The organism is Paenibacillus sp. cl141a (assembly GCF_900109305.1).
GTDB lineage: Bacteria > Bacillota > Bacilli > Paenibacillales > Paenibacillaceae > Paenibacillus_AQ > Paenibacillus_AQ lautus_A.
The window spans coordinates 57,672-173,014 of sequence record NZ_FNZO01000001.1; the positions used below are offsets into that span (position 1 = coordinate 57,672).

The following is a 115,343-nucleotide window of genomic DNA, read 5'->3' on the forward strand; positions in this document are numbered from 1 at the left end:
TCGGCAGATGGTGTGAACATGGTCTTCAAACATATGACGGTGTACATCTCTCCAAGAGACTACGCTCATGGATATGACAGCAAACCGGTTACATTGTCCAATGGGGTTAAAGCGAAATGGTATACACCGGATGACACGGATATGCTGGGATTTCAGATCAATGACCGCTTCGTGACGATCAGCTCCCCGGATCATTCCTTAAGCAAAGCGCAGCTGGAGAAGGTTGCAGTAAGCGTTACCCAAATGAAATAAATATAGAGACAAAAGATCATAGAGATATGGTTTAGATGTGAAAAAGGTGAATAGAGGTTCTTACGAGGAAGCTTGCAGGAGGATAGGAATGCCCTGCGGGCTTTTTCGTTATGAGAGGCTAACGAGGGAGTATTTCCTGGGCAATCGATCTGGAAATCGATGGGATTTTGTGAAATGAATGGAGAGTTCCTGAGCTGTAAATGTATGGGTATAGAGGTTGGTAATGTGTATCGAAACTCGTAAATAAAATAGACTCATTTCGTAAATAGTGTTGCTTCAGTGGCAGAGTAGTTTTTGTTTACATTGATTTTATAGCAAGTTTACGCATAATAGATACAAAGGGAGATGATTCCACTTTGATCGATAAGAATATTAGCACTACAGTTGAAGGAGATTTGATTGTTACTCGTCTGATAGGGAAGATAAACACTGATGACGTTATTGAATGGTTTAATGGTTTTGAAAAGTCATGTCAGCAGTTTATTGGTGAGGGTCTGAAATACAAATTATTGGTAGATAGAAAAGGATATACCCCAAACCACTTCTCCGTTCAAAAAGCATGGAAAGATAAGTTCTTCAATGAAACCATTCTGAATCATAGCAAAGCAATTGCGTTTCTTCTTGAAGAAGGGGAGATCATGAATTACTTACAGCAATCCAACACAAAAGAATCCGTTAAATTTTTTGATAATTATGAACAAGCATTCAAGTGGTTAAAGAACTATCCAAGATAAGAACTTTACTGAACCAGTTGCTCTCAACAACTGGTTTTCTTATGCCCGCAGCTTTACTGTTGTTGTGAAATTGACATACTTGCAAGCTTCTAATATCTTGTTTGCAACAATATTAATGAAAAGAGCTAAAAAAAGAAGCAGCATGATCGCTGCTCCTTCCCAAATCTATTAATTACGCTGCAATAATAGGTATCCGCTAATGTTGGATGTTCTTTGGCGGAATACGATTTTGAAACCTACATCATGATCCAGTAAGCAGGCTAAGGCGGTTCTTAACAGTGCATTCGGCGTCAAATCAGCTCGGCAGGGAGAAGCATTGCCAATGACGCGGGCAGCAACGATTCTACGCGCGGAGCCCGTAACAAGAGGGTTTCTTGACCAGCTGATTAAAACTAAATCTGGTTGAGGAACAGCAGTGATACGACCCATTCAAATCACCTCTTATACTATAGTAGAGTCCGTATATTAAATGACAAGTTGATGAGAAATGTGCAAAGCAAAAGGCGGAGTTTTTCAAAATTAGGGTTGCAACCTACACTGACGAAAGGGGATATGTAATGTGAATCCTATGAAAATGAAGGACTTCTCCTATCGTTGTCAGACTATCGCTGGTTATTCGTTTGAAGATGTGGTGGCTTTGGTAGAAGATTACAGTTGATTGGGCTGGATGTATTTTGGAAGAGTTTATCTAAAATCGTTTATATCCGGGCATATCCCAACTCCATATGGTATTATTTGGTTTAGTGTATGCTCGCTTGGGAGGACAATGATATGGACATCAAGTTAATGCCAGTCAATCGAAAGAACTGGGAAGAAGCATTGGCACTGCAGGTTTTGGACCAACAGCAGGGGTTTGTGCCAGCGGTAGCTGTATCTCTAGCCAAGATCTACATCAAACCGGATGGTGAACAAGTAGAATACATTCCTTTTGCGATATATGACGGGAACCGAATGGTCGGATTTATTATGCATGCTTATGAAGTGAATACAGCCGGTGGTTATTGGATTAACGGCTTTTTAATAGATGCAAAAGAACAAAGAAAAGGATATGGCAGAGCAGCTTTACTCCAGATGATCGCATGGATCCAAGGCCAATTTCCGGAATGTAAAGAAATACGCCTGACCGTACATAAGGATAACCAGATAGCGAAAACTTTGTACAGCAATCTAGGTTTTGTGGAAACGGGAATCTGGTTTGGCGATGAGGAAGTTATGAAGCTGAATGTTCAATTAAACCTACAAGTAAAGAGAAGGGGGTGACCCATTGTCGCAAATCAACATCAATCGTAGCAGCCCGGAAGAAGCGCTTGCGGTACGGACGAACCTGATTCAATTTAATGCACGGTTTATCGCAGAAGATTTGCAGCAGAATTACGAGGAAATCAACTTACATATAAAAGATGAGCATGGAGAGATCGCAGGCGGCATCAACAGTGTATTTTGCTGGAATTGGATTGAAGTCGATATTCTGTGGATCGATGATCGATTTCGAGGGCGGGGATATGGCTCAAGATTACTACAAGAGATTGAGACAATCGCAAGAGAAAGGCAATGTACCTTCATCAAGCTCAATACCTTCAGCTTTCAAGCGCCGGCATTCTACCGTAAACATGGATTTCAAGAGATAACTCGCATTGACGATGCTCCAAGGGGGCATCAGCACTATTATTTTGTTAAACATTTGGCATAAACCAGTGTGAACATCAACAACGATTCGAAGGAGCTTGACATGATTAGACTGCAGCCCGTAGATAAGGATAATTGGACCGAATGCATTAAACTGAAAGCAAAACCGGAGCAAGAAGGCTTCATAGCCTCCAATCTGTATTCGATTGCCCAGTATCAATTTCTAGAACATTTTGAAGCGATGGCCATTTATGATGATCAGACGATGGTTGGGTTCGCGTTATATGGCTTGGACGCCGATGACGGCAACTATTGGATTTACCGTTTCATGATCGACGGGAATTTCCAAGGAAAGGGCTACGGGAAAGAGGCTTTGCGATACATCGTTGAAGAAATCCGAAACAAGCATGACCGGACAGATGTCCTTATGCTAAGTTTTGATCCGAAGAACGAGCGGGCCAGACAGCTGTACATCAAAGCGGGTTTTGAGGAAATCGGCGTTATGCCGTGGTCAGGGGGAGAATCCGTAGCGAAGCTGGGGCTATAAGCCCTCAGCCTACAAGTGAGAGAGGATTATGCTGAAATGAAAATCATAGTGACAGGCGGCGCCATCATCCAGGATCATCGAGGGCGGATATTGCTCCAGCGGCGCTCGGACTACGGCAATTGGGGTCTTCCCGGTGGCGGTATGGAGGCCGGAGAATCCGTTGAAGAGACGATGAGACGGGAAGTGCTAGAGGAAACGGGGTTGGTCGTACTCGATAGTGAACTCTATGGAGTCTATAGCGGATCCAGAATGCAGTATCGATATCCGGATGGAAACGAAGTCGTGTTTGTCATGTTTGTTTTTAACGCTACGGCGGATTTACAGGGAAAGACGGAGGAGACAGGCAGATTACTGATTCATCACGATGAGTACAATGAGTCACTGCAGCTGGAATTCAAGGCATTGCATGAGATCGATCTAGAGGATATCAGTTCTGTACAAAGACCGGTATTTGAGGATCTACGCAATGGAAAGGCAAACATTTTAAGAACTTGATATGTTTGTACCATGATAAAAAAGGGAGTGCATACTGTATGCAACAGTTATGCACTCCCTTTTGTCATTTTAATTGGAGATTGGGTTCATACCATGTGGCTTGGGTAAAGTCCTGGAAAGTATCAGCGTAATAATACATAACTTCAATGTTGTTATTTTCGCCGGTTGCTTTTTGACCCTTGCTTCGGATAATGGGGATGAATTCCGCATAGTATGCGCCATTCAAAGGGATTCGAACAGGCTGCTTAGGGTTGCTCAACTGCTCGTAAGTATAATAGGATGGCTCCCCGTTCACGTTGATCTGCAAGTCGATTTTCTCCGTAGCCTTCAAGGCCAGATAGAATTCCGGCAGGGCATCGGAATTCACCAAAGCGAAGTCATAAACCGGACTTTGTCCGTGTCCTGATGGGGAACCCGCATAGATAAAGTTTCTTGTGCCATTCGGAATGAGATCATCCGGCGATGGTTCCCGGACATAGTCGCTGCCACTATAATAGTCGTAAATTCGATGCAGGACGACCGCTGTTTCGGCTAACGTTACCTTTTGATTCGGGCGAAAATATCCTTTGGCGTCGGGTTTCATGATCCCGGCCTCGGCAAAGCCGAGCAGGGCATAGGCTTTGACGTGATCGAGATCGGAGGCTAAGGAAAGCCCCCATCTTTTGTCTTGCATCAACCCGATTTCGGGCGCTAGTGGCTGATAGGCATACTTCCACTTATCATATTGCTTGTAGGAATTGAAATTTCTTTTGGGTAGGTCTTTAATCGCCCGCAATCTCGCGATATCCTCACCGTCGTATAACTCCAAGGAATAACCAATATCATCGAACAGCGTATTCAGCGTAATCAACAAGTCCCAGCGTGTTAACACTTTCTCCGGTATATACTTGAAGGTTTCATCGTTGTAATTGATTCTGTCTGCGGCTCCGATTAATCCGTTCGGCGCTGAAGGTATGCTGCCGTAAACATCCTTAAAAATCTGGTAGGATGGGTGCCCGTTAGGGACGCCGGGAATGTTGATATTCTTATCAGCATCGACCCGGAAATCGGTAAACAGCCGGTGAACCATAAGGGTCAGATCGGCTTTGGTCACCACCCTGCCTAGCGTTTTTGTCCGATACTCCATGTTCTCAAAAACCCCATGGGATCGAAGGAAGTCAATGGACTCATTGGCCCATGCATACTTGGCTTGACCAGATTCCGCCGCACTTGCCACGGATGTCATGCAAAACGATAAAATAAGGGTTAAAGATAATAATTGACGCCACCTTTTTAAAAACATGAAATCCTCCTGTATGTATCGATAGATTGGATTAATATTCCTCCATTGTAGACGACAAATTATGACAAGAGCAATGTTTTTTTGGTCCTCCTTACCTATTGAAAGAGAGCCGGTTTGCATTGTCCTTGATCCGAACGTATGGGAAGCGAAGACGAATGCCGGGGAAATCGAATGAAAGTGGATGATGTTCAACGGGAATTTTAAATGTAACCGTTGACATTACGGAACAAAATGGTAATATTTTAAGACATTAGCAATAGCGGTTATTTCGTTGATTCGGTACCTGTTGGCATGCCCAAGATTATGTAACGACAGGGTTGTGCCATCTTGGATTGTGAATGCAGTACAGCCTATCACGGAGGGGGGAACGCATGGGAATCGACTGGTATGACATGATCGCGCGCAGGAATGGCGGCTATAGAGGAAGAGCGGTGTGTACCGTAGTCGGAAGGTCGGCGGAAGATGTGTTTGAGGAGCGGCTGGTGGAGATGCTGCCGCAGTATCGTTCCGTGCTGGACGCAGGCTGCGGGCATGGCGAGTTTACGCTTCGAATGTCCAGACATGCTGAGAGGATCATTGGCTTTGACAATTCCGCGGAGATGATTCGAATCTCCCAATCCATGCTCGAGAGCAGCGGAACCCGGAATGTGGAATTCGTGTTTGCCACAACGAAGACACAAATGCCTTTTCAAGACGGGCAATTCGACCTTATCTATGACCGCAGAGGACCTACCTCCATCCTGGAACATCCCAGGATATTAGCTTCAGGTGGTACCATCTTCGGGATACATAACGATGTGACTCAGGTACGAAGGCGATTGTCGGAGTATGGCTACATGAATGTCGAGATTGAGGAGTATAATGAAGCGATTATGTACTTCCCGAATGCCCGCGAATTTGCATTAAACCTGTCGGATACGCCAGGCAATCCCGATTATACTTTACCGGAAATGAAGGGTGAGCTCGAGGCCAGGATACGGGAGAATCAGATCGACGGCCGGCTTGGAGTCCGCGAGCACAAATATATCTGGAAAGCGATGAAGGCATGAATTAGGGATCTTTTATCATACCGAATAAGGAGTGTGCGATATGGATCATGAGTTCAACCGGAAGTGGCTGGAGGACAAATTTGAAAACATCCGCAGCCGTATCTTGAAAGCGTTGGTGCAGTTAAACGATGAGCAAGTGAATTGGCGGCCCAATCATTCCAGTCTGAGCATATCTACGTTGATCAGGCACATCGAAGGCAACATTCAAGAACGGGTCATGAAAGGAATATTGCAACAAGACGTTGCCCCGCGAAACCGGGAGCAGGAGTTGACCCAGGTATTTGTCAGCCGGGATGATCTGATCCAGATTGTGAAGAATCGGTTTCAGTTCCTGATCGATACGGTGAAATCCATGTCGAGTCAGGACTTTGAAAGGGTTCAACCGGTCCGGGGAAAAGAACGGAGCAATCTCGACATCCTGCATCAGTGCGCCACGCATTATTCGGAGCATATGGGTCAAATTTTTTATATCGCCAAGCAGTGTTTGACGGTTCAATATAAAACCACATCGATCTAATAAACGAGTCCCCCTTAGATGGCGTTTCCAGCTAAGGGGGACTTTGTTTCGGTAGAATCATATAGCGACTGTGTACAAGATCAATCCAGGGAAGGCGTTACGCTGGCTTTCAGCACATTCCCGCTGGTGGTCCAGTTCACATGGGCCCCGAACAGAGCAGGGATCGTCTTGATGGGAATCATGGTTATGCCATTCTTCATGATGGCCGCTTCGCTGTTGTACACCGCCTTGCCATCCATTTCATAGATCGCCTGTCCGATCGGGACGGTTATGCTTTTACCCGGGGCGGTTGCTAAGGCTGCATGCCGCTTAGGATCCCATTCCACTTCATAGCCCAAACCTTCAGCGAGCGGACGGAGGGGAACATAGAACTCATCCCCGATGATGGAGGAGCCCAGGGCGGAACCATTGATGGCGATCGACAGCTTGAGATTGTTAATAAAATGCCGCTTATGAATCAGCGCATGAATTCCTTTGGTTTTGTCCACCACCTGGGAAACCTCGTAGTCCGTAGCCGCACTCATGTAAGCGTAAGCCGTTGCGCGATCCATGCCCAGCTTCTCATTCAAGAAGCCAAGGGCTTCGCGTACCGCTTCCTTCATGGCCTCATCCAGATCGGGGTCAAGACCGACGGGAATCCAGTAATCCTCCGTTTCGGCAAAAGGCTGCTTGAGCTCTGTACGCGGCAAGGATGGGTCGCCAGCTTTCAGCACCGTCAACCGGAAGGTGCCGCGAAGGGAAGCCTCCATTGCGGTCAAGGCAACCTCGCCATCTCCCTGTGCAAAATGAGGATCGCCGGTATAGAAGAGCCCGCCTTTTACCTGAATCGGAAGATACAGCGTAGACCCGACGCCAAGCTCGTTGATATCGATGTTGCCTCCGGTTTCGATCGGCGGGACGCTGCTAACTTTTTCACTGGTATCCGGTGCGACGCCCATAAGTCCCATAAAAGGCTTGAGCGGGAAGCGGACATGCCCGCCCTGTTCAACGGGAAGCACGCCATAGAGTTTACCGTTGATTTCCTCTACCGGCGTGAATTTGGAAATGTTTTGGTATAACTCGGGATTTGCTGGGCTTGCTCCTTCTTTACGCCCGTCATTCTCGGGATATTCGCCGGGAAGGGCACCCTTGTAATGCCGGTTCGATATGACGCCATAGGGAACCCGGGGGGTGAGAGAAAGAACCTCGATCTTCAACACATCCCCAGGTTCTGCTCCCTGGATTTCGATCGGTCCCGTGACGACATGCGGTCCATCGTTGTCAAAATCATGCTGCAGCTCAGAGGCAGCAACAGCTTTAGCGTCATTTAGCACTTGATCCGGCCGGATGCCGAAAGAAGCAAAATACTTCTCCGGATTCCTTCCCTGGTCTTCAAGGATGCCTTCATGGGATATCGTATCAAACGTGACGGTGCTGCCGGAGGTGACGGTTATGATGGATTTGCTGTCCCGATTCGGAAGATGCCCCCAGCTGATATTCTCTACGGTGCTGGGGACATAATAATCGGCTCTGAGTTGCTCATTGCTGGTGGATTGCAGGATGGGAAACGAATCGAGGGCAGCGGCTTGCGCGGGTACAGCGGCGAACAAGGAAATCGTACATAAAGCTGCGGTGATGGAATGAAAGCGAGTATTTCTTTTCCTTGATGACATATTATCTCCCCCATATCCTGTGCACATTATCAATCTAGCAGCATTATACATGGAGAAGGATAAGTTTAACAATATTTATGTCATTTTATATGACATGAAAAGATGAAATTAATTACATAGAACTAGATTTCTGAGGGTGAATACCTAAGAAACCTTCCACGCACCATGAGCCTGAGTCACGGCATGTGGAAGGTTTATCTGTTTTTTTTGGAGTATGAAGCTTACGGCTGACCAGGGGAAGGGCGCTGAAACGTGTCTTTTTTCTGCATAATGCTTATTAGCGGCTCAGGCTCCTGATAGGTGATCGATTCGTTCACACCGGCATCCAGCTGTCCGTTATTAAACTGGACCCCTACAAGATGCGTGCCGGATGGCGATGAAATACCCAAGGAACGTCCGCTGGTGGAGGTTCCGTTCAGGCCCTGATTGTTGCCCGGCGTGAAGACGGCAAGCACCTGAGACGGTAAGAGCTCATCCCCATCGGCATGATAGTTGGCAAGGAACTGCTCCAATCCCAGGTCATAACAGCAAGGCTGCTTCTTGATCCAGACCACCTTGGTTTCATTCGGGCCGATAAGGGTGTTGGTGCTGTAGCGATCCTTCGTAATGGTCCATCGGTTGGACTTGGATTTGTCGAACGGAAGGGCAGGATCGTAATAATAGTAGATTTGATACCCTTCCAGGTCGATTTCCCGGTTCGTGGGGTTATAGATCTCCACATAATTGTAATTCCCTTGCTCGTTCGAGTTGGCGACCACTTCGGTGATATGCAGAGCCGTGGTCAAGGGCTGCTTAGGCACCGTTTCTCCGGTGGTTTTGTTGGATTGTTGCAGGGTGCCCTCCATCATGACGGGATAATGATCGCTAGGGTATTGGCCGTCTTCCTTGTAGTTGATAATCTCGCTGTGCAGGACATTCCAACCTTGGCCGTGCAGAATCCAGTCGATCCGGTTTCCGCTGCCGCCGCCCGTAGGGTCCTTGTAGTTATGGAAGGTTCCCAGATCATCGTTGGTTCGCTTCTTGGCCGTGACATGCGCATCCGACAACCCGTTGCTTGTAAAAATCGAGTACGTATCGCTCCCCGGAAGCGTGTTGAAATCGCCGGTGATTACAACGGGGATATCCGGGTCAAATGCCTTCATCTTATCAACGATAAGTGCGGCGCTCTTCTGCCGGGAAACCTCGGATTGATGATCCAGATGCGTGTTGACCATATAGAAGGTCTTGCCGTTTCGAAGATCCTGAAAGCGAACCCAGGTTGCCATCCGCGGAATTTGGTTGCCCCAACTGGCCGAGCTGATCGTCTGGGGCGTATCGGACAGCCAAAAGTGAGACTGCTCCAGTGGCCTCAGCCGTTCCGTATTATAAAAAATCGCCATATATTCCCCTAAGCTCCCGCCTTCACGTCCGACTCCGATCCGATCATATCCCGGCAGATCATTCTCCAGATCCACGATTTGCCGGTGGAGTCCTTCCTGAGTTCCAATGACGTCCGGCTGATGCTCCAGGATGAGGTTCCTGGTGACTGGGCGGCGCTTCTCCCAGGGCTGACTGTCATTGGCGGCATACCGCAGGTTGAAGCTCATAACCTTTAAAGGACCTGACGATGCTTCCGCGGTGCTTCCCATTTCGCCGGAAGCGGATAGCGATGCCGTCGTCAGAAATGTAAGCATCATGAACAGGCTGGTGATTTTGGGGATCCTCATTAAAATTCCTCCTTTGTCATGTGCAAGAATATGTTCCTACTTGAATGCTGGCAGGTTATTTGCCCTCCCTTCCTGATTTGCCCATATCATATCGTATTTTTAGCGGGCTGCGTATTTACAATTTTTTAGGTTTTTGCTGTTGTTTTGGTTATTCGTGGAGGAAAGCCACATATGATCCGCTGCGGGTCGATCCATGAAAAGTTCATCAGGCTGTTCGTAATATGTAAACCTGGCCCCGCCTCTCCGGTTGTTCCCGGCTCCGCGGCGGTACGGCACAAGAATGAGGCCAAGAAGACCATTGTCCTGCAGGCCCCTTTGACCTCAATACCGTCATTATCGTAAATAACGTCTCAAGAAGCACAGGCTCCCGAGGTTTAGTTCATTTGTAACCACACATTTCAGGTTTTTAAGAATACGCCGAGTTCCCTTACTTTCCCTGTGCCCGATGTGGCCGCCAACTTCACATACCGGGTGAAATGCGTATTTTGCAGCAGTATCGATTTTTCCGTTTCCGGTTCGCCGCCGGATTCCCAGAAAAGCATATCGGTAATGCATTGATTGATTTTTCGCAAAAAAGCGTTACGGATATACGGGTCTCCCATATGATGATAAAAAACGGTTAACAGGAGGCCGATCTCATACTGCTGAAGTCTTGATGAAGATTCGAAGCGGTCCGGAAGCAGGTCAAAGTTCACCCTTTCCAGCCGATTCAGCCGCAAAGCCAGATCATAATGCTCAGCCAGCGGCTCCAATCCGGTTACGTGCGCACCTTCGCGGGCGAAATGCCGCGCGTAATATCCGATATTGCAGCCGATATCGATCACTTTCGCGCCGAGAAGAGAACGTGAACCCAAGAAATCCATAATGACATCAAGTCTGGTCGGATAGGTTTGATCGCGCTCGCTCTTTAAATGAAGATAGGAAGGGTGCAGTATGGGGGTATAAATAAGGCTCCGTTGATATCTTTGAAAAGAATCGGCAACCTCTGACAGCCCTTCGATATTCATCCAGTCCATATAATCTTCGCTGGACATTTTGACTTTCATGCTCCTTTTACCTTGGCAATACAAAAAAGTAGACCTGTGATGCCCGTCCCTCAGGTTAAAATAACCCCCTGCGCGATTAAATTTCACCAAAGGCGGGTCTTGGTGAAAAAAAGCGCTGTTGGACGACAGATCCACCTTCATTATATGATACTGATTTTTCCTAAAGGCGAGGACCTCTTCATCCTGTAAAGGCGGGTCGATTCCCCTGGTGAGAAAGATCTTCTTATACCAATCCAGGTACGCGGACGGGCTGGCTAGTTCGTTCATGAAATATCGGTACAGGCTCTTGTGCGAATCAAAACGCATGATCGGCATATCAGCGGAAAGCTTGTGATGTTCGTACCAGCTATCGGTGTAGTTGGGAATATCCCTTTTTCTTTCCTCCGTAACCAGATCCGTGAACAGCAGTTCGATCGGGACATCAACATTTACATACCCGGACATCGCTCAACCTCCAATTTATCGTAGTTCCCTTATATTCGAAGAAAATAAATAGGATTCAGCAATCTCCGATAGGAATGTTCAGTAGAACGTGCTTGCTTCTTGCAATATTGGCATTCAGAAGGGTAACCGGAGAATTTGACATCATGATCATGGGGTGATGTTCTGGAGCATTCAGTCTTTAATAATATACTCTCTGCCCTATCGGCTTGACCCGACGCGTGACTCTATCTTAAAAAAAAGACTTCTAGCAGCGGTGGGTCAAATGCTTGAGAAGGAGAGGCATTCAAGTTGAAGGTTCAATAACGTCGTGCCGATTGCGTGTTATGTGCGTTAACGGTAGAATAAGGGGAGTTACCAGATAATTCATCCAAGAACCCTCCTCGTGGTTAACGCCAAAGGTGGGTTCTGTTTATGTAGATCATGTGCAAAGGATTGTGGATATGACGGAAAATGGGATCGTGCTTGTGGTCAGCATTACCCTCGTACAGGGGGATCAAGTGTTCATCATCCAAGAAAATAAACCTTCGGTTCGGGATACCTGGAACTTCCCGGGAGGGCGTATCGAGCCTGGAGAAACGATGGTTGAGGCGGCTATTAGAGAAGTGAAGGAAGAAACAGGGTATGTAGTCCAACTGACGGGCACTACAGGGGTTTATCAATTCTTGAGCAGTTTGAATTACCATGTCGTCATGTTTCATTTTACCGGAATCGTGACGGGAGGCTCGCTTGAATTGGGTGCGGAAGAGATCAAGGATTGCCGCTGGGTCACGCTGCCTGATATCTTCGCGGATGACAGCATGAAATTCCGGGATGCCGAAGTCATGAGGCGAATTGTGGAGAGCCTCGAAAAAGGCGTACAGCACCCGCTTGCGCTGTTTCATCCGTCTTAACTGCTTCTAACTTCGGGGTCATCGCATAATCATAATTCTTAGTTGGAGGAGGTAAGGAAGTGGTGGTCAGTATACGTTATCCCCTGGGCTCCTTTGAGCCATTGGTAGAGCCGACTTTGGAGGACAGACAGAAGTTTATACAGCAGATCCCTTCAATCGTACCGACGCTTCGGCAACTCATCATGAAGTGTCCTCTTTCTCAGCTGCATATGCCATACCGTGAAGGTGGCTGGAGCATTCAGCAAATCGTGCACCACCTCGCCGATAACGACATGAACGCTTACTTGCGATTTAAACGGGCATTAACCGAGGATGAGCCGCTGGCTAGCTCGTATCGGGAGGATTTATGGGCTGAGCTGAGCGATTACACGGAAGTTCCCGTGGAGAACTCGCTTTCGCTTCTGGAAACACTCCATTTTCGTTTTCTAATCCTGCTTAAGGATCTACATCCCGAGGATTTCAAAAGAACCATGAGAACCCAAGTGCTCGGCAGCATTACCCTGGACATCGCCTTGCAGCGATTCGTATGGCACAACCAGCATCATATCGCACAGATTCGATCCATAGCGAACCGTGAAACTGTGAAGTTACATAAGGAATGAGCCCATATGAGCTGGAGATCCAGGTCATAAGAAGCTAGATTTTAAGCCTTTCATGTCAGCAAGAAGAACCAAACCAAAGGAGCGTAAAGCCATGGGAATGTCGGATTACTATAAAGATTTGAGAGAGAAGATCGGAGATCAGCTGATATTCATGCCGTCCGTTGCAGGCATTATCCGAAATGATCAGGATGATATTTTGTTCGGAAGGAAGCATCAGGAAGAATTATGGGGCCTTGTAGCAGGCGCCATCGAGCTGGGTGAGTCGCCGGCGGAGGCGATGATTCGCGAGGCGAAGGAAGAGACGGGGCTTGATATCAAGCCTGAACGAATCATTGGGGTATATGGCGGAAAAGAACACCGATACACGTACGGCAATGGGCACCAAGTGGAATACCTCACCATTGTGTTCGAGTGCAGCGTTGTGAGCGGTGCGTTGGACCCGGAGAATGACGAGTTTGCGGAGCTGGCGTTTTTTCCGGAGAATCAGCGGCCACCGACGGCTTTGAAATATCCGGAGCCTATTTTCATCAAGGGAAATGGAGAGCGGGCTCATTTTGAATAGAAAGCAGGCTTCCATGACAGTAAAAGCGATCATCTTCGATCTGGATGAGACATTAACGGACAGAAGGGCAGCAATTAACACGTTCATCAAGCGATGGATTGCCAGGTACTTTCCCGACTCCGATGAAGCTGCTCAAATGATGATAGCCAAGCGATTCAAGGAAGCGGATCATAACGGCTATCGGGATAAGCGCGAAGTATATGAGATGCTGGTCGAGCAGCTTCCGTGGGTAAATCCCCCGAAGGCGGATGAATACCTGTCATTTTTCAGACGGGAAATCGCTTGTTGTATCCAGCCGATGGATCAGCTGGTTTCCGTCCTGCGTGAGTTGAAGACTTGGGGACTTAAGCTCGGCATCATCACCAATGGAACCGTTCAAGTCCAAGAGGGCAAGATCCATCAGCTGGGGATTCACGAATACTTCGATTCTATCGTGATCTCCGAAGAGGCTGGCGTCAAAAAGCCGGATCCGGCCATCTTTACGAGAGCTCTGAGCCAACTTCACGTGATGCCATCAGAGACATGGTACGTCGGAGACCATCCGCATAACGATATTATCGGGGCAGCACAATGCGGCATCAAAGCCATCTGGTATACGAGAGACGGGAGATGGGACGACTCTCTGGACGTGAAGCCATACAGGACCATACATAAGCTGGAACAATTGATCCCTATATATGCCGAACACCATGAAGGCAAGTGCATAAGATAAAAGTTTATGTCATTGGAGGTGCAGATATTGAAGCGATTCAAAAGCAATCATGGACAAAAGCTCGTCTATGCATCCTACGACCGCCTGCTGTCAGCGTGGACGGTGCCGTATGAGCAGCATAATGTTTCTACTTCCTACGGTATCACTCACGTCGTAACGGCAGGTTCTTCGGATCTTCCTCCGCTGCTGTTGCTGCATGGAACGGGCGATAACGTCGCCATGATGTGGATATATAACGTGGAGGAGCTATCCCGTAACTTTCATATCATCGCGGTGGACAATATCGGAGGGTCCGGGAAGAGCGAGCCGAACGACAAGTATGCTCGCGAATTCAATCAGGCAACATGGTTGGACGAGGTCCTTGAGGCGATGAATGTGGACGCTGTCTATATCGCGGGCGTATCCTATGGAGCTTATCTGGCCTATCATTATGCCATCGTCAGACCGGATCGGGTGAACAAGATTGTTTGTTTGGCCGGCAGCATTGCCGGAAGCCAATTTGAAGTGATGAGCAAAATGATGCGGGCTTTTCTGCCGGAAGCCTTATTCCCTTCGGAACGGAATGTGCGTTCATTGCTTCGTAAGCTGTGCGGTACCCATGCGGATGCCTTTGAGAACAACCCGGAGCTTATGCAGCACTGGTTCTACTTGCTAAAGTACTTCAACAATCGCTCCATGATGAAGCATGCGATTACGATCCATTCGCCTGCCGACATTCAGGTTATTCGCAGCAAGTCCTTGTTCGTCATTGGCGAGCGGGATTTGCTTAGTCATTATCCGAAAGCGGTTGCCAGATTGGAGACGAACGGGATGCGCTACCGCATCGTTAACGGGGCCGGTCACGCCATTAACCATGAGATGCCGGAGATCGTTCATGAAGAGATTATAGGCTTTTGCAAGGAAGCTTGAGCGAGGTGTGCCGATATGAAAATGAGACGTTGTGCCGCTTTAATCATCATTGCGCTTGCCTTGCTAGGCGTGGTTCTATTCGGCAATATGATGACGCCTCGGCCTGGCAGCAGCTCCGGAAACGGCAATCCTGCCATCCTGCTGCTCATCCCTTTAAGCATTCTTTTTCTTATGTTGGTCTATCAATGGATTCGTATTTTTAAAGATCTGAAGATGGCTTTCAGCTGGTTATGCCTTGTGATCTTTGCTCTGGCTGGCTATATCCTAGCGGGTTATGCATACCAGCTTCATCGACTCGAAATCTATAGAGAAATCCTAGCCGAAGCTTTCCAATTGAGGTGGGGCCAAACGGACTGGGATCACATCGAATCGATAACGTCCGGCGGACTCCTATCGATACATATGAACAATCAATTTTTCAATTGGAACACGTATTTCATGATGATTGCCTTCTCGCTGCTTCTGTGCTTCATGTACAAACTGATACAGCAAATTATGAACAGAAGACAAGGAACATCCGCGGAGAATTAATTTCCGTAATCTGGCTGGGGGGGACAAAACATGTCTATTGATGAAATTTACGACAAGCAGGCTCAAGCCTATGAGGCCATGGTTAGCAGACAGCCTGATTTATCTGAACTTATCCGTAGGGTCAGGCCGTACGAAGGACTGGATGTCCTTGATTTGGGGGCAAGATCAGGCCGATTATCCATGCTGCTTGCCGCCGACGCTGGATCATTGATCTGTACCGACATATCGCAACCCATGCTCGATATTTTGGACGATAAATGCTCTGAAGCAATAGACTCTCGCAATTGGACCACAATGGTTGCGGATCATCGCAATCTCCCGGTTGCTTCATCGAGTGTAGATCTGATTGTATCGGGCTGGAGCATTAGTTATCTGGCCAATTCCAGTCACGAGGAATGGCGTGAGAATCTTGAACTTGTGATGACGGAGCTGCATCGAGTCTTGAGACCCGGGGGGACGATCTTGATACTGGAAACGATGGGAACCGGAACGGAGACGCCGAATCCTCCCGAATTCCTAACCGGTTATTACGCTCAATTGGAGCATCAATACGGATTTAGCCATCAGTGGATTCGGACCGATTATGTTTTTGATACGGTAGAGGAGGCATTGCTAAACACAGGCTTCTTTTTCGGTGAAGAGTTAACGGACAAGATCATAGCGAACCAATGGTCAACGGTGCCGGAGTGCGCGGGGGTCTGGTGGAAGCATGTTTAATTAGGGGGTGACACGGCCTCGTGGAGCTTCTAATCTATGTCGTGTTGTTCATCCTGAATATTCCGATCTATAAGTGGATCTTTAGACGGATATTCGATGACGTGGATGATCTGAAGCAGTCGGTGAAGTATTCGTTTACGCCGGATATTATCTCCTTGTTCCGCAGACGTTATTGGAAGGATCAGTTCGGGGAGCTGAAGCTGTCCGTTTTCTATTTTTGTTGTTTACTGATCTTCGTCATGGAGTGCGTGGTCGCGGCGAAGGTGATTGACGTGATCTTTCGATGAGTTAGCAAAGGCTATCCAAGCGTCGTTTTGACCTGGATAGCCTTTTTATTGTGCGCCAACCGGTTACTTCCCGCTGACTTGATAATGATGCTCCACATATTCAATGAATCGTCTGGCCGCAGGCGAGAGGTAGCGGTCTTCCCTCCACTTCAAGCCGATCTCCCAGAACCAGCCTTCATCGGTAATGGGAATCCACGAGAGACCTTCCAGCATGAGGCCGGCCGTTTTCGGCAGAACGGAGACGCCAAGTCCCTCTTTAATAAAACCCGCAACGGTGGCCAAATCTTCTGCATCGTACGTCGAAGACAGAATAAAGCCGGTATGCTGAAATCGCGATTGAATCGTGGCTCGAAGGCCGCAATTATGCTTCAGGCCGACGAACGGCTCTCCGGACAAATCCATCAGACTTAGCGAGGGACGTTTGGCCAAGCGGTGGCGGCTTGAAACCACGATATATAAAGGCATGGTTCTCATGACCAGCCAGTTATGATGATCCATGGTGGATTCTCTCGATGTAATCATGAGGTCCGAATGCCCTTTTTCCAAATGTTCGTCAATATCGCCGAGGTTTCCCTGATGCAATTCAAAACGAACCTTGGGATGAGCCAGCTGATAGGCCCTGACAAGGGCAGGGACGAGATCGACCCCTAAAATATTCAGGTAAGAAACCGAAATGATCCCCGTGTCCGGATTGGACGATTCTTCGATTTCCTGCATCCCGTTCTGAATGTCCTGAAGTGCCTGCTCCACCCATCTGGCAAACATGCTGCCATAGCGGTTAAGCTTCACATTACGGCCATTTCGTTCAAACAGCGGGACGCCCAGCTCACTCTCCAACTTGGAGATGGCGTGGCTTAAAGCCGGCTGCGTGATGCTGAGCGCTTTCGATGCCTTCGTCATATGTTGAAGACGGGAAACCGTCAAAAAATACTCCAGCTGTGTAAGCTCCAATCGCTAAGCACCTACTTTATATGAATTTTATTTATAAATTTTATGATTATTATAAATTGGACGTAATAAAAGCGTCAAGGTAAGATATCCTTGTCTTCAACCGGACCGGGGGAGGATAAGCGGCGTCAAGCCTGAGGAATATAACATCATAAGGAGTGAAGCGTTTATGATCGAGATAAGCGAGAAGCAGCTGCCGAGTATAATTCGCACATTTATATCCGCAAGCAATGATCATGATACAAACCGGATGCTTACGTGCATCGGCAAGGATGCTATAGTCGTCGATGACAGCAGGGAGTTCAGGGGAAAAGCAGCCATACAGAAATGGAGCGACGACGAATTCATCGGCGCACGGGTAAATGTCCGGGCGACAAACATTCATCAACGCCTAGACCAGTACATCGTTTCAACCGAAGTAAATGGTGATTATCCGGCAGGCCCGTACTATTTTGATTTTTATTTCACGGTGCAAAGCGGTCAGATTTCAAAATTACAGATTACTGAATCAAAGTAAGGAAAAAATACCATATTCAAAATTTGAACGTTCGAATACTGGAGGGCCATTATGAAACATAGACATGAAGGACCATGGAATGAGTTTGAAGGCAAAAGAGTCCTGGTTACTGGAGGAACCAGAGGAATGGGTCAGGCCATCGTAAAGCGGCTTTCAGACGGAGGGGCGGCTGTACTGACTACCGCCCGTTCCGAACCTAGCGTTCGGGTCGGCTCCGGCTTGTTCGTTCAAGCCGATATTGCGACGTCTACAGGCGTCGATAAGGTGATTCAAGGTGTTAAGGAGCACCTGCATGGAATTGACATCGTGGTGCACTGCGTAGGCGGTTCGACCACACCCCCTGGAGGAGCGCTTGCCTTGACTGACGAGGATTGGGTTCAAGCCTTGAATTGGAATCTTCTCGCGGCGGTTCGTTTGGACAGGGGGCTGCTGCCGTACATGGTAGAGCAGGGATCGGGTGCCATCATTCATATCACTTCGATACAGAGACGCCTGCCGCTCTATGAAACCACGCTGGCTTATGCCGCGGCGAAGGCTGCCCTTGCCAATTACAGCAAAGGGTTATCCAACGAGTTTTCTCCGCGGGGCATTCGAATTAACGCCGTATCGCCCGGATTCATTCAGACAGAGGCTGCAGATGCCATGATCGACCGGATTGCGTCGGTATCAGGAAGCCGAGAAAGCGCGCTTCAGGAATTGATGAATTCGCTCGGGGGGATTCCTCTTGGACGTCCCGGGCTTCCGGAAGAGGTAGCCGAGCTGGTGGCATTTCTTGTATCGGACCGGGCGTCATCCATAACGGGAAGCGAATATGTAATCGACGGCGGCACCATACCAACCGTCTAATGATAAGATTTAGCGTGAGAACAGTGGTACTTCATCATCCATAGGTAAAACAGGCTATCCGGAGAACTTAGGCGCTCCGCGATAGCCTTTTTTTTCGAGTGGGTCCGTCGCCAGCGATCGGCGGAAAGTGGCCATACTGCATTTTAACAAATGGGTCGCTCCAGATGCGTTATATCCCGATATGGATCGGAAGATCGTTGTATAGTAAGCGCTTTACCTGCGCTTCTATAATGATAGCAAGCTGTAAAAGGCGCTTGATGCGATAGCGTCCTGAATGCAGCACAGATGCACGCAGAAGGAGGCAATCCACGGATGTTAGGAAGCAGCGATACGGCAGTGAACGTGGGGGTGAATGCCGAAACTCACCTTCGCTTGGCGAATGGTCTGGTGGCCATTGAGGTGGATTTGGAAAAAGGCGGTTACGCCTACGCAGGCAGCAGGGGATTCGCTCTGCAAGAAGTACGAAGCGGCTTTCGATGGCAGGGTCGGGAATACCATACGGGACATTACGACAGCCACTATATGATAGGGCAGCCGGAGAAGATTCAAGATCGGTTCGGAACCGGAATCCATGCCGTGATTAAGCATGAATCCGATCTGCTCCCAGGCCTGGAACAGCATTTTTACGTCTATGAGGGAACTTCATCTTTTATCACGCGGGTCGTCATCGTCGGCCAAGAGGAATTAAAGGTAAAACGCATCGCGGTGGTGAAAACCGATAGCGTATCGAGCAGGAGCGAGACGGTTCCGGGAGAAGCGCTGCATGTGCTGCGCGTGCCGTATGACAATGACAAATGGGTGCGCTATCTCACGGAGACGGCCCCGCTGGAGACGGAAAGCTACGAAGTGACGGCCTTGTTCCTGCCGGATAGCCGCCATGGATTGATTCTGGGATCGATCAGTCATGACGTATGGAAGACCGGCATTCGCGTCAAAGGGGAAACCGCAGGCAAGCTTGATGAACTGGAACTGTACGCTGGCGCGGCCGACATTATGACCCGAGATTCCCAGCCGCATGGCTACGTAAGAGGAACTCGCATCGAATCTCCGCTGGTTATGGTAGGGGATTACGACGATTACCGGACAGGACTCGAAGCGTATGGGGAAGCGAATGCGAAGGTAGCTCCTGCTCTGAGCTGGGACGGCGGCGTCCCGATCGGCTGGAACAGCTGGTCGGCCGCCATGAGCACGCTGGATTACGACCTCTATGTGGCGACAAGCGATTTTCTGAAGCGGGAGGTTCAGCCGCAGGGCTTTCATAACGAGGATACCCTGTACATGAATTTCGATGCGTTCTGGGATCGCCTGACGCCTGCCGAGATGGAGGATGCCTTGAAAAGGGTCCGCGAAAACGGGCACAAACCCGGTACATACTGGACGCCGTTTGCATTTTGGGGAAGTCCGGCTGGGTTCGGGAACCCCGTGGAGGGCACCGATGGGAAGTACACCTATGGCGATATTCTGCTTCGCGACCAGGATGGCGAGATTTTGCCGGATGTTGACGGCGGACTTGCGATTGATCCTACGCATCCCGGGAACCTGGCGCGAATCGATTGGTTCATGGATAAATTCGTCTCCGAGGGATTTGAGTATATCAAGCTGGATTTCATGGCTCACGGGGCTCTGGAAGGCAAGCATTACGACCCGGATATTACGACGGGGATCGCAGCATACAATTACGGCCTGTCGTATCTGACGGATAAACTCTCCCCGGAGCGGATCGTCAGACCGTTCTTCATCAACCTGTCGATTGCCCCGCTGTTCCCTTATTCCTATGCGCACAGCCGCAGAATTTCCTGCGATGTGTTCGGAACGATCCAGGATACGGAATATTTGCTGAACTCGCTGACGCACGGGTGGTGGATGAACGATACGCTGTACCGTTTTAACGATCCGGACCATGCCGTGATCTATAAAAGCTTCAACCAGGATTCGACGACCCGCCATGAAGGGCGAAGCCGTCTGACCGCGTCCGTGATCTCGGGAACGGTGCTGCTGCTGGGCGATGACTTCCGGCATGAGGAAGCGGCATGGCGCGCCAAGAACTGGCTGGGAAATGAGGCGATCATCGAGATTGCGAGACTGGGCAGAACCTTTGTGCCCGTAGAGGGGAATCTCGGGAAACAGGCTGCGGATACGTTTGTGCTGACCCATCCGAGCGAAGCGGGAACTACGTATATTGCCGTGTTTAACTTTGACGGAGCCGAGTCTGTGCAGAAGGCGGTTTCCTTGGGACGCTGCGGCCTCGAGGCGCACGCATCTTATACGGTTCTGGATGTGTGGGAAGGAACGGAAGGTCAATCGGAAGGCACGCTTGTGGTCGAGCTGGCGCCAGCCGAATCGAAAATCCTGAAATTAAGCCGAAATCAATGAATAGAAGGAGGAGAGGTTCAGTGCGTATTCATCCGTTCAAATTCTTCCAAAAGCCATTCATGCTATTCTTATCGATGCTGTTAGCGGGGGCTATGCTAGGCAGCTCCTTTGCTTCGGCGGAACCGCAGCAGCCGAGTCAAACGGCCGGAGGCATCCTTTCCTACGAGGCCGAGGCATCTCAGAACACGTTTACCGGCAATGCAGGAGCGGTCGATTGCGGCTTCTGTTCAGGCGGGCAAAAAGCCGGCAATCTGTACGGCGGCTCCACGCTGACGTTCAACGGGATTCAGGCCGATAAGGCCGGTATATACAATATGAACATGTTCTACATCTCCGGGGATTCCCGCACTGCTTCGATCTCCGTAAACGGAGCGGAGAAGGAGAATTTCAGTTTTCCGAAAACAGCGGATTGGAACACGATCGGCACCTATCAGATTCAAATTTACTTGAATCAGGGCAGCAACACGATTCTGTTCGATGACGCAGGCGGCTACTCGCCCGATTTTGACAAGATTGAGCTGACCTTTGATTCAGCCGTCGATGACGGATCAGGCCCAGATGGCAGCATTGGCGATTTGGGCAAGCAAAAGAAAGCCACGAGTTATGGCTCCATCACCTTAACCGAATATGCCAACGGCTTCAAGGTATCCAATCCGACGTATGAGCTGCTGTACAACACCTCGACCGGATTGTCGCAATACAATTGGAACGGCAAACCGGTTGCCAAGGGGTTATACAGCGAGATCCAGCTCGACCGGATGGTTGCAAGCAAGGACTATAAACATCATAAATTCTATAAAAATCAAGTGGTCCCATTCCAGGATGCCACCGGCAAGGGCATCAAGGTGACGGTCGTGAATGAGGATGGGGGAATGCCATCACTCAGCCAAATCTATTATGTCTACGAAGACGGGCCGTATCTGCTTACGGAAACAGTCGCTTCCCATCATTCCGCCATATCTACGGGGAATATCGCACCTATCGCGATGGAAGCGAGGGGCGGCATCGACATCGGCAGCTATGACGATAACAGGGTCCTCGTCGTTCCGTTCGATAATGATGCTTGGTCCAGATACCAAGCGAAGTCGATGAATACCGGCCTCAACAATGGTCTGTATGTCAGTTCGGAGCTGACGGCCATCTATGACAATACGAGCCGGAACGGCCTCGTTATCGGATCGGTGACGCATGACACGTGGAAGACCGGCATCTATTGGAGCGGCTCGAATGACAAATTGAACAAACTGCGCGTATATGGCGGATTTACGTCATCCACCTCCACGTGGGATACGATTCCGCATGGAAAGGTAACGGGCAAGCAGATTGCTTCGCCGAAAATCATGGTCGGCTTTTTCGAGGATTACCGGACCGGGCTGGAGGAATTTGGCCAGGTGAATGCAGCGATCCAGCCTCCATTAGCCTTTGGCGAAGACATTCCTGAAGGCGTTCCGGTCGGCTGGAACAGCTGGGGAGCTTATGCCAGCGATTTGAGCTTTGACAAGGCGGTTTCCGTCTCGAATTATTTTAAAGACCATATTCAGAACCATTCCTTCAACAATGAAGGCGATATCTACATCAATCTCGATTCCTATTGGGATAACATGACGGATCAGCAGCTGACGGATCTGGTTCAGCTCATTCACAGCAATGGACAGAAGGCCGGCATCTATTACTCGCCGTTTGTGTACTGGGGCAACAATATGGAGCAGGAGGTCGAAGGGACCAACGGCAAATATAAATACGGCGATATCGTGCTGCGCGATTTGGAGGGCAACGTGCTGCCAACACTGGACGGCGCTTATGCAGTGGATCCGACGCATCCGGGCGTGAGGCAGCGGATCGATTATTACATGAATAAGTTTAAGAGCAAGGGTTTTGAATATATCAAAATCGATTTTCTGAGCCATGGGGCAATGGAAGGCAAGCATGATGACCCGAGCGTTCAAACCGGGATCCAGGCCTATAACCAAGGAATGGCTTACTTGAATGAAGTGCTGGACGGCTCCATGTTCATCAGCGCTTCCATCGCGCCGCTGTTCCCTAGCCAATATGCGCACAGCCGCCGCATCTCCTGCGATACCGACGGCAGCATCGGCAGCACGGAATACCAGCTGAACAATCTGACGTACGGCTGGTGGCAGAACGGAACGATCTATCATTATACCGATCCGGACTACATGCACTTAACCAAAGGCGGATCGATGGAAGGCGCGCAGTCTCGTGTCAATGCGGCCGCGATCTCCGGCACGGTCTTCCTGAATTCGGATGACGTAACGGATGCGACGGCACGGCAGTACATGGAAACGCTGCTGACCAACCCGGAAGTGAACGGGCTTGCGATGAAGGGCAAGGCGTTCCGGCCGGTAGAAGGCAACACGGGCACGCAGGCAGCGAATGTATTTGTGCTGGACGATCAGGGAACCCGCTATGTAGCCGTGTTTAACTATACGCAAAATGCAGCACAGCACACCGTGGATCTCGTTCGTGCCGGTATCGATTCGGAAGGGGCGGCGTCCTATACGGTGACGGATGTATGGAGCGGCCAATCTCAGACGGTGTCTGGCTCTTCGCTGGATGTGACGCTTAAAGCGGCCGAATCCAAGCTTTATAAAATCGTCCCTAATCCATAACAAGTAGTCATCGATTCATCATGTACATCTGCAAGTTCATCGCGGTTCTCGGCTCCATCCGGGAATCGCGATTTCTTGCTTTTGCTTTAAGGGTAGTGCTTGTCTCGATATTGGAAAATCAATTGAAGAGGAGAAAACAACATGTCAGATATGAAGCTTTGGTATACGAAACCGGCCCAGGGCTGGTCGCAAGGGCTGCCGATCGGCAATGGCCGAGTGGGGAATGTGGTGGTATCCACTCCTGACAGAGAGATATGGAATATCACCGAAACCACCTATTGGTCCGGCCAGCCGGAGCCAGCTCAAGGGCAAAGCAACAGCAAAACGGATTTGGAGCAGATGCGGAAGCACTTCTTTCAGGGCGATTATCGCGAAGGCGATCGACTAGCTAAGAAGCACCTGGAGCCGGAAAAATTGAATTTTGGCACCAATCTGGGACTATGCCAAGTCGTTCTGAAGTTTGACCATAACGTGAACCCATTCGAGGGCGGGGGACAAGATGCAGCAGCTGAGCCGCTGTTCCATCGGGAACTGGACCTGCAGGAGGCGGTGGCGCGTTCTTTTTGCGAGATCGATGGAGCGGAGATGACGCGAGAGGTCTTTGCTTCCCATGCCGATCAGGTCATCGTTTCCCAGATCCGCAGCAGCCATGGCTCGTCAGGCGTGTCATTCCGCATTTCGATTCGAGGCGAGAACGGCCCTTTTCATGCTGCCGTTACTGGGAAGGACACGATCAAATTCCAGGGACAGGCGCTGGAAGGCATACATAGCAATGGGGAGTGCGGGGTGTCCTGCCAAGGCCAGCTTCGGGTCGTAGCGGAAGGCGGGCAGGTGAGCTGCACGGATGACACCATAACCGTAGCCGGGGCGGATGAGGCGGCGATTTATTTTGCGGTGAATACGGATTATCGTCAAGAAGGCGAGAGCTGGCGGGTGAAAAGCGCATTGCAGCTAGAACAGGCTGTGCTGCTGGGATATGACGAGCTGAAAGCCAAGCATCTGGCGGATTATCAGCCGCTGTATGCCCGCGTACGATTGGATCTGGGAAGCTCCGAGCATGTCAGTCTGCCTACGGACGAGCGGATCGGCAGGTTCAAGCAGGGCAAGCGGGATGATCCGGCGTTGTTTGCGTTGTTTTATCAATACGGCCGGTACTTGACGATTAGCGGGTCACGGCAAGACTCCATCCTGCCCATGCATTTGCAAGGGATATGGAATGACGGCGAAGCCAACAAAATGGCCTGGAGCTGCGATTATCACCTGGACGTGAACACCCAGATGAACTATTTTCCGACGGAGGCCGCGAACCTGAGCGAGAGCCATGAGCCGCTCATGCGGTATATCCAGCAGCTATCGGTGGCCGGACGCTCGGCGGCGCGCCATTATTACGATGCCGAAGGCTGGGTGGCCCATGTATTCTCCAATGCCTGGGGATTTGCGTCACCGGGGTGGGGGACTTCCTGGGGGCTGAACGTGACGGGCGGATTATGGATAGCGACGCATATGATGGAGCACTACGCGTATAACCGCGATCAGGCTTTTCTGGAGGAGCTGGCGTATCCTGTCCTGAAGGAGGCCGCGGCCTTTTTCATGGATTACATGACCGTGCATCCGAAGTATGGCTGGCTGGTGACAGGTCCGTCGAATTCGCCGGAGAACAGCTTTTATACCGGCAATCCGGAGGATGGGCATCAGCAGCTGTCCATGGGCCCGACCATGGATCAGGTCCTGGTTCGGGATCTGCTGACGTTCTGCGTGAAGGCAGCACAGACGCTGGGCGTGGATGAGGAGCTTCAGCAGAAGTGGCAGACGGCGCTGGATCAATTGCCTCCGCTGATGATCGGCAAGAAGGGACAGCTGCAGGAATGGCTGGAGGACTATGAGGAGGCGCAGCCGGAGCACCGCCATCTGTCGCATCTGTTTGCCCTGTATCCCGGCAGCCAAATCACCCCGCATCATACACCGGAACTCGCTGCGGCAGCCCGAGTGACATTGGAGAACCGGAACAGCCGGGCCGACCTGGAGGATATCGAATTTACCGCGGCACTGTTCGGGCTCTTCTACGCCCGATTGCATGACGGGGACCAGGCCGTGCAGCATATTGCCCACCTGATCGGGGAGCTGTGCTTCGACAACATGCTCACCTACTCCAAACCCGGCGTAGCCGGAGCCGAGGCCAACATCTTTGTCATCGACGGCAACTTCGGCGGCACCGCCGCCATTGCGGAAATGCTGCTGCAGAGCCACGAAGGCGAGATTCATCTCCTGCCTGCACTGCCGGCCATGTGGCCGACGGGCAGCGCAAAAGGGTTGAAGGCCAAAGGGAATATTGAGGTGGATATGAGCTGGGCAGATGGGAAACTGGTTGAGGCGAGGGTGAAGGGGAATGAGGATGGGAGTGTGAAGGTGTTTTATGGGGGGAAGGAGATGGACACAGGGAGAGCCTAAGAATTCATGAAAATCGGGAGTGAAATATTCACTCAAAGCAGATACAAGAAGGATCATTAATATTTAGTGGGCATCTGATACAACAGGATGCCCTTTTTTGCTACAAATATTCTATTGCAATTAACTTTAATAGCCCTCAATTTCATACGAAGGCGAGTGTATTAGAAGCAATAACAAATTTGAAACTTCTTTATAGGTTTTGTTGGGATTGCGATGCTCTTTAATGGTACCTAGGAAGCAACTGTTCTGAAACATTCATTATTTTTTGTTGCCAAAAAATGATCAAGTAGCTAGCAAAAGACGTAACGGTGTAAACACTTTAAGCTTTTTAATTTCTTCACTGCGATAGTTGTTTATAAGTTCTGCCTCGTGATATAAAATGGAAAATTAAAATTTAGGAAACTTTTGATCGTGTACGGTAATGCAGGATGAGCATCTTGTGAGATTAGAACAAGGCCTAAAAATAGGAGACTTCCGAGAAAATCCTCTTCACCCAACTTCTGGGTGGTTTTTATTTCGCAATCTGATAAAATATGACTAATGAAGATAGTTATAAAGTAGGATGTTGTCCATAATATGAATAATTTCAAGGGGATAGATATGTCGAGTGAATTAATTATTTTTAAAAAGGATACCGATGCTGTTGGAACCAATAGAGGTTTTATATATCAGTATTTAAAAACATTAATTCAATGGTTAAACAATTACACTTCTGGATCTGATAACGTAATATATTGTGAAGTTGAGGACGATATCAAGCAAATTGATAAGTCTAATAGCAAAATTCAGTGGACTCAAATAAAGTGCTATTCCAGTGTTTTTAATTTAGGGCATCGCGATATAATTAAATCTTTGCACAATTTTTTTGTTCTATTCGTTAGTTATGATAAATACGATGGAACCTTTTGCTTCGAAACAAATTCAAAAATTTCAAGTAGAGATACTTTATTGAAGAAATGGGTAAATTCTCAACCTCTAAAAACAACTGATAGAGAGCTGCTCGGAAAGTTAATTGTGAAGATTCAAGAGACTTTGAGGGAAACCGTAAGGGAAACAAAGACGGCTCTCTCAAAAGATGTTGCAACTCAAATAAGTAAGTTGGAAGGAGTTAAACCTAAGAGTTCTGTCACAAAGAAAAGAAATCTTCAATTAATCAAAAATTTAAAGAGTGATCTTGGCTCGATAGTAGAACTTTCGGAGCAATTATTAGAGAAAATTAATGATATTGAATTGATGTCGGAATTTATATCGAAAATAAATTGGACATTTGATAACGTTGAAAGCACCAATTCAGTATATGAATTGAAATTTAAGGCGATTCAGTTATTAAAGCAATTGAATCCAAAATTATCTTATGAAATTTATTTCAATAGATTAATTTCGGAGATTTTTTTTAAGTCAACAGAAGAAAATATTGAAGATCGTTATTTAGATAATGAATTATTAGAAGAAATATTTAATGAAACTGAAACTCAAATTAAAGAAAACATAGATAAAGAATTTCTTGAGAAATTCGAAGGTATTGAAGCTATTCTTAACACTGAGTTCGGAAATGTAAACACAAAGCTAACATCAATTGAACTGAAAATTGATTCTATTGTAGAAACAGCAGCGGGTTATAATGACATTCCTTTAATTGATTTGCCATTGGTGGAACCTAAAGAAGTGGAGAAAATTATAACTAAAGAGCCAGAAAAGCAGAGCAAATTAGTTGCTAAAATTAAGTTGATTAATATAAAGGATTCTTATCAAGAAGAGAATTTAATTAATCTTGCAACAGAACTAAGATGCAGATATTTAATTTTCCTGCAGAAACTAAAGTTTGAAAACTTATATTTAAAGTATGATCAACTTAAAATTCTAGAGTCGAAGGTTAAGTATCTTTGTACTAAAACTGTTATCAATAATGATGGTACTGATGCTGAAGTTTTTAATCCTACACAATTCTGGAACACATTTCAAGAGGATTTAAAATTACTACTTAAAGACTCAAAAATGAGGAATAAAGTCGATATAGATGAAGATATAGTATTTGCTCAAATGTACCAAATGGCAGCCGAGTGCCATTTACGTTGGCATAAAGGGGAATTAATATGAAAAATGATGAAGATACAAATATAAGGGATTTTTTCGAGGCTCTTATAGAGAATCAAGTTAGGATGGCGACTGTTCCACTTGACGAACAAATTTCATACATTGATCCAGATGATGATTATGATTTTCATGCATATCGAATATTATTATTGCTTAATGTTTGTGGGATCATAAAGGAACCGTTTTTTTCTTATTCGTCCATTTATGGGAGGAGAAAATTTTCTTTTTTTGATTTTTTAATTAGATACCCCTTCTATCTCTTAAAAGTGATTGAGAAAAGTAATAAGAATTATCTTGCTTCTCTAATTAACTTGAAAGAATCAGAAAAAGAACATGCTTTTTCTCCTATGATTAGATATATTCGTGGTCCTTGGGATCATCGTTATGATTCAATTTTCAATTACATGATTGGAAAAAAACTAATACAGGTTAAGTATGGTAATTTTTCAAAGTCTCAAAAATCCTTTATTGTAAGTTTAACTGAATTAGGAACTGAAAAAGCTAATCAGATTATGGATTTGGAGAGTGAGTGGGTTTCAAGAATGAATGTTATTAATAGGATTTTTCCACAGAACTCATCAAATGAATCTATTGAAAAGTATGTACATGAGAATTTTCCTTCTCTTATTCTAGGTTATTATGGGGTGAAAGAAGATGTTTATTGAAGCGGTTTTAATTCTAGTACAAACCGATGAAAATCTATATAGAAGGTTCGTTTCCTTTAAAAAAAATGATAGTAACGTATATGAGTTTAATATGATTTTTGGTGAAAATACGCTCGGTAAGTCCACTTTTATTCAAAGTGTTATTTATGCTTTGAAGGGTGAAGAATTATATGGAAATCGTAATATAGTTAATTTTAGAGATTTATTCAAAATAAATTATAGGGAAAATGTTGAAGAATCTCATATTTATATACAATTGGTGAATGATGGAAATAGAGTTATAGTTATTAGAAATGCTCAAAAACCAGATGATCCAGTAGTTGTTCTAAAAGGAACTGAACTCCATGAAGATTCAAATTTAGAATCTCTACTACATGATAGTAGCACACATGACTTTTATAAAATGAGAAAAGAGAATAATTTGAAAGGTAATGAAACCTATCAAGAGTTCTTATTTAAATTTATGAATATTACTCCTATAAAAGATGAAGATAGTTCAGATAACGAAGATAATGATAATTCGGATACCAAATTGCTCTTTTATATACAGAATTTAATGCCTCTTTTTATTATACATCAAGGGGCCTGGCATGATATTCAGGCAATTAATCCTCGGTATGGTCTAAAGGATATAAAGAAGACAGCTTTCGAAGTTCTTTTGAATTTTACTGGAACTGAAGTTATCCAAGCGAGATTCGAACTTGAGAAGTTAGAATCGTTATTGAAACAAAAGAATACATCACTAAAAGATATTGAAGAACTGATTGGTACTCTTTTATTTAAACAGTCTGTTTTGATAGAATCAGAAATAGAAAAAGTTCAAAAAGGCATAGATGAAAATAACAAAAAAATAGATGAAATTGAATTAGGTTCTAACGAGGCAAATAACGTTATTAATGACATTCGGAATCAATTTAGAATTTCATCTTTGAAAGCTAGAAGATACCGGGAAACAATGAATAGTTTAGAAACAGAAATTGAGGAGTACAATTTCTATATAAACAAAATACTTAATGACATAGAAAAGAATGATAAATTAAAAACAGCGAAGAAAATTATTGGAATACTTCCTATTGAGACATGTCCCCATTGTCTAAATGCATTGACTATCAACGTTGATGAGGAGTTGCATAGTGAGAATTGTGGTTTATGCGGAAGTCCCTTCAAGACAATGAATTATTCCCAAAACGATCAATATCTTGGTTATTTAAAAGATGAACTAAAAGATTTTAAAAGACTCAAGTTGCAGAAAGAAGAAGAAAAACAACAGTTATATAGTAAGGTAGTTGTGTCTGAATTGGAACAGGCTGAGTTAAAAAAAACGATGAACGATTTTGAAGAAAAACTTAAACCAAAAAAATTACAATCTTATAATTTCCATTCAAGAGAGATAGGTCGGTTGGAAAACGTTAAAACACAACTTAAAAAAGATAAGGAATTAATTTTGAAATATGAGAACCTACTAAATGAAAGAACAAAACTTATAGAAGATGTGAAAAACAAAAAAACATTTATTAAAAATATTCAGAAACAAAAGGAAAATGATGAAGAAAAGCTCAAGTATTTCGAAGAAGTGTTTAAATCATTCTTGAAAAAATTGGATTTTCTAAAAATGGGTCTGGACGAGGAGAAAATCAAAAACGATAATAAAGATAAAAAAGTAGATAGAAATTTGGAAGAAGTTTATGATCAAATAAAAATTGACCGGTTTGATTATTTACCTAAGATTGAAGATAGAAATTTGTATTATCTTACTTCTAGTAGTGGACTTATACGTATTATTTTATCGTATTATACCGCATTATTGAAGACTGCTTTAAAGTTTGCCAAAGATGTACAGCACCCATTTTTGCTTATTATGGATGAGCCAAGACAACAAAATCTGGATATACAAACATTTAATAATTTTCTTTTACTTTTTGACAGTCTAAAGAAAGAGTATCCAAATAAATTTCAAGTGATAATACTATCTTCTGAAAAAGGAGACCGTTCAGGTCATGATATTGCGCTTGATCTAGGTAAAACAACTAGATTGCTTGAACGAGTCTCAATTAAATAGTGGTATTAGGTAAAGCAAAAAATGATCGGCCAAGTTAGTACTTGAGCCGATCATTTTTACTTCTAAATAGCTAGAATAACTTTCCTTGAATTACATTATTTGTATTAGGTGAACTATTCATGTTACTATCTAGTGAATGATATCTCTCTACCCAAAAATTTATCTGATCGATATTTACATTAAGCTCTTTACTGATTTGAATGTTAGTTTTATCTTCTGATAATACCTGTTTTAAAACAGGTAATATCAATGGAAATATATCTCGGTCATTCTTAGTTTCTGAGTTTTGATTATTTATCTTTAATACTTCTCTAATTTTTTCTACAATCGAGATATTTTCGTTTAAATTAATACTACTAACCATAGGATTGTTTTTATATTTTTCAAAAAGAATCTTATTACCTTCTGGGACTTCGTTATCAAGTTGAATGAATAGCGGCACCCAATTATTTTTAATATTCTCTAGTGCGCCTTCCCAAGTTCCTCCACTTGTGGACGATGCCATTACAAATGTTGCTTTTGAATGAGAATAAATATATTTATTCCTTCCCATTGCGTTAAAGCCTTGAAATCGGGCTTTTGGATGAACAGCTGTAAGTAAAGTTAGGTTCCCACTGTGTATATTCCGCTGTATCTCTTTTTTCTTACTCCATCCTTCTAAGTCAGAGTGTAAAATTGAAATAGCAATTCCACCATGAGCAATCGCTTGATCTTGGGCTGTAATATCTACTCCTTTCGCACCACCAGAAACTACAGCTAAGCCTTCATCGACAGCTTTACTCACTAACTTCTTAGTTAAATTCAAACAATAATCATCGGCATTTCTTGAACCAACTACACCAATCGCTGTTCGGTTTAAGTTAGTTAGGTCTCCGGCAAAAAACATGTAAGAAGGTGCTTGGTCTCTTAATTTTGACTTCATTAAGAGCGGATATTCCTTATCCGCTCTTGTTACAACCCCAATCCCAAGTTTCTTGAGCCTTTTTAATTCTTCTGTCATGAAATTTGCATGACCTAACAAATTGACGATTCTACTTGATGTTTGGCGATCCAAGTATAAATCATTCATAAGGTTTTCAATTGTTTTTCCGAACAGATCAGCTGGACCAGTATAGCTAGAATCTTTAATTTGTTGAGCTAGCTTATTCCATTGAAATAATGTAAAAGCTTTAAAATCGGTGGTCCTAGATTTAGAGGGGAATAAATTCATATTGAGAAGCAATATTGCCAATGAATCATCAGAAACTGTCATTTTAACAACACCTACTTTGAGTAACTTGATTTAAAATAATATTACTTTATTATAACCTATTCTCAGAAAATTCATCATTAATGCTCGAAGAATTATGAGTTTCTTGTCTTCGTCATTGTTAGTACATAAATATTCATAACAAAAGGAACATTTTTCAAGATATTCGTTGCAGCAGTCAATGTTGCACCAGATTGATACAAGTCGTCTACTATTAAGATATTTACTGGTTGAATAATGTTCCTGTTCAGAATAATAGAATTATTAATGGTGCTTTGTTTTTTCTTTGAATCTAATCCTTTAAGTTGTTGACTGTTTGTCTTCCTTAAAACTTCCAAATCAACGTAAATATTTAATTTTGAGCCGATTGCTTTACAAATCTCAAATACTGGTTGGACTTGTCTTTCATTTGATGGTGGTGCAGGGATTATTAGATTTATGTTATGATCATTCCATTGTTTTGAAATAAAAGGGATAACAAACTGCATTATGTCATCAACTGTGTTTTGCTTCTTATACTTTAATTGATAAACTAACTCCCCGAGTTCACTTCTTATATTATCGAACTTATCGTGCCCGTACTCATCTTCTCCTAAGTATGTACTTGTAGTTATGTGTCGATCCAATGCGTAACCTTGAGTCCAGGGGCCATATAACATTATAGGATTAGTACTCTTCATTTTATTCCCTCATTCCTTGAGTCTAAGTCCAATATGGGACTTATTATCTATTTCTTTTCTCCTGAAGTGAATCGTTTGTAGACAAATTATTGCAGCATTTGAGTAGTTTCTACATGATATACAAGTTTTCCTGCAAATGAATTTTGTCAATTTGGGTTATTTTCACTATTTTGTGTTTGACACATCCTTATATTAACAATAGTTTAGATGCCCTATGTCTTTCGACTCAATTTTTATCAACCAAACTAAAAAAATTAGTCAGGAACTTTTGTTTCTAATAACACAAAGTCCAAAACTAATAATCATTCATGAGCATCAATATTATAAAGAGTAACGCGATAAAATCTATTTTGTATTATCATGCTTTGGTCACATTTCTGATCGCACATTTTCATTTTTTTTGATCCTCACAGAATACTCGAACGCAAAAAACATAAACTCGATAAATTCTTGTCCCCACAAGAATTTATTTTGCTATTTCCTTAAAGTACAGAAATCCTCTCTGAACTGACAGCAAGAGGTTAGAGTTCGTTCGAACTATGTTCACTATAATCTATCGAGAACCCTGAACTGCGACCCTTTTGTGAGCCCAGTTCAAAGTTCTCTTTCCCAAAAACCTCCTAACTCTTTATAGCCCCCATCATAATCCCCTTCACAAAATACCTTTGCACAAAAGGATACACCATAATGATCGGCAGCGTAGCGACCATGGTTACCGCCATCCGGATGCTTTCGCTGGAAACCGGGATCCGCTTGGAGCCCTGCGCCAGTTGCTGGGCGTCGGACATCATGCCGGCGGTCTGGAACTGGTTGAGGATTTTGACCAGGACGGCCTGCAGGGTCTTGAGCTCCGGCTTGTAAGTATACACATAGGAGTCATACCAGGAGTTCCAGTGGCCGATGGCCAGGAACAGGCCGATCGTGGCGAGCACCGGCACGCACAGCGGCAGGATGATGCGGAAGAACGTCTGCAGGTCGTTCGCGCCGTCGATTTTGGAGGATTCCTCGATCTCGCCGGGGATCTGCTCCATGAAGGTGCGCACCAGAATCATCAGGAACACGCCGATTAAGCCAGGGAAGATATAGACCCAGAAGGAGTCGATCAGCCCCAGGGATTTGATGATCATATACGTCGGGATCAACCCGCCGCCGAAATACATCGTGAACACAAAGAAGAAGGAGAAGTATTTCCATCCGAGCAGGCTGCGCTTGCTGAGCGGATAGGCGAGCAGCGTAATGAAGAAGATGGATACCGCCGTCCCGACGATGGTCCGGAGCACGGTAATCTTAATGGCGCTCCAGATTTCCGGGTTCCGGAAGATGGTCAGGTAGCTCTCGATCGTTGGCACGCGCGGCCAGAAGTACAGGTTGCCCCGCATCGTATCGGTTGCATCGTTCAATGAGATGACCAGGATGTTCCAGAACGGATAGAAGGTTACGAGAAAGATGCCGGTCAGGAACAGGTATAAAGAGGCATCGAAGATACGCTCGGGCACGGTTTTTTTGCTTAACATGGATGTACCTCCTTATGGTTTAGAATAGGGACTGCCCGTTCAGCTTCTTCGCCGTATAGTTGACGATAACTACGATGATGAACGCCACCACGGAGCTGAACATGCCGACGGCAGCCGCATAGGAGAACATGCCGTTCTGAATGCCGTAGCGGAACGAATAGGTGGACAGGACGTCGGAGTAATCCCGCGTCAGGTCATTGCCGAGCAGGAAGTGCTGGTCGAAGCCCGCGTTCAGAATGCCGCCAAGCGCCAGAATCAGCAGAATGACAATGGTTGGTTTCAGGTGGGGCAGGGTGATGTACCGGATCTGCTTAAAACGGTTGGCGCCGTCGACTTTGGCCGCTTCATAGAGCTCCTGGTTGATGGACGAGATGGCTGCCAAATACATAATCGAGCTGTAGCCCATATCCTTCCACGTATTGCCGAGCGCGACGATCCACCAGAAGTACTTGCCGTTCTGCAGGAATAAAACGCTTTCATCGGTAATATGGAGGAATTTCAATATGCCGTTAATCGCGCCGTCCGAGGAGAGCAGGGTCACGATGATGTTGGCCGCGATGACCCAGGATATGAAATAGGGAAGATAGGAGGCGGTTTGCACTGTCTTTTTGAACTTCACATTCTTGATCTCATTAATCGCGATGGCGATCAGGATCGGCATCGGGAAGGAGAAGAGAAGCGTGATCAGCGTGGAGGCCAGCGTATTTCGCATGACGATCCAGAAGTCGCCGTTATTGAAGAAGTAACGGAACCATTCCAGGCCGACGAACTCGCTCGAAAACAGGGTCGACCAGAAGCCGCCGAGCGTCGGCTGGTAATTGACGAAGGACATGTATAGACCAACCATGGGTGTATACGCAAACACAATGGCCCAGATCAGTCCGGGCAGCATCATCAGGAATAGATATTTCTGCTGCTTCAGCATGGCCCAGCGGCTTATTCGATGAGGACTTAAGTTCAAGTCACTCCGGGTCTGTAAGGTTGTAGTAGTTTTCATATGGGGCACCTCGCATCTCAAGTTAACTCAAATTATAAGACTCCGAAAAAATGAGTGTCGATATGACAATGTAACGAAAGATGCTTGAAAATAACTTACATTGCTTGTTCCCATAGTTAAAATAACGAAATCGCTATAATATGAAGGGATAAAGCCGACACAGGGGGTATGAGCATGTATAGCATTTTTCTCGTAGATGACGAAGAGCTGGAGCTAGAGATGATCCGAGATTATATTCGTTGGGAAGAGATGGGGATATATGTAGCCGGAACGGCCCTGAACGGCAGGGATGCCCTGGAGAAGATTGAGGTGATTCAGCCCGATATCGTACTTACGGATGTCCAGATGCCCGTCATGAACGGGCTCGATATGTCGAAACGGGTGAGCGAGTTATTCGACTGGATTCAGTTTGTCTTCCTGACCGGACACGATGAATTCAATTATGTGAAGTCAGCCTTAAACGTGGGAGCCGTCGGCTATTTATTGAAGCCGCTGGATCTGAGCGAAATTGTAAGCGTTATCGATAAAGTGAAACGGCGCTGCGAGGAAGTGCGGATGAAGAACCGCTCCATTCGCGTGACCAAATCCAATATTGTACGAGAGATGATGTTCGAGCAGAACGAGGAGCGATTCCGAAACCTCGCTGCCAGCTACCATAAGCTGTCCCGCCATACGGAGCCGAGAACGTATACCCTAACGCTGCTCGGCCTCGATGCTCCGCACGCTGCACAGCCGGGGCTGTCCCTCGAGGATGGCATGGCGCGTCTGCAGACGTATATGGAGGAGTGGCTTGCGGACAAGAAGCTGGAGGCGGATCTGGTCATCTGCCGGGAAGGCGAGCTGGGCATCTTCATGGATGCGGGTAGCCATCTGAGCCGCTTTACGTGGGAGGATTTGCTGAAGCAGATGCAGGATACGCTGGGCTTTACGATGACCGCGGCCGTGAACGAGGAGCCGGAAGAGCTGTCCCGCATCCAGGATTTATACCGGGAGACGCGGATGATGCTGGAGGAGATGTTTTACGTCGGGAACGGGAGAGTCATCTATGCCAAGGACGTGTTGCGGCAGCTGGAGAGCCGGCAAATTCCTCCTTTCCAAGAAACGGCCTATTTCGAGGACATTCATCAGCTGGCGTCCGAGCAGGCCGCGCAGAAGCTTCGGGATTACTTCAACCGGCTGGTCATGCTGCGAATCCGAAAAACCGAAGTGTGCGACTTTGCCATCGGACTGGTGGAGCGTCTGCTGGAGGGGATCCACGAACCGATCACGGAGAGCCACAAGCGTGCGGAGCTTTACCATTCCATCTATCAGTGCCGAACCATTATTGAAATCGAAGCGATCATCATCGATTTCGCCGGGCATGCGATTCGGACGCTGGAACACCGGTTCATGGACAAAAATGCAAGGCTGGTGCACCAGGTACGCACGACGATCGACCAGACCTATCACCAGGCTATTACGATCAACAGCTTGTCCGATCAGGTGTATCTGTCTCCCAACTACCTGCGTTCCATTTTTAAGGAGAAAACCGGCATGACCATCCATGACTATTTAACGAGAATCCGGCTGAACAAAGCCAAGGAGTTGCTCGCGGACGATTCGCTCAAAGTGCAGGACATTGCCCAAAGGGTCGGTTATGAGAGCACATCTTATTTCATTTCCCTATTCTTAAAAAACCAAGGAGTCACGCCGAATGAATACCGCAAAAACATCTAGACCGACCGGCCCGTGGAGCCGTCTGGCAGGGGTTCTCCCGTTCGCGCACTTACGCGCATACACCAACTGGCGGCTCCGGCACAAGTTCTTTTTCATCTTTCTCATCGTGATCATCCTGCCGTTCTCGCTGCTGATCTATTATTCGTATTCCTCGACGCGCAGCACGATTACGGAGCATACCTATACGGCGCTGGGCGGATCGCTGGCACAGATTAACACCAACGTGGAGAAACGGCTGGAGTATTACAATCAGCTGTCGAACATCCTCTACATGGATGCGCAGCTCCGCAATTATCTGTCTACCGATTATGAGCAGGCGTACTATTATCTGGATGCCTACCAATATATCAACCGGACGCTGCCGTCCCTGATGACCCTGAATGCCAACATTCTGGGCATTACGATATATACGGGGAACCACACCCTCTATTCCGACGGTCAATACGTCAAATATACGGAAGAGATGCCTCCGGCGATGGAGGAACAGGTGCTGGATGCCGCCGGCAGTACGGTGTACTTCCATTCCGGGGATTTCAAGTCCGATGATGCGTATATCACCATTGCCCGTTCCTTGAGTTATTTCAGCCTGCAGCATCCGTACGGGATTTTGACCATGGACATTAACGCAAACGAATTCTACTCCCTGATCAAAATGGAGAATTACAACAAAAGCGTTTATATTATCGACGAGTTTGGCGGCGTGATCAGTACGGGGGATCAGAATCTCCAATCCAACCAGCTGTTTGACGTGTTCCCGATTCAGGAGCGAATGACCCAGGATGCAGGTTCTTTCGATATTAAGATTAACGGTCAGGAGCGTTTTTTTACGTATAAAAAGCTCAGCAACGGCTGGTCCACGGTCATCACCGTGCCCTACGACGAGCTGCTGGCCAATGCGAATCAGGCGACCAAGAACGTCATCTGGTTCTCCGCGCTGGCGATTGGCATAGCCATCCTGCTGTTATATTTTACGACCAAGGTCATGACCAAGCGCATCGAGGTGCTTCTGCAGCAGATCCGGAAGGTGGAGCGCGGGGATTTCCGGCTGTCGATTAGGCCGATGGGGCATGATGAGATCGGCCAGGTTTCCTTTGCGTTTAATAAGATGGCTTCGACCATACAATCCCTGATCCATGACGTGTACGTGAAGGAGATCGCAAGGAAGGAGTCGGAACTGAATACGCTCCAGGCCCAGATCAACCCCCATTTCCTGTACAACACCTTGTCCTCCATCTCTTCCCTGGCGATCAAGGAAGGGGCCATGCAGGTGTACCAGATGGTCAATTATTTGGCCAAGTATTACCGGGTGTCGCTGAATAAAGGGAAACGCATCATTCTGCTGGAGCAGGAAATCAATCTGGTGAAGAATTATGTCGCGATCCAGAAGATCCGGTTCCGGGACAAGCTCCATATGCATTACGACCTGGATGAGCAGCTGTTCGGGACCCCAACGATCAAGCTGATCCTGCAGCCCTTTATCGAGAACTGCATCAATCATGCCATCTGGGACGAATCGGGGATCAACATCATCGTGAAAGTAAAGCAGGAGGGGGACGACCTCTTGCTCCAGGTTATTGACGACGGCATCGGGATGACGCCGGAACAGCTCGATCATGCGCTGAACAAATCGGATAATCTTCCTGGATACGGCGTGAAAAATGTGGATGACCGGATCAAGCTGACCTACGGGGAGGAATATGGCGTCAGCATCTTCAGCAGGCTCGGCATCGGAACCGCGGTGACCATTCGGATACCTGTAATCTCCGATAGGCATCCAGCAAACGAACGGGACAGGCAGCAGGTGCTACCCTGAATGAAAGACGTTTTGCATCATGAATTGTAAGATTGCGTTATAGATGATTGAACTCCTGATTTTTACAATGATAGATATATTCGAGCTTTTGAATATGACGACCTTAGAAAGGGGTTCAGCAAATGAAGAAACTAAAATTGATTCTGGCAGCAGCCCTAGTTATGACAACGCTTTCGGCTTGCGCCGACAACCAGAAGGCGGCATCGGGCGGAGACAGTGGAACGGATGCGGACAGCAACGCGCCGATCACGTTAACCTGGTTTGACCAAAACACGGGGGATGCCTTTACCAACCCGGTTGCGCAAGTGATTACGGAAAAAACGGGCGTCACCGTCGAGATCCAGCAGCCTACGGGCAATCCGGTCGAGAAGCTGAATCTGATGCTGGCCAGCGGCGATCTTCCCGATGTTATTTTATTGAGTCGTGGAAGCGATATCATGAACAAGTATATTACCTCCGGCGCGATCGTCCCGCTGAATGACCTGATCGAAGAGCATGGACCGAATATCAAAAAAATGTACGGCGACACGTTGACCAAAACCCGAAGCGAGGATGGCAAAAATTATTATTTCTCCAACTGGTACGGCTTGGAGCAGTACCCGGTATTCGGATTCATGATGCGCATGGACATCATGAAGGAGCTGGGCGTCGGGGATAAGGTGAATAACGGCGAGCCGTTTACCGCGGAGGAATTCGAGGAGCTGCTCGTCAAGTTCAAAGAGAAGTATCCAACGATCGACGGGAAAGAAAGCATTCCGATGACACTTAACGGCGAGAATATCGGCAGCGTGACCGGCAGCCTTAAAGGAATGTACGGCATGATGCCGTACTACGAGACCAACGGCGAGCTGAAGAAGGACGTCCGCGATCCGCAGTATCTCGAAATGGTCAAGTTCCTGAATTCCCTGTACCGTAAAGGGTTGCTGGACAAGGAATGGGCAACCATGAAGACCAAGCAGTACGAGCAGAAGCTGGGCAACGGTAACGTGTTTGCCACGGCGGAAGCGCTTTGGAATGTGGGAAACGCGAATGCGCTGCTCAAAACCGAAGCGGCCGATAAGGCAACCGAGGACGAGCGTCAATTCTACCAATATAAAGTGCTGGCCCCGGGCGTGAAGCCGGAAGAGGCAACCTATGGACCGAAGAGCTCCCTGGGCTGGGACGGCGTCGCCATCAGCCGCTCCAACAAGGATCCGGTCCGAACGATGAAGCTGCTGGATTTCCTGGCCAGCGAGGAAGGTCAGTATCTGCTGATGTGGGGAGTTGAGGGCGAACATTGGGACATGAAGGACGGCAAGCATGTGCCAAGACAAGAAGTGCTGGACGACTTCAAGAAGAATTGGGACGAAGCCTCCCGTACGACGGGCATTCGCAAGTGGACCTGGATGATCAAGAACGGTCCGGGCGAGGACGGAACCCCGTATGACCTGATGGGCCGTTATCAGACCGATCCGGTCACGGATCTGGCGATCAAGAACCTGGCCGATACGTCGTTTGATACGGCACCGTATGACAACCTGGGCCCGGCTGGCGGGACGCCGGAAGCCATTATGGAAACAAAGGTGAACGACACCATCAATAAATATTTCCTGAAGATGGCTCTGACGCCGTCCGAGGATCAAGTGGTGGAATCCTATAACCAGATGATGGCCGAGATCGAGGCGGCTGGCCTGGCCAAGCTGGAAAAGATTTATACGGACAACTTCAATAAACGTCAAGAGTTGTGGGGCAAATAATCTGGCCAGGGAGAGTCAAAAAGATGCTTCGTCTTTTGGCTCTCCGTCTTTTCTTGCTCAGGCAAAAACCATATCAACACGAATCGGAAGGATGATATTCTGTGACCATTCAATACCAAGAACAGTCTCGCGTGTTTGCGATACAAACTGATAACAGCTCCTATCTGTTCGGCATCAACGACAGCGGCAATCTGCAACATCTCTACTGGGGGGAGCCGGTCGGAATCGAAGACGCGGCGCCGCTGCTCCGGCCGAGATCGCACAGCTCGTTTGACGCGGAAGTCCATTCGGAGGTGGAGGAATACAGCTTCTGGGGCGGCGTCAAATACAGTGAGCCCAGCCTGAAGGTCCGCATGCCGGATGGCGTGCGCGACTTGGCGGTTCGTTATGCCGGGCACCGCACGCTCAAGACGGAAGGCAGGGAGACGCTGATCATCGTCATGAAGGACGAAGCGTATCCGCTCGAAGTGGAGCTGTCTTATCGGGCGATTCCAGAGTGCGACTTAATTGAACGTTCAGCCCGGATCGTAAACCGCGGCGAGGCGGATATCGTGCTGGAAAATGCGCAATCCGCGGCATGGGTCATCCCCTATCTGGCGGATTACCGGCTTACGCACGTGACGGGGAAATGGTCCGGCGAATTTCAGCTGCGCAGCACCTTCCTCACCGAAGGAAAGAAGGTGCTGGAATCCCGCAGGGGCTTTACGGACAGCCACGCCAACCCTTGGTTTGCGATGGATGACGGACATGCCACGGAGTCGGCGGGGCAGGTATGGTTCGGCGCGCTGGCCTGGAGCGGAAACTGGAAGATCACGGCCGAGCGTACGGTGTTCGAGCATGTCCGGGTGACCGGGGGCATCAACGATTTCGACAGCGAGTGGGTGCTGGGAGCGGGGGAAGGCTTCGATACGCCAAGCTTCGTCGGGGGATACAGCGGCGGCGGCTTTGGCGGGATGAGCCGGCAGTTGCATCGCTATCAATATTCGGATGTCCTGCCGGGCCGCGAAACGAGACCGGTCCTGTATAACTCGTGGGAAGCGACGTACTTCGATGTCAATGCCAAGGATCAAATGGCTTTGGCCGAAAGAGCCGCGCGTTTGGGCGTGGAATTGTTCGTCGTGGACGACGGGTGGTTCGGCGGTCGCAATCATGATCGCGCCGGTCTTGGCGATTGGTTCGTGAACCGGGAGAAGTTCCCGAACGGCCTCGGCGAGCTAATTGACAAGGTGTATGAGCTCGGCATGGATTTCGGCATCTGGGTGGAGCCGGAGGCCGTCAATCCGGACAGCGACCTGTACCGGGAGCACCCGGATTGGGTGTACCATTTCGAGACGCGGGAGCGCTCGGAGCTTCGCAATCAGCTGCTGCTGAACATTTCGAAGCCGGAGGTTAAGGCTTACATTGTGCAGTTTATGACGGACCTGCTGGAGAATCATGACATCAAGTTCATTAAATGGGACATGAACCGGACCGTAACCGAACCCGGCATGAAGGATCATCCGCTTCACCGCCAGAAGGAGATCTGGATTCGCCATGTTCAGAGCCTATACGAGATTTGGGCGGAGCTCCGGCGGAAATTCCCGCATGTGGCGTTTGAGACCTGCGCCGGCGGCGGAGCGCGCATCGACCTTGGTATCTTCCGGTATGCCGACCAATCCTGGCCGAGCGATAACACCGATGCCTTTGACCGCCTCAGCATTCAGGAGGGCTTCTCGTACACGTATGCTCCGCGGATGATGACCTGCTGGGTAACGGAATCGCCGACAGGGATGAACCGCAGGCAGGTATCCCTGAGATACCGCTTCCACAGCGCCATGATGGGAACGCTCGGCATCGGCTCCAACCTGAATGAGTGGAGCGACGAGCTGATTGCGGAATCGGCCGAATTTGTCGCGCAGTATAAATCCATACGTCATCTGGTTCAGTTCGGCAGCCAGTATCGCCTAGACACGCTTCGGCATAAAGGCGTAACGGCCGTGCAGTACGGCAGCGAAGACGGCAGCGACAACGTGCTGTTTGCGTTCCTGCACAGCCAGAAGCTGGGCGAACCGCTGCCGAGACTGCGGCTGACCGGACTGCAAGCCGATCAGTCGTATGGCATCGAGGGGTTTGAAGGTACATGGAGCGGCAGGGCACTCATGAACATCGGGATCGAGCTGCCGCTGCGCGGGGATTTTGACAGCTTGGTGTATCGGATTCAGAAACTGGGATAAGATACTGCCTAAATAGAAAGCGCCGTGTTGTCTGATAGACAATGCGGCGTTTTTATTGCCGTTGCCCTTGTTAACGTCCATGTTATGACTGATATTAGATTACATCATGGACTTAAGGGAGGAACGAAATGTGGATCACCTATGGGTTTAGCCTTGAGTATGCTAACCAATGTACAGTATCGAATGGCTCCATATTCGCCCTATGGAGGAGCGAGGAGGGGCATACACCATATATTAGGACTACAGCGCACCGTTACAGTAGATCCACTACATATCCAGTCGTACTCGCAGCCAGCTGTCTGTGGTGGCCCTAGAGATGGGGATTACAAAAAGTGTGGTACAGACGATGCTGGAACGTTCAAAATAAAGCAAACAGCCTTTTCCTTGTGGGTTAGGCCGTTTTTTTACGCTCTGATATTCAATCTTTGTTTTCAAGTTTGCTAATGCGCTCTTCTAATAGATTTATTCGTTTGTTGAATCTATAAAAAGTTGGGGTAACTCCAATAATAATTAAGATAATAAACAATATATACATACCATACACAGAAAAAACCACCAATTAATTTAAGAAGTTTCTAATTTCCAAAATAACAAATATATAGCATTAAACTCAACTATTTACATAAAAGAAAAAGTGTTAGGTAACATAGACGAGTAGTAATTTCAATATTAAAAATGAGAATCTAAACCATGTTGAAAGTATCGAAAGCGACCCTAGGTAGGAGTTTTTATTTTGAAGTAGTGGATTAGTTGTATGCCTAAATACTTCCATTTTATAGTATGATAAGTTATAGCTCATAGGGCTTATCAGGGTGTGTTCAAGAATATAACCTATGGCATGAAATAGCACTTTATTTTTTGAGGAGGTTAAAAATGAAGTTTTGTCTTCCTCTTGGTGACACTAATTTTATTGCGCTAGCCAATGCAGATAAATGTAAGACATTTGTAGATGAAGATTGGGAATTTGCAATTCTATAATGCTGATAATGACGATCATATTGGTGGCGATAAAATAAAGATGTTAATGAATTCTAATGAAATATCAAATTTTGAAGCTAATGCAGATAAAGTAATTTGGTGCAGCTATATTCACTACATACTTCTAGATGATGATAAGGAGATGAGAGCATGACAACAAACACCACCGCGGAACAAATCCGAATTATCGAATATGACCCTTCCTACGCTGGGGCGCTCACTGATATGTGGAACCGCAGCAACGAAAGTTGGGGAGGCGGCACCAGGCAGAGAACGGAGGACGCTGTTCGCCGGGAGATGGAGATTTCGTCCAATCTTCATGCGTTTCTCGCCGTCGATGGTAAGGAGGTTGTCGGCTTCTGTAGTTTCGCCCACTACCGCCATGACGAAGGGGCCCTGTATGTGCCGCTGTTGAATGTTCGGCCCGATTATCACGGCTACAAGGTAGGCCGCAATCTGATCTTGAATGCCGTCCGCATGACAGTTGAAGCGGGTTGGCCGCGGCTAGATCTGTTTACTTGGGCAGGCAACACCAAAGCCGTGCCGATGTACAAGAAATGCGGGTTCTTCTGGGAAAAGAATGATGATTACGTCCACCTGATGAACTTCATTCCGACCATCTTGCAAACCGAAGCGCTCGCTCCTTATTTTAAGGAGCTGGATTGGTATGCAGACAGCACCCGCGAGCTTGTCATCGAGCCGGATGGTCGCCGGGAGCGCGGCTTCGATTTCTTTGAATACACCTGGGGTAAGGGAGATCTCTCCGTGCGAGCGGAATTCGAAAAGTCCGGTCGCGGGCTGACCGCTCTCGACACGCCTGACTATGCAATCTCCACCGAAATGGACGAGCACGATCTTGTGTTCGGTTCCGCCTACAAGGTTCGCTATCGCATCAAGAACCGCTCGGCTTCCGAGCTGGCGATTGAGATCAAGGGCCAGGATGACAAGAATATCCGTTTTGCGCTGACTGCTTCACAAACGATCGCTCCGGGAGAGACAGTCATCGTGGAGGGGGAATTCGAGCTTGACCCAGTCCAGGAGGAGCTGAATGACAAGAAGACCCATCCCGTTGTCATGAGCCAATGGGTTATCGGTGGCAAGCGGGCTGAGTTCCGCATTGGTATCGCTCCGAAATTCCCGGTCAAGATGAAGACGGCGCTGCCAGTCAAGGAGCTTTATCCAGGCATTCCGGCCGAGCTGTATCTGAACGTGGAGAACCATTTTGCCTCGGAAGCGGAGTTCGCTTTTGAATGGCCAGAGGATGAAAGCGTGGAATGGGTCGATCGTGCGGTACGCTTCACACTTCCAGCCAAGGGCAAAGCATCTGTCCCGGTATCCTTCACCTTACGGTCCTACGGACTCTACTCGCGAGAGGTTCAGGTGACGGCAGTTCCGGTTGATCAAAAGGCGGTTTCCTTCACAAGCAAGCTGTCCGTCCTGATGAAGGGAACGCACGGCCGCTTCGGTGGGGAAGACGGGGAACAGTGGGTCGCCGTGAATGGCGCATTCTCCCTCCATCTGGATAAGCTTAATAATAACATGTGGATCGATTATCCTGGCTCCCACCACAGTTTCTGGTGGAACTATCCGAAGCTGGGTAAGCCGTTTGCAGAAGAGTTCTCCAAGAAGCAGGCCAAAGAAGTGAAGATCTTCTCAGAAGGGGAGAGTCAGGTACTTGAAGCCCTCTACGAGTCGGAAGACTTCCCCGGCCTGGAGATAAAGTCGGTGGCCAAGCTGTTCGCAAGCGGCATCGCCGAATTTCATCACGAAATCTGCAACACCAGCAGCAAAGGGCTGGAAGAGAACATGTATCTGCTGACGAATTTCGGTTTCTTCGGCAGCAGGCTCATCCTGCCATACCAGGGCCATTATGTGGACATGGGCGATGCTTACTCCAGCGATCCGAGTCATTGGGACAGCGCCCAGATCACGGAGAACTGGCTATATAGCAAGGAAGAGAACGCCGGTTGCGGGATCTGTTGGGACCCTTCCCTGAAGCTGCTTCGCCCGGAATACCCGTTTGGGCTGGAGCATGATCTTGGCCGAATTTCTGGCGGAGCCGTCGTGCGGACGAAGAAGACCGTGTTTGCTCTGAACACCTTCGCCAAATGGTGGGATTTCCGCTCCTTCGCACGGAAGCTGCGGAACCCGGTCGTACCGATGCTGGACGATCATCTAGAACTGGCGCTTGGCGGCGGAAATCCGTTCTTGGCTGGGCCGCTGCATGCAGAACTTATCGAAAGAAAGTTGGTTCCGCTCGCCGGTTGCTTGGAACTGTATGTGCAAAACGGTGGGGAACCGGAGCGGAAGGTTGCTGACATGAAGTTGCAAAGGGAGCAGGACCTTCGTTCTGCGAGCTTTGAGTTCTCCCCTGGGGAAAAGCAAGACCCGGAAAATGGCGAATCCGGTTGGAAGGCCCGTGCCGTCTATCGCGGCGAGGATTGGGTTCAGGAGCGGTCGGCTCTCTGGCTTCCCCAAACGGAAGCAGCCGTCGTTTGCGGGCTGGAGGAAGGAGCGGCAGGTCCCGTGTACACAGTGAGCAACGGGATTCTCTCCATAGCGGCTTCCCCTGGCTTCGGCAGCGTCGTGCATTCCCTGAAGCACCAAGGCGAAGAATGGTTGGACAGTTCGTATCCGGAAGCTGCCCCGCGTTCCTGGTGGAATCCCTGGTACGGCGGACTCGGCGTGGACATTCCCGGCATGAGTGGCTTCAGTCGACAGCAGGAGCCGAGAAGTGCGACATGGGCGGAGCGGATGGATGTGCACGGCAACGTCTGGAAGGGACTCCGAATGACCACTGTCATCGAGAAGCAGGAAGCGAATCGGGGGATCACGATCGACCAGCATTACCTTATGCTGCCTGGTGTCCCTGTTCTCTGCGTGCTGCATTCGGTGACCAACGAAAGTGGCCTGGTTCTGCCGCATTATTCGCTCAGGGATGATAATTTCTTCAAGCCTTCACCAGTCTTCTCCGAAGGATGGATGGAAATCCCCGGGGAAGGAAAGTTCCTTCTCGGGAAGCTGGAAGCCGAGCTTCATTTCAAGGGACTCTTGCGAATAGGCGCTGTTTCTCGTCAGAACATGCTGCATATAGTGAATAGTTATCACAATCAGAGTTCATCAGCGTATGTGAACAACAAGGTGTTTAGTCACGATGTGAATCACCATCTTTCACTTCTGAATGGGAAAACCGCCTGGACACAGCCGACTTTTCTGATCTTGGGTCGAATCGATCTGAATTCGGAGGATGTCCGTGACCTTCAGAAGCTGACCTTTACCAATCCTGCCGACGAAAAGGAGATCTTACATGCCGATCATTGACATTCATATTCATCTGTCGGACATCGACAGCTTTCATCAAACAGCGATTGATCAGTCCAAAGTCGATTACACCACTGCCGGACTTAAGGCGGAGTTTGACAAGAACGACGTCATTCTCGGTATTGGAATGGGCGTCACGGAGCAGACCAAGGGAGCCTTTCCTGATTCCAATTCACCTAATCCGATGGGTCTTGATCTGCAAGAAAGCGTTCCACCGTTCCTAATGGAATGCGTCGGCATCAATCCGAACATGCTCACCGGCAAGCACGCCCTAGAGGAGCTCGATAGGATTGAAGCTCGTCTGCAAGTTCCCGAGGTGGCGGGAATTAAGCTATATGCTGGGTACTACCATCATTACGTCTATGACAAAATCTACACGCCGATTTATGAGTTGGCTGCCAAGTACGGCATGCCCGTGGTGATTCATACCGGCGATACTTACTCGATGAACGGATTGCTGAAGTATTCGCATCCGCTTACCGTAGATGAATTGGCCTACCAGCAGCGCGGCGTGAACTTCATGATTTGCCATTTGGGTGATCCCTGGGTGATGGATGCCGCCGAAGTGGTGGCCAAGAACCCGAACGTCTACGCCGATTTGTCCGGACTTGTCGTCGGAGATCGGCCCCATTTTGAACGGTTCATGAACGAACCGCTGTTCATGGACCATTTTCGCCGGGCGCTGGTGTACTGTGATCATTACGAGAAAATGTTGTTCGGAACCGACTGGCCGCTCGCACCGATCGACCTGTATGCGGAATTCGTTCGCAGGCTCGTGCCTGAGCAGCATCATGAGAAGGTATTCTACCAGAATGCCATTGGACTATTTCCGCGTATCAGGCAGCGGATCGCGGCGCTCTGAAAGCATCGGCGACGGCAGTTAAACCGTCCTACAGCGCGAAATTTCTCGAAACTACCGGGTAGAGGCCGCTCTAGAAAGTGCAGTGAAACATGGAGACTACAGCGTGATGGAGCGCCTTCTTCTTGTTCTTTCTAGCCCCTACGCACACTCTCAAGAACAGGTTGATTGCTCCACACTACCTGCATTATCACCCCATCCTTACCGGACGATTTACGGTACTTGAAAACTTCATGTGAATCAATTGTTCTAGGAACTTTTACCGTCAGGGTAGTTTTTTTGTTTGGAAAGAAGATAGTTTATATACTGGGGATAGCTCGATTTATGTTTAACTGTAACCACAAAGGTCGCAGGCCATAATTCCAAACGATGATTTCTTTTTCTGCAACATTTTTTTTAATTATGGCATCAGCACGAAGCAGTGGAAAGGATGAAACGATTCCCGAGAAGCGAATGCGGTCGCCTTTGTCCCCGAATTCCTTCCTTGACGAGAACCAATTCAAGAAATTGGGGACAACACCGATGGTAGGAACGATTCGTACGTGGAGCGTCTCGCAACACATAAAGAGGAGAAACCTACCCCTTCCGGGTATCTCGGTATTCGGAAGGGGATTTTCCCATGATTTTTTTGAACAGCCGCGAGAAGTAGTAGGGATCCTGGAAGCCGAGCCGGAGGCTGATCTCCTTGACGCTCTCGCCGGTCAGGTCCAGATGCTGGCAGGCTCGCTGGATTTTGAGCCGCAGATAGTAATCGATCGGGGAGTAGCCTGTTGCTTCCTTGAACCGGAAAGTGAAGTGCGGAATGGATAGATTGGCGTTAACCGCCAGCTCCTTCAGGCTCACATGTCCCTCCAGGTGCTCCGTCATAAACCGAAGCGTCTGCTCCATGTAATGCTTATTTTGCTGATCCAGCCCCCGCTGCGGTTGGAGCCGGGCGAGGCGGATCAGAGCCGCCAAGTGGCCGGCGAGCTGCGAGACATGGATGATATGGTTCAGCGTATACCCTTTTTGCAGCAGATCGTAACTTTCATGAAACAGCTCCACGATGCTCCTTGACTGATCGACCGGAAGGACGGCGGGTTCCGCCGAATGGCTAAAGCCCTCAAATAATAGGCCCGCATTCGTCCCCTTCATATGCCACCAGTAAATGCTCCAGGGATGAAGCTCCGAGGATGCATATTCATGCGGCGTATCCGGCGGGATGACAACCGCCTGCCCCTTGAGCAGAGAATAGGTTTTGCCGCCGTTGACCCGGTACCAGCCTTCACCTTCTACGCAGTAGATTAAGATGTACGCGCCGCTGCCCTCCGGGCGTTCCCGGTAGTGATGAAGCGCACGCGGAAAGTATCCGATGTCGGTTACGTGCAGCGGTTCCACAAGCGGATGGCGGGCCGCCTCTTTCATAATATGATCCGGTAGGACAATGATTTTTTGAGACTCGAATCCGTCTGATTTTCGTATGGTATCCATAGCTTTACTATGTATTGGGGCGGCAGTGTTGTCAACCTGATGGAAAACGAAATAATCAGAATATAATCCATCATGAACATGATATCGTCAATGGCTCTGCGGGCAGGCGGGCTTATAAAATAGAGACATGAAGCAGCCAACGCTGATATTAATGGAGGGATGACGAATCATGACAAAACAGCTGCATGTGAGCGTACGGGAAGAGAGCGTGGAGATTCCCACGTATGAAGTGGGGAAGCCGGATCTTAACCCGATGTTTTTGGAGAAACGGGTGTATCAGGGGAGCTCGGGGCGTGTCTATCCGCTGCCGGTCATCGATAAAATTTATGATGAGAAAGTAGTAAAACCCTACCGGATCATTTTCCTTGAAAATGATTACGTGCAGATTCAGATCATGCCGCAGATAGGTGGCCGCATCTACCGGGCCATCGATAAAACCAACAACTATGATTTTGTATACCACAATCAAGTGATCAAGCCGGCTTTGGTTGGCCTCGCAGGACCTTGGATATCCGGGGGAATCGAGTTTAACTGGCCGCAGCATCACCGTCCGAACACCTTTGGCGAAGTAGAGTGGAGACTTGAGGATCATCCGAATGGCAGCAAGACGGTATGGGTCGGTGAGATCGACCGGATGTACGGCACGAAGGTGACTACCGGCTTCACGCTGTATCCGGGCAAGGCGTATCTTGAAATTCACGCACAAATGTACAATCGGACCTCGGAGCCGCAGACTTTTCTGTGGTGGGCGAATCCGGCCGTAGCGGTCAATGATCATACCCAATCCGTATTTCCGCCGGACGTTCATGCGGTGTTCGACCATGGGAAGCGGGATGTGTCCAAATTCCCGATCGCAACCGGCACGTATTATAAACAGGACTATTCGGCGGGCGTCGATATTTCCATGTACCGCAATATTCCCGTTCCGACTTCCTATATGGCTTATCATTCGGATTATGATTTCGTCGGCGGATATGACCATGGCTTGAAAGCGGGGATTCTGCATGTCGCCAATAAACATATATCTCCCGGCAAAAAACAGTGGACATGGGGGCACGGCGAATTCGGCCAAGCCTGGGATCGCAACCTGACCGACGAAGACGGCCCGTACATCGAGCTCATGACCGGCGTGTATACCGATAACCAGCCTGACTTCACCTGGCTGGCGCCATATGAGGAGAAAAGCTTCAAGCAGTACTTCATGCCCTATAAAGACATCGGGCTGGTGAAGAACGCGTCCATTGACGCCGCCGTAAATCTCGAAGTTCACAACCATAAGGTCGTTGTCCATGCCTATGCAACCTCAGTTAGGGAAGGGGCTCGAATCCTGGTGACGGGAGCGGGACGTACCTTTTTGGAACGGAAGGTCAAGCTGTCCCCGGCCGATACCTTCCAGTCCGTGATCGAACTGGACTCTGGTGTCAGAGAAGAAGATATGAGAATCGCGGTATTCGCTGAGGACGGCAGAGAGCTGGTCGCTTACCAGCCCAAGCCGCGTACCTTGGAGCGGACGCCAGACCCGGCCACGGCAATTGGCAAGCCGGAGAACCTTAAGAATACCGAAGCGCTGTTCTTGGCAGGGCAGCATTTGGAACAGTACAGGCACGCAACCTATGAACCGGAAGCCTATTATATCGAAGGTCTTCGGCGCGATGCGGGAGACGTCAGGCTGAACAATGCCTATGGTTTGCTCCTGCTGCGCAGAGGGTGCTTTACGCAGAGTGAGGTTTATTTTAGAAAAGCCATTGTAACCTTGACCCGCCACAACGCCCGGCCCTATGACAGCGAACCGTTCTATCATTTGGGCAAAGTCTTGAAGTGGCAGGGCCGTTTGGATGAAGCGTACGCTTATCTTTACAAATCGGTCTGGTCGGGGGCTTGGCAAGGTGCAGGGTATCTGGCTTTGGCCCAGATTGCCTGCGAGAAGCAGGAATATGAGGAAGCGTTCGAGCTGATCGAACGATCCCTGGCTGCCCAGTACCGTAATTATAAGGCGCGGCATCTCAAGGGTTTCGTCTTAAGAAAGCTGGGACGCTTGGCGGATGCGGCATCATGGCTTGAGGAAACGCTCAAGCTGGATCCCATGGATGCGGGCGCGATGAACGAGCAGGCAGCCGTATATCAAGAACTGAAGCAAGAGGACAAGAGCCGGCATGCTTACGAATCGCTAGCCCAGCTCCTGCGCGATAATCCGCACAACTATATCGCCGTTGCGCAGGACTATGCGGATGCAGGCCAATATGGCGACGCTTTGGATGTGCTGCAGCGCATCGAACGCCTTACGGCATCTGCCGTCTATCCGATGGTTTATTACTACCAGGGCAGCTGTCTGATGAAGCTGGACCGGGCGGAAGAGGCCTCCGCTTGCTACCGATTGGCTTCGGAGGCCGATCCCTCGTACTGTTTCCCGAACTCCCTGCATGACTACGTGACGCTAAAGCAGGCGCTCGGCGTTCAGCCGCAGGATGCGAAGGCGTTGTACTACTTAGGGAATCTGCTGTACGACAAGAAGCGCTACGAGGAAGCCATAAGCAGCTGGGAAGCTTCGGTTGCTTTGGATGGCAGCTTCGCTACGCCGCATCGGAATCTGGCGCTCGCTTACTATAACAAGAGGCAGGACCACGACCAAGCATTGGCATCCCTGCAAACCGCCTTCTCGCTGAATCCGGCGGACGCCAGGGTCTTCTACGAGCTGGACCAATTGTATAAAAAGCTCGGTCATGCTCCGGCTGATCGCTTGAAAGCGATGGAGGAGCACTTGGAGCTGGTCGAGCAGCGCGACGATGTATATCTGGAATATTTGACGCTGCACAATACGCTGAATCGTTATGATGAGGCGTTGGCATTGATTCTGAAACGCAACTTTCACCCTTGGGAAGGCGGCGAGGGCAAGGTGCCGGCCCAGTACGTATTGGCCCGCGTGGAGCTGGCGAAGCAGCTGCTTCAGGATCGTCGTTACGAGGATGCTATAGAGCAGCTGCTTGCTGCCAAGCAATATCCGCTCAACATCAATGAAGGGAAGCTCACGGGAGCGCAGGAGAACAACATCGATTATTACTTGGGCTGCGCATACGAGGGACTGAGCTTGTCCGAAGAGGCGGAGGCGTGCTTCCTGAAAGCTTCGGAGGGGCTGGATGAGCCGACCAGCGCGATGTATTACAATGATCAGCCGCCGCACATGATTTATTATCAAGGGGCCGCGCTGTATAGGCTGGGCCGGGAGAATGAAGCCCGCAGCCGGTTTAACAAGCTGATCGATTACGGGGAGAAGCATATATTCGGGCCTCAGAGCATTGATTACTTTGCCGTATCGCTGCCGGACTTCCTGGTGTTTGATGAAGATCTGGACCGAAGGAACGAAATTCATTGCCGCTATATGATGGGGCTCGGGCATCTTGGACTTGGTGACTGGCAGTCCGCGGAATCCCTGTTCCGCGAGGTGCTGCAGCTGGAGTCTCACCATCAAGGAGCTGCGCTGCATTTGGCGCTTTGCAAGACGTTGGTGTAAGAGATTGACACTTCATTCTCAAGGGCCGTTATGGACGGTCCTTGAGCATTTGTGCTTCCTGGTGATGCGTTGACTATAACGGAGGAGGATGACGATGATGATCTGGAGCAAAAGGATGCTGGATGGATATGAGGTTTGGACAGGGCGCACGGAGGTGATGGAGATGGCCGTGGTGCCTGAACTCGGAAGCAGGGTCATCTCGCTTCGCAATCGAATGACTGGCCGGGAATGGCTGGTGCAGCCTGCTGGAGCTCTGGAAACGAACGGGTATGCAAGCTCCTTCGGAAAGCGGGACGGCAGCGGCTGGGACGAAATGTTTCCAACGATCAATGTCTGCCGGTATCCCGCGTATCCATGGGAAGGAACGGAGCTTCCGGATCATGGCGAGGTGTGGTCCATTCCATGGAAGGCGCACAGCGAGGAAGAACAGCTTCACTGCAGCGTGCAGGGAATCCGAATACCTTATCGGCTGCGCAAAACCTACTCCTTCGCCCGTGAAGATACCTTACGGGTCGAATATGCCGTTCATAATTCGAGTCCGTTCCCATTCTCTTTCCTGTGGGCTGCGCATCCGTTGTTTCAAATCGATGAAGGCGCAGAGATTATCGTTCCACACGGGCTGAGGGAGATTATCGTATCGTACTCGGCGAACGGTCGATTGGGAGAATCCGGCGATATTCGGAAATGGCCGCAGCCATGGGAGGAACACCCCCATGTCCGCTTGAATCGTACCGCCAGCAGGCTTGAAGCATCGGCGGAGAAGTTTTATTTTGCTGGTGAGCTGCCGGAGGGGGCAGCCTCCATTTACGATCCGGTTGCAGGTGAAGGACTATGCATGATGTTTCCTAAAGAGCAGGTGCCTTATCTAGCGATATGGGCCAACTATGGCGGCTATCAGGGACAGTACCATCTTGCAATCGAGCCTGCGACGGGGCTGCTCGATGATCTCTCGTATGCCATGCATCGTCAGGCCGCGGCCGAAGTGCCGGCCGGCGGCACGTATACGTGGTACCTTGAGATTAGCTGGATTAACGGCAGAAGAACGAAGTGAAGTCTTCTTGATCGACCGTGGATCGGCAATCGCTTAAGCATAAGCCAATTCACGAATGCGCTGGTTGGGATTGTCCGTAAATAATCCGCCGTGGTAACAGATCACGTTGCGGATATCATAGTGAGTGAGCTTCTGCAAGGAGAGCCGGGCTAATGCCAAATCCAAAGTGGTTGCCGGATCCGGCCCGATCAGTTGTCCCTCCCTGACGTTCAGCGCATCCGCTGCAATCAGGGTTTTGCTTGGTATATGATATAAACTGGTGTGGCCGGGGGTATGGCCCGGCGTATGGATCGCGATGATACCGCCGCCAAACGGCAGCTCTTCGCCGCCGCGCAACATGCGGTTCACGGGTGCCGTGGGCGGGTTCTCCAGCGTGTGTTTAAACGCGTTCCTCCAATCCAGCGGCACGTTATCCGGCAGCGAAGCCAGCGCTTGCGCGATAGCCTCGGGCGATAATTTGACAAGCCTTGTATCGCCTTCGATATAAGGCTTTTCGATTTCGCTGGCGAACACTTCCGGGGCTTGTTTGCCGTGCTGGATAATAGCTGGCAAACTGCCGATATGATCCAAATCCTGGTGTGTTATAATAATTTTGCTTATGTCCTGAACGGAAAAGCCGCAATCCGATATCTGCTCCTGAATCAGCGGGAACTGGCCGGGATAGCCGGAATCGATAAGCACCCGATTCTGATGATCCCAGAGGAATGTCGGGTGGATCGTTTCGATGCGTCCCATCATGGCTGCGGAAATTTCCAGCATGGCAATGCCTTGATCGATTAGTAGCATGTTTACATACCTCCACTATATAGGAATGTCTTCTCCCAAATTCAATCTCCAGAGAAGAACGAGCAGAAGTAGATTATCAAATCAACAAATCAATGTAAATAGCTAAATATTTAATCATAACATAAAAATAATTGTTTGTCAATGTATAATTTATTGACAAGAATCCTCGTTTAGGCATGAAATGTCCTGCCTACATACTTCGCATGATTCCAAGTCGTAGTCTGATCACAAGGCGGATTTCATCTTTCTATTGAGGAATATGTAATTGCTGGTATAATCTCTTGAAAAGAGAAACGAAATGGCGCAGCAGATTGAAGAAGGAGAGGGAACGGCTATGAGCACGATGATTGAACTGAATGACGTAACCTGGAGACGGGAGCAAAAAACCGTTCTTACAGGGGTGGATTGGACCGTGCAGCAAGGGGAGCATTGGGCGGTGCTCGGACTGAACGGCTCCGGGAAGACAACCATTTTGAATATGATTAATGGTTACATCTGGCCGACCAGCGGCACGGTTTCGGTCCTCGGGCATCGTTTTGGCAGGGTGGATTTAAGAGAATTGCGTAAATCGATAGGCTGGGTCAGCTCCTCGCTGCAGGAAAGAATCCGGCCGAGCGAATCCACGCTGGACGTCGTGATTAGCGGCAAACACGCCTCGATCGGGCTGTATCAGAAGGTGGATGAAGCAGACCGGGAACAGGCCGAGCAGCTGATGAAGGATTTTAATTGCATTCATCTGCTGGGGCGTACATATGAAACCTGTTCGCAAGGGGAGAAGCAGAAGCTGCTGATCGCTAGGGCGCTTATGGCTTCGCCAAGGCTGTTGATACTGGATGAGGCCTGTAACGGACTGGATTTTCTGTCGAGGGAAGCGCTGCTGTCCAGCATTACGGCACTGGCTTCAAAGCCCGATGCGCCGACCCTGCTGTTCGTTACGCACCATATCGAAGAAATCCTGCCGATCTTCTCGCACTCCTTGCTCATCCGCCGGGGTACAGTATTCGGACAGGGGCGTTCCCGGGACATGCTGACCAGCAACAATTTGACCTCGTTCTTTGAGACGCCGGTCGAGGTGAGCTGGCAGAATGATCGGGCTTGGATGTCCATTCCGGATTTATAATGAAGGCTCGAAGCTCGCGAGATATTCATGACCTAGGAGAGTGACCATTGTGCCAAGTCGAATCATAGCGAATCGAAGGCTGTTCAATCAGGGGATAACAGGCATGAAGCATGAGACTCCCGAGGAAGTCGTCAGAAATCTCGGCGCTGTGCAGGCACAAGATTTCCACCAAGCGGTATGGGGAATCGGTCTCCGTACGCAGTCCGCCAAGATATCCGATGTGGAGCAGGCCGTGATCGATCGCAAAATCGTGCTGACTTGGCCGATGCGTGGAACGATTTTCTTCGTGCCTGCGGAGGATGCCAAGTGGATGCTGAAGCTGACGGCATCGCGGTTGCACACGAATGATAAGAAGAAGCAGGCTGAACTTGAGCTTGACGAAGGTACGCTCCATCAATGCCGTGCGATCATAGGCAACGCGCTGAGAGGCTGTTCACCCGTATCCCGTCCCAGACTGATAGAGCTGCTGGAGGAAGCGGGGATCAGCACCAAGAATGGCCGCGGCTATTACATTCTCGGATATTTGGGGCGGACCGGCATGATCTGTTTCGGCCCGCATGAAGGCAAACAGCAAAGCTTCGTGCTGCTCGACGAGTGGGTCCCGAATTCAAGGGAGCTATCGCTAGAAGAATCGCTGGCGGAGCTTGCGCTCCGCTATTTTACAGGTCACGGGCCTGCAACGATCCAGGATTTTGCATGGTGGGTCGGACTAACGCTGACAGAAGCTAAACGAGGCTTTGAGGCCGTCCAATCCAATTTTCGTTTAGATTTTGTCAACGGCACGGAATACTGGAGCCCTGTTACTGGGCCATCCGCGTCCGCTGATGCGGATTCGGCGTTTCTGCTTCCGGGTTTTGATGAATATTACTTGGGGTACAAGGATCGCAGCGCAATTATGGAGTCAGAGCATGATGCCAAAATCGCTCCCTTTCGCAACGGGGTTTTCCAACCCATCATGGCTGCAGGAGGAGAAGTGGTCGGTATCTGGAAGCGGGAGATCAAGCGCAGCGGCATCGAAATCACGTTAAGCCCGTTCTCGCCGCTTGGCGATCGAGATGAGAAGTTTCGGGAAGCGGCTAAACATTACAGTGATTTCATGGGCCTGCCGATTACACGAATAGAATCATGAACGAGAAGGAGGGATAACGAGTGGAATCCATTATGAAGCTGGAATCTTTGATCTCTGAAGTAACGGAGATTGTAACGGCAATTGACGAGGTGGAATTCAATCTGAAGCTTACGCCTGATAAATGGTCCAAGAAGGAGATCCTGGGCCATCTATGCGATTCGGCGGTCAATAACCATATCCGGTTTGTAAAAATATTGGTGTCGGATTACCCTATCGCGATTCAAGGTTACGCGCAGAACGATTGGGTCCGGGTGAACGATTACCAGAATCGATATGATCAATCGGATGTTCTGGCACTGTGGCAGCAGGTTAACCGGATGATTCTGCGGGTCATGCAAAGAGCCGATTCATCCGACTTCCAGAAGAAATGCGTGCTGCCCGATAAAACGGAGGTCACGCTGGAGTGGTTGTTTAACGATTATGTTGATCACCTGATCCACCATTTGGAGCAAATCGAGCTTTAATGCCTGCACAATAAATAGGTTCATGACATGAAACGGAAGGTGTTCCTCCATGTTCAAAGTACTGAATCTCGCCGTCCGATTTATATTGGAATTGATTCTGTTATTTTCGATAGGTTATTGGGGCTTCCATTATGGTTCCGGGCTCGTGGCACAGGCAGCTCTCGGTATTGGACTGCCGCTGCTGGCAGCCGTCATCTGGGGCATGATCATATCGCCGAAGGCAAGAGTCAAGCTGCCGCTTGCCGTCGTGCTGCTTATTGAATTCCTCATTTTTGCGACCGCGGTTGCTTGCCTGATCGACTCAGGTTTAATAACCTTTGCCATCGTGTTCGCTATCCTGGCTATGGTAAACCGCTTCTTCGTGATCAAGTGGAGGATGCAGCCATAGAATATTGAAGTGCGCATTATGCAACTGCATAACACATTTATAAGCTCATGCGAAAGACTGCCCCTCATCTGGTTGACAGATGGAGGCGGTCTTTTTGTATTGGATCCAGGTGCAGGTTAAAAGACGAATTAAAGTCACGTCCTTTAGTCGTTTACGATGATATGATGGTTGAAAGAAAAGCCTACGTCCGGCTGCTGGATATCCTCAGTAAGGCAAAGAATGGAGAAGCCAGCGTGATCCTCTAAAATGTGAAGGTAAAGGAGAATGAACTTATGACTATGAAAATCGGTATGATTGGTTTGGATACATCCCATGTTTCCATTTTCGCGAAGATGCTCCATGACAAGGAGCATCCATATCACGTTCCGGGTGCACGGGTGACGGCGGCTTTTCCCGGAGGGTCGCCGGACTTTGAGCTGAGCATCAACCGGGTGGAGGGATATACAAAGGAAATCGCGGCTTGGGGAACGGAGATATTGGAGAGTCCGGAAGACGTGGCCAAACAGGTCGATGCCGTCATGCTGGAAGCGGTGGATGGAAGGTCTCATTTGTCTTTGTTTCGCGCGATTGCGCCTTATTGCAAACAGGTATTTATTGATAAGCCGATTGCGGTGAGCAGTAAGGATGCGAGGGGAATTGCCGAATTGGCGGAGCAGTATCAGGTGACCGTTATGAGTTGCTCGTCTCTCCGGTATGCGCAAGGATTACAGGATGAATTGGCTCGGGGCGGAGCGGATAATATCATTGGCGTGGATTGCGCAGGACCGCTTCCCCTTCAACCTACGCAGCCGGGATTTTTCTGGTACGGCATTCATGCGGCTGAAATGCTGTACCGTGTTCTGGGACCCGGATGCGTAAGCGTCCATGTAGCCGCAACGGAGCTGCACGAGGTGTTAACGGCGGTTTGGAATGACGGGAGGATCGGAACGATACGGGGCAATCGGGCAGGCAACGATCGCTTCGGGTTGACCGTTCATCGCGCGGAGGCCAGCAGCTTCGTGGACATCATGGAGCACCCCAAGCCCTATTATGCCAGTCTGCTGGATCAAATCATGAAGATGTTCACGACGGGCGTTTCCGATGTTCCCTTATCCGAAACGCTGGAGATCGTTCGTTTTCTGGAGGCGGCGAATGTTTCCCGCGAAACGGGAGAAAACGTGAGACTGGATGATAGCGATCAAACGTGAATGATAGCAGAACAAACACGGGACATACTGACTAGCGATATACTGAGGAAAGGATACATCATATTTCCATATCGGCCGCGTTGATTGTATGATAGACAGATCAAGTAGGTTCGGCCGTTTTATGTAAGCCGGGAGAGGTGGTTATGATGACGTATCACATTCGAGTGAGACCGACAGCCTTGGTTCTGAGGGATGAGTCTGTGTTATTAGTCGAGTATGTAGATGAGAACGGATTGCATTATAATTTGCCAGGGGGAGGGGCGGAGCCGGGGGAGTCGATCGTGGAGGGAGCCTTGAGGGAATTGCATGAGGAAACCACGCTGGAGGCGCAGGTTGGGCCTGTCGCATTCGTGTACGAGTATGCTCCGCATAAACAGTCCAGAGATAACATATCGGGCATCCATACGTTATACATCGTGTTCGAATGTTATCCGCTTGAAGGGTCCTTTCCAAAGCTTCCGGCGGTGCCAGATCCGAATCAAACCGATGTGAAATGGATACCGCTCGAGCAGCTGGACGACATTATTTTGTATCCGAATATTAAGAAACACATCAGACAGTACGCTAGGGATCGCAGAAATATTGAAATAATCGAGGATTTTGTCTTGGACAAATATTCGTGAATTGCCGGGAGTCGTCAGGAAATGGAGGAGCGGATAGCTGCATAATCCGGTCAACGGCACAATAGTGTATAACAAACAGAATGGAATGGCTTCACTACAACGTAGGAGGTCATTCCTTTCTTTTATATAGCGAATGTCGTTGCGTAAAGGTTATTTACTCCTTCGTATGATGACAACGGAATAGGGAAAAGCGGAAAAACTATTGTTCGATCAGGAGCCGAAGCTTACAATGATATCAGGGATTTGGAAAATGTTGTGTGGAAAGAGGCGTTCTATGAACCATAAAACGATGGGTATGATATTTATCTGCATTTCGGTGTTCTTGTATGCTGTGCGGTATTTGGCAGCTGCTATTTTCGGCTCCAATCTCACGTCGTGGAGCAAAGAGATGTTTGATTCGATGTTGACCTATGTAGGCAAAGGCCCGCTGGTATTAAGCTGGATCAGCCTGATTGTCGGCATCTTGTGTTTCTTAGGTCCGAGTACCGGCAAATGGAATTCGGAAGATTTGAACAAGATCAAGAAGAACTGGAAGGAATTCGATCCGCCTAATAACAAATGAAATGTGAGGCAGGTAGTCTTTTTTTGGGGTAGGGAGCGAATCTAAGGGGGAATCGAGATGACCGATAACCAAGTGGCAGGCTTTTGGATCAGGCTAGGAGCCAACATTCTGGATGGACTTATTGTGTCGCTTCCGCTAACGATCATAGCTGGATTAATCACGGGAAATTATGAGAATGAGCCGATCAGTAACTTGATTTTCGGTTTATACGGTATCCTGGTTCCGGTGTATTGGAATGGGTATACGATTGGCAAGCGCATGTGCGGCATTCGTATCCGCAAATTCGATTTTCTTGAGCCGCCGGGCCTGGGGACGATGCTGCTTCGCAATCTCGTGGCGGGTATCGTATACGCGTTAACGTTAGGAATCGGGCTTATTGTGAGCATCTTTATGGTTGCGCTGCGCGAGGATAAGCGTTCCCTGCACGATTTTATCGCCGGTACGGAAGTTGTATATGACTAGGGAATGAAGGGGTCAACAAGGATATGCGAGTTAATATCAGCAGAAGGCTAATGCTCACCATGATGGCTACCATGTTATTGATGGCTGGGTGCCACGGGCAGAGAAGTAATGATTCCAAAGAAGCACAAACTGTGACGGAGGAAGCGCGCAAAGCCGCTGAGATCAAATACATGCAAGTTCCGTACACGCAGCTCTTATATACCAAAACGAGTCCGGAATTCACCTGGGAGCACCGTTCGGTCGAGCACCTTGATCCGGATATTCAACAGCTTTATGATGACGGCATAAATCGGGCTCCCGGCGGATGGGTGCTTAAGGAGACGGATCAGGAAATTTACCTGTTGGTCAGCGGTGGGCAGCTTCCTTCGGCAAAAGGTTTTCGGATTGCATCCTTGAAGATGACCGACCAAAAGATAGGGGATCAAAAGAATCATTTATACATCACTTTAACTTCATATGAGGATGATGGGACAGAGGGTTATCCAAGCCAGGTAAGCGTCACATCCTTGGTCGCCATACCCAAATCAGGATTACCTAGCGGGGCAGCCATTCATGGCGTTACCATGACGGGAGTTGATTAGATATTGAGTTTAAGATAAAAGGGATTGTCTTTGATATGGATAATACGCTGCTGCATTCCAGCATTGATTTTGGAGCTATGATAAGAGACATCTATGCCTTTTTGTGCAGTCACAGCATTCTGTCTCCCGGCCTCTCCATGGATACCCACACCACCTCAACCGTCATCGCTGAGGCCATGAATACGGGACGGCTGTCGGAAGAGCTGAGCTGCATGATGTGGGATATCGCCAAGGAACATGAGATCCAAGGGATGATGGGAGCAAAACTTGAAGATGGAGCTATGGAGCTCGTCCAGCAATTACATGGACAGCTGCATCTTGCTATCGTGACGAATAACGCGGTAGAAGCAGCGATGACTGCACTCGAAGAGAACCGGATTGCTCATTACTTCGATCTTATTATCGGCAGGGAAGACATGGGCTTATTAAAGCCTGCACCGGATGGATATATGGCGGTGCTGAGGCATTTTCACCATACATCGCCGATGGAATGGCTGTCTGTCGGAGATGCCTGGGTGGACGGCAAGGCCTCCGAGAGCGCCGGAATTCCATTTATCGCATATCGTGGGGACATCGCGAGCATGAACCGCATGGGAGTTTTTCCGTTTGCCGAGATTCAGGACATACAAGAAGTCTTGGGGTATCTTCAGCCGCGTATCACCAAATAAATTTTGGAGGGGACATTCGCTGTGCAGAGTTTTATGAGGGAAGAAATTCCTCAAAAGATTGAGGTCGTTCGCAGAGCCGGTATTCTGTCGGGCACGCTGGCCGAGGTTACGTGATGAGATGGTATTTGTCCCATGTGTCTCTGACTTTATTTATCTGCATCACCCTGTTCACGCTGTACAGCTTCATGTTTCCGCCGGAGGCAGGCAGTCCCTTACAGGGACTGGCCTATGCGTCGATTCTTCTGTTGTCGCCCGTGGGGATGCTGTTGGCACTCCTAAGCAGAACTCGGGGTAAACTTTCGCGAATCGGCATCACAGCCATTGCAGGCCACTCCGTGCTGATATTATTTCTTTTTTTATACATGACACTGGGATACCTGATTCTCGGTGTGTAAGGTTACCAAAGAAAGGGAAAGTCATGCCTGTTCTCCGTTCATTCGTTCCCAATGCCTGCAAACAATGTATCCAACACCCGATGTACTAGGATTCAACGGCTTCATTTGCCCGGCGGGGCCTTCATTCCGAGCGGTGAAGCCTTCCCGATGCTGCGCTAACAGCCCTGGCTCAGAAATAAACGCACATTGAAGCGAAATAAGCAATTAAGCTTTACCATCTTCATCTCGTAAGTTGTATAATCATGGAAGACGTCTAACTCACACGTATGGCCCAGTCTTGGCGTGAGCTGTTCTAAGGCTGGGTTTTGTCACATACCGGGCGGCGAAGGAGGACTGCTTCACTATGAAAAAGAGAGCCTATATTACGGATCTCGACGGGACGCTTTTGCGATCGGATCAAACCTTATCACCCTATACGATGAACGTTGTCACGGATGCATTGGAGCGGGACTTGATCGTCACGTATGCGACTGCCCGCGGATATATTAGCGCTCAGAGCGTCGTTTCGGATATCCCGTGGAAATACCCCGTGATTCTATATAACGGGGCTTTGATATATGACGGGTTGAGTCAAACCGTCGTGGATGGATCCTGGCTGGAGCGCGACATTTCGAATGAGATTATCGACGTCGGGAGAAAGCACGGCATTACGCCCTTTTATTTCTCGCTCGATAAGGACCAGCGGGAGCGTGTACTGCATGAGACGCTGCGCAGAGAGGGAGAGATGATCTTCTATGCCGGCCGCCCCCATGATCCGCGGTTTCTGGAAGTGAAGAACTTGAACTGTCCGCCGGATTACCGGACGTTGGCTCTTACCTACATCGGATTATATGAAGAATTGGAGCCGATTCGGCAAGAGGTCACGGCATTATACGGCGACGTGATTCATGCGCATATGATGCCGGATTATTACATTCGCAACCATTATTTCCTCGAATTCAGCCATGCCCAAGCAAACAAAAGAGACGGTCTCCAATTATGGTCCGCCCACATGGGGATTGATCTGGAGAACACGGTGGTGTTCGGCGACCACATCAATGATGTCGGTTTGTTCGAGGCCGGAGGCACGCGGATCGCAGTCCGGAACGCGCATGAAAGGATACGGCAGCTGGCTGATCATATTATCGACTCGAATGAGCTGGACGGCGTGGCGCATTATATCGAGCAGCAGATGGAACTGGCGGGAGAGCATACGATCATATCCACACTGGGAGGACCATGATGACGTTGAATTTGGCAAAGGAAATCTATGATGTAACCCATTTAACAGGAACCTTTACTTTACGCTCGGGTCAAACGTCTCATGAGTATTTTGATAAATACTTGTTGGAGTCAGATCCCGCTATTCTGGCCCAAGTAGCTGAGGAGCTGGTCGGGCTTATCCCTGAAGATACGGAAGTGTTAGCAGGACTTGAAATGGGCGGAATTCCGATTGCAACTGCGTTATCCTTGAAGTCAGGCACTCCGTCCGCATTTGTAAGAAAAAAAGCAAAGGAATACGGCACCTGCAAATTGGCGGAAGGTGCGGACATTAAGGGTAAATGCGTATGTGTTATCGAGGACGTGGTGACGACAGGAGGACAAATCTTGTTAAGCGTTCACGATTTGAGAGAAGCTGGAGCGGTCGTCGAGCATGTCATCTGCGTCATTGAACGTAATCCGGCAGGAAGACAGAGACTGGAGGAAGCCGGTCTTGCTTTGCATTCCCTGTTCAAAATGGAGGAGCTTTTAGCTGCAGGGAATATTGATTAGGCTTGAGATGAACATAACGAAACATTTCAACGGCCAGACGATTTGTTCAAGAGGAAATATCGCCTGCATCTCACGGCTGGTTAAATGTCAGCGTGATGTTCAGACCTCCGTCGTTATTTATAACTCATGATCTTCCCTTCATCTCAAAATTGACCTTAACCAGCTCGGCAAAAGCGGAAAACGCCTTGTTCCTGAACCGGTCGTTGCGCCGGACCAGGCTTGTCGTGGTGTGCCGGAAGGCTTCCGGGATCGAGTAGCTGCCCATATTGGCATATTCTCCGCTTAAGACGGAGCTGGGGAGCAGCGCAGCCGCAAGTCCTGACCGCACGATGCTGAGCTGGGTTTCCAATGAGGAGACCTCGATCATATTGGTTAGCGGAATGCCTTCGCTCAGCAGCCATGCTTCAAGGGCATTTCGAAACGGGCATCCCGCGGGGGCTACAGCCCATTTGGTCACCGCAAGATCGGGAAAGGGCTGCTCTTTGGATTTGCTCAGAAGCATGACTTCATCCTCATCTATATAATCGGCTACCAGCTTCGGCGGAATGGTTCCTGTCACAAATGCCCCGTCCAGCTGATAGTTCAGAACTTGAGTAATCAGCTCCGAAGAGCTGCCAGTCAACAGGGACAGCTTGACGTCAGGGTACATGGATTGATAGTCGGACAAGGATTGAATGAAGTGCCCGCAATGAACCGTGTCCACGACGCCAATGGCTAATGAACCGCTTGGATACGGCTGTTCCTGCACGGTTCTCACCGCTTCCTCGGACAGGTTGATGATGGTACACGCATAGTCCAGGAACGTACGCCCTTTCTCTGTCAAGGTTACTCCATTGGAGTGCCTGTTTAACAAGGGAACCCCCAATTCATCCTCCAGCTTTTTGATCCGGGCCGTTACATTCGACTGCACATACCCAAGCTGCTCCGCGGCGCGGGTGATGTTTCCTTCCTCCGCAATCCTGAGAAAAATCCTTAGATCAGTAAGCTCCATGCCAGCACTCCTCTCCTTTAGACATCACCCAAAATGATGACATCATTATTAATGATCATTATACGACATGCCAAATTTAGATTACAATCACAACGACATCATAAACCGATTTAAACAAATACAGAGTGGAAGGGAAGTTGGAGGATGAAGAAGGCATGGTGGCTCTTATTATTAGCGGGAGCGCTGGAGGTTGTCTGGGTATCCGGTTTAAAACATTCCGATGTATGGTGGCAGTGGGTCATCACCATCGCATCGATCGTATTCAGTTTTAAAGTTTTTTTGGACTCCGCGGCGAAGCTCCCCATCGGCACGGTCTATGTGATCTTCACAGGACTCGGCACAGCCGGCACGGTGCTGGTGGAGATTCTCGTGTTTGGCGAGGAAGCGAATCCCGTCAAGCTCCTACTGATCGGCATGCTGGCGGCAGGCGTGCTGGGGCTTAAGCTGGTCACGAAGGATACGGATCGTCAAGCGAAGGAGAGTGGCGTCTAATGGAATGGATCGCTCTGATTGCTGCCGGGTTGTGCGAGGTTCTGGGTGTCATTGCCTTAAGACGGGTAACCCTGCATCGCAGCTTGGGATCCTACGTTTTTTTAGCTTGTTCGCTTGGCTCCAGTTTCCTGCTGCTGACGTATGCGATGAATTTCATTTCCATGGGAACCGCCTACGCGATTTGGACGGGAATGGGGACGGCAGGCAGCACGATGCTGGGGATGTTTGCGTTCGGAGAACCGAAGGAATGGCGCCGTATGTTCTTCATCGCTTTGATTCTCGCTTCAGCCATCGGACTTAAGATTATGACGTAACCAGTCGGGGCGTACAGAATTTAATAGACTATGAAGGATATTCGGATTGGTATATAGAATTTACATATAGTTTGGTGATTTGAAGCCATGCGATCAAACGCCAGGATGCATTTTTTATTTTGGAAAGGACAGGTGTATCTTATGAAATTCAGCGAGTATCGCTATGAACGCCCCGACGTAAAAGCTTTTGAGCAAAAGTTCAAGGAACAACTGAACGCCTTCACCTCCGCCGGCACGTACGAGGAACAGGATGAGGCGATGACCCGGATTAACAAACTCCGCAGCGAGATGGATACCCTGAGTCAACTGGTGCACATCCGTCACTCGATTGATACGAACGACGAGTTCTATAAGGCAGAGCAGGATTTCTTCGACGAGAACGGACCGGTCATCCAGGAATACATAACGGATTATTACCGGGCCCTCGTGAATTCGAAATTCAGAGCCCAGCTGGAGGACAAATGGGGACGGCAGCTGTTCCAGCTGGCAGAGCTGTCGCTCAAGACCTTCAGTCCTGAGATCATCGAGGATTTGCAGCAGGAGAACAAGCTGACGACGGAATATGCGAAGCTGATCGCTTCTGCAAAAATCCAGTTCGAAGGCGAAGAACGCACCCTGTCGCAGCTGATTCCGTTCCAGCAATCGACGGATCGCGATATGCGCAAACGCGCAATGGAGGCTTCCAGCGGTTTCATGGCCGAGAACGAAGCCACCTTCGACCGCATCTATGATGATCTGGTCAAAGTGAGAACCAAGATGGCCAAGAAGCTTGGCTTCAACAATTACGTGGAGCTGGGTTATGCTCGCATGGCCCGTACGGATTACAATGCGGAGATGGTGGCTAATTTCCGTAACCAGGTGCTGGAGCATATCGTTCCGGTTGCGTCCAAGCTGAAAGAACGCCAGCAGAAGCGGATCGATGTGGACCAACTGCTGTACTACGACGAGAATTTTTCCTTCAAATCAGGGAATGCCACGCCGAAGGGCGACCCGGATTGGATCGTGAACAACGGCGCGAAGATGTACGAGGAATTGTCTCCGGAAACGCACGAGTTCTTCACCTTCATGCAGGAGAACGGCCTTATGGACCTGGTTGCCAAAAAAGGCAAGCAGAGCGGCGGATACTGTACCTATATCAGCGAGTACGGCGCACCGTTCATCTTCTCCAACTTCAACGGGACTTCCGGCGATATTGACGTGCTGACGCACGAAGCCGGTCATGCGTTCCAAGTGTACGAGAGCAGAGGTTTCGAGGTACCGGAGTATGGATTCCCGACTTATGAGGCTTGCGAAATCCACTCCATGAGCATGGAATTCTTCACCTGGCCGTGGATGGACCGCTTCTTCGAGGACGAGGCGGATAAATACCGCTTCGACCATCTGGCGAGCGGACTCATCTTCATTCCTTACGGGGTAACGGTTGATGAATTCCAGCACTTCGTTTACGAGAATCCGGATGCTACGCCCGCCGAACGGAAACAGGCATGGCGCGAGATCGAGCGGAAATATTTGCCGCACCGGAACTATGATGATAATGCGTATCTGGAGCAAGGCGGCTTCTGGCATAAACAAGGACATATCTTCAATACGCCGTTCTATTATATCGACTATACGCTGGCTCAAATCTGTGCATTCCAATTCTGGAAGAAGATGCACGAGGACCAATCCGCGGCATGGGCGGATTATCTGCACCTGTGCCGCCAAGGCGGAAGCAAGTCGTTCACCGAATTGGTGAAGGTGGCAGGCCTGATCTCTCCATTCGAGGATGGCTGCGTCACTTCCGTCATCGGCAGCATCGAAGCTTGGCTGGACAGCGTGGACGATGCAGCTCTTTAAATCGTAAATAAGTTATGCAAAGACATGCAGGAGCACACGAGTGGGTACATACTCAGGTGTTTCCTGCATGTTTTTCATAGTGTGAGCATCGCTAAATATGCCACACTTATTTAATGCCCATAAACCAGGAGGAATAAAGTTTATGATTACATACAAACCGTTGAGCGAGCTTCCAATCCGGGAAGTATCCGAACTGTGGAATCTCTCGTTTGAAGGCTATATGGTGAACGCTTTCATGCCGCTGGACCGCTTCATTGCCCGGATCGGGAATGATGCTTTAAGTCTGGAGCGCTCACTCGCTTGCTACGTGGATGGCGTACCCGCCGGGATCGTCATGAACAGCTTTCGATTGGATGACGGCGAATCCATTGCGCGTAACGGAGGGACGGCAATAGCTCCGGATTTCCGGGGCAAAGGGATCGGCAAATCCATGATGGAGAAAAACGACGCCCTCTATAAGGAGCAGGGCGTGCGTCGTGCCTATTTAGAGGCGATCAGCACGAATGCGGCCGCGATTCGCCTATATGAAAGCGTCGGATATGAAATCATCGATCGGCTGCTCATTATGACAAATGATCAATCGTTAGAGACGCAGGATCATCAGAATGCATCGACTCCGTTTACGTTGGTCAGAGGCCTGGCCGCGGAGGCCGCCTCCGCAGACTTCTATCGATCCGGCGAAGTCTGGCAGACAGACGCTGCCAGTATCAAGGACGGCGAGTGCGTGCTTGTTTATGAAGGGGAAGAACTTGTGGGCTACGGTTTGTTTAAGCGTGCGTTCGATGCCGCGGGCCGTTTGCAGGCGACCACGCTGTTCCGCTGTGAAGCCGCTCCTGGTTACCGGGATGCCCAAGCCGTGTTAAAGGCAGCCGCGCTCGAAATGATGCAGCCTGGTTCCACTTGCAAGCGATCCGCATTCAATATCCGGGCTTCGCATAAGGAATTGGTGGATGTGCTGGAGGCGCTTGGGTTCGCCAGCTCGATGGAGCAGGTGCTTATGGTCCGCGACTACAACGCTACATAGGTTGTATGAATATCTGCAAGGCTGGAGGGATTACGCTTATGAGAAAAAGCACGGATCTGACCCTGTATCCGGCCCTATCGAATGATATCCATTGGGGCGTGGTACGAGCCCGGTTTATACTGGGCGAAGATTTCGAAGAATCGATGGTCAGCAATGTCACCATTATTCCATTCGCCGGGGAACGCTGCGTTATTTTTCAGATAGCGGACGGCAGCTGGGAGCTTCCTGGCGGAACCTTGGAGCCTGGCGAGGATTATATCGAGGGACTCCGGCGGGAAGTGAGGGAGGAGCTTGGCGCAGAACTCGAGTCATACCGGGTCTTTGGCCGGTTTCGCTGCGAGTCCAGCAGCAAGACGCCTTATCGGCCGCATATTCCCCATCCTCATTTTGTCCGATTGGTTGGGTATGGGGATGTACGCATCGTTGGGGAGCCGCTGAATCCCGAGGATGGGGAGCAGGTCATCGCAGTGGAGGCGGTTGATCTGGAGGTAGCCGTAAGAAGATTGGAGGAGACGGGCAGGCAGGATATCGCGGATCTTTACAAGCTGGCATATACCATACGGCAAGGTGACCGCTGTAATCGACGATGACTCACTAGGTAGGGAGGAAGGAACATGAAAGAGACAACCACCATTTATCTTGTCAGGCACGGACAAACCGAGTGGAACGTGCAGCATCGTTTTCAAGGACATAAGGATTCGCCGCTGACGAAGTTGGGCATTCAGCAAGCGGAATGGCTCGGCGAAGCCTTGCAGCATGACCCATTTGACTTTATCTTCTCCAGTACCAGTTCAAGGGCATACCATACGGCCGAGCTCATCAAGGGGAACCGGAATGTGCAAATTTCGGCATGTGATGAATTCAGAGAGATTAATCTGGGGGTATGGGAAGGAGAGATCCAGGAACGGATCCGCGAATTGTATCCTCAGCAGCTCGATCATTTCTGGAATCATCCGGAGTTGTTCGGTGTCAAGGGGAGCGAGACGTTTCACGAGGTCAGAGAGCGCGCGGTTAGCAAGCTGAACGAAATCGTCTCTTCATATCCGGGTTCCCGTATTTTGCTGGTCACGCATACCGTGGTGGTTAAGCTGTTAATGGCTTATTTTGAGGGGAGAAGTTTGGATCGGCTGTGGGATCTGCCTTACATCCATCCGACATGCCTGAGCAAGATCGAGCTGACCGATGACGTCCCTTCCATCCTCCTCCACGGGGATGTCAGTCATTATAAGGAGGAGCAAGGCGCATAGATCGGTTGGTAGCTGCCGGAGAGATTCATTATTCTGGTTGATTACCAGCTTGACTCTGTAGCACATGGTCTCTAACTCCCCCGAATTCCAAACAACTTCTAGGATGTGATGGATGCTGTGAGATTACCTTATAAAATAGGTTATGCCGTTACGTTGGTTTGGCTGATCTGGATTGTATACGGTTATATGAATTATGACGAAATCGCTGAGCGCGGCCAACTCTCCATCGTTCTGTTGAGCGCCGTGATTGGCATCATCCTGCTGCCGATCTATTTTATATCCGTACTTCTGTACTCTGTTTACAAACGAAATCCGGGAAAGAAAAAGTAAGGGGGGATATCTTGAAGGATCGATATCTATTTTTGCTTGGCGGTCATTCCTTTCAAGCCGAAGCGAATCGACAGTTTCTAGAGCAAGCGGGGGGTTCCCATGCCAGGATTGCGTTATGCATCATGAACCGGCCGGGCTGGGAGGAGTATGTTCCGTTGTTTCAGCAGATGTGGACTGAAGCGGGAATGACCCAGAACGTGAGCGTGATCGTTCCCGATGAAGACGGGAATCTGGACATGGACCAAGCTGGGCGGGTGCTGTCATGGGCCACGGGAATATTTATTGGCGGGGGCAACACGGAGAAATATCATCACTATTACGCGACGGGGGCTTTTAAAGAGCTGTTAATCGACCGCTATGAGAACGGCGTTCCGATTGCGGGGAATTCGGCAGGTGCCCTAATTCTTCCGGAGACATGCCTGATATCCCCGCTTGATAATGATCAAGGCATCATGATGTTTAAGCAAGGCGTAGGGCTGTTCTCGAATGTCTTGATCAGCGTTCATTATACGGAGTGGGACGACCAGTCCAACCTGCTGCAAGGAATGAAAACAGGGAAAGTGCGTTACGGCATCGGCATCGATGAGCAGGCATGCGCCGTTTTTATCAATGGACAGTTGGCGTCCTCATTGGGGGAATCCGTCTATACCGTAACCTACGAGGATTTTGACGAGGACCGATATACGATAGTGAAGAGGACATCTTGAAGGATGTCTTCTTTTTATAGGACATCCGAAAATAAGGTCACCTGGAAATTACGTACCGGGGATCTGGTTTTTCTATCGCAAGTGTGTCAAGATAAACGGAAAATAAATGGAGGGACTGGACGGAATGATCTATCATATTATTTCGAAGCAAGCATGGATGGAAGCGCAAGGCAAGGACATGTACGAGCCGCCAAGCCTGCAGACGGACCGATTTATTCACTGCTCAACCGAGGCGCAAGTCAGCGGCGTAGCTAACACAATGTATACAGGCAGAACCGATCTGCTCGTTCTGGGGATTCAGGAAGATCAGGTGGACGCGGAGATCATATTTGAGGATTTATATGAGCTGAATCAGCTGTATCCGCATATTTATGGCGGGTTAAACCTGAATGCGGTCCGGAAGGTTTATCGTTTGGAGGCGGATAAGGACGGTGTTTTTGCGTTCCAGGCTTCTCCTGAGCTTGAATATGAAGCATAGAAAGACCGTCATACTTTAACTTAATCCAAAGGAGGAGGCTTGTATGATACTCGAAGTCGCCATGCTGCAGATAAAGCAGGGCCAAACGTCGGATTTTGAACGGAATTTCCAAGTCGCGTCAGGAATCATCTCGAAGATACTGAATCGAGTACGGGAAACAACAAATCAGATCATAACGAAGCTGGCTGAGCGAAATACGAATGATCTGCACGATCCTCACCCGTATGGATTCGAGCTGAATGCTGCACAATGGGCCCATTTTATAGCAATACACGAAACCCTGCCTATCAGACAGTTGGGACGTATCCAAGAGGCGAATCAATAACCGTTAAGGCAGGTGTTCATGTTGATCGTCGAAGAGTTGATGATAGAAGTATACGGCATTCAGCCGCTTAGGGTCGAGCCTATGTCATTCGGCCATACCAATCAGGTGTACAGCGTAACATTTCCGGATGAGCAAATCATTCTCCGAACCAATCGCAAGCCCGACGTCCTGAAGCATACTGCAAACAACATAGCGATCCTATCATCGCTGGGCCTGCCGGTACCGAGCGTGATTCGAACGGATGTGTCCCTTCAGAAGGTCCCCTATGCTTACATGATGCTGGAGCATGTTCCGGGCCGTGATCTGCGATATGAGCTTGAGGGCATGACGGATGAACAATTGGACGATCTCGCCGGACAGATCATCGTTTTCCAGCGCAAGGTGTCCGAGCTTCCCTTGGGCACCGGATTCGGATGGGTTCCGATCGGAGAGCAGGGGCCTTTTACATCCTGGACGGAGATCATCGATCGTGATATCCGCAATCATATCGGCAACATAACCGGTGAGGTTGCTCCGGACATCATCGTTCAATTGCAGCAGATCAAGCGGCGATACGAGCCTGATTTCGACCGGATAGAGCCTGTCTGTTTCCTGGATGATCTCACGATCAAGAACGTGATTGTGTCCGATGGCACGCTGCAAGGTATCGTGGATTTCGATTGGGTCTGTTATGGAGACCCGTTGTACATGATCGCCCTCACCCAAACGGCGGTGGTCTCAGATATCGGAGACCGGGGAATGGCCTACGTGGAGGCGTTATGCAGGCAGTGGGGAGCGGACCGGGAACAGCGGGCACTGATTGATTTTTACTCCGTCGTTCATGCATTGGCTTTTATCGGCCATCATCAGAGGGAGCAGAACGAGGCCTGCAAACAGCGCATGGTTTCATTCATAGTAGACAAAATAAAGCATGATGCAAACAGAACCGCATGAGCTTAAGAGCCCATGCGGTTCTTGCCGTCTTATCAAGAAGTTGGCGCAAATCCAACTCTTGGTTTGTCCCGTTCCTTGGTATTCACCGAAACGTAGCGGATCGCGGTTAACGGTACATACAGCATCTCGTATTCATCTTTGTATCGGATGAATTGTTCGCCTACTTCCTCCAGCGTGCCGTTCCGCACATAACTTCCATCCGTAAAATAGATGCTCACTTCTTGATTCAGCAAATTTTTCAGCATATACGGTTCACTCCTTGTGAATAAAATAGAGTATCGGGGCTAAACGGACCATGGGCATTCATCGGATAGCGTCACAGTTTGGTGACGATGTCGTCAATGATCCCGTATTCCTTCGCTTCTTCCGCCGACATAAAATAATCCCGCTCCATATCCTTTTCGACGCGTTCGACGGACTGACCTGTGCGCTCGGATATAATATGCGCCAGCTTCTCACGGGTTTTCAGGATGCGTTTAGCCGTAATGGCGATATCGGTGGCCTGCCCCTGTACACCACCCAGCGGCTGATGGATCATAATTTCGCTGTTCGGCAGAGCGAGGCGCTTGCCTTTGGCGCCGGCCAGCAGCAGGATCGCCCCGTATGATGCGGCGAATCCCGTGCAGATGGTGTTGACTTGTGGTTTGATAATCTGCATGGTATCGTATATGCCAAAGCCCGCGGATACCGAGCCGCCCGGACTGTTGATGTACATGTGGATATCCTTCTCGGGGTCCTCGGCCGCAAGAAACAACAGCTGCGCGATAATGCTGTTTGCGATGGCGTCATCGATGGCTGTGCCCACAAAGACGATCCGATCCTTCAACAGTCGGGAATAAATATCGTATGATCGTTCGCCACGGTTGGTTTGTTCAACAACATAAGGAACAATATTCATGGTTTCATCCTCCATCTTCGTAAGGTTTTCGTGATTCAGCAAGTAAACGAAGAGACTGCTGCAAAAGATACGAAAGAAACCATGAAATATTTTGGATGACAGCGTAACGAAAAGCAGGCATCATTCGTTTACCTATAAGATATCCTACCGAGATGTGGAAAGGAGTTGGATTCCGATGACGATCTATCGACCGAGCGCCACCACGGCAGCCGACCAGGGCTTGGCGGAGCTGAATGCTGCCCTGCACAGGTATTGTCTGTCCCTTACAAATTCCTCATGGGATTCCGATGATCTGGTGCAGGACACATGGATCAAGGCGCTGGAGTTTTTACAGCAGCGGAGCCATGCCAATCCCGAAGCTCTCCTGCTTCGGATCGCCAAGAATACATGGATTGACCGGGTCCGCCGGGATCAGACCTACCGACGAATTCTGGATGAGAAGCTGGAACACGTATTGCCTAAAGAAGAAGCCTCGAACGAGGACAGCAAGCTGAACATCGAGTTCGCCTTTCAATGGCTGATGGAACATTTGTCACCCCTGCAGCGAACGGTGCTGCTGCTTCGTGAGGTGTACGAATATTCCATTTCGGAAACCGCGAATATGCTGCAAACGACGGACGGAGCGGTAAAAGCGGCCCTTCATCGAGCTCAAAAGGTGCTGCAATCGTTGGACCCGGAGGAAGAGGAGCTTGAATTGGTTATGCCGGAAGAGGCAGAGATGACCCTGAATCTTCAGGCATTGGCAGAGGCATACCAATCCGGGGATGTTGAAGCTGTCGTTAGGCTGATTCAATGGAACCACAGCGGGGCATCGGCCATTGGAAGCATGGCTCCGATGGAGATTCAATCGCCGACCGCGAGTTATATGATGTATGGCGGGTATTCGGCCGACATGCGAATGGCCGCGTAAAGCGAAGATTCGACCAGGTGGATCATACATTGCCGTTAAGGCCGGAGCAGAAGCTGCTCCGGCCTTTTTTGACGAGGATTAACAAACGGTGAATAGGGGCAACCGAGATGCATGAATCTCCGTCCGTCGTATCGTTTTCCAGCGCTTGGGGTTGTATACTATAATCAAACAGATCGGACAGGAATGAGGGATGAGGTTGCAGGCCGAAGTGAAGCTGTACACCATGTGCATGATACAAGACGGAAGCAGAATTTTGCTGATGAACAGACCGGACGACAAAGGATTCCCTGGATATATTGCCCCCGGCGGCAAGGTGGATTTTCCGGAAAGCATTGTAAACGGAGCCATTCGGGAGGTTCGGGAGGAAACCGGCTTGATTGTGAAGGACATCATCTATAAAGGTCTTGAAGAATCCTGTGAACCGAATACGGGGCTTCGGTACATGGTATTTAATTATTTGGCCACTTCCTTTGAAGGGGAACTGCTGGAGCGTCCTCCCGAAGGGGAGCTGTTATGGGTGGATCGAGAAGAGGCGTTGAAACTGCCCATGCAGGATTGGTTTAAACGAAGGTTTCCTTTGTTTTTCGAAGAGGGGACGTTTGAATTAAGCGAGATATGGGATGAGCAGACAGGGCAGATTCTGGAGGAAATGGTCAGGCGGTATCCTGCAAGAATACCACAGGCGGCAGGTCTCGCCGATTAACGAAGGGAGCGTTGCGGCATGGCGGTGAAGGCGGTGTTCTTCGATTTATATGAGACGTTAATCACGGAGTTCGCAGACGGCAAGCGGGTATCTAAGAGAGCCTATGACTATATGGATAGACTCGGGCTTTCGGACGCGGAGTTTAAACAGGAGTGGAGCACCCGTTCGGAGCGAAGAATGAATGGGCATTTTCCCGACTATCATTCGGTGATCCGTGACATCCTGGATTCTCGCAGTTTGCCCTATCCTCAGGAACACGTGGATTTTCTATATCAGTCGAGAGTCAGCGAGAAGAAAATTCCTTTCCATACGATCTCGAAGGAGATCTGCAGGATGCTGGAACTTCTGCGTGAACGGGGACTGAGGCTGGGCTTGATCAGCAATTGCTCGGAAGAAGAGGTGGTTTCTTTTGGTCAGAGCGGATTGGCCCCCTACTTCGATGACGTTATCTTCTCTTATCAGGTTGGGGTAGCCAAGCCGAATGCAGAAATCTATCGATTGGCTTGTGAGCGCTTATCCGTAAGACCGGAGGATGCCCTGTTTATCGGGGACGGCGGTTCAGATGAGCTGAGAGGCGCGGGCAGTGCCGGATTAAGGCCATATCACGCCTATTGGTACAATACGTTTATGGAGAGCGGGTATGAGAAGATCCGTCAACCGCTGGATGTGGTGGACATCATTGAATCTATTTAGAAAGGGAGCCGCCGAACAATGAATCTGCAGGCCATTAACCATCTCTGCTTTTCGGTTTCGCACTTGGAACGGTCCATTGATTTTTACAGGGACGTGTTTGGAGCCAAGCTTCTGGTCAGAGGGCGAAAGCTGGCTTATTTCGATCTGAACGGGCTGTGGATTGCTCTAAACGAAGAAGACGCGGACCGAAGCACGGCAAACAGAACCTATACGCATATTGCATTTACCATCGATGAGCAGGATGTGGAACCGACGCTGCTTCGCCTTCAATCGCTCCAAGTGGAGATTTTGCCGGGTAGGGCAAGGGACGAGAAGGATAAAAAGTCGATTTACTTCCTGGATCCGGACGGCCACATGTTCGAGTTTCATACGGGCGGATTGCAGGACAGACTGGACTATTACCGAACGGACAAAGAGCATATGATCTTTTACGATACCGAATAGTTGGTGGAAGGAACGATTCCAATTGCAGATCGAGGAGATGAGACGATGAACCTTGCCAACCGCATAACGATAGCCAGGATATTATTGATTCCCGTATTTATTTTATTTTTTGCCGAGTATCCACTATGGTTGACCGAGAACAGCCCCTTCTTCGGATTCATTCATGCTTATGGAACCTACATCGCGCTGGGCGTGTTCATTCTTGCATCGGCTACGGACAAGCTGGACGGTTACATAGCACGGAAATTGAATCAAATCACGAACCTTGGAAAATTGCTGGACCCGCTCGCAGATAAACTGCTCATATCGGTCGCCTTAATCATGATGGTTCAATCCGGCATGGTTGCGACTTGGATCGCCGTTGCCATTATTGCCCGGGAGTTCGTCATTACGGGACTTCGGATGGTCGCCTCCGAGCAGGGAATCGCTTTGTCCGCTGATAGACTCGGCAAACTGAAAATGGTGCTTCAAGTCACAGCCATAGCGGCCGTGTTGCTGGATAACGCTCCTTTTACGTTCATCAGGATGGTCCAAGTGGACGAAATGCTCATGCTTGCGGCAGTAGCCTTAACGATTTACTCAGGCATCCATTATTTGGTGAACAACGTTAAACTCATTAAACTTAGCTGAAGAGTAGATTTTTTTGAACAACCGAAGATGGGAAAATATCCTACTTTGTGCCCATTTTGGGCTCGGAAGGTAACGATTTGAACCGGGACTGTCGATATACAGATAGACTGGAAAAAAAGCCTGCGAGACAGAAGGTACAAAGGAGAGAAATAAATGAGCTTAAACAGAAAGACAACGAAGATTTTTCTTGTCGTTGTGATGATGTTGGCGATGGTTTTTCCAACCAGCGTATTCGCCGCCTCCGGGGACGTAACATCGATTGAATTTGATACGAACGAGAGCAAAATTTACTTAACCGTTAATGAAACAACGGAACAACTTCGCGTATTGGCTAACATTGAAGGATCTTCCACGAAGAAGGACGTAACCAATGAGACAACTTGGACTTCGTCCAACACGAGGATCGTAAAGGTTGACGGCGGTCTCATTATTCCGCTGGAGAAGGGGACGGCCCGTATTACGGCAAAATACAAAGGCGCAATCAAAACGATTGATGTCGACGTCAAATTTGCCATCGACGAGTTCAAGCTGGATCAGCCGGATAAAGTGGAGCATAAGCTTGGAACGGAAGGTTTAACCGTTAAAGCACTGGCTGACGGAACGAACGACGTGACAACGGAGGCGAAGTGGACCACTTCCGATGACAGCGTAGTGAAAGTAAGCAAAGGGGAACTGACCCTCGTAGGTCTGGGCAGCGCAACCGTGACTGCGGATTACAAAGGGCTCAAGGCTTCCTTTACAGTCAAAGTCGTCGCTCCTTACCAAAAGCTTGCGATCGTTCCGGGCGAGGATCAGGAGCTGCTAGTCGGTGATGCGCCTGTGGATCTTAAAGTATTCGCCAAGCAGTCGGAGACCGATGCAGGTACGGACGTAACGGACAAGATAGAATTGAAATCGTCCAACACTTCCGTAGCAACGGTTGAAGATGGCAAGCTGAAGCCGGTGGCATTGGGTAAATCCACGATCAGCGTGAGCTATCTGGGTTCGACTGCCAAGCTGGATGTGTATGTGCGAAATCCATATGAAGCTTTGATACTGGATCAGACGGATTTCGTCAAGAATCCGGTTCTGTTTATGAATGATTCGATTACGGTAAAAGCCAAGGTTCGTAATGCGGCTTCCCAATCCGTCGACGTGGCCGGGGAATGGACCTCATCCAATCCGCTGGCGGTATCCGTCAACGGTGGCGTGATTACAGCAAGAGCTAAGGGAACCTCCACCATCAAGGTGAGTTACCTCGGAATCAGCAAAGAATTTACCGTTAAGGTGTATCCGACGGTAACCAAGTTTGAAACAGAGGACACGAAGGTGGATGTGCTGAAAGACGAATCCAAATCTTTCCCTAAAGTGACGGGAACGCTTCTGGACGATGAGGAAGAGGATTTCAGCAGCACGGTGACCTGGACTTCCAGCGATGAGAACGTGGTAACGACCGAAAATGGCAAAATCAAAGGTATTAATGCCGGTACAGCAACAATCACCGGGAAGATCGGTTCCAGAGAAGTAGCGACGCTGCCGGTTACGGTTAACGAAAAAGTGCTGGTGCTGCTGCCGGATATAGAGGAGTATCAGCTGGTTATGGGCAGAAGCAACGCGCTGCCGAAAGTAAATGCCATATTCGAGGATGGCGAAGAGAGCGATGTGACCTCTTCCATCGAATGGTCGCTGACAGGATCTGCGGCTGTCATTAAAGACGGTACGATTAAGGGCTTAACGAAAGGCTCGACTACGCTGAAAGGCACTTATTTGAATAAAGAAGTCAAGATTCCGGTCGTGGTTGAACAGGAAGTCGTTAAGTTTGTCGTAGACCCGGAGAATATTGACCTCAACATCAAGAAATCCAAATCGATTAAAGTTACAGGCTACTACAGCAACGGCAAAACGGTTTCGCTCTCATCCAAGATGAATTGGAGTTCTTCGGACACCGCGATTGTAACGGTATCCAGAACCTCCATTAAAGCGGTTGCCGAGGGTAAAGCAACGATTACGGGTTCATACCAAGGCAAAGAAGTCACCGTTAAGGTAAACGTGGTTCCGAAGATGACGAAATTGATCGCCAGCGAGAAGAAACTGAACTTGAAGCCCGGAGACGTCAAAACCGTAACGGTTACGGCCGAATATGATACCGGCGCAAAAGCGAGTGTTGGGGACACCGCCGTGTGGACAACCAGCAACTCCAGCGTGGCCAAAGTAACGAACGGACGCATTGAAGCGATCGCGAAGGGAACTGCCCGCATTAAGGGGCAGTACAATTCGAAGACCGTCACCATTACCGTCTCTGTTAAATAGTTAGAACAGCATGCTGCAACAGCCCGGCTCTAAAGATGAGCCGGGCTGTTGTCTGTTCACAAGGAATCTTTCTGGGTAAAGCGGGATGAGGTCAAATTCCAGGCGGCTGCGTTCTCAGAAACCAGGCAAGCAGATGGCCGTTATAGATCTCCAGCCATTTCACCTGAAAATTCGTCGCTTCGGCGAGTACGTACATTTCATCGACCGAATAATATTTCATCTCGGCATCAACAAAACCGTCTCCTATCCGGTAGTAAGGCATATCGAGGAGATCGGGATCGTGACGAGCAGGCGCAAAATGCCGCTTCCACGGCGTTGAGATGAGCAGGCTTCCGCCAGGCATCAGTTTGTCATGGATTTTGCGGAGAACCGGTATCGGATTGTAATTCATATGCTCGAGCACTTCCGTAAAGAGAACGATATCGTACCGTTCGGTTCCCGGAATCTCCCCGGCTTCTACATTGCACTGGCTCCACCGAATCCCGTAGTCCTGTTCCAGTTCCACGGACCAGTAATCCGCCATGTGATCCAAGCCGTGTGCCTGAGCTCCGGACAATACGCTGTACATTAGCAGCGTACCGTAAGCAGCGCCGATATCCAGTACACGGGTGCCCCGGTTCACAAGCAACGAGTCCAATATCGGAAGCAGCGGGTACCAGTAGCTGGCTTCTTCATCCTTGTAAACAGACAGATAGTGGCTCCCATTCCGCTTGGCATGATAGGAAGAGATAATCGTTTGGGCACGGGACAGTTTCTCGTCAGGCGACAGATCATCATCAAGAGACTGCCTGCATTGCCGCTCGGCAGCCTCGGGTAACGGTCCAACCGTTCCAACGCTGACGAGCAGGTATCCGGGCACATTGCGCTTCTCGTATTCAGGGAGTCTATGGTACCACACCGTCAGCCAATGCTTGACGGTCTGGGAATCCCGGATGAAATCAAGAAAATCCAAACTGTTCAAAAAGCCGATGCTGCTCTCCTCGATCAACGTAATACCGCACCGCTCAAATTGATTTCTGAGCGTGGAGGCTGGCTGCTCCGTGCCATACATCCAGGTGCCCAGCTGTTCGGCGGCTTCTTTACCCGCACGATACGGCAAACATTCCGCAAAAGGGGTGAGGATCAGCATCGTTCCTCCCGGCTTGGTAACCCGTTTCATTTCCCTTAATATCGCGATCCGCTCTTCTTCCTCAAAATGCTCCAGCACCCCCGCATTCCAGGTTAGATCAAAGTGCTGGTCAGGAAGCCGCATTTCCCTAATATCGGAGAGAACAAAGGTGCCCGGAACCTTGGCGCTATAAAAGGCGCTCCGGCTGTTGTACAGCGCATTCTCGGAATAGTCGACCAGCGTAACTTCCGCATGCTCAGCAGCCAGGCGCAGCGAAATCTTGCCCGTTCCGGAACCGGTCTCGAGTATGCGCTTCCCTTCGATGCCTCCTGTAACCTCCATGATCTTATCGTAGATGGTTTGGCTTAGTGAATCCCAGTGATAGGATACCTCCCGGGACCATAGCTGATCCCAAATCTTCTTCTGGCGTTCATCCGGCAGCATATCATTCGGTCACCCCTTTGTGTTCTGGCGTGTACTTGCGAAACAGCCGGTGGAACTCACCGGAGCCGTTGTGAATCTCAGCCAGTTCTCTCAATCCGTACGCCCCGTATTGATGAAACAGGCCAGCCTCGTTCATGGAAAATTCGGTGTATTTGTCCGGCATCGACATGCGTTGGGCCATGGTTGCATGGTATACCCAGGAGGCCAGGCAGCATTTCGGCCTCCATGCCGTGCGCGTTCCCATATAATACCGCATGCCCAGAAGCAGACTGTCATCCTCATAGCCCTGCTTGCCGGATAAGAATCGAGTATCATAACCTCCAATATGGTGAAGGGCTTCCGCACGGTGAACGACCGGATGCACGAATCCATCCGCGATCCCTGTTCTTGACAGCCGCTGGAGCGTTTCGTTGAGCTCACCCGGTGTTTTCGGAAGAACAATGAACTCACCCAAGGGCTGCAGTTCTCCGGTTGAGGTAACGATGCCGGGTGATACCATAGGTTCGTCGGTACATTCCAGATAACGAAGAAGAGGTTCGTGCCAATCCGGAGGAAAGAGCATGTCGACATGAATTTCGGAGATGTACCCCGCTTCAGGGAAGTGCTCCCATATGAATTCAAAACAGGCTTGCCTGGCGGCAGCGATGCCGATATTCGCTCCGTTCCCGAGAATAACACCGGATAGGCCTAACGTTTGCAGCCATTCGTGCAGCTCTTTATTCGTAAGGCATCCTTGATTAAACAGAACCGTCCTATGCTCCCGGGAGCGCTGCAGACTGCTTAACGCCAGGCTGGCCATGTGTAAGTCATTCTCGCGCGAGCTCTCCCGAATGAATAAGGGCAGGGTATGAATGATCTTCAATTCCATCGCTTCCTCTTATGGTTATTCATTATTCCATCCATTCAACAAGTGTAGGCGATTCCTCCAGAATGGAGTCGTACTGTTCTTTCGAGCCGAACTCTGCATCAGGGTCAAGCTGACGATAACGCTTGAGCTTCTCCAGCCTGTCTTCCGGTTTGGCCCACCCGTAATGTTTAAGGCGAATGGCCGAAAGATGGTGGGGGAGATCGAATACATTCGCCGGGAACCTTCCACAGTGCTGAGCCGTCTCTTTCCAGCAATACTTCATTTCGGGACGGTAACGCAGAAGAAAAGGGCGATAGGTTTTATGCGAGCTCCAGAATTCATCGTCCCGGTAATGGGTTTCGTTCCAAAAATCATAAAGTCGGAAGCAGTACAAATCGAACTCGTTTTGCTTCAGCATGGAAGGAAGCTCAGCCGTAAAAGAAGACTCAAACCATTCGTCCGCATCCAAATTTAGAATCCATTCGGGATGAACGTTCAAAGTTTCGCGCCATTGTTGCTTTCGCAGCTCAACCTCGTTGTGAAACAGGGATGCCTCGTTGCTGATCAGACGCAGCGGAATTCCCTTCAAAACTTCCATACATACCTCCAGCGTGTTATCCGTACTAGCGTCATCGATAATAACGGCTTGGTCAATGTAGTCCCGATGCCGTTCAAGCGCTTGCCGCAGATAGCGTTGGCCTTCATTCTTCAGAACCATCGTCAGGGTGAGCGATGGGCGTGCTGTGCGGCGATTCGCATCAATGGGGCTGAGACAGCCCTCTTCTCGTTCCTCGAGGCTGCTTCGCGTAACCTCGGGGATGGATGTAGTCTTATCCGTAGCCTTCAGGAACAGTCCGGCATGGTGAAGATCGCTTTCACGGTAGATATGGTAAGCCGGGTAGTGCGTATCTACATACAAGGTGAAGCCCAGCGCAGCCGCCCGAATGCTGAAATGCCGATCCTCTCCCCAGAAGGACAAATTGTAGATGGGTTTATAGTTAACCCCGCGCACAAGAGCCCGGCGGCTGATTAAAGTGCAAGCACCGAGTCCGCCGACTTCATAAACGCCGGCCTCCGCTAACCGGCTCACGAATTGTTGATAGCGATGTTCCTTTTGGGCTTCATCCAACGTTTCGCCCGCCTGTTGTTCGTATTGGGTATATTCATCCTTAAGCCACACCTGGGGATGGGGACGTGAGTCCGGCTGCCAACGGGTCCAGAAGATTTCCGAAATGATCTCTTTATTGGTGGCAATGAGGTGAATCAGGGTCTGCGGTGCCAGCAGCAAATCCGAATCGACCAGAAACAGATAGTCAAACCGTAAATCAAGCGCATATTGAATGATCTTGTTCTTATAATCGGCTACCTTCCAAATCAATCGATCGTTCCAATAATGGGTTGTCTCGTTGCGGATATATTCGTGATCATCAGGCGTATGGGCGCTGTGGATAACCACCCTGTTAACTTCTTTCATAAATCGGCTCAATCTTGCGCTGGATAATTCATCGTTGTTGTCATCGATGAAGAAGTAGCACAGCTCCAAGGAATTTTGTTCCAGCCTCAGCAATGAGGTTAGGAAATGATCCAGAATCTCCGGTTTCTGCCGTACAGGACTGCCGATCAAAACGCGTTTGCGCCCCTGGGTCGTCATGAGCTCTGCCTCTCATCTTCACGCTGAAGCTCCTGCAGCTTGTTTCGAAAATATTTTTGGTTCGCCAGCATGGTCTCATCGCCCGGTCGGTAGGCAAGCGCCTTCTCATTATGCTGATTGGCAAGCGCATAAGCTCCGATTCGGTCATAACAAACGGCCAATTGCAGATGGGGAAGCCATGTGGAGAAGGAAGGGTTATGAAATCCCATGTAATCCGGAGGCAGCTCAAGCTCGGTAGCCAGTTTATACCAGTAGATGGCCGTATCATATTGGTTTTTCTCGAGAAAATGGTAACCGATGCGGCAGCAGAATTCGGACCGCGGCGGCGCATATTGCAGGGATCGGAGAGAGGATTCAAATGCGGCTTGCCCGTTTCCGAGCTCGTGATGGCAATCAGCCAGCTTGCTGCAGGCCGAGAGAACATCCTCGATCCAGCCTTTTTCCGTATGTAAGAATCGTTCGTAATAATCGATCGCTTTCTCGAAATGACGGTGATCCTTTAGTTCATTCGCATAATAGAACAGATCCCGCGGAGTGAACGATTCGCCGGCTGCCTCGCGCTGCACATAGATTCTGAGATTCCGGCCGGTGTCCGGATCATGATTCGAGCTGAGATGGGTAATGGCAACATCGCTATTCAGAACATGACCGTAGACCTCCAAATATTCGTGGACGGGCCCAATCCATCGAAAGGCCCTGCTTCGTTTGACAAGACGATTGCGCCGCAGACGAAAGGTGACATTGCCGAATTCGTCCGAGCTCAAATGATAGAGCATGGTCACGGAATCGATGTCGGGCGCAAGGTTTTCTTTAAGCGCTATTAGTTTCAGCCGGTCTTCTTCAAGCAGCACGTCGTCGGCATCGAGCCACAGGATATAGTCCTGGGTGGCCTTGCTAAAAGCAAAGTTTCGCGCAGCCGCAAAATCGTCGATCCATTCAAAATCATAAACGACCGCCTGAAAGGACCGGGCGATTTCTTTGGTGCGATCCGTGGAGCCTGTATCCACGATGACGATCTCATCAACGATGTCTGCAATCCGGGACAGGCAGCGGTTCAAATGATGTTCCTCATTTTTTACGATCATGCATAGGCTGATAGCGATCAATACATCACCCCCGCGTATAGTCCATTTCAAAGAATATGCCAGATATATATTCAAGTCGGCTTACGAAATGAACCGCAAAGCACCAAATTGAAGCCGTGCGTATCAAAAAGACGAATATCGCTTCTCTAAGCTCGTTTTTTGCTTGCACGTCGCCGAACAACGGGGATCAGCGAAACGAAGTTTGCCGGGTAAAGGCAGCTAATTGTAAGTTTGGTCTGGATTTAACCCATGTCCAATGGTAAAATCTTCTCAAATTTTATTCTCCATTAAGTCATTATTGGAAAGAAGGAATTAAAGGACATGAAATCCATAAACGTACTTCATTATGATGCATTCTCCATACAGCCTAATATGGGTAATCCTGCTGGCGTGGTCTTGAACGCGGACGAGCTGACAGAGAAGGAGATGCAGGCCATCGCTCATAGCGTAGGGTTCAATGAAACGACCTTTATAGTAAAATCGGAGCAAGCAGATGTCCGATTAAGATATTTTACGCCAGGTCATGAGATGAATTTGTGCGGCCATGCCACCATGGCCTCGATGTATGCCTTGAAGACCAAAGGGCTGCTCCCTGACAAAGAAACCGTGTGGATTGAGACAAGAGTGGGCAATCTGCCGATCGAATTTCAGGATGCTCAGGGAAAGCTAACCATGAAGATGAAGCAGGATCATCCTCAATTCCTGCCCTTTAAGGGAGATGTTGACCGCCTGGCATCATCCATGGGCCTGCAACGCGAGGATTTGGATTTCGGAATGCCGATCGTATATGGAAGCACAGGGATATGGACATTGCTGGTACCGATTAAGGGGCTGGAGCCGTTTGGGCGGATGGTGCCTCATAATTCCATGTTCCCGGATATATTAACGGACAATCCGAAAGCCTCTCTGCACCCTTTTTGCCTGGAAACGATCGACGAGGCATCGTTCATGCATGCCAGACATTTCTCTTCACCGTACTCAGGCACTATCGAAGACCCGGTAACAGGAACCGCGTCAGGCGTAATGGGAGCTTACTACTTAACCTATTTGAATCCGGAGGTCTCCTCCGCACGATTTATCGTTGAACAAGGCAAGGAAATGGGGAAAGACGGTAAAGTCGATGTTCAAGTGAGTCGCTTTGAAGAGGCCATGGACGTCTATATTTCCGGTACGGCTGTATTCGTTAAAGAATTCGAGGTTAGCTATGATTCATAACGCAAGAACCTGAATACGGAGACGAAGGAGGGGTAAAGGTTATGAAGACATTCAAGCCGGAGATGACTTTGGATAAGGCGATAAGCCATCTCCAGCAGATTGAAGGAGAACCGGTGCTGAATGTGACCCCCATCGAGATGGGAGAATTAAGCAAGGTATTCAGTTATCGCAAGGGCGATGCCGATTATGTCATTCATTTTAAAGATAATGGGGACAGCCTTCATAAAGTAAACAAAATCTACAGTATGTACGGGGATCAATCCTTGCCCATTCCTCGAATCCATAAGATCGGAAGCGTGGGGAATATCCATTACTCGATTTCGGATAAAGTACCCGGTACGCCGATAAGCGCTCTTGAACCGGCACAAATTCAAGGGCTGGTTCCCGACATCGTCCAGCAATTCATGCGGATTCTTCAGATCCCAATCGGGGAGTCCCATGAGGGGTTCGGGTGGATTACTCCGGAAGGCAAGGCTGCTCATCGTTCATGGCCGGACCACCTGACGTCTGTATTCGATGCGGAGCAAGAAGGTTTCTACCATGGATGGCAGAGCCTGTATGAGCACAGTTTTCTGGAAAAAGCGTTTTTCGAAGAGATCTACCAAACGATGATCGAACTTGTTCGCTATTCGCCATCGGAGCGCTATCTTGTCCATGGTGATTTCCATTTGGGCAACATGCTTGGAGAGAACGAAAACGTAACCGGTATCGTGGATTGGGAGATGGCCATGTTCGGCGATTTCATGATGGACGTCTCCGTTATTCATATGTGGTATCCGATGCTGGGATTTCCCATGCGGCTGCAGGAAGCGATGGAGCAGCAAGGCGAGAGGATTCCTTATTTTGAAGAAAGGCTGCTGTGCTATCAGCTATTTCGGGCGCTGGACGGGCTTCGTTTCTATGCGAAGAAGGATGATCAGGGCAGCTATCAGTTCATGAAGAATCATATCACCTCATTATTAAAAGGATAGATCCCTTCGGGGATCTTTTTTTTGTTTATGAGCGAAATGTGCAACGAAAATGGTTACCTGACGAGTCCGGAATGGAAGGCCAGGAATACACTGGATTAGGTTGGAATGGAAGAGCCGGGAAGCTTCATGAATCCAGCGTTACCGAATAATGAATATGATGATGAATTTGGGGCGTTAAGATTCCGAATGGAGGTATGGGAATGGGGACGTCAAACTGGCAGAATTTATCGTATTGCGTGGATCTGATCCGCTATGTAGCTCCCAAGTCCGTTCTGGATATCGGGGTAGGTTTTGGCCGCTGGGGCATGATCTGCCGGGAGTATTTGGACGTATGGGAAGGACGCGTATTTCGCGCGTATTGGAACACGCGGATCGAAGGAATCGAGATTTACCCTGTCAATATCGATACCTACCACGAATGCTTCTATAATAAAATCCACGTTGCGGATGCTTACGATCATCTGCAAACGCAAGTCCAGCCGGGACAATTCGATTTAATCATTCTGGGTGATGTTCTGGAGCATTTTACAAAAGAGCGGGCGCTCGTCCTGCTGCAGACCTGCATTGAAAAATCCCGCTTTGTCCTGCTTAATATTCCGATTGGAACAGACTGGCCGCAGGGCGCTGAATACGGCAATGAGTTCGAGACCCATCGGAGCGAGTGGACAACAGAGGAACTGGATCGTTTTCCCGTAGCTGACAAGCGGCATTTTAAGGATTACATTAACCGTGATTTTTCCACGTATTTGTTTTCGATGCCAAGGAAGTAGGTTTCGTATGAATGGAGCACCTTCTATGAGGAGGGTGTTTTCTTTTTATTCTCTATTGAAAACATGGTATATTGGAAGAAACGATAGTCAATGAAGTATATGATATGGATAAAACATAGAGAAATGAGCTGATTCTATTCTATGAAAAAGATCGTTTTAGCTGGTGGAACTGGTTTTATCGGAACCTATCTTGCGAAAAAATTCACGAATGAGCAGCAAGCACAGGTACTTATGATCTCCCGACGGCAGGGTCATATCGCATGGAATGATCACGAAGCCATCGTCGCTGCCCTGGAGGGGGCGGATATGCTCATTAATTTAGCGGGCAAATCCGTTAATTGCCGTTACAATGAAAACAACAAGGAGCTTATTCTGAAATCGAGAACGGAGACAACGAACATACTCGGCAGCGCCGTCGAGGCCTGCCGTATTCCTCCGCGTACCTGGTTTAATTCCAGCACGGCCACGATTTATCGCCATGCCGAAGATAAGCCGATGACGGAGGAGCAGGGCGAGATCGGCGAAGGCTTCTCCGTCGAGGTTGCCAAGGAATGGGAGCGCGCTTTCTTCTCATTCCGATTGCCTCAGACGAGGCAAATCGCCCTGCGCATTGCCATTGTGCTGGGACCTGGCGGCGGTGTCATGACGCCTTATGTTAACTTGGTAAAATTCGGGCTCGGCGGCGTCCAAGGTACGGGCAAGCAAAGGTTCAGCTGGATCCATGTGGAGGATCTGTATCGCATGATTCTGTTTTTGCAGGAGAAGGAAGAGCTGAGCGGGGTTTTTAACGGTGCTTCTCCCTATCCGGTGACGAACAAGGAACTGATGGAGCAGCTTCGGCTTGCGTTGAATCGCAGAGTGGGATTGCCGTCGCCTAAATGGCTGCTTGAGCTGGGAGCCGTGCTTATACGTACGGAAACGGAACTCGTGTTGAAGAGCCGTTGGGTGATTCCGGACAGACTCTGCAAGGCAGGTTTTCATTTTGCATACGATACGTTGAATAAAGCACTGGCCGACATCTTGAAACGATAAGGGATTCTGAGCGCGCGCCATGGCTCGACGTTGCAGAACATGACTACATATGGCAACAGAACGGATAGAATGGGTTTAATAGATGAGAGAGGGAGTGGTCCGATCATGAATCAGGAGTTTACGATTGTGGAGGTCGACCAATTAGAAACCGACACGCATCATCAATTAACGGAATTATTGATTCGGGTTGTAGAAGATGGGGCCTCGGTGGGATTCTTAGCTCCGCTGTCTTATGATGAAGCTTCCGCTTACTGGGAGGATGCGCTTGGCCCAGGGGTTACCCTGTGGGCAGCCATGCAGGATGGGAAGATGGTCGGCACGGTTCAATTGCAGTGCGCAACGAAAGCGAATGGCAGACACCGGGCCGAGGTTGCGAAATTGATGGTAGATCCGGCTTCCCGCCGCGGAGGTATCGGCAGAATGCTGATGCTGCATCTGGAGCCGAAAGCCAAGGCAGAGGGCAGAACCCTATTGGTCTTGGATACCCGGGAGGGGGACCCCTCTAACAAGCTGTATCAGTCTCTGGGTTACATCCAAGCTGGAGTTATACCCGATTATGCCATATCCTCTAACGGTGAGCTTGCCAGAACGGTGCTGTATTACAAGCGCATCTAAGATTATTTTCTCATTTATATCGTGGTCGGCTTTATCATATCCAACGGGGCATGGAAAGGAAATAACAAGCGATATGAAAGGATGACCAAGGTCGATGACAAAGAGCGCAGGAACTTGCCGTAGCGGTGAGTTCTTTTTTTTTGAAGATATGAGAAAATGGTATACTGTTTTTTAACAGGCAATAGAGAAAGGATTGTGGTTATGGGTTACCAGCTGACTGAACGGGTGATCAAACTGTTATGCGGAAAAACCTCCTACGACCGCGGCGGGGTTTTATATAGAGATGGTTATGTATCGATGCTGAAGCAGGATCCGGACGCTCGCAAATACGAGGCTGAAGTGAAGGATCAGGAGTCGGGAATCGCCTATGCGGAGATTGACTCGAACGGGGACGTATACACGGAATGCAGCTGCATCGACTACGGATTTTCCCGAAAGCGGTGCAGGCATATTGCGGCTCTCCTCCTGAACATACGGGATATTGAACAAACGGTTGAAGCTCCGATGCGCCCCTTTCCATCATTATTACATCCTTCCGCCAACGTGAACATGGAAGAGGGACAATTAACGCACCGACACTCACCGGAATTTGGCAGAGGCTCGAACGAGAGAGAACGGGACGCGCTGCTCAGCAGCCAGCTGCTCGGATTGTTCTCGTATTCCGGCGGCAGGAGGGCTGCGGCGACATCCCGCTTTGATACCCGAGAGGTTCTGGAGATGGAGTGCATTTTCAAGCTATATCCGCACGGGGACCGGAAATACCTGTTCGGCGTCGAGCTGCGAGTAGGGAACAAACGCTTGTACATCGTACAGCGGATTCGGGAGTTCTTAGCGTGCGTGAAACGCGGCGCAGCCTGCGTGTTCACGAAGAATTTCACCTACGATCCGGAGGTGCACAGCTTCAAAAAGGAGGATGATGCGCTACTGCAGGAGCTGATCCGTATTTCCGATCATGAGAGCATGTATCAACAGTCACTGGACATTTACGCTTCGCCTGGCAAAAAGGGGAACAGCGACCGAATGCTGATCATTCCTCCTGCCTTTTGGCCTCAAGTACGGGAGGCGCTCGGTTCTTCGGATCGTGCCCTTTTGTCTATGGATGGAATTATGACGGATAAGCTGGAGTTCGCTCAGGAACCGATCCCGCTGCAATTCGAGTTCGATGAGGCTGCGGATGATCACTATCTGATGAAAATCGATGGGTTGGAGCGGATGACCGTGCTGGAGGGGTACGGGATCGTCATTGCGGAGGGCAGGCTGATACAGCTTGAAATGGATGCTTGCAAAAGGCTCGCCGAGATGAAGCTGCTGCTTGAACCTTCCAACACACCGCATATTCGGATACAGCCGGAGATGATGGAGTCCATCATGGAGCGGGTGGTTCCGGGGCTGATGAAACTGGGCACCGTGCATGTGGCGCAGACCGTGTCCGACCGCATCGTCAAAACGCCTTTAAAAGCGAAGCTGTTTCTGGACCGTGTCCGCGGCCGGCTATTGGCCGGACTCGAATTTCAATACGGCGACATCATCATCAATCCGTTGGAGGGACACCGCGCCAAACGCAGCAGCAGCTCGATTCTCGTTCGCGATGGAGAGACGGAGCAGCGGATTCTGGAGCTCATGGAGAACGCCTCTTTTGCCAGGACTGACGGCGGTTTCTTCATGAATGACGAGGATGCCGAATATGAATTTTTGTATCATACGATTCCGCAGCTGGAGAAGCTGCTGGTGGTTTATGCAACGACGGCGGTGAAGGAGCGGGTGCTCACTGAACCGATGGGAGCCAAGGTTCGGGTGGAGGTCGATGAACGGACGGATTGGCTTGAACTGAAGTTTGACATGGAGGGCATTCGCGAAGCCGAAATCCGGGAAATCGTCAAATCGCTCGAAGAAAAGCGCAAATATCACCGGCTGCGAAACGGAGCGCTGCTTCCGCTGGAAAGTGCGGAGTTCCAGGCCATGGTTGCTTTAATGAACCGGGTGGGACCTTGGCTGTACGAAGGGGAGGGGACGCGGTTTAAACTGCCGGCGGTCCAAGGACTTCAACTGCTGGATTGGGAGGATTCGGGATCATCGGTCCAGCTTGGCCGTTCCCTGCGCCGGATGCTGCAGAATGTGAAGAATCCGGATCATTTGGACTTTGCCGTGCCGGCCAGCCTGGAAACGGTTCTCCGGGATTATCAGAAGTTTGGCTTCCAGTGGATGAAGACGATGGCCCATTACCGGTTCGGCGGCATCTTGGCCGATGATATGGGGCTCGGCAAAACCATTCAGAGCATCGCTTTCATGCTGTCCGTGCTGCCTGAGATCCGGGAGCGTAAAGAACCCGCACTCATTGTGGCTCCTGCCTCCCTGCTCTATAACTGGTTTAACGAGCTTAAGAAATTTGCGCCGGAGATCAAGGCCGTCATTGCCGATGGCACGCTGTCCGAGCGCGCGAAGGTGATCCAGAATATAGGCAAAGCGGATGTTGTCATCACTTCGTACCCGCTGCTCCGCAGGGATATCCAGCGATATGCGAAGCTGCCGTTCTTAACCTTGATTCTGGATGAAGCCCAAGCCTTCAAAAATTACGCAACGCAAACGGCTCAGGTCGTAAAAACGCTCCATGCCCGTTATCGGTTTGCGTTGACAGGCACGCCGGTCGAGAATCGCCTGGAGGAATTATGGTCCATCTACGATGCCGTTTTTCCGGCTCTTTTCGGAGACCGTAAAGCATTTCATGAATTGCCTAAAGAAGCGGTGGTGAAGCGGGTGCGTCCGTTCCTGCTCCGCAGGCTGAAATCGGACGTGCTTAAGGAACTGCCGGAGAAAATCGAGACGGTTCAGGCTTCGGGCCTGCTGATCGAACAGAAGAAGCTGTATACCGCCTATCTTGCGAAACTGCGGCAGGAGACGCTTAAGCATTTGGCACAGGACGGTTTTCAGAAGAACCGGATCCGTATCCTGGCGGGCATAACCCGCTTGCGACAGATCTGCTGTCACCCGGCTCTGTTCGTGGAAGGCTATGAGGGCGGTTCGGCCAAGCTTGAGCAGCTGCTGGAAACGATCGAGGAATGTCGTTTTGCAGGGAGACGGATGCTGGTATTCTCCCAGTTTACAGGCATGCTGAACCTGATCGCCGGGGAGCTGGGATATCGGGGAATTCCGTTTTTTTACCTGGACGGACAAACGCCGGGATCGGAGCGGGTGGAGCTGTGCGATCGCTTCAACGAGGGGGAACGCGAGGTATTCCTGATATCGCTGAAGGCAGGCGGAACGGGGCTCAACCTGACCGGGGCCGATACGGTGATCCTGTATGACCTGTGGTGGAATCCGGCCGTCGAGCAGCAGGCGATGGACCGGGCGCACCGTATCGGTCAGAAGAAGGTTGTGCAGGTCATACGCTTCGTCGCCCAAGATACGATCGAGGATAAAATGGTGGCCCTGCAGCAGAAGAAAAAGGATCTGATCGAGGAGTTGGTACAGCCGGGGGAAGAGTCGCTTCCAAGCTGGTCCGAAGCGGAAATTCGGGAGCTGCTCGCGCTTCAGGGCTAATCGGACGGATAAGATGAACCGCGTTCCAAAAGGATGACAAGGAGCTGTTATTTTGAAAAAAGCCATGTTTCTCATACTCGCCGCCGTTGTGGTCGTCATCAGTTACCTGCCGCTGTTCCTGGACGGCTATGTTTACAATGAAGAGCAGGCGATACGGCGCGTTCACCCTGCGTATACCGGGGATAAGCTGTACGAGAGGTCAGAGGATCATCATAAGCTGATCGTCTGGCAAGATGGCCATGTAAAGACCGTCAACGTCCTGGAGAGCAAATGGGGACTGCTGCATAAAATTACGAACGCGGTCGCGCTGGAACCCAAGTCCGAAAATGAACCTTTTGTACGAACCTGGTCTGCCAGCCATCGTGGTGACGGCATCTATGACACCCTGGTGGCAGTGGAGACGTCAGAACCCGAAAGCAAGAAAATCATCGTCACCAATGAGCCCTGGGACGATAAACCGATCGAAGATTTGGAACAGGTGAAGGCTTTGTCCGGGATTTACATGGAAATCGACGTGGAGCAAGGGTACGCCATCCATTATGAGCAGCTGCCTGCCGACCAGACCGGCGGCTTCATATTTCGGAGCATCGATGCCGAAGGGAATATCCTTTCCGTTCAACCGTAGCGGATAGGCGGGAAGCATAATCGCTGATATAATAGGATGTATGTGATGTATGCAGCATTTACTCCAGATATAGAATAGGACGGTTCACGGATGATCTCTTTTTTATTAACGTTAAAACGTCTCCTCAGCGGTTTGTTTCGAGCGTTCAAGCAGCGGTATTTTATGGCGCTGTTTGTGCTAATCGTCATCATGCTGTTATCGGGCACGATGTTTTATACCAGGCAAGAAGGCTTGTCGGTGCTGGATGCCCTTTATTTCTGCGTGGTGACCTTAAGCACGGTCGGGCATCCGGAATTCGTGCCGCAGACGCCGCTCGGAAAAACCTTCACCATGGTTTACATCGTCGTCGGGACGGGCTTGTTCCTCGGAATGGTCGGACAGTTGGCGTATGCTTTAATCCGTACGAATCAAAGAGAAGAGAAGAAGACAACGAATTCATAATGGAAACGAAGAAACAGCCCTGGCCCGGGGCTGTTTCTTTTTATGGACAGGCCGGATGCGGGATGCTTGGTTAATCGATCCACAGCAGGTCTATTCAACCGTCACAGCAAAATAAAAGCTGGCTTCTCCTTGATCCAGAGGCCATGTGCAGTGAATTTCGTACAGGTACGAGCCGGCTTTCGCTGGCACGGTATACCCATCGTTACCTGAATCCGTCAGGTTGAGGATGGTGAAGCCATGTATTCCTTCGGGTGGCGTCGATTGAATGTCGGCACCGCCTTGGACCACAACCGGCGTCATATCCTCGAGCCTGGGACGGGCTGCATCCGTCGTTGCGCAGTTATCTCCGTTGCACCAGGAATAACCGCCACGTTGCAGATTGATCTCGGTGCCGTCAATGCTTACCTTGGGCAGCGGAGGTTCGGCGGCCTTCACCCACAGGGTCTGTACGGCTTTGCGGGCATTTTCCTTCGAGATCGGCGTTACGTTCTCGGACCTGGATCCGATGTAGTACCCGGTACTGAACACCATGATTAGAAGAAAGATGTATAACACCTGCCGTATTTTTTTCATGTCCAGCTGTCCCCCCCTTTTATATCCTTTGTCTCATAACTTGCTAGAAAATATGTTATAATTTTGAAATCAAGCACTTCCATTATAAACCAATCAGGGATAACAAGCGTTATATATTATGAGATTCTTTGAAGAGGATGAAACCTATGACAATAAAATGGTTAGCGTGGGCCAAGGAGATGCAGGCCATCAGCCAGGCCGGACTGGAGTATACGAGGGACGTTTACGACAAAGAACGGTTTGAGCAGCTGAGGGAGCTCAGCATCCAGATCATGCAGGAGTATACCGAAGCAGGCGAAGAGAAGATCCGTACGCTGTTTGCGAGTGAAACCGGATACCAGACGCCGAAGGTGGATGTCCGCGGCGTTATTTTTCAAGACGGAAAGCTGCTGCTGGTGAAGGAAAAGGCCGACGGGGCCTGGGCGCTGCCGGGAGGATGGGCGGACATCGGCTTATCCCCTGCGGAGGTCGTGGTGAAGGAAGTGAAGGAAGAGGCCGGCTACGACGTCCGTGCAGGGAGGCTGCTGGCCGTATTGGACAAGAAATTTCATAACCATCCGCCATCGGCCTTCCACGTGTACAAAATGTTCATTATGTGCGACATTATGGGCGGAGCTGCAGGTGTGGGGACCGAAACATCCGCGGTCGGTTTTTTCCCTCAGAACGAACTGCCGCCGTTGTCCGAAGAACGGAATACCAGGGAGCAGCTGAAGAGAATATTCGAATTCGAGAACAACCCGCATTTGCCGACTTGGCTGGATTAAACCACATAACATAAAGGAGCGTAGACAATGTGATAGGCTTTAAACCTTATAAAGACGTACCGGATGAATCAGAAACCAGGCGTAAATTCCATGGACGGATCAATATTTTCTTTTTCAGCGCATTTTTAATCTTTTGCGTCATTATCGTTCGCCTTGCCATATTACAGTTCGTAGAGGGACCGGAGCTGGCAAGCCAGGAAACCGGGGGGGAGCAGAAGCATTTCCCGCTGCAGCCGATCCGGGGGTCCATCATCGATGCGTCCGGCACCAAGCTTGCATACTCTACGGCTTCAAATTCTTTATATATCACGCTCATGAAGGATTACAGCAAAAAGACGGACAAAGGAAAAGAAAACCGGCCGGAAGCGGAGGAGATGGCGAAGCGGCTTGTCCAGGCGTTTAACAAATATGGGGATCCGAACTTGGAACCGATCACCGTCAAAAAAGTGATGGACGACTTGGATTTGGAATATAACAAGCAGCATGGTTATGAGCCCAGACGCATCAAATCCGATTTGACGAAGGAAGAGATCGCTTATTTCATGGAGAACCGAGCCAAGTTTCCCGGCATCCAGATCGTGGAGGAGAATGTAAGGCACTATGATCCGGATACGGTGGCCGTTCAGACGATCGGTTTTCTAAAGAAGTTCAGAGGCTCCAAAGACCTTAAGGATTATGAGGCCATTGATCAGAGCAACAAGGATCAGAAGAATCCCGGCTTGATCTACACGGAAGAAGAGTGGATTGGCTATGACGGATTGGAGCGGATGTTTCAGGAAGAACTCCGCGGCAAGAGCGGGTATCTTAGCATTCCGATCAATCCACAGAATATGGTGGACGGCGTACCGACGATGGTCGCTCCTGAAAAAGGCCATGATATTCACACCACGATTCATAAAGACATTCAGCTTGCCACGGAGCAGGCCATCATGGATCAGCTCCAATATCTTCATACTCATCCGGTATCGGGCAAGCTTCATAAGGATGCCGTAACCGGATACGCTGTAGCCATGGAGGTGGATACCGGTCATGTGGTCGCGATGGCCAGCATGCCGGATTACGACCCGAATGTATGGGAAAGCGGAGGCAAAATTACGCAGGATGTCGTGGACGCGTCGGGAAACGGCACGATAACGATTTACGGATCGGGCAGATCGGGAAACGGCTTTGAATCCATGATTTTTCTCGGTTCCGTCATTAAACCGCTGACGGTGCTGATCGGGCTTAATGAGGGGTTATTTGGCATTAATGACACTTATCCTGATCAAGGGTACGCCACCATAGGTCGGGAAGGAAGCGAAACGAGAATTTCCAACTCGAGCGGTCATCGAAACGGACCCATCAAACCGCAGTTAGCGATTCAGCAATCCTCGAATGCTTTTATGATTGATATGATCGGCAAAAGGCTAGTCAGCAAGTATGGCGGGGAGAAGGGCGTTACGGTCTGGGATGAATATATGGAGAAGTTTGGTCTTGGCGTCGTAACAGGGAGCGGTTTGCCCAACGAGCATAAAGGACTGAAAAATTATACCGATACCAAAGCAGCGGGAAGTAATCTGGCGGCGTTAGCCTACGCTTCCTTCGGTCAGCAGGGTAAATACACCCCTCTACAGCTTGCTCAATACACCGTCATGCTGGCGAATGAAGGCAAGCGGGTCAAGCCGCAGCTGGTCAGCAAAATCACGGACCAGGATGGCAACGTGGTCAAGGAATTCGGGCGCGAGGTCCTGAACGAGGTCGAATTTCCTAAAACATACTGGCAGACCATTAAGCGGGGGATGAATACGCAGGGGCTGGCCGCATTCGATGATTTTAAATATGACTTTGCCCGCAAAACGGGAACCTCCGAGCAGGAGGCTAAGGTAAATGGAAGGTGGCAAAAGATTGATAACGGCGTCTTCATCGCCTTTGCTCCGCGCGACAACCCGAAGCTGGCGGTGGCCGTCGTTGTGCCGGAAGGCGGCTTCGGCTCGCAAAGCGCCGCGCCGATTGCGAGGAAGATATTCGACGCATATGACGAAATTTACGGACTTGACGGAACGCCGCATCCGAAGAAAACCGAAGATCAAGCTAAGGATAACGGTGAAGACGAGACAGGGGACAATGAATAAACAGCGTAGACGCGGAATCGTGAAGATTAGCGATGGGAGACGGGGAGACTAAACCAATGATATGGGATGAAAGTATATCGGGTGCAGTCGGTTCATGTTCATCATTATTAATCAATACCATTCGCTTGTGGAAACGCATATAACGATAAGGCAGGCTATAGAGGCGAACTTGATCCTCTCCATCCTGCCTTTTTTGTATCTTATTTAATCAATAAGGATTGCTCCTGATCTTCAACACTTCCGCGAGAAAGGTCAAGGCCAGACCTTGGCCCCAGCCCTGGATTCGCTTATCGGGCACGCCTCTGTAACCTGCGGCGTCCTTCATGACGGCCGTTCCCGCGGAGACGCCCGTTACGGTACCATCCTCGGTGATTTTGGCCAAGATGCCGTCAATCGATTTCTGCGTGTATTTATTATAGATGCGTCCTTTGGTCAGCAGGGCGGCGGCGATGCCGGCTGAGCCGGACGTTTCCAGCGGAGATTGCGGATCGGTCGTAATCGTATGCCACAGGCCGGATTCATGCTGCAGCCGGACCAGCGCGCTGAGCTGGTCACGCAGCGAGCCTTCAATGATCATGAAGGACGGATGCGTGACCGGCACAAGCTCCAGGGCACGAGCCATCGTGATGGCGGCCCATGCATTGCCCCGGCACCAGAAGACGCCTGACATATGGTTGCCGGCGATGTTGTCCCAGCCGTGGTAATACAGATTCGTGACGGGATCCTGCAGGCAATCCTCATGGCCGTGATACTGCTTCAAGCCATCCTCGAAGTAATCCTCCCGGTCCAGCATCACGCCGATCCGAAGCAGGAAGTAGCCTGCCATGAACATCGTATCGACCCATGCCTGCTCCGGAAAGTTATACGTTTCGGAGTTCACCGTATGCTGAAAGATGCCGTTCCCGAAACGCAGTGCATCATGCGTGAGATACTCGGCCATTTCCTTCGCCGTTTCGATATACCGCTCATCCTCATAAACCTCGTACAAGGTAAGGAGGGAGTGGCCGATGGAGACGCCGTTGACGGACAGCTTTGGCAGCCCCTCTTCCATATTTTCGTCGACCCAGGCTTTCAGCTGTTCCAGATATTCCTTTTTGCCGGTGGCCTTGTAGGCTTCACATACTCCGTAAAAGGCGACCCCGCCCGGCCAATCCCAGCTGAAATCCATGCGAAAGGTCCGGTCAACCACGCGGTCGATGACATTCTCAATTTGTTGATCATCAAATACAAGTGCTGGCATGATGAGAAACTCCCTTCATCTTCAATTGAATCTATGGGTATGGATTACCCTTTCAATCCCGTCGTGCTGATCCCTTCCACGATGTATTTCTGGAAGATAAAGAAGACGATGACGACCGGCAGCAGCGATAAGGTAGCCATGGCAAACATGCCGCCCCAGTTATTAAGCGACTCCCCGTCCAGGAATAGCTTCAAGGCAAGTGACACCGGATATTTCTCCGGATTGTTCAAATAAATGAGCGGATTGATGAAATCGTCCCATCTCCAGTAGAAGGAGAAGATCGAACATGTAATGAGAGCGGGCACGATCAGCGGGACAACGACCCGGAAGAAAATCCCGTACTTGCTGCATCCGTCAATCTTGGCGGCTTCGTCCAGTTCCTTCGGAATCGTGCGGATGAACTGCATGATCAGGAAGATGAAGAACGGTATGCCGAAGAATTGGGGAACGATTAACGGCTTGAAGGAAGACAGCCAGCCGAATTTGGCGAACATGACATATTGCGGAACAATCACGACATCATGAGGCAGCATCATCGTAATCATCATGCAGGCGAACCAGAACTGCTGTCCGAAGAACTTGGTCCGAGCCAATCCGAAAGCGACAAGCGCCGAGGAGGCGACGGCCCCGATGGTGGAGATGATGACAATGATGAACGAGTTCTTGAAGAAGGTGCCGAAGGTGGTCCCGGCGAATCCCTTCCAGCCCGTGGCATAATTCGAGAACTCCAGCCGGCTCGGAATCAGGCTGTAAGCCGTGGTGAATATTTCATGATTGGGTTTAAGCGAGCTGGCGACCAGCCACAGAATCGGATAGGTCATGCCGAGGGCGAACAATCCGACCAGGGTATGGTAGAGAACGCGTCTGGATTTGGTCATAACCGTCAATCTCCTTTCGACTCGTAATGAACCCAGCGGGTGGATGATCTGAAGATGAGCAAGGTCAGGACACCGACAATAATGAGCATGATCCAGGCAAGCGCCGACGCGTAACCCATTTCAAAATGCGAGAACGCCTTGCGGTATAAATAGAGCGAATAGAGCAGCGTTTGATCCAGCGGGCCGCCTTCGCCGCGGGAAATAATGTAGGCGGGGGTGAAGGTCAGGAACGCCGAGATCGTCTGGAGCGTCAGATTGAACAGAATGATCGGGCTGAGCATAGGCAGCGTAATTTTGAAAAAGCGATGAACCGCATTGGCACCGTCCACGCTGGCGGCTTCGTAGTAATCCTTCGGTATATTTTTCAAGCCGGCCAGAAAAATGATCATCGAGGAGCCGAACTGCCAGATGGACAATGCGATGAGCGTCCACAGCGCCGTGCTGGGATTCCCGATCCATGAGGTCGTGGAATGGATCCCGAAGAGGGACAGGGCAGAGTTCACGAGCCCCTTGTCGCCGAAGATCTGCTGCCACATGATGGCCACGGCCACGCTTCCCCCGATGAGGGAAGGCAGGTAAAAGGCGGAGCGGTACAACCCAACGGCTTTGGTTGCGGTATTCAGAATCATGGCAACGAAAAGGGCGAATATGAGGCGCAGGGGAACGCTGGCGAATACATAGGTGAATGTGACCTGAAAGGACTTGCCGATCTTGTCGTCCTCCAGAAACAACCGCTCATAATTCCCGAGGCCCAGCCATCTCGGCGCTTCCATCAGATTGTAATTGGTGAACGAATAATACAGGGACGAAAGGATTGGATATAAGGTAAAGATGAGAAAACCAAGAACGAACGGCGCTGAAAACACGTAACCGGTGATGTGCTCGTTCTCACGGAGCCTCTTCATAGATTTCAACCCCTACGATTCAGATTTGGTTGCGCCCCGTGCAGGGGTCACTGATGTAAAAAGGCATCTCTTGCACGGGAAAGACGTGCGGGAGATGCCTTGTCTAGCCGTATCCTGGTTATTGCTGAGACCTGGCCAAGATGGCATTCGCTTCCTTGCGGAACTCGGCCGCGGCATCTTCGATCGAGATTTTCTTGAACAGGATGCGTTCGCTGAGATCTCGCAGCAGCTTCTCGATCTCTACCGCACCGATCGGGTTAGGAGGATCTCCTGGCGTGCTGTTGGCCTCAGCCCAAGTGACATAGTCGAAAATTTTGGCTTCGTTCTCGGAGAGGAGCGGCTTCAGTGCTTCCTTTACCTTGGCGGATACAGGAACGCCGCGTTCACCCTTGATCAGCTTGTTGGCCTCGATGTCGTTGATGAAGAAGCTGATGAATTTGGCGGCTTCTTCCTTGTGCTTCGAGGTTTCGGTGACCGAGAAATACATCGAAGGTTTCAGGAAGAGACCGTCCTTCGTTCCGGGACCCGGCATCGGATTCAGCTCCAATGAACGGTCGGTAACCAGATTAGCCACGGCAAGGAACTGGTTGGACCAGCCGGTGCCCGAGATGGAATTGCCAAGGACGATTTCATCCTCCTCCGCTACGCCTTTCTTCTGGGCTTCCTTGTCGAGAGACAGGATATATCCGTTGTCGTACCATTTCTGGTAGCGGGTGAAGTAATCGATAAAGGGCTGGTCGTCGCTGTACCCAATCGTTTTGCCGTCAGCGCTGTACATTTTCTGGCCGATGGTTCTTAAATAGTACGGGAAGAAGACGTCATGCCGGTAAGCAAAACCTCCGATTTGAAGGCCTTTTTCTTTGGCTTGGGCCCCCATTTTGTCCATGTCGTCCCAGGTCCATTCCTTGGACGGAATATCGATGCCGTTCTTCTTCATCGTCCCGACGTCAAATGTGGTCTGGAGTGCGTTCACGCCGAGGTTCATGGCAACCAGCTTGCCGTTGACCTCACCGCCGCTCAGCGCATTCTCGCTGACGTCGGCGACATCCAGCTCGCCGCTCTCGGTGAACGGCTTCAAATCCGCCAGCTGATTCCGGCCTGCATATTGATTCAGGTAGGAGATGTCCATTTGGATAATGTCCGGAAGTCCGCCGGCCACCGCTTGGGGAGCAAGCTTCTTCCAATAGTCATCGAATGGGGCATATTCCGGTTCAATGGTGACATGCGGATTCTGGGACTCATACATTTCGATGACCTTCAAGGTATAATCATGCCGGGACTGACCGCCCCACCACGCAATGCGGAGCTTGACCGGATCCTTGCTATCGCTTGCAGCCGGCGGCGGCGTTTCCGTTCCGGTTCCGCCGTTTGCCGGCGGTTCTGCAGCTCCGCCGCCCGAACAGCCGATCAAGCTTCCGATCAGGGAAAACAGCAGGACCGCGTTTAACACTTTTTTCATTCCATTTCCTCCCCTTTGTTGATGGACCACGAATCATTGCTTTCAAATGTTAGTGCTTACATTCCCAATTATCTAGTTTTCGAGGAGAAAGAGTAAGGAAAAAAACCGTGCAGTTTGTTTAAAAAGCAGAGATGTACGTACAAGTTAATCGCTTTTTTTCATATATTCGGAGGGCGTGCAGCCGATCTGTTTCTTGAACACTTGGCTGAAATATTGAGGATTATCGCCAAAACCGAGCCGTTCCGCCATTTCAAAAATTTTGATATCGGGATCGCTGAGCATCATTTCGGTTGCGCGTTTCATCCGAAGCTTCATCACGTAATTGGAGAACTTCTCGCCGGTCTCCTTTTTGAACAGCTTGCCAAGATAATCGGCGTTCATATACAGCATGTCGTTTGCCACCAGGTTGAGGGTAAGCTCCGAGTTGCCCAGCTGGTTCTCGATAATCTCCACCACCTTGCGCACGATGGCATTGTATTGGACCTTGTTCCGTTCAAAGTTTCGCAGCGTGATTTCCCGAACCGTTTCTTCCAGTACGCCTTGAATCGCTTGGAGCGTGCTCATCTCGGCGATTTCCGGGATTCGCGCGTATCGTTCCTGCATCTGGTCCGGATCGGTCAGCCGGATGAGGGATACGTATTGCTGAATGATATAGGATTTGGTCATCTCGATGCTCAGCTGCGCCCGCTTCAGCTCCTGAACGAACTCGGTCACGGCAAGCTCCGCTTCGTTTCGATGGCCGGATCGGACGGGCATGCACAGCCGCTCCTCATCAAAGACGAAGCTTCCTGCCAAACCGCCGCCGTGCAGCGTATCCTCGGTGGTGATCATTCCGCTTTCGTCCAGGTAGAATCGGTAGTTCAGGCACTGCAGCGTATCCCGGTACAGCCTCCGCGCCTGGGTAACAGGCCCGGGATCGCTGATCGCGATCGTGACGTCCATTTTGTAATACTGTTTAAACGTGCAGCGGATATCCTGGAGTTGCTGATGGAGCCGGTGCTGATCGTTACGGTTCTCGATCAGCACCAGGACCTGCTGCCCGATCGTCGTACTCAGCAGCGTCGTGTCCAGCAGATCCTCGGCGATGTTCTTCACGGCGAATTGATGCTCGAATTCGACGGAGCCTTCCAGTTGGAATAGCAGAAGACGCACAGGCTGATCGAAATCGTATTCGAACAGGCTCCGGTACTCCTCCAGATCATGGCGCCCATAAGTCTTGTTGGTGACAAACTCCTTGAGCACCTGTTCTTTGACATGGGGCAGCACCTTCCGGAGCCGGTCCTTCATCTCCTGGACAAACGTTTCCTTGTTCCGGTCCTTGGTCAGCTCGTCGATGACCTCTTTCAGCGCTCCACCGATCTTGTCCTCGTCGGTCGGCTTCAGCAGGTAATGCTTCACGCCGTATTGCATGGCGCGGTTAGCATACTCGAATTCGCCGAAGCCGGACAGCAGCACGAATTTGATATGAGGATGGGAGGCGTGGGTCTTGGCTACGAGTTCCAGACCATCGAGCCCGGGCATGCGAATGTCGCAAACGACGATATCCGGGCTCTCCCTGACGATTTTTTCATATGCTTGAATTCCGTTCTGGGCGGTACCCGCCAGCTCGGTTCGGTATGCCGACCAGTCCACCATCCGAGATATGCCGTCCAGAATAATCCGTTCATCGTCCACGAGCAGTACTTTGTACATTCGAATTCCCTCCGTTATTTGGGTAAAGACAGAATCACGCGGGTTCCAAGACCCGGTCCGCTGTCGATGGATAAACCGTAATGGTCGCCAAAAGCCAGCTTGATCCGTTCTTCGATGTTTAACAGTCCGATTCCGTTGCCGCTGGTAGCCAAATCGCCGTTCCGCAGCCGCGTCAGGATATCCGGCGCCATGCCGGGACCGTCATCCTCGACGATGACGCAGAATGCGGAAGGCGTCTCCTTGCAGGACAACGTAATTCGACAAGGGTCAACGGACGGCTCAAGCGCGTAATGAATTGCATTTTCGAGCAGGGGCTGAAGGGACAGCTTGGGTATTTTGCGGTGCAGATCCTGCTCTTGTACATCCAGCGTAAATTGTAGGCGGTCTTCGAACCGGAATTTTTGTATGATGACGTAGTTTCGGACGATCTCCAATTCTTCCCCCAATGTCAGAATGGGCTCCTTCAGACTGACGGAGTTTCGGAGAAGGAAGGCTAAAGCCTGCACCATGTCGGAGATTTGGGACTGCTTGTTCATCTTCGCCAGCCAGTTCACGGATTCCAGCGTGTTATACAGAAAGTGGGGGTTGATTTGCGCTTGCAGCGCTTTAAACTCGGTCTCTTTGATCAACAGCCGGTTTGAATAGTTCTCGGTAATGAGGGCGTTGATTCGCTCGATCATAAGACGGAATGTGCGATGCAGCAGTCCCAGCTCGTTCATGGCGACGGGGGCTGCGTCTTGAGGCAGCACGTTGGCTTCCGCGAAGTTTCCTTTTTCCGCGAGTTTCATTCGGGTGATGAGACTTTCGATAGGACGTGTCAGCCCCCGGCTGAACCTGATGCCGAGCAGAATCGCAACCGCAAAAATAACGGTAAACACGATGATGACAAGCTCTTTAATGAATATGATTTGCTTGAAGGTTTGGTTAAAGGGCGTGACATTCATATATGTCCAGCCCGTGTTGCCCGATCGGTTATGCGCAATGAAGTAGGTGTGGCCATCGATTTCCCGGGTAAGGTACCCGTTTCCGGATGACAGGGAGGATTGAATGACCGCCGGATCGAAGTGCGGCGTAGCGGGATAAATCACATCCGCACCCGAGGTCACGAGCAGGTCGCCTTCCCCGCCGGCGGATTTCCGGACGATTTTGTCCATATTGATGCGAATGATGATGGTACCCAAGTAGTTAAGATCGAATAATGTGCCGGAATAGGATCTTATTTCCCGGGAAAGTAGCAGAGCCGGATCACTTTCGTCAGGGTAAATCCAGCGTTCTTCTCCTTCGGCGTCACCGGCAAGCTGAAGAATCCGTTCCTTCTTGGCAGGATCAATCGGGACGACGCTGCCGACGTCCTGTTGATGGTCATATGAATCGATCAGGTGAATGGAGTAAAGCATAGGCTCGGAGCCGACATAATTCAGGAGGCGGTCTACCAAATGCTGGCGGAGGATGAGCCTGTCATAATCGGATTCGCTCCCGGCGATGGAACGCAATATATTCTGGATCTGGGTATCCGTAATGATATTAAAGGATAACTGTTCGACCCGCCCGAGCTCTGACTCAATCGCGGAGGAAGACAGGTGAAGGACCTGGGATGATTTGAGGTACAACTGCTCGTCGTAGATGGAGAAGGCATACTGCTGGACGATAACGGCGAACGCAAATGCCATGGCAACGATTAGGCTGATAAGAAGGGAAAGCTTGTTTTTGATTTTCATATTTTTATAGATCGTCATCCATTTTTGCACGGCAACGTCTCCTTAAACGGGTCCTAAAATGTTGTGTACACATTATGTACCGGGTTGTAAACGCTGTCAATACGTGCGAGGTTATTCAAACACCCTGGATAATCGGTGCGGCTCTTCTTTATTTAGTCGGCTATTTGAACATGGAGGACGGTTATTTGAATGTATGTTCGGCGGTTGCTGCTCCATAATGGACCTAGATGAAATTTGACCGGGAGAGGTGAAGTTCGTTGCAAAACATGTATACATTCGATTTCGGTACGGAAGCGCCGAGCCATGAACATATCAAAATAACCGCCGAGACCTTATATACTTCCGAGCTTGGCTACGGATTCCATTCCCTATCCAACGTCTCCGCCGTGAATCGGGCGGGGGAAAAGGCATTAACGGGTGATTTTATCATACCGCTGAATGCTGCTTATCAGGTCGATGTGGCGGATGGCCTGTACACTTTGCATTTGTTGATGGGCGATGCCTGGTTTGATGCGGAAACCTCCATTCGGGGGACGGAAGGGCAGATGCGCCCAGAAAAGTACAATACGATTTTCCCTTGAACCGCTGGCACCGTCATACTGTAACGTTCAAAGTGGCCTGCCGGGATGAGTTTCCCATCCAGCAGCATCTGGGCTCCCCGAATTAACGCATTGGAAGTGCTGCCTGCACCGCATGCGTGCCAGGTGTTTCTGGCTGGGGATTCGACGGTAACAAACCAGCCTGCGGACGGCTATCCCTATGCCGGGTGGGGGCAAATGCTGCCCGCATTCATAAAAGCGGATGCGGCCGTGAGCAATTATGCACGCTCCGGCCGAAGCTCCAAGAGCTTTATTGCAGAGGGAATCCTGGAGCAAATCCGAGAGAAGATGAAACCCCATGATTATATGCTGATTCAGTTTGGCCATAACGATCAGAAGCGCGACGAGGGGAGGTGTACGGAACCTAACTCGACATACAGGGAGTTTTTAAGACAGTGCGTGGACATGTGCCGGGAGAAACAGGCAACCCCGATTCTGGTTACCCCTGTTCACCGCCGTTCCTTTGATAGTAAGGGAAGGCTGAAGGACACGCATGGCGATTATATTACGGCCGTTCGGGAGCTGGCCGCGGAGGATCAGGTGCCCTTGGTCGATATGGCGGCGCTGAGTCTGGAGTATTTTAACCGGCTGGGTCCGGAAGGGACCAAATCCGTGTTTATGTGGGGAAGGCCGGGAGAATTTATTCGGTTCCCGCAGGGGGTTATGGACAATACCCATTTTCAACAGCGCGGAGCGGCCCAATTGGCCGATATGGTGGTTGGGGCTTTGAAGAGTCTTGGACTCCAGCCGTTGTCCCTGTTTCTGCGGTAACATGCCGGGTCCGAACCTGAAAAAGGAACTTTGACGCCAATAGCGAATGTATTCTACATTACCCTAAATCATACGGGCGAGGAGCGAAACGCATGTCAAAAGGTGAAAAACTATGGATTATTCCCGACGGGTATATCCCTCCCGAAAGCAGCGGAGAACTAACCAGTCATGAATCCGTCTGTGTTTTGAACTTATCTGAGCAGGACGTAGTGGTTACGATTCATGCTTACTTCGAGGATCGTGACCCATTGCTAGGAATGGAAACCATCGTGCCGGCAAGAAGAACCAAGCACATACAGACCAGCTCGCTTCAAACGGACGAAGGGAACGTCATTCCTTCGGGTATTCCCTATGCCATGGAAGTTACAAGCAGCGCACCTGTGTTTGTTCAATACAGCCGGCTTGATTCCACTCAGGCCGAGAACGCTTTGATGAGCGTGATGGCGTACCCGGTAACCGGATCCTAAAGGATGGTGATTGTATGACACAAACTGTGATCTATACCTCAGAGCCCCCAGAGGATTTTCAGCAACTGGAGGCTTTGTACGCTTCGCTTGGTTGGAACTCTATTCATCTATCCGTTACCGAATTGAACATGATGTGCTTGAATAGCTGGTATGCCGTGTATGCGTTTGAAGGACAGAAATTAGTGGGCATGGGACGCGTGATTTCCGACGGGGTGATCACCGGCGTTATATGCGGATTAGGCGTACATCCGGATTATCAGTCCAGAGGGATAGGCCGACAGATCCTCCATCGATTGGTTGAACATTGCGAGAAATCCCGGGTGTTCCCGCAACTGATGTGTGAGGAAGGACTGGAACCGTATTACGAGAAACTGGGCTTTCATCGATTCACCATCGGGATGAAGAAGAATATAGGGCGATAGACGAAAAAGGGACCGCGGGGCGGTCCTTTTTTGCATGTTGGTTATACGGGATTTAAAATTTGGCATCTTTGATCATTTCGTAGACAGTCAGGGAATCCTCACGAACTTCCAGTGCGATCACGGTATCGTCCTTTTGGAAAAAGTGAACATGGCCCATTTGTTTTTCTTCCAATTGGGTCCAACCTTCGGCTTGTATCTCTTGGAAGTAGCGCTTAGGCGTGGCCAAGCCCTGTTCGCCGCCGATGCCCTTCACCTCGTATTTAGCGCCGTTATCAATATTAGGGTTCTCAGGTTCCGGAATGGTCTGCATTAGCGCTGCACTTTCCGGGATTGGAAAGTCGTCATCCACGGACGAAGGCTTGTATCCGTCGACGGGCTCCTCGTATCTTGGCGTGCATCCGAGCGCAAGCAGGAACAGAGGCAGCACAATAATGGCGGTTAAGTATTTTTTCATATGCATCGCTCCTTATATGTAAGGAACGCCGCAAAGCTGGAAAAGGTTGCATATCTTTTTACAAAACTGACGAATGATTCTTCGAATCACTATGCCAAGTGCGCGGATCATCGAATAAATCTTACTAGGCCCGTTGCTGCTGGATACGCGGGAGGGAAATAATGTTAAAATAGGTTAGGCGAATATAGGCTGCGTTGTGATTTCCGTGCCGGCCCCGGTAAAGAAAGTACATAGAACCAAGAAACGAGGCTGATGGATATGTTTCAGAATGACCCGCATTTGCTTATCACGGACCTTCCCGGTTATTCACCGGATATTAGCCGCTTGCTGTCGATGATGAATTATGCCAGGTTCACGACGCTGCAAGAGGTCAAGGATTTAACCATGGAGCAGCTCGATTTCGTCGCAGAAGAAGGGGGGAATTCGATCGGCGCATTGCTGCTGCATGTTGCGGCCGTAGAGTATGCGTACCAGGTCAGCACGTTCGAAGAGCGCGAATTAAGCCAGGATGAGCTGCGGATATGGGGGCCCGCCCTCAATCTGGGCGATGAAGGCAGAGCCGCGATACGAGGCCATGACCTCGACTATTATATCGAGCGGTTAAACGAAATCCGAAACCGGACCTTCGACTTGTTCCGGTCGGTTACGGATGAATGGCTTTATATCGAGCTGCCATTCTGGTATAACCAGCACGCAAATCACTATTTTATGTGGTTCCACGTCTTTGAGGACGAGATCAGCCATCGCGGGCAAATTCGTCTTATTCGAAAGAAGATGCCTCATGTTTTGAGTTAGGAGTTCTCCAAACAGCTGCTATTTGTACGTCATGCGCAATCACACGGCGGCACGATAGCGGCATCTCGCCGATACTTGGAGGAGGATGTTAGGTGCCAGTTTTGGGTGAAACGGCTCCTATTCGATGATAATCTGATCAAAACTGGCGATTCTCTTGGATGATAGAGTAGTCAGGGATACCATGATTTTTTTATATGAGGTGATTGGATGATGAAGCCACTGTCCGTAGGAATCATCGGGACGGGATTTGGCAGAACGGTTCATGCTCCTATTTTTCAGATGCACCCCGGGTTTCATGTGAAATCCATTGCCAGCGTTCATCGACAACGCACGGAGGACCGCACGTGGAATGGAATTCCGTATTACAGAAATTGGCGTGACATGCTGGATCGAGAGCAGTTGGATCTGGTATCGATCGTATCTGCACCAGGCCACCATTATGAAATGGCGATGCTCGCCCTGCAGTCCGGCTACCACGTCCTGACGGAGAAACCTCTGGGCATGAATACGGAGCAAACATTGCAAATGCTGAGAGAGTCAGAACGGCTGGATCGACAAGCTTTCGTTAATTTTCAATGGAGAGGGGCTCCGATTAGGCAACGAATCAAACATATATTGAAGGGCAAAGAGTTGGGAGACATTCAGCATATCAAATATAACGGGAGTTTCTCTGGATACTCCGTTCTGACGGAGTCATATAGGGGGTGGGAAGCCCGAAGTGAGAATGGCGGAGGATTCCTGTTCGCGGTGGGTTCCCATATGGTTGATTCACTGATGTGGTGGATGGGCGAAGAGATAACGGAAGTGTACGGCGATATGAGAACTCAGATACCCTCATATCATGGGGATGCTGGTATTGAGATTAGGGATGCCGATGATGCGTTTACCTTCACGGGACGATTAAACGGAGGAACTTCGCTTGTTGTGGATGTGTTTTTTCCGGGAATTCACGGCAGGGGTTGGACGTTGGAGATTTACGGGACCAAGGGAACGCTGATTATGCGAAATGACCAAAACCTCGAATGCAGCTTTGGCGGCGCATTTGAATCGATCGATATCGAACCGTTTCAACCCCCGGCAAATCTGGAAGCTCCGGCAGTGCACTATTATAACGGCTTCTATCAGATGATAGATGGCATATACCATAGTTTAACTGGAAACACGACGAGAATAGATTTACCGACTTTTGCAGATGGGCATAAGACCCAGGCCGTTCTTGACGCGGTGCGGCTTTCGTCCGAGACGCGCAGTCGAATCAACATTGACTATGGATCAATGCCATGAATTCGGTATGGTGTATAGTAAAACTCGAAGGAGGTGGTACCTCATGACTCAGCGCCGTTTACAGATAGGCATGTGGGATCAGTTTACGGAAGATCGATGGGAACGGCTTGCCGACAAGCATATCAGCGGGATGGAAATATGCAGCTTTCCGAATCGGGAGGCGTTGGTTGAGGTCAGCGATTTTTGCCGTAACCGGCGGATCGCGTTCGGTGTTCATGCCCCGATTCTTCGTGAAGCGGGTTACCGGTTGCCACAAGTCAGTGCACCCGAACCCGAAATCTTTCGGGAAGCGCTTGAACAAATCTCGGCCGAGGTTCGGTTAGCCTCCGGCATGGGGGCAGATTATATACTGTTTCATTATCCGTTTTATCCGGTCTTTCAGGAGCCATACACGCCATACCCGAGACTTCCTAGCCCCGAGGAGCGTTACAGTTACAGCCAATTGGGCAAAGAAAGATTCAGGGAAATGTCGAAGCGGTTATTTGAGTTTCTCTGTGAACTCCAGCTTCGCTATGGGCAGCGCATTGTGCTAGAGCATGATTTCTTTGGAGATTACGGGGATGTGCTGATCGATAGCTTTCACGCTTATCCCGACATCGGGTTTGTGCTGGATACGGCCAGGCTTGATATTGCTCACAGGGCCTTTCAAGGTTTTGACCCATACCCATTTCTCGATCGGATGGCGTCCCGGATTTATTTGGTCCATTACAGTAACGTATGGTACGAGAAGGACAAGTTCACGCATCATCTGCCGGTGCTGCCGGAGCATGATCATGATGGGAACTATGGAGAAGCCTGCGCCTATTTGCAATACGTTGCCGCTCGTAATTCACGGTTCCATGTGACGTTTGAACATAACGAGAGCCTGATCACTCGGCAGCAATTGCAGCAGATCTATGTCCGGACGGCATTCATGCTTAAAGAGCAGGGAGGGCACGTACTAATTCGGCCGTAAACGCGATAGACATATAGGGAGAAACAGACTGCAGATTCAATCGGTGACACGATATGGTACGACTTAGCCTGCAACTCAGGTGGGGAGGAACCCTCTATGATACAGAGCTTGATCGTTGTGTTTGTCCTGACGATGATTATTCATACGGCGGAGACGTTGTCGTACTCTGCGAGATATGCCGGAGTGAAATTGAACAAAATTGCGGTGGCGTTATCCTTAACCGGAATCATTGTGCTGGTTTCCCGAACGTCCAACCTGGTTCAAGCTCCGCTGACGGGCAAATTCGTGGATTATGCAAAAGTGGATCCTTCGTTTGACGTGCTCACCTATTTCAGGGCGATATTGCTGGCCGCATCCATCGGAACGATTGTTGCGATCGCATGGTTTCCTACCTTCGTCAATCTGTTCAGCCGCATTATCAGTAAACTGGAGGTCGCCGGTTCCATTCCGAAGCTTGTATCAAGCGTGACCATCGGGCAGCTCAAGAATACGCGGCATTACATCAGGAAACCGAATTTGAAGTGGAGCCAGTTTCGCTATTTAGGCGTACCTAAACGGTTCATTTTGCTGAATATCGTGGTTACGGCTTTTTACACGGTGGGTGTCCTGGCATCCCTGTATGCCGCACATCTCGTTCCCCAGTACAGCACCATGGCCTCCCAAGCATCCGGACTGATCAACGGGATTGCAACGATTATCTTAACGATATTTATCGATCCCCAGCTTGGTTTGATTACGGACAAAGCCACCCGTAATGAAGAAGCAAGAGAACAGCTGGGCAAGGTGTATACGATGCTGATGGTTTCGCGGTTTTTCGGAACGATGCTGGCCCAGCTCGTGATCATTCCGGCGGCTTACGTCATCAGTGAGATTGTGAAATGGATATAAAGACGGTGGTATTAGAAAACAAGAATGAGAGGGGAGGGGATCATGATGACGCGTAAACGTCTGGCGATGGAATCCGTGCTGTTTGCCGCAGCGATATATAGGCTAATTTGCGTTAATGATGCTGCAAGGGATGGTGCTAACACAGAGACATGCGCAGGATTTGGATCTAACCCAGCAATATGTACGGATGGAAACCCTGCAGACCCAGGTAACGTTTGGAGTGATGGAGTTGAGCAGCGGGTGGCAAACAGCAGCAGCGATCGGAGGCTTCGTTCTATTGGGCGGCTTATATGGTTACATAAGATGGCAATGGACCAAACGGAGATCGCAGTCATAAATTTGAGGTCTTAAAGCACAAACCCTGTCATGGATTTTCGTCCACGGCGGGGTTATTTATTTCGTTCCACGGATCGCCGTCTCGAGGCGCTTAATCGCCGGATATACCGGATAATTGGGTGACCCAATTATCCGGTATTCACTGCCTTATAGGTCAAAACTACCGTAATTTTATCGATGAAAGCGCTATTTTTAAACTTGACAGCCTATTCAGATGCGTTTATGCTAAACGTGCGGTTAATTGGATCACCCAATTATCGTTTGCGCAAGTAGGGATAGAGAGGGTAGTCATATGACCATTAAGAAGATTAAATATCATCGGGTGTACGAGGATGTTATTGAACAGATCAAGAATCTGATTCTGGAAGGGAATCTGGCTCCGGGAGATGTCCTGCCGACAGAACGGGAGTTGGCCCAGTCCTTCGGCATTAGCCGCGGAACATTGCGGGAAGCTTTTCGTATTCTGGAGCGCGAAGGATTGATTGAAGCCAGGCCGGGCGGCGGACGTTTCCTGAGCAAGGCCCTGGACGTTGCCGAGGATCGCAGCCGTATTCTGGACAACATTGAACGCGCTACCATCATCGAGTTGTTAGAGGCGAGGGAATTGTTCGAGACGGGAATCGTGGAGCTGGCGGCGAAGCGGGCAACCGATGAGGATATTGCCGAGATTGAGGCTGCCTTCGCGACATGGGGACAGATCGATCAGAACGCGGAGGATCGCTCGAAGCCGGATCAGGCATTTCACCTGTCGATCGCCAAAGCCACGCATAACGTGGTTCTTGTCAATATGATTGAACTGCATATGGATTTGCTTCAGCGGACGCTGAGCAAAACAGCGCAGATTCCGGGGCGAAAGAGCGAGGTCTACGAAGAACATTTACTTATTATGCAAGCCATTAAGGAACGGGATCCGGTAAAAGCGAAGCTGGCTTTGCTGAACCATCTTAGCCGGGTTAAAGAAAACATACAGAAAAACCACATTCATGTTTAAGAGGGGGAAAATGCACCCCCTTTTAGCACAAATTGGATAATCCAATTATCCAATGGTCATGGGTGAATATGTGGGTAGAGAGGGACTGCAGATGAATACAGACATTCGAATTCTATCACCCTGCGGCATGCTGGGATATGGCTTTCCTGAACAATCCTTTATGAACGGACTGGCGTTTGAACTGCACGGCATCGTCGTGGATGCAGGATCTACGGATGGCGGACCGCATAAGCTGGGCGCCGGCGTATCGATCGTCAGCAAGCGCGCGGTTAAGAAAGACCTGGACATCATGATCACCCAGGGTTTGCCTCGGAAAATTCCGATTATCATCGGATCGGCCGGCGGCTCGGGAGCAAGGACCCATGTGAACTGGACGCTGGATATCATTGATGAGATTTTGGATGAGCGGGGTCTTCAGGCCAAGGTGTCCGTTATCTGGGCGGATTTTACGCAGGAGGAAATCCATCTGGCAAGCGAAGAAGGGAGAATCAAGGGACTGAGCCCGAACATTCCGCCACTGACCCGGGAGCGGATTGATTCCACGAACAGCATCGTTGCTCAGATGGGACACGAGCCTATTGTGGAAGCGCTTAAACAAGGCGGGGACATCATCGTATGCGGCCGGGCTTATGATCCGTCCCCATTTGCGGCGATCGGGATCTATCATGGCAAGGACCCGGGGCTATCCTATCATCTGGGAAAAATATTGGAATGCGGCGCACTGTGCGCCGAACCTGGCACAACCAAGGACAGCATTCTTGGCACGATAAGCGATGACTCGTTTACCGTTCAATCGCTTAACCCGAACCGGACGTGCAGCCCGACCAGCGTTGCCGCCCATACCTTCTATGAGAAGGAACATCCGTATATCCTGCATGGTCCCGGATTCACGCTTGATTTGGAGAACTGCCGATTCGAGGAAGTGGAGAAAGGCGTCGTTCGCGTGACGGGCAGCAGGTACCTTCCAGCCGAGAAATATTTCATCAAGCTGGAAGGCGCAAGACGCGTCGCGTATCGGACCTTTGTGGTTGCAGGGATCCGGGACCCGATCCTGATCGGGAAGCTGGAAGAGGTTGAAGAATATGTGCGCAACCAGGCGCGGGAATATTATCGGGAAATTCCGGAATCGGATTATCGGATTCAATTCTACAACTACGGCAAGAACGGCGTTCTCGGAAGCAAGGAGCCCGAGTCGTTCGACGGGCATGAGATCGGCGTCATGTTCGAAGTGGTGGCCAAGACGCAGGAGTTGGCAAACAGCATATGCGCGACGGTGCGTTCCACCTTCCTGCACTACGGCTACGAAGGCCGGAAATCAACGGCAGGCAATCTCGCATTTCCATTCGCGCCAAGCGACATCGAGTTCGGTCCTGTGTATGAATTCTCCGTCTACCACCTGATGGAAATGAAAAATAATGCTTTTCGTATAGAGCATCGATAAGGAGGATCAAACCATGACTCAACTCGGCGATTTGGCGAAGGTGCTGCGAAGCAAAAACTCGGGCCCCTTCGAAATTACATTAGACGTGTTGTTTGATTCCAAAGAGCAATATGACAGAGTGAAACAGTCCGGCATCATATCCAAACGGACCATATGCGAGCTGTATCAGATACGGGAGGAGCAGATTCATCATCTGGTGTTTTTCGACCAGGCGCTGGGTTTCAAGATCACGATGTCGCGGGACATATCGTCGGGCAGCGTCGGCGACCGCGACGTGTACGGTGCCCAGCAGCATGCTCCCCTCATGAAGTTATCCATCGAACATGGGGAGGAGGGGTAAAGCCATGAAGGTGTTAAGACGCATACGGCAGGATTGGGTATTATACGCGATGCTGTCGCTGCCTCTGCTCTACTTTTTTGTTTTTCACATCATTCCGCTGTACGGCATGAAACTCGCCTTCCAGGATTACCGGATTCTCGGGGATCATGTGTGGGTCGGGTGGAAGCACTTCAAGACGTTGTTCAGCTCCCCCGCCTTCGCGAGCGTGCTGCAGAATACCATCATCATCAGTTTGATGAAAATCGTATTCGTGTTCCCGATTCCGATCATGCTGTCGCTTCTGATTAATGAAGTTCGGAGCTCGAAATACCGC

At 49.7% G+C, this 115,343-nt stretch carries 111 protein-coding genes and 1 pseudogene (2 of these 112 cut by a window edge); 86 read left to right on the top strand and 26 right to left on the bottom strand.

Annotation, left to right across the window (positions count from 1 at the left end):
* The 6 genes from BMX45_RS00275 to BMX45_RS00305 all read left to right on the top strand — a co-directional run.
* A protein-coding gene (locus tag BMX45_RS00275) for a hypothetical protein (RefSeq protein WP_090907922.1) crosses the window boundary here: on the top strand, positions 1 to 252 show its 3' portion. 438 nt of this gene lie to the left of the window's left edge; 252 of the gene's 690 nt are visible here — the last part of the coding sequence; the start codon falls outside the window, past its left edge; the stop codon is at positions 250 to 252.
* Positions 253 to 554: 302 nt separating this feature from the next.
* Positions 555 to 986 (top strand): SpoIIAA family protein, encoded by a 432-nt coding sequence (locus BMX45_RS00280; protein ID WP_090907924.1) that lies wholly within the window; start codon positions 555 to 557, stop codon positions 984 to 986.
* A 771-nt stretch (positions 987 to 1,757) separates the two neighbouring features.
* Entirely contained in the window at positions 1,758 to 2,246 is a 489-nt protein-coding gene (locus tag BMX45_RS00290; protein WP_090907928.1) for a GNAT family N-acetyltransferase, read from the top strand.
* 4 nt (positions 2,247 to 2,250) lie between these two features.
* Positions 2,251 to 2,676 carry a GNAT family N-acetyltransferase gene (locus BMX45_RS00295; RefSeq protein WP_090907929.1) on the top strand — a complete coding sequence of 142 codons (426 nt, stop codon included), beginning with the start codon at positions 2,251 to 2,253 and terminating at the stop codon, positions 2,674 to 2,676.
* Between the two features lie 39 nt (positions 2,677 to 2,715).
* A complete protein-coding gene (locus BMX45_RS00300) occupies positions 2,716 to 3,159 on the top strand; it encodes a GNAT family N-acetyltransferase (protein ID WP_090907930.1) in 444 nt (147 codons plus the stop codon).
* A 36-nt stretch (positions 3,160 to 3,195) separates the two neighbouring features.
* Positions 3,196 to 3,654 (top strand): NUDIX domain-containing protein, encoded by a 459-nt coding sequence (locus BMX45_RS00305; protein WP_090907932.1) that lies wholly within the window; start codon positions 3,196 to 3,198, stop codon positions 3,652 to 3,654.
* 64 nt (positions 3,655 to 3,718) lie between these two features.
* Here BMX45_RS00305 and BMX45_RS00310 read toward each other — a convergent pair whose 3' ends face one another.
* Entirely contained in the window at positions 3,719 to 4,780 is a 1,062-nt protein-coding gene (locus tag BMX45_RS00310) for an S-layer homology domain-containing protein (protein ID WP_254777906.1), read from the bottom strand.
* 527 nt (positions 4,781 to 5,307) lie between these two features.
* Between BMX45_RS00310 and BMX45_RS00315 the strand changes: the two genes are divergently transcribed.
* Positions 5,308 to 5,985 carry a class I SAM-dependent methyltransferase gene (locus tag BMX45_RS00315; RefSeq protein ID WP_090907936.1) on the top strand — a complete coding sequence of 226 codons (678 nt, stop codon included), beginning with the start codon at positions 5,308 to 5,310 and terminating at the stop codon, positions 5,983 to 5,985.
* A 40-nt stretch (positions 5,986 to 6,025) separates the two neighbouring features.
* Positions 6,026 to 6,502 carry a DinB family protein gene (locus BMX45_RS00320; RefSeq protein ID WP_090907938.1) on the top strand — a complete coding sequence of 159 codons (477 nt, stop codon included), beginning with the start codon at positions 6,026 to 6,028 and terminating at the stop codon, positions 6,500 to 6,502.
* An 80-nt stretch (positions 6,503 to 6,582) separates the two neighbouring features.
* Here the strand turns inward: BMX45_RS00320 and BMX45_RS00325 are convergent, their stop codons facing one another.
* The 3 genes from BMX45_RS00325 to BMX45_RS00335 form a co-directional block, all read right to left on the bottom strand.
* Positions 6,583 to 8,154 (bottom strand): acetamidase/formamidase family protein, encoded by a 1,572-nt coding sequence (locus BMX45_RS00325; protein ID WP_090907940.1) that lies wholly within the window; start codon positions 8,152 to 8,154, stop codon positions 6,583 to 6,585.
* A 221-nt stretch (positions 8,155 to 8,375) separates the two neighbouring features.
* Positions 8,376 to 9,860: an endonuclease/exonuclease/phosphatase family protein gene (locus tag BMX45_RS00330; protein WP_090907942.1), complete on the bottom strand. Its 1,485-nt coding sequence runs from the start codon at positions 9,858 to 9,860 to the stop codon at positions 8,376 to 8,378.
* A 398-nt stretch (positions 9,861 to 10,258) separates the two neighbouring features.
* Positions 10,259 to 11,350 (bottom strand): class I SAM-dependent methyltransferase, encoded by a 1,092-nt coding sequence (locus tag BMX45_RS00335; RefSeq protein ID WP_090907945.1) that lies wholly within the window; start codon positions 11,348 to 11,350, stop codon positions 10,259 to 10,261.
* A gap of 440 nt (positions 11,351 to 11,790) precedes the next feature.
* On the opposite strand from BMX45_RS00335, the gene BMX45_RS00340 reads away from it, so the two are divergent.
* The 8 genes from BMX45_RS00340 to BMX45_RS00375 all read left to right on the top strand — a co-directional run bounded on the left by BMX45_RS00340 (position 11,791) and on the right by BMX45_RS00375 (position 16,560).
* On the top strand, positions 11,791 to 12,240 hold the full coding sequence (locus BMX45_RS00340) for an NUDIX hydrolase (protein WP_090907946.1): 450 nt from the start codon (positions 11,791 to 11,793) through the stop codon (positions 12,238 to 12,240).
* A 59-nt stretch (positions 12,241 to 12,299) separates the two neighbouring features.
* Complete coding sequence (locus BMX45_RS00345) at positions 12,300 to 12,842, top strand: YfiT family bacillithiol transferase (RefSeq protein WP_090907948.1); 543 nt, start codon at positions 12,300 to 12,302, stop codon at positions 12,840 to 12,842.
* A 91-nt stretch (positions 12,843 to 12,933) separates the two neighbouring features.
* Positions 12,934 to 13,404, top strand: a complete 471-nt coding sequence (locus BMX45_RS00350) for an NUDIX domain-containing protein (RefSeq protein ID WP_090907950.1) — start codon at positions 12,934 to 12,936, stop codon at positions 13,402 to 13,404.
* Positions 13,397 to 14,116: an HAD family hydrolase gene (locus tag BMX45_RS00355; RefSeq protein ID WP_254777907.1), complete on the top strand. Its 720-nt coding sequence runs from the start codon at positions 13,397 to 13,399 to the stop codon at positions 14,114 to 14,116. The genes BMX45_RS00350 and BMX45_RS00355 overlap by 8 nt, the downstream gene beginning before the upstream one ends.
* Before the next feature lie 18 nt (positions 14,117 to 14,134).
* Positions 14,135 to 15,025 (top strand): alpha/beta fold hydrolase, encoded by an 891-nt coding sequence (locus BMX45_RS00360; RefSeq protein ID WP_254777908.1) that lies wholly within the window; start codon positions 14,135 to 14,137, stop codon positions 15,023 to 15,025.
* Between the two features lie 15 nt (positions 15,026 to 15,040).
* Entirely contained in the window at positions 15,041 to 15,556 is a 516-nt protein-coding gene (locus BMX45_RS00365; RefSeq protein ID WP_090907954.1) for a hypothetical protein, read from the top strand.
* A gap of 30 nt (positions 15,557 to 15,586) precedes the next feature.
* Positions 15,587 to 16,273, top strand: a complete 687-nt coding sequence (locus tag BMX45_RS00370; RefSeq protein ID WP_090907956.1) for a class I SAM-dependent methyltransferase — start codon at positions 15,587 to 15,589, stop codon at positions 16,271 to 16,273.
* A 20-nt stretch (positions 16,274 to 16,293) separates the two neighbouring features.
* A complete protein-coding gene (locus BMX45_RS00375; protein ID WP_090907958.1) occupies positions 16,294 to 16,560 on the top strand; it encodes a hypothetical protein in 267 nt (88 codons plus the stop codon).
* 63 nt (positions 16,561 to 16,623) lie between these two features.
* Here the strand turns inward: BMX45_RS00375 and BMX45_RS00380 are convergent, their stop codons facing one another.
* On the bottom strand, positions 16,624 to 17,511 hold the full coding sequence (locus tag BMX45_RS00380; protein ID WP_090907962.1) for a LysR family transcriptional regulator: 888 nt from the start codon (positions 17,509 to 17,511) through the stop codon (positions 16,624 to 16,626).
* A gap of 166 nt (positions 17,512 to 17,677) precedes the next feature.
* Between BMX45_RS00380 and BMX45_RS00385 the strand changes: the two genes are divergently transcribed.
* The 8 genes from BMX45_RS00385 (at position 17,678) to BMX45_RS00420 (ending at position 31,140) form a co-directional block, all read left to right on the top strand.
* Positions 17,678 to 18,025, top strand: a complete 348-nt coding sequence (locus BMX45_RS00385) for a nuclear transport factor 2 family protein (RefSeq protein ID WP_090907964.1) — start codon at positions 17,678 to 17,680, stop codon at positions 18,023 to 18,025.
* Between the two features lie 51 nt (positions 18,026 to 18,076).
* Complete coding sequence (locus BMX45_RS00390) at positions 18,077 to 18,871, top strand: SDR family oxidoreductase (protein ID WP_090907966.1); 795 nt, start codon at positions 18,077 to 18,079, stop codon at positions 18,869 to 18,871.
* Between the two features lie 312 nt (positions 18,872 to 19,183).
* Positions 19,184 to 21,244 carry an alpha-galactosidase gene (locus tag BMX45_RS00395; protein WP_090907968.1) on the top strand — a complete coding sequence of 687 codons (2,061 nt, stop codon included), beginning with the start codon at positions 19,184 to 19,186 and terminating at the stop codon, positions 21,242 to 21,244.
* A 20-nt stretch (positions 21,245 to 21,264) separates the two neighbouring features.
* The gene (locus BMX45_RS00400; RefSeq protein WP_090907970.1) at positions 21,265 to 23,874 is read left to right on the top strand and encodes a carbohydrate-binding protein; all 2,610 of its coding nucleotides are present in this window, start codon (positions 21,265 to 21,267) and stop codon (positions 23,872 to 23,874) included.
* 141 nt (positions 23,875 to 24,015) lie between these two features.
* On the top strand, positions 24,016 to 26,322 hold the full coding sequence (locus tag BMX45_RS00405) for a glycoside hydrolase family 95 protein (RefSeq protein WP_090907972.1): 2,307 nt from the start codon (positions 24,016 to 24,018) through the stop codon (positions 26,320 to 26,322).
* A gap of 576 nt (positions 26,323 to 26,898) precedes the next feature.
* Positions 26,899 to 28,419 (top strand): dsDNA nuclease domain-containing protein, encoded by a 1,521-nt coding sequence (locus BMX45_RS00410; protein ID WP_090907974.1) that lies wholly within the window; start codon positions 26,899 to 26,901, stop codon positions 28,417 to 28,419.
* Positions 28,416 to 29,081 (top strand): hypothetical protein, encoded by a 666-nt coding sequence (locus BMX45_RS00415; protein ID WP_090907976.1) that lies wholly within the window; start codon positions 28,416 to 28,418, stop codon positions 29,079 to 29,081. The genes BMX45_RS00410 and BMX45_RS00415 overlap by 4 nt, the downstream gene beginning before the upstream one ends.
* Positions 29,071 to 31,140 (top strand): AAA family ATPase, encoded by a 2,070-nt coding sequence (locus BMX45_RS00420; protein WP_090907978.1) that lies wholly within the window; start codon positions 29,071 to 29,073, stop codon positions 31,138 to 31,140. The genes BMX45_RS00415 and BMX45_RS00420 overlap by 11 nt, the downstream gene beginning before the upstream one ends.
* A gap of 70 nt (positions 31,141 to 31,210) precedes the next feature.
* On the opposite strand, the gene BMX45_RS00425 is transcribed toward BMX45_RS00420, so the two are convergent.
* From BMX45_RS00425 to BMX45_RS00440, 4 genes are all read right to left on the bottom strand, one after another.
* Positions 31,211 to 32,392 (bottom strand): DNA-processing protein DprA, encoded by a 1,182-nt coding sequence (locus BMX45_RS00425; RefSeq protein ID WP_090907981.1) that lies wholly within the window; start codon positions 32,390 to 32,392, stop codon positions 31,211 to 31,213.
* Positions 32,393 to 32,484: 92 nt separating this feature from the next.
* A complete protein-coding gene (locus BMX45_RS00430) occupies positions 32,485 to 33,069 on the bottom strand; it encodes a ComF family protein (protein WP_090907983.1) in 585 nt (194 codons plus the stop codon).
* A 620-nt stretch (positions 33,070 to 33,689) separates the two neighbouring features.
* On the bottom strand, positions 33,690 to 34,583 hold the full coding sequence (locus BMX45_RS00435) for a carbohydrate ABC transporter permease (RefSeq protein ID WP_090907985.1): 894 nt from the start codon (positions 34,581 to 34,583) through the stop codon (positions 33,690 to 33,692).
* Between the two features lie 19 nt (positions 34,584 to 34,602).
* Positions 34,603 to 35,580 carry an ABC transporter permease gene (locus BMX45_RS00440; RefSeq protein ID WP_090907986.1) on the bottom strand — a complete coding sequence of 326 codons (978 nt, stop codon included), beginning with the start codon at positions 35,578 to 35,580 and terminating at the stop codon, positions 34,603 to 34,605.
* A gap of 174 nt (positions 35,581 to 35,754) precedes the next feature.
* On the opposite strand from BMX45_RS00440, the gene BMX45_RS00445 reads away from it, so the two are divergent.
* The 8 genes and pseudogenes from BMX45_RS00445 to BMX45_RS31650 all read left to right on the top strand — a co-directional run.
* Complete coding sequence (locus tag BMX45_RS00445) at positions 35,755 to 37,296, top strand: response regulator (RefSeq protein ID WP_090907987.1); 1,542 nt, start codon at positions 35,755 to 35,757, stop codon at positions 37,294 to 37,296.
* Positions 37,274 to 39,109, top strand: coding sequence for a cache domain-containing sensor histidine kinase (locus BMX45_RS00450; RefSeq protein ID WP_090907989.1), 1,836 nt, complete (start codon positions 37,274 to 37,276; stop codon positions 39,107 to 39,109). The genes BMX45_RS00445 and BMX45_RS00450 overlap by 23 nt, the downstream gene beginning before the upstream one ends.
* 122 nt (positions 39,110 to 39,231) lie before the next feature.
* Positions 39,232 to 40,845, top strand: a complete 1,614-nt coding sequence (locus BMX45_RS00455) for an ABC transporter substrate-binding protein (protein WP_090907991.1) — start codon at positions 39,232 to 39,234, stop codon at positions 40,843 to 40,845.
* Between the two features lie 101 nt (positions 40,846 to 40,946).
* Positions 40,947 to 43,058, top strand: coding sequence for an alpha-galactosidase (locus BMX45_RS00460; RefSeq protein ID WP_090907993.1), 2,112 nt, complete (start codon positions 40,947 to 40,949; stop codon positions 43,056 to 43,058).
* Between the two features lie 949 nt (positions 43,059 to 44,007).
* Positions 44,008 to 44,190 (top strand): hypothetical protein, encoded by a 183-nt coding sequence (locus BMX45_RS31150; RefSeq protein ID WP_175495013.1) that lies wholly within the window; start codon positions 44,008 to 44,010, stop codon positions 44,188 to 44,190.
* Entirely contained in the window at positions 44,187 to 47,357 is a 3,171-nt protein-coding gene (locus BMX45_RS00465) for a GNAT family N-acetyltransferase (protein WP_090907995.1), read from the top strand. Before BMX45_RS31150 ends, BMX45_RS00465 begins: the two co-directional genes overlap by 4 nt.
* A complete protein-coding gene (locus BMX45_RS00470; RefSeq protein WP_090907997.1) occupies positions 47,344 to 48,219 on the top strand; it encodes an amidohydrolase family protein in 876 nt (291 codons plus the stop codon). Before BMX45_RS00465 ends, BMX45_RS00470 begins: the two co-directional genes overlap by 14 nt.
* 40 nt (positions 48,220 to 48,259) lie before the next feature.
* A pseudogene (locus BMX45_RS31650) lies at positions 48,260 to 48,442 on the top strand (hypothetical protein); the annotation flags it as partial.
* A 350-nt stretch (positions 48,443 to 48,792) separates the two neighbouring features.
* On the opposite strand, the gene BMX45_RS00480 reads toward BMX45_RS31650, so the two are convergent.
* Entirely contained in the window at positions 48,793 to 49,686 is an 894-nt protein-coding gene (locus tag BMX45_RS00480; RefSeq protein ID WP_090907999.1) for an AraC family transcriptional regulator, read from the bottom strand.
* 169 nt (positions 49,687 to 49,855) lie between these two features.
* Between BMX45_RS00480 and BMX45_RS00485 the strand changes: the two genes are divergently transcribed.
* Entirely contained in the window at positions 49,856 to 53,194 is a 3,339-nt protein-coding gene (locus BMX45_RS00485) for a DUF5107 domain-containing protein (RefSeq protein ID WP_090908001.1), read from the top strand.
* Between the two features lie 97 nt (positions 53,195 to 53,291).
* Entirely contained in the window at positions 53,292 to 54,245 is a 954-nt protein-coding gene (locus BMX45_RS00490; RefSeq protein WP_090908765.1) for an aldose epimerase family protein, read from the top strand.
* Between the two features lie 33 nt (positions 54,246 to 54,278).
* Here BMX45_RS00490 and BMX45_RS00495 read toward each other — a convergent pair whose 3' ends face one another.
* Complete coding sequence (locus tag BMX45_RS00495) at positions 54,279 to 55,031, bottom strand: MBL fold metallo-hydrolase (protein ID WP_090908003.1); 753 nt, start codon at positions 55,029 to 55,031, stop codon at positions 54,279 to 54,281.
* A 334-nt stretch (positions 55,032 to 55,365) separates the two neighbouring features.
* Between BMX45_RS00495 and BMX45_RS00500 the strand changes: the two genes are divergently transcribed.
* The 13 genes from BMX45_RS00500 (at position 55,366) to pyrE (ending at position 64,362) form a co-directional block, all read left to right on the top strand.
* Entirely contained in the window at positions 55,366 to 56,151 is a 786-nt protein-coding gene (locus BMX45_RS00500; protein ID WP_090908766.1) for an ABC transporter ATP-binding protein, read from the top strand.
* A gap of 49 nt (positions 56,152 to 56,200) precedes the next feature.
* Complete coding sequence (locus BMX45_RS00505; protein WP_090908005.1) at positions 56,201 to 57,280, top strand: winged helix DNA-binding domain-containing protein; 1,080 nt, start codon at positions 56,201 to 56,203, stop codon at positions 57,278 to 57,280.
* 20 nt (positions 57,281 to 57,300) lie between these two features.
* Complete coding sequence (locus BMX45_RS00510; protein WP_015736499.1) at positions 57,301 to 57,744, top strand: DinB family protein; 444 nt, start codon at positions 57,301 to 57,303, stop codon at positions 57,742 to 57,744.
* 49 nt (positions 57,745 to 57,793) lie between these two features.
* Positions 57,794 to 58,132: a YrdB family protein gene (locus tag BMX45_RS00515; protein ID WP_090908007.1), complete on the top strand. Its 339-nt coding sequence runs from the start codon at positions 57,794 to 57,796 to the stop codon at positions 58,130 to 58,132.
* A 272-nt stretch (positions 58,133 to 58,404) separates the two neighbouring features.
* Positions 58,405 to 59,319: a Gfo/Idh/MocA family protein gene (locus BMX45_RS00520; RefSeq protein WP_090908009.1), complete on the top strand. Its 915-nt coding sequence runs from the start codon at positions 58,405 to 58,407 to the stop codon at positions 59,317 to 59,319.
* A gap of 146 nt (positions 59,320 to 59,465) precedes the next feature.
* Positions 59,466 to 59,942, top strand: coding sequence for an NUDIX domain-containing protein (locus tag BMX45_RS00525; RefSeq protein ID WP_090908767.1), 477 nt, complete (start codon positions 59,466 to 59,468; stop codon positions 59,940 to 59,942).
* Positions 59,943 to 60,216: 274 nt separating this feature from the next.
* On the top strand, positions 60,217 to 60,504 hold the full coding sequence (locus tag BMX45_RS00530; RefSeq protein ID WP_090908010.1) for a hypothetical protein: 288 nt from the start codon (positions 60,217 to 60,219) through the stop codon (positions 60,502 to 60,504).
* Between the two features lie 57 nt (positions 60,505 to 60,561).
* A complete protein-coding gene (locus BMX45_RS00535; RefSeq protein WP_090908012.1) occupies positions 60,562 to 60,966 on the top strand; it encodes an RDD family protein in 405 nt (134 codons plus the stop codon).
* 62 nt (positions 60,967 to 61,028) lie between these two features.
* Positions 61,029 to 61,547, top strand: a complete 519-nt coding sequence (locus BMX45_RS00540; RefSeq protein ID WP_254777909.1) for a hypothetical protein — start codon at positions 61,029 to 61,031, stop codon at positions 61,545 to 61,547.
* A gap of 23 nt (positions 61,548 to 61,570) precedes the next feature.
* On the top strand, positions 61,571 to 62,215 hold the full coding sequence (locus BMX45_RS00545; protein ID WP_368087156.1) for an HAD family hydrolase: 645 nt from the start codon (positions 61,571 to 61,573) through the stop codon (positions 62,213 to 62,215).
* A 113-nt stretch (positions 62,216 to 62,328) separates the two neighbouring features.
* Complete coding sequence (locus BMX45_RS00550) at positions 62,329 to 62,610, top strand: hypothetical protein (RefSeq protein ID WP_015736492.1); 282 nt, start codon at positions 62,329 to 62,331, stop codon at positions 62,608 to 62,610.
* A 343-nt stretch (positions 62,611 to 62,953) separates the two neighbouring features.
* Complete coding sequence (locus tag BMX45_RS00555; protein WP_090908016.1) at positions 62,954 to 63,832, top strand: HAD family hydrolase; 879 nt, start codon at positions 62,954 to 62,956, stop codon at positions 63,830 to 63,832.
* Positions 63,832 to 64,362, top strand: a complete 531-nt coding sequence (pyrE, locus tag BMX45_RS00560) for an orotate phosphoribosyltransferase (protein ID WP_090908018.1) — start codon at positions 63,832 to 63,834, stop codon at positions 64,360 to 64,362. Before BMX45_RS00555 ends, pyrE begins: the two co-directional genes overlap by 1 nt.
* A 124-nt stretch (positions 64,363 to 64,486) precedes the next feature.
* Here pyrE and BMX45_RS00565 read toward each other — a convergent pair whose 3' ends face one another.
* The gene (locus BMX45_RS00565; protein WP_090908020.1) at positions 64,487 to 65,353 is read right to left on the bottom strand and encodes a LysR family transcriptional regulator; all 867 of its coding nucleotides are present in this window, start codon (positions 65,351 to 65,353) and stop codon (positions 64,487 to 64,489) included.
* Positions 65,354 to 65,497: 144 nt separating this feature from the next.
* On the opposite strand from BMX45_RS00565, the gene BMX45_RS00570 reads away from it, so the two are divergent.
* The 11 genes from BMX45_RS00570 to BMX45_RS00620 all read left to right on the top strand — a co-directional run bounded on the left by BMX45_RS00570 (position 65,498) and on the right by BMX45_RS00620 (position 73,039).
* A complete protein-coding gene (locus BMX45_RS00570; RefSeq protein ID WP_090908022.1) occupies positions 65,498 to 65,845 on the top strand; it encodes a DMT family transporter in 348 nt (115 codons plus the stop codon).
* On the top strand, positions 65,845 to 66,159 hold the full coding sequence (locus BMX45_RS00575) for a DMT family transporter (protein ID WP_090908025.1): 315 nt from the start codon (positions 65,845 to 65,847) through the stop codon (positions 66,157 to 66,159). The genes BMX45_RS00570 and BMX45_RS00575 overlap by 1 nt, the downstream gene beginning before the upstream one ends.
* A 141-nt stretch (positions 66,160 to 66,300) precedes the next feature.
* Positions 66,301 to 67,995: a M3 family oligoendopeptidase gene (locus BMX45_RS00580; protein ID WP_090908769.1), complete on the top strand. Its 1,695-nt coding sequence runs from the start codon at positions 66,301 to 66,303 to the stop codon at positions 67,993 to 67,995.
* A gap of 142 nt (positions 67,996 to 68,137) precedes the next feature.
* Positions 68,138 to 69,019 carry a GNAT family N-acetyltransferase gene (locus BMX45_RS00585; protein ID WP_090908027.1) on the top strand — a complete coding sequence of 294 codons (882 nt, stop codon included), beginning with the start codon at positions 68,138 to 68,140 and terminating at the stop codon, positions 69,017 to 69,019.
* Between the two features lie 38 nt (positions 69,020 to 69,057).
* Positions 69,058 to 69,609, top strand: a complete 552-nt coding sequence (locus BMX45_RS00590; RefSeq protein ID WP_090908029.1) for an NUDIX hydrolase — start codon at positions 69,058 to 69,060, stop codon at positions 69,607 to 69,609.
* Between the two features lie 24 nt (positions 69,610 to 69,633).
* A complete protein-coding gene (locus BMX45_RS00595; protein ID WP_090908031.1) occupies positions 69,634 to 70,266 on the top strand; it encodes a histidine phosphatase family protein in 633 nt (210 codons plus the stop codon).
* Between the two features lie 108 nt (positions 70,267 to 70,374).
* Entirely contained in the window at positions 70,375 to 70,596 is a 222-nt protein-coding gene (locus BMX45_RS00600; RefSeq protein ID WP_090908033.1) for a hypothetical protein, read from the top strand.
* A gap of 11 nt (positions 70,597 to 70,607) precedes the next feature.
* Positions 70,608 to 71,303, top strand: coding sequence for a cyanophycinase (locus BMX45_RS00605; protein ID WP_090908035.1), 696 nt, complete (start codon positions 70,608 to 70,610; stop codon positions 71,301 to 71,303).
* A 124-nt stretch (positions 71,304 to 71,427) separates the two neighbouring features.
* Positions 71,428 to 71,781 (top strand): DUF952 domain-containing protein, encoded by a 354-nt coding sequence (locus tag BMX45_RS00610; RefSeq protein ID WP_090908037.1) that lies wholly within the window; start codon positions 71,428 to 71,430, stop codon positions 71,779 to 71,781.
* A 43-nt stretch (positions 71,782 to 71,824) separates the two neighbouring features.
* Positions 71,825 to 72,106, top strand: coding sequence for a hypothetical protein (locus tag BMX45_RS00615; protein WP_090908039.1), 282 nt, complete (start codon positions 71,825 to 71,827; stop codon positions 72,104 to 72,106).
* A gap of 18 nt (positions 72,107 to 72,124) precedes the next feature.
* A complete protein-coding gene (locus BMX45_RS00620) occupies positions 72,125 to 73,039 on the top strand; it encodes a phosphotransferase family protein (RefSeq protein WP_254777910.1) in 915 nt (304 codons plus the stop codon).
* 32 nt (positions 73,040 to 73,071) lie between these two features.
* Here the strand turns inward: BMX45_RS00620 and BMX45_RS00625 are convergent, their stop codons facing one another.
* Positions 73,072 to 73,284 (bottom strand): hypothetical protein, encoded by a 213-nt coding sequence (locus BMX45_RS00625; protein ID WP_009590043.1) that lies wholly within the window; start codon positions 73,282 to 73,284, stop codon positions 73,072 to 73,074.
* Positions 73,285 to 73,355: 71 nt separating this feature from the next.
* A complete protein-coding gene (clpP, locus tag BMX45_RS00630; RefSeq protein ID WP_090908771.1) occupies positions 73,356 to 73,952 on the bottom strand; it encodes an ATP-dependent Clp endopeptidase proteolytic subunit ClpP in 597 nt (198 codons plus the stop codon).
* Between the two features lie 160 nt (positions 73,953 to 74,112).
* On the opposite strand from clpP, the gene BMX45_RS00635 reads away from it, so the two are divergent.
* The 6 genes from BMX45_RS00635 (at position 74,113) to BMX45_RS00660 (ending at position 79,606) form a co-directional block, all read left to right on the top strand.
* Positions 74,113 to 74,847, top strand: a complete 735-nt coding sequence (locus BMX45_RS00635; protein WP_090908041.1) for an RNA polymerase sigma factor — start codon at positions 74,113 to 74,115, stop codon at positions 74,845 to 74,847.
* Between the two features lie 190 nt (positions 74,848 to 75,037).
* Complete coding sequence (locus BMX45_RS00640; RefSeq protein WP_090908043.1) at positions 75,038 to 75,550, top strand: 8-oxo-dGTP diphosphatase; 513 nt, start codon at positions 75,038 to 75,040, stop codon at positions 75,548 to 75,550.
* Between the two features lie 18 nt (positions 75,551 to 75,568).
* Entirely contained in the window at positions 75,569 to 76,243 is a 675-nt protein-coding gene (locus tag BMX45_RS00645) for an HAD family hydrolase (protein ID WP_090908045.1), read from the top strand.
* Positions 76,244 to 76,261: 18 nt separating this feature from the next.
* The gene (fosB, locus tag BMX45_RS00650) at positions 76,262 to 76,687 is read left to right on the top strand and encodes a metallothiol transferase FosB (RefSeq protein WP_090908047.1); all 426 of its coding nucleotides are present in this window, start codon (positions 76,262 to 76,264) and stop codon (positions 76,685 to 76,687) included.
* Positions 76,688 to 76,732: 45 nt separating this feature from the next.
* A complete protein-coding gene (gene pgsA / locus BMX45_RS00655; RefSeq protein WP_090908049.1) occupies positions 76,733 to 77,317 on the top strand; it encodes a CDP-diacylglycerol--glycerol-3-phosphate 3-phosphatidyltransferase in 585 nt (194 codons plus the stop codon).
* A 153-nt stretch (positions 77,318 to 77,470) separates the two neighbouring features.
* Positions 77,471 to 79,606: an Ig-like domain-containing protein gene (locus tag BMX45_RS00660; protein WP_090908050.1), complete on the top strand. Its 2,136-nt coding sequence runs from the start codon at positions 77,471 to 77,473 to the stop codon at positions 79,604 to 79,606.
* Between the two features lie 91 nt (positions 79,607 to 79,697).
* On the opposite strand, the gene BMX45_RS00665 is transcribed toward BMX45_RS00660, so the two are convergent.
* Genes BMX45_RS00665 through BMX45_RS00680 form a run of 4 tightly spaced genes read right to left on the bottom strand, consistent with a single transcriptional unit; the run spans position 79,698 to position 84,762 of the window.
* The gene (locus tag BMX45_RS00665; RefSeq protein ID WP_090908052.1) at positions 79,698 to 81,158 is read right to left on the bottom strand and encodes a methyltransferase domain-containing protein; all 1,461 of its coding nucleotides are present in this window, start codon (positions 81,156 to 81,158) and stop codon (positions 79,698 to 79,700) included.
* A gap of 1 nt (position 81,159) precedes the next feature.
* Complete coding sequence (locus tag BMX45_RS00670; protein WP_090908054.1) at positions 81,160 to 82,026, bottom strand: hypothetical protein; 867 nt, start codon at positions 82,024 to 82,026, stop codon at positions 81,160 to 81,162.
* A 22-nt stretch (positions 82,027 to 82,048) separates the two neighbouring features.
* The gene (locus tag BMX45_RS00675) at positions 82,049 to 83,656 is read right to left on the bottom strand and encodes a glycosyltransferase (RefSeq protein WP_090908056.1); all 1,608 of its coding nucleotides are present in this window, start codon (positions 83,654 to 83,656) and stop codon (positions 82,049 to 82,051) included.
* On the bottom strand, positions 83,653 to 84,762 hold the full coding sequence (locus BMX45_RS00680; protein ID WP_090908058.1) for a glycosyltransferase: 1,110 nt from the start codon (positions 84,760 to 84,762) through the stop codon (positions 83,653 to 83,655). Before BMX45_RS00680 ends, BMX45_RS00675 begins: the two co-directional genes overlap by 4 nt.
* 300 nt (positions 84,763 to 85,062) lie before the next feature.
* On the opposite strand from BMX45_RS00680, the gene BMX45_RS00685 reads away from it, so the two are divergent.
* From BMX45_RS00685 to BMX45_RS00720, 8 genes are all read left to right on the top strand, one after another.
* Positions 85,063 to 85,956, top strand: coding sequence for a PhzF family phenazine biosynthesis isomerase (locus BMX45_RS00685; protein WP_090908060.1), 894 nt, complete (start codon positions 85,063 to 85,065; stop codon positions 85,954 to 85,956).
* 41 nt (positions 85,957 to 85,997) lie between these two features.
* Positions 85,998 to 86,927 (top strand): phosphotransferase family protein, encoded by a 930-nt coding sequence (locus BMX45_RS00690; protein WP_090908062.1) that lies wholly within the window; start codon positions 85,998 to 86,000, stop codon positions 86,925 to 86,927.
* Between the two features lie 200 nt (positions 86,928 to 87,127).
* Positions 87,128 to 87,697 carry a methyltransferase domain-containing protein gene (locus BMX45_RS00695; RefSeq protein ID WP_090908064.1) on the top strand — a complete coding sequence of 190 codons (570 nt, stop codon included), beginning with the start codon at positions 87,128 to 87,130 and terminating at the stop codon, positions 87,695 to 87,697.
* 141 nt (positions 87,698 to 87,838) lie between these two features.
* A complete protein-coding gene (locus BMX45_RS00700) occupies positions 87,839 to 88,729 on the top strand; it encodes a TIGR01777 family oxidoreductase (protein WP_090908066.1) in 891 nt (296 codons plus the stop codon).
* Between the two features lie 105 nt (positions 88,730 to 88,834).
* The gene (locus tag BMX45_RS00705; protein ID WP_090908068.1) at positions 88,835 to 89,344 is read left to right on the top strand and encodes a GNAT family N-acetyltransferase; all 510 of its coding nucleotides are present in this window, start codon (positions 88,835 to 88,837) and stop codon (positions 89,342 to 89,344) included.
* Positions 89,345 to 89,545: 201 nt separating this feature from the next.
* Complete coding sequence (locus tag BMX45_RS00710) at positions 89,546 to 92,881, top strand: DEAD/DEAH box helicase (protein ID WP_090908071.1); 3,336 nt, start codon at positions 89,546 to 89,548, stop codon at positions 92,879 to 92,881.
* A 52-nt stretch (positions 92,882 to 92,933) separates the two neighbouring features.
* Complete coding sequence (locus BMX45_RS00715; protein WP_090908073.1) at positions 92,934 to 93,506, top strand: hypothetical protein; 573 nt, start codon at positions 92,934 to 92,936, stop codon at positions 93,504 to 93,506.
* A 90-nt stretch (positions 93,507 to 93,596) separates the two neighbouring features.
* Positions 93,597 to 93,947: a potassium channel family protein gene (locus BMX45_RS00720; RefSeq protein ID WP_015736455.1), complete on the top strand. Its 351-nt coding sequence runs from the start codon at positions 93,597 to 93,599 to the stop codon at positions 93,945 to 93,947.
* Between the two features lie 90 nt (positions 93,948 to 94,037).
* On the opposite strand, the gene BMX45_RS00725 is transcribed toward BMX45_RS00720, so the two are convergent.
* On the bottom strand, positions 94,038 to 94,520 hold the full coding sequence (locus BMX45_RS00725; protein WP_090908075.1) for a hypothetical protein: 483 nt from the start codon (positions 94,518 to 94,520) through the stop codon (positions 94,038 to 94,040).
* Between the two features lie 146 nt (positions 94,521 to 94,666).
* Here BMX45_RS00725 and BMX45_RS00730 point away from each other — a divergent pair, with 146 nt between their 5' ends.
* Together BMX45_RS00730 and BMX45_RS00735 are read left to right on the top strand one after the other, a co-directional pair.
* The gene (locus tag BMX45_RS00730) at positions 94,667 to 95,284 is read left to right on the top strand and encodes an NUDIX hydrolase (protein ID WP_090908077.1); all 618 of its coding nucleotides are present in this window, start codon (positions 94,667 to 94,669) and stop codon (positions 95,282 to 95,284) included.
* Between the two features lie 29 nt (positions 95,285 to 95,313).
* Entirely contained in the window at positions 95,314 to 97,395 is a 2,082-nt protein-coding gene (locus BMX45_RS00735) for a peptidoglycan D,D-transpeptidase FtsI family protein (protein WP_090908079.1), read from the top strand.
* 208 nt (positions 97,396 to 97,603) lie between these two features.
* On the opposite strand, the gene BMX45_RS00740 is transcribed toward BMX45_RS00735, so the two are convergent.
* The 6 genes from BMX45_RS00740 to BMX45_RS00765 form a co-directional block, all read right to left on the bottom strand.
* Positions 97,604 to 98,635, bottom strand: coding sequence for a glycoside hydrolase family 88/105 protein (locus tag BMX45_RS00740; RefSeq protein WP_015736451.1), 1,032 nt, complete (start codon positions 98,633 to 98,635; stop codon positions 97,604 to 97,606).
* A gap of 44 nt (positions 98,636 to 98,679) precedes the next feature.
* On the bottom strand, positions 98,680 to 99,513 hold the full coding sequence (locus tag BMX45_RS00745; RefSeq protein ID WP_009589991.1) for a carbohydrate ABC transporter permease: 834 nt from the start codon (positions 99,511 to 99,513) through the stop codon (positions 98,680 to 98,682).
* Between the two features lie 5 nt (positions 99,514 to 99,518).
* The gene (locus BMX45_RS00750) at positions 99,519 to 100,418 is read right to left on the bottom strand and encodes a carbohydrate ABC transporter permease (RefSeq protein ID WP_009589786.1); all 900 of its coding nucleotides are present in this window, start codon (positions 100,416 to 100,418) and stop codon (positions 99,519 to 99,521) included.
* 118 nt (positions 100,419 to 100,536) lie between these two features.
* On the bottom strand, positions 100,537 to 101,877 hold the full coding sequence (locus tag BMX45_RS00755) for an ABC transporter substrate-binding protein (protein WP_090908081.1): 1,341 nt from the start codon (positions 101,875 to 101,877) through the stop codon (positions 100,537 to 100,539).
* Between the two features lie 144 nt (positions 101,878 to 102,021).
* Positions 102,022 to 103,569 carry a response regulator transcription factor gene (locus tag BMX45_RS00760; protein ID WP_090908084.1) on the bottom strand — a complete coding sequence of 516 codons (1,548 nt, stop codon included), beginning with the start codon at positions 103,567 to 103,569 and terminating at the stop codon, positions 102,022 to 102,024.
* A 14-nt stretch (positions 103,570 to 103,583) separates the two neighbouring features.
* Positions 103,584 to 105,317, bottom strand: coding sequence for a cache domain-containing sensor histidine kinase (locus tag BMX45_RS00765; RefSeq protein WP_090908086.1), 1,734 nt, complete (start codon positions 105,315 to 105,317; stop codon positions 103,584 to 103,586).
* A gap of 236 nt (positions 105,318 to 105,553) precedes the next feature.
* Between BMX45_RS00765 and BMX45_RS32180 the strand changes: the two genes are divergently transcribed.
* The 4 genes from BMX45_RS32180 (at position 105,554) to BMX45_RS00780 (ending at position 107,546) form a co-directional block, all read left to right on the top strand.
* Entirely contained in the window at positions 105,554 to 105,868 is a 315-nt protein-coding gene (locus tag BMX45_RS32180; RefSeq protein WP_368087154.1) for a hypothetical protein, read from the top strand.
* A gap of 45 nt (positions 105,869 to 105,913) precedes the next feature.
* Positions 105,914 to 106,657 carry a rhamnogalacturonan acetylesterase gene (locus BMX45_RS00770; protein ID WP_368087155.1) on the top strand — a complete coding sequence of 248 codons (744 nt, stop codon included), beginning with the start codon at positions 105,914 to 105,916 and terminating at the stop codon, positions 106,655 to 106,657.
* 92 nt (positions 106,658 to 106,749) lie between these two features.
* A complete protein-coding gene (locus tag BMX45_RS00775) occupies positions 106,750 to 107,124 on the top strand; it encodes a sensory rhodopsin transducer (protein ID WP_090908087.1) in 375 nt (124 codons plus the stop codon).
* Positions 107,125 to 107,138: 14 nt separating this feature from the next.
* Positions 107,139 to 107,546: a GNAT family N-acetyltransferase gene (locus tag BMX45_RS00780; RefSeq protein ID WP_090908088.1), complete on the top strand. Its 408-nt coding sequence runs from the start codon at positions 107,139 to 107,141 to the stop codon at positions 107,544 to 107,546.
* A gap of 52 nt (positions 107,547 to 107,598) precedes the next feature.
* Here the strand turns inward: BMX45_RS00780 and BMX45_RS00785 are convergent, their stop codons facing one another.
* Positions 107,599 to 108,000: a hypothetical protein gene (locus tag BMX45_RS00785; RefSeq protein WP_090908089.1), complete on the bottom strand. Its 402-nt coding sequence runs from the start codon at positions 107,998 to 108,000 to the stop codon at positions 107,599 to 107,601.
* Between the two features lie 258 nt (positions 108,001 to 108,258).
* Here BMX45_RS00785 and BMX45_RS00790 point away from each other — a divergent pair, with 258 nt between their 5' ends.
* The 8 genes from BMX45_RS00790 to BMX45_RS00830 all read left to right on the top strand — a co-directional run.
* The gene (locus BMX45_RS00790; protein ID WP_090908090.1) at positions 108,259 to 108,795 is read left to right on the top strand and encodes a DinB family protein; all 537 of its coding nucleotides are present in this window, start codon (positions 108,259 to 108,261) and stop codon (positions 108,793 to 108,795) included.
* A 207-nt stretch (positions 108,796 to 109,002) separates the two neighbouring features.
* The gene (locus BMX45_RS00795) at positions 109,003 to 110,079 is read left to right on the top strand and encodes a Gfo/Idh/MocA family protein (protein WP_090908091.1); all 1,077 of its coding nucleotides are present in this window, start codon (positions 109,003 to 109,005) and stop codon (positions 110,077 to 110,079) included.
* 43 nt (positions 110,080 to 110,122) lie between these two features.
* Positions 110,123 to 111,034, top strand: a complete 912-nt coding sequence (locus BMX45_RS00800) for a sugar phosphate isomerase/epimerase family protein (protein WP_090908092.1) — start codon at positions 110,123 to 110,125, stop codon at positions 111,032 to 111,034.
* A 96-nt stretch (positions 111,035 to 111,130) separates the two neighbouring features.
* On the top strand, positions 111,131 to 111,922 hold the full coding sequence (locus tag BMX45_RS00805) for a lipid II flippase Amj family protein (RefSeq protein WP_090908093.1): 792 nt from the start codon (positions 111,131 to 111,133) through the stop codon (positions 111,920 to 111,922).
* A 628-nt stretch (positions 111,923 to 112,550) separates the two neighbouring features.
* The gene (locus BMX45_RS00815) at positions 112,551 to 113,249 is read left to right on the top strand and encodes a FadR/GntR family transcriptional regulator (RefSeq protein ID WP_009589963.1); all 699 of its coding nucleotides are present in this window, start codon (positions 112,551 to 112,553) and stop codon (positions 113,247 to 113,249) included.
* A gap of 91 nt (positions 113,250 to 113,340) precedes the next feature.
* The gene (locus tag BMX45_RS00820; protein WP_254777912.1) at positions 113,341 to 114,690 is read left to right on the top strand and encodes an acyclic terpene utilization AtuA family protein; all 1,350 of its coding nucleotides are present in this window, start codon (positions 113,341 to 113,343) and stop codon (positions 114,688 to 114,690) included.
* 13 nt (positions 114,691 to 114,703) lie between these two features.
* Positions 114,704 to 115,030: a DUF4387 domain-containing protein gene (locus BMX45_RS00825; RefSeq protein ID WP_009589826.1), complete on the top strand. Its 327-nt coding sequence runs from the start codon at positions 114,704 to 114,706 to the stop codon at positions 115,028 to 115,030.
* Positions 115,031 to 115,034: 4 nt separating this feature from the next.
* Positions 115,035 to 115,343: the 5' end (the start) of an ABC transporter permease gene (locus BMX45_RS00830; RefSeq protein ID WP_090908095.1), read on the top strand. Its footprint extends 585 nt past the window's final position; 309 of the gene's 894 nt are visible here — the first part of the coding sequence; its start codon is at positions 115,035 to 115,037; the stop codon falls past the right edge of the window.

Coding starts and splice junctions, on each gene's coding strand:
- BMX45_RS00690 (WP_090908062.1), top strand. CDS start 85,998: ATGAAGACATTCAAGCCGGAGATGACTTTGGATAAGGCGATAAGCCAT.
- BMX45_RS00820 (WP_254777912.1), top strand. CDS start 113,341: ATGAATACAGACATTCGAATTCTATCACCCTGCGGCATGCTGGGATAT.
- BMX45_RS00775 (WP_090908087.1), top strand. CDS start 106,750: ATGTCAAAAGGTGAAAAACTATGGATTATTCCCGACGGGTATATCCCT.
- BMX45_RS00595 (WP_090908031.1), top strand. CDS start 69,634: ATGAAAGAGACAACCACCATTTATCTTGTCAGGCACGGACAAACCGAG.
- BMX45_RS00520 (WP_090908009.1), top strand. CDS start 58,405: ATGACTATGAAAATCGGTATGATTGGTTTGGATACATCCCATGTTTCC.
- BMX45_RS00570 (WP_090908022.1), top strand. CDS start 65,498: ATGAAGAAGGCATGGTGGCTCTTATTATTAGCGGGAGCGCTGGAGGTT.
- BMX45_RS00760 (WP_090908084.1), bottom strand. CDS start 103,569: ATGTACAAAGTACTGCTCGTGGACGATGAACGGATTATTCTGGACGGC.
- BMX45_RS00675 (WP_090908056.1), bottom strand. CDS start 83,656: ATGACGACCCAGGGGCGCAAACGCGTTTTGATCGGCAGTCCTGTACGG.
- BMX45_RS00745 (WP_009589991.1), bottom strand. CDS start 99,513: ATGACCAAATCCAGACGCGTTCTCTACCATACCCTGGTCGGATTGTTC.
- BMX45_RS00590 (WP_090908029.1), top strand. CDS start 69,058: ATGAGAAAAAGCACGGATCTGACCCTGTATCCGGCCCTATCGAATGAT.
- BMX45_RS00470 (WP_090907997.1), top strand. CDS start 47,344: ATGCCGATCATTGACATTCATATTCATCTGTCGGACATCGACAGCTTT.
- clpP (WP_090908771.1), bottom strand. CDS start 73,952: ATGGAGGATGAAACCATGAATATTGTTCCTTATGTTGTTGAACAAACC.
- BMX45_RS00425 (WP_090907981.1), bottom strand. CDS start 32,392: ATGACAGTTTCTGATGATTCATTGGCAATATTGCTTCTCAATATGAAT.
- BMX45_RS00750 (WP_009589786.1), bottom strand. CDS start 100,418: ATGAAGAGGCTCCGTGAGAACGAGCACATCACCGGTTACGTGTTTTCA.
- BMX45_RS00625 (WP_009590043.1), bottom strand. CDS start 73,284: ATGCTGAAAAATTTGCTGAATCAAGAAGTGAGCATCTATTTTACGGAT.
- BMX45_RS00465 (WP_090907995.1), top strand. CDS start 44,187: ATGACAACAAACACCACCGCGGAACAAATCCGAATTATCGAATATGAC.
- BMX45_RS00490 (WP_090908765.1), top strand. CDS start 53,292: ATGATCTGGAGCAAAAGGATGCTGGATGGATATGAGGTTTGGACAGGG.
- BMX45_RS00410 (WP_090907974.1), top strand. CDS start 26,899: ATGAATAATTTCAAGGGGATAGATATGTCGAGTGAATTAATTATTTTT.
- BMX45_RS00620 (WP_254777910.1), top strand. CDS start 72,125: ATGTTGATCGTCGAAGAGTTGATGATAGAAGTATACGGCATTCAGCCG.
- fosB (WP_090908047.1), top strand. CDS start 76,262: ATGAATCTGCAGGCCATTAACCATCTCTGCTTTTCGGTTTCGCACTTG.
- BMX45_RS00480 (WP_090907999.1), bottom strand. CDS start 49,686: ATGGATACCATACGAAAATCAGACGGATTCGAGTCTCAAAAAATCATT.
- BMX45_RS00335 (WP_090907945.1), bottom strand. CDS start 11,350: ATGTCCGGGTATGTAAATGTTGATGTCCCGATCGAACTGCTGTTCACG.
- BMX45_RS00755 (WP_090908081.1), bottom strand. CDS start 101,877: ATGAAAAAAGTGTTAAACGCGGTCCTGCTGTTTTCCCTGATCGGAAGC.
- BMX45_RS00790 (WP_090908090.1), top strand. CDS start 108,259: ATGTTTCAGAATGACCCGCATTTGCTTATCACGGACCTTCCCGGTTAT.
- BMX45_RS00600 (WP_090908033.1), top strand. CDS start 70,375: ATGGATGCTGTGAGATTACCTTATAAAATAGGTTATGCCGTTACGTTG.
- BMX45_RS00350 (WP_090907950.1), top strand. CDS start 12,934: ATGGGAATGTCGGATTACTATAAAGATTTGAGAGAGAAGATCGGAGAT.
- BMX45_RS00740 (WP_015736451.1), bottom strand. CDS start 98,635: ATGCCAGCACTTGTATTTGATGATCAACAAATTGAGAATGTCATCGAC.
- BMX45_RS00455 (WP_090907991.1), top strand. CDS start 39,232: ATGAAGAAACTAAAATTGATTCTGGCAGCAGCCCTAGTTATGACAACG.
- BMX45_RS00320 (WP_090907938.1), top strand. CDS start 6,026: ATGGATCATGAGTTCAACCGGAAGTGGCTGGAGGACAAATTTGAAAAC.
- BMX45_RS00495 (WP_090908003.1), bottom strand. CDS start 55,031: ATGCTACTAATCGATCAAGGCATTGCCATGCTGGAAATTTCCGCAGCC.
- BMX45_RS00660 (WP_090908050.1), top strand. CDS start 77,471: ATGAGCTTAAACAGAAAGACAACGAAGATTTTTCTTGTCGTTGTGATG.
- BMX45_RS00575 (WP_090908025.1), top strand. CDS start 65,845: ATGGAATGGATCGCTCTGATTGCTGCCGGGTTGTGCGAGGTTCTGGGT.
- BMX45_RS00500 (WP_090908766.1), top strand. CDS start 55,366: ATGAGCACGATGATTGAACTGAATGACGTAACCTGGAGACGGGAGCAA.
- BMX45_RS00825 (WP_009589826.1), top strand. CDS start 114,704: ATGACTCAACTCGGCGATTTGGCGAAGGTGCTGCGAAGCAAAAACTCG.
- BMX45_RS00670 (WP_090908054.1), bottom strand. CDS start 82,026: ATGGAATTGAAGATCATTCATACCCTGCCCTTATTCATTCGGGAGAGC.
- BMX45_RS00685 (WP_090908060.1), top strand. CDS start 85,063: ATGAAATCCATAAACGTACTTCATTATGATGCATTCTCCATACAGCCT.
- BMX45_RS00390 (WP_090907966.1), top strand. CDS start 18,077: ATGAAACATAGACATGAAGGACCATGGAATGAGTTTGAAGGCAAAAGA.
- BMX45_RS00365 (WP_090907954.1), top strand. CDS start 15,041: ATGAAAATGAGACGTTGTGCCGCTTTAATCATCATTGCGCTTGCCTTG.
- BMX45_RS00710 (WP_090908071.1), top strand. CDS start 89,546: ATGGGTTACCAGCTGACTGAACGGGTGATCAAACTGTTATGCGGAAAA.
- BMX45_RS00720 (WP_015736455.1), top strand. CDS start 93,597: ATGATCTCTTTTTTATTAACGTTAAAACGTCTCCTCAGCGGTTTGTTT.
- BMX45_RS00640 (WP_090908043.1), top strand. CDS start 75,038: ATGAGGTTGCAGGCCGAAGTGAAGCTGTACACCATGTGCATGATACAA.
- BMX45_RS00615 (WP_090908039.1), top strand. CDS start 71,825: ATGATACTCGAAGTCGCCATGCTGCAGATAAAGCAGGGCCAAACGTCG.
- BMX45_RS00415 (WP_090907976.1), top strand. CDS start 28,416: ATGAAAAATGATGAAGATACAAATATAAGGGATTTTTTCGAGGCTCTT.
- BMX45_RS00300 (WP_090907930.1), top strand. CDS start 2,716: ATGATTAGACTGCAGCCCGTAGATAAGGATAATTGGACCGAATGCATT.
- BMX45_RS00305 (WP_090907932.1), top strand. CDS start 3,196: ATGAAAATCATAGTGACAGGCGGCGCCATCATCCAGGATCATCGAGGG.
- BMX45_RS00695 (WP_090908064.1), top strand. CDS start 87,128: ATGGGGACGTCAAACTGGCAGAATTTATCGTATTGCGTGGATCTGATC.
- BMX45_RS00805 (WP_090908093.1), top strand. CDS start 111,131: ATGATACAGAGCTTGATCGTTGTGTTTGTCCTGACGATGATTATTCAT.
- BMX45_RS00555 (WP_090908016.1), top strand. CDS start 62,954: ATGAAAAAGAGAGCCTATATTACGGATCTCGACGGGACGCTTTTGCGA.
- BMX45_RS00610 (WP_090908037.1), top strand. CDS start 71,428: ATGATCTATCATATTATTTCGAAGCAAGCATGGATGGAAGCGCAAGGC.
- BMX45_RS00580 (WP_090908769.1), top strand. CDS start 66,301: ATGAAATTCAGCGAGTATCGCTATGAACGCCCCGACGTAAAAGCTTTT.
- BMX45_RS00780 (WP_090908088.1), top strand. CDS start 107,139: ATGACACAAACTGTGATCTATACCTCAGAGCCCCCAGAGGATTTTCAG.
- pgsA (WP_090908049.1), top strand. CDS start 76,733: ATGAACCTTGCCAACCGCATAACGATAGCCAGGATATTATTGATTCCC.
- BMX45_RS00585 (WP_090908027.1), top strand. CDS start 68,138: ATGATTACATACAAACCGTTGAGCGAGCTTCCAATCCGGGAAGTATCC.
- BMX45_RS00430 (WP_090907983.1), bottom strand. CDS start 33,069: ATGAAGAGTACTAATCCTATAATGTTATATGGCCCCTGGACTCAAGGT.
- BMX45_RS00515 (WP_090908007.1), top strand. CDS start 57,794: ATGTTCAAAGTACTGAATCTCGCCGTCCGATTTATATTGGAATTGATT.
- BMX45_RS32180 (WP_368087154.1), top strand. CDS start 105,554: ATGTATACATTCGATTTCGGTACGGAAGCGCCGAGCCATGAACATATC.
- BMX45_RS00540 (WP_254777909.1), top strand. CDS start 61,029: ATGGCTACCATGTTATTGATGGCTGGGTGCCACGGGCAGAGAAGTAAT.
- BMX45_RS00435 (WP_090907985.1), bottom strand. CDS start 34,583: ATGTTAAGCAAAAAAACCGTGCCCGAGCGTATCTTCGATGCCTCTTTA.
- BMX45_RS31150 (WP_175495013.1), top strand. CDS start 44,008: ATGAAGATTGGGAATTTGCAATTCTATAATGCTGATAATGACGATCAT.
- BMX45_RS00815 (WP_009589963.1), top strand. CDS start 112,551: ATGACCATTAAGAAGATTAAATATCATCGGGTGTACGAGGATGTTATT.
- BMX45_RS00325 (WP_090907940.1), bottom strand. CDS start 8,154: ATGTCATCAAGGAAAAGAAATACTCGCTTTCATTCCATCACCGCAGCT.
- BMX45_RS00565 (WP_090908020.1), bottom strand. CDS start 65,353: ATGGAGCTTACTGATCTAAGGATTTTTCTCAGGATTGCGGAGGAAGGA.
- BMX45_RS00785 (WP_090908089.1), bottom strand. CDS start 108,000: ATGAAAAAATACTTAACCGCCATTATTGTGCTGCCTCTGTTCCTGCTT.
- BMX45_RS00315 (WP_090907936.1), top strand. CDS start 5,308: ATGGGAATCGACTGGTATGACATGATCGCGCGCAGGAATGGCGGCTAT.
- BMX45_RS00420 (WP_090907978.1), top strand. CDS start 29,071: ATGTTTATTGAAGCGGTTTTAATTCTAGTACAAACCGATGAAAATCTA.
- BMX45_RS00665 (WP_090908052.1), bottom strand. CDS start 81,158: ATGCTGCCGGATGAACGCCAGAAGAAGATTTGGGATCAGCTATGGTCC.
- BMX45_RS00450 (WP_090907989.1), top strand. CDS start 37,274: ATGAATACCGCAAAAACATCTAGACCGACCGGCCCGTGGAGCCGTCTG.
- BMX45_RS00310 (WP_254777906.1), bottom strand. CDS start 4,780: ATGGAGTATCGGACAAAAACGCTAGGCAGGGTGGTGACCAAAGCCGAT.
- BMX45_RS00535 (WP_090908012.1), top strand. CDS start 60,562: ATGACCGATAACCAAGTGGCAGGCTTTTGGATCAGGCTAGGAGCCAAC.
- BMX45_RS00445 (WP_090907987.1), top strand. CDS start 35,755: ATGTATAGCATTTTTCTCGTAGATGACGAAGAGCTGGAGCTAGAGATG.
- BMX45_RS00395 (WP_090907968.1), top strand. CDS start 19,184: ATGTTAGGAAGCAGCGATACGGCAGTGAACGTGGGGGTGAATGCCGAA.
- BMX45_RS00370 (WP_090907956.1), top strand. CDS start 15,587: ATGTCTATTGATGAAATTTACGACAAGCAGGCTCAAGCCTATGAGGCC.
- BMX45_RS00700 (WP_090908066.1), top strand. CDS start 87,839: ATGAAAAAGATCGTTTTAGCTGGTGGAACTGGTTTTATCGGAACCTAT.
- BMX45_RS00340 (WP_090907946.1), top strand. CDS start 11,791: ATGACGGAAAATGGGATCGTGCTTGTGGTCAGCATTACCCTCGTACAG.
- BMX45_RS00530 (WP_090908010.1), top strand. CDS start 60,217: ATGAACCATAAAACGATGGGTATGATATTTATCTGCATTTCGGTGTTC.
- BMX45_RS00440 (WP_090907986.1), bottom strand. CDS start 35,580: ATGAAAACTACTACAACCTTACAGACCCGGAGTGACTTGAACTTAAGT.
- BMX45_RS00770 (WP_368087155.1), top strand. CDS start 105,914: ATGAGTTTCCCATCCAGCAGCATCTGGGCTCCCCGAATTAACGCATTG.
- BMX45_RS00645 (WP_090908045.1), top strand. CDS start 75,569: ATGGCGGTGAAGGCGGTGTTCTTCGATTTATATGAGACGTTAATCACG.
- BMX45_RS00385 (WP_090907964.1), top strand. CDS start 17,678: ATGATCGAGATAAGCGAGAAGCAGCTGCCGAGTATAATTCGCACATTT.
- BMX45_RS00405 (WP_090907972.1), top strand. CDS start 24,016: ATGTCAGATATGAAGCTTTGGTATACGAAACCGGCCCAGGGCTGGTCG.
- pyrE (WP_090908018.1), top strand. CDS start 63,832: ATGACGTTGAATTTGGCAAAGGAAATCTATGATGTAACCCATTTAACA.
- BMX45_RS00330 (WP_090907942.1), bottom strand. CDS start 9,860: ATGAGGATCCCCAAAATCACCAGCCTGTTCATGATGCTTACATTTCTG.
- BMX45_RS00705 (WP_090908068.1), top strand. CDS start 88,835: ATGAATCAGGAGTTTACGATTGTGGAGGTCGACCAATTAGAAACCGAC.
- BMX45_RS00485 (WP_090908001.1), top strand. CDS start 49,856: ATGACAAAACAGCTGCATGTGAGCGTACGGGAAGAGAGCGTGGAGATT.
- BMX45_RS00730 (WP_090908077.1), top strand. CDS start 94,667: ATGACAATAAAATGGTTAGCGTGGGCCAAGGAGATGCAGGCCATCAGC.
- BMX45_RS00550 (WP_015736492.1), top strand. CDS start 62,329: ATGAGATGGTATTTGTCCCATGTGTCTCTGACTTTATTTATCTGCATC.
- BMX45_RS00800 (WP_090908092.1), top strand. CDS start 110,123: ATGACTCAGCGCCGTTTACAGATAGGCATGTGGGATCAGTTTACGGAA.
- BMX45_RS00290 (WP_090907928.1), top strand. CDS start 1,758: ATGGACATCAAGTTAATGCCAGTCAATCGAAAGAACTGGGAAGAAGCA.
- BMX45_RS00635 (WP_090908041.1), top strand. CDS start 74,113: ATGACGATCTATCGACCGAGCGCCACCACGGCAGCCGACCAGGGCTTG.
- BMX45_RS00795 (WP_090908091.1), top strand. CDS start 109,003: ATGATGAAGCCACTGTCCGTAGGAATCATCGGGACGGGATTTGGCAGA.
- BMX45_RS00525 (WP_090908767.1), top strand. CDS start 59,466: ATGACGTATCACATTCGAGTGAGACCGACAGCCTTGGTTCTGAGGGAT.
- BMX45_RS00725 (WP_090908075.1), bottom strand. CDS start 94,520: ATGAAAAAAATACGGCAGGTGTTATACATCTTTCTTCTAATCATGGTG.